Source organism: Bacillus sp. 2B09, assembly GCF_003946835.1.
In the GTDB taxonomy this organism is placed as follows: domain Bacteria; phylum Bacillota; class Bacilli; order Bacillales; family Bacillaceae; genus Bacillus; species Bacillus altitudinis.
Genome location: NZ_RPSG01000004.1, coordinates 230,687 through 346,029, shown reverse-complemented (window position 1 = coordinate 346,029; position 115,343 = coordinate 230,687). Strand labels below are relative to the sequence as shown.

Below are 115,343 nucleotides of genomic sequence, written 5' to 3'. Positions count from 1 at the left end.
CAGGTGAAGTGATGGACGGCAAAGACGAAATGGCTTGAACGAGTGGACCAAAAAACAATGCCACAATAAACAATGCAGCAACGGTTAAAGAGGTCAGTCCAGTTCTTCCGCCAGCAGCAACTCCTGATGAGGATTCAATGTAAGCTGTGGTTGGGCTTGTTCCAAACATTGAGCCAATTGTCGTTGCAGCAGAGTCAGCAAGTAAGGCTCTGCGTACTTTTGGGAGCTGACCATTTTTCATTAAACCTGCTTGTTCCGCAACCCCGATCATTGTTCCTGTTGTATCAAAAATCGTTACAAGTAAAAAGGAGAAGACAACAGCATACAAGTGATGGGAAAATACATCGCCAAACGCAGCGAATGGGTTTGTAATCAGCATTCCTTCAGGCAGTGCTGGGGTATCCACTAGCACTTTAGGAAAATGAAGCTGGCCTGTTGCAAGTGCAATTAATGTGGTTGCTAACATGCCAATAAACAGCGCTCCATTCACTTGAAGAACCATTAATATGACAGAAATCATTAAACCAACGAGTGTCAAAATGACAACAGGTGAGCTTAAATTGCCAAGCTTCACAAGATTTTGTGGATCAGCAGTGATGATTCCAGACTGTCTTAGCCCAATGAATGCAATAAATAATCCGATACCTGCTGTAATCCCGTACTTTAAATTATCTGGAATCGCCTCAATGAGTTGTTTTCTAAGGGATGTTAACGATAAAATAATAAAGAGTATTCCAGCAACAAATACCGCACTAAATGCTGTTTGATAGCTGAGACCCCCACCACCGACAACAGTGACGGTGAAATAGACATTCAGCCCCATACCTGGTGCAATGGCAATTGGATAGTTTGCAAAGAGTGCCATCCAGAGTGTACCGACAACAGCAGCGATAATGGTTGCAGTAAAGACTTGGTCAAAAGGAATGCCTGCATCTGAAAGGATTCCTGGATTGACGGCTACAATATATACCATCGTAAAAAATGTCGTCATACCAGCGAGTAATTCTTTCTTTATGTTGGTTTGGTTCTCTTTTAACTGAAACATAAAATCCTCCATTTACGAACATTATTACAAAACACTTAATATAATATTCGTTTTAAGGGTGGATTGCAACCTTTTTTCAAGGAGGAATGGAAAAATGAATTGGGAAGCAGAAGTCATACGAAAAAAAGACAGTTTGATTCAAGATACACAATCTTTTTTACAAATTGAAAGTGTCTTGGATGAAGAAGGCGGCACAGAAGGAAAACCGTTCGGTGAAAAAGTGGATGAGGCTCTTCAGTATTTGCTCAAAAAAGGGCAGGACGAGGGTTTCAAAGTGAAAAATGTTGATGGCTATGCCGGTCATATTGAATATGGAGAAGGCGAAGACATCGTCGGTGTGCTATGCCATGTGGATGTCGTGCCTGCGGGTGACGACTGGACAACCCCACCATTTTCAGCGGACATAAGAGAAAATAAAATCTTTGCAAGAGGAGCCATTGATGATAAAGGGCCGACCATGGCGGCGTTTTACGCATTGAAAATGTTAAAAGATGCCGGTCTGCCGCTGTCGAAAAAGATTCGAATCATCATTGGCACAGATGAAGAAAGCGATTGGCGCTGCGTCGATCACTATTTCAAGCATGAGGCGATGCCACAAATTGGGTTTGCACCAGATGCTGATTTTCCAATTATTCATGCTGAAAAAGGGATCATAGATGCCATCGTATCCTTTACATACGAACAATCAGAAGAAAACAAGCGTTACATCCTCAAGCAATTCACATCAGGCATGCGTCTCAATATGGTTCCAGATGAGGCTCGCGCAATTGTGGCAGCAGCAAACGATCACGATGCTGAAGCATTAAAAACGGCTTTTACAGCCTATCTTGCGGAAAATCAGTTAACCGGTGAGGCAAACCATACAGCAGATGGACTGACATTCACATTAAAAGGTGTATCAGTTCATGCAATGGAGCCGGCGAATGGCACAAATGCGGGCATTCATATGGCGAATTTCTTATGTGCGCATGAATTAGATGAAAGAGGGCTCGCATTTACATCACAAATAAAGGCTTTATTTGATCAAGACACAAGAGGACAAAAACTCGGCATCGCTTGTAAGGATGATATTAGTGGTGACTTGACCTTGAATGTTGGCACAATCCGCTATTCGCAAAACGAAGAAGCGAAGCTTGGGCTGAATGTCCGCTATCCCGTAACTGCGGACGGTGAGGAAGTCAAAAAAGGGATTGAACGAATAAAAGGGGCAGCGATTGAGAAATTTGATGACAGTCCACCTCATCACGTCTCAAAAGACCATCCACTTGTGAAAACATTACAGCGTGTCTACGAAGAACAAACAGGAGATCCTGCCCATCTTATTGCAATTGGGGGAGGAACGTATGCAAGGTCATTAGAAGCAGGTGTTGCCTTTGGTCCTCTATTCCCAGGAAGACCTGATTGCGCACATCAAAAGGATGAATATATCGAAATCGATGATTTACTAAGAGCAACTGCGCTATATGCACAAGCCATGTATGAATTGGCGAAATAAGAAAGAAAAGAGAAGAGGGGATTCACCGTGAAAAAAATGTTCTTATGCTCTTCATTCAAAGACAGCTATTCTCTCTTGTCTGACTTTGCAGGTGACACCTTAAAAGGAAAAAGTGTGACATTCATTCCGGCAGCCAGTGAAGTGGAAGAAGTCACGCACTATGTCGATGCAGCAAAAGAAGCCTTTCATCAATTAGAAATGCGTGTAGAGACTGTTCAGCTGACCGGGCAAACGGTTCAGGAGATCACACAGATCATTGGAAAGAATGATGTCATTTATGTATCTGGCGGCAATACTTTTTATTTGCTGCAAGAATTAAGAAAGCACGGGCTCGATCGTGTATTGAAAGAAGAGATCAGCAAAGGCAAGCTGTATATCGGAGAATCCGCGGGGAGTATTATCATGGCGCCAAGCATTGAATACATCTCACTGATGGATGATCAGGAGAAAGCGCTAGAATTATCTTCCTTTGAAGGATTCAATGAGATTAGCAGCTATCCGGTACCGCATATAAACAATCCTTATTTAGGTGAAGCCGCGCAGCATATCATAGAGAAAGATCAAAATACGCTCTCTTTATGCCCGCTCACTGATGAACAAGTTTTGCTTGTGACAGGCGAACAGACTGAGGTCAAGACGGTCTGAGTTGTTCATATGACGATGAAAAAGGAACAGGAGCATACGCCCTGTTCCTTTTTTAATCTTGAAACACATCACTTGATAAATAACGTTCACCCGTGTCTGCTGTCATACAAATGACAATGTGATCCTTTGGCATTTGCTTGGCTGCTTCAATCGCTGCATAGCATGCCGCGCCAGATGATGGACCGACTAAAATACCTTCAAGACGGGCGAGCTTTCGTGTGATGTCGTAAGCATCTTCATCACTCACTTGCACAATCTCATCATACACCTGTTCGTTTAAAATATGTGGGATAAATCCTGGACTTGTGCCAACAAGCTTATGTTTGCCAGGTTTCCCGCCTGATAAAACAGGAGACCCCTTTGGCTCTGCCACACGTATCGTCAATTCCGGGAATGCTTTCTTGAGTTCCTCTCCAGTGCCTGTAATGGTTCCGCCCGTTCCAGCAGTGGCGACAAAAGCGGCAAGCGGCTGTCCAATCTGTTGCACTGCATCCATAATTTCTACAGCCGTTGTCCCTCTATGAGCATCAGGGTTCGCACCATTGTCAAATTGCATGGGAATAAAGCTATTAGGAATTTGAGCAGCTAATTCTTCTGCCTTGCGAATACAGCCTGGCATTTTTTCCTCCCCCGGGGTTAAAACGACCTGTGCGCCGTATGCCTTTAAAATATTGATTCTTTCTTGGGTCATTGTATCAGGCATGATCAGAATGGCTTTGTAGCCTCTTGCTGCAGCGTTCATCGCTAAGCCAATTCCTGTATTCCCGCTTGTTGGTTCAATAATCGTTGCCCCTTTTGTGAGCTTTCCTTGTTTTTCTGCCTCAAGGATCATATTGTAAGCAGCCCGATCTTTTACACTTCCGCTAGGATTAAATGATTCCAGTTTTAAATAAACAGCAGCGCCATGTTCTGGCTGAAGGCGCTGTAATTTTACAAGTGGTGTATGACCTATCAATTCAGCTATATTTTGTGCAACCTTCATCATGTGACACCCTTTCTTCTCATTCCGCATTACTTTAGTTATACTATCATCAATGGGGATTCGTAAAGTTTGTTAAAAAGGACAGGTGAAGATATGACTGAAAGCCGTCATTATTTTATCGGGATTCCAATCCCTGAACAACTTGCGCATCAAATAAAAGCGGATATAGACAAGAGGAGCGGACTTTCCTTTCAAAAATGGACAGCACCCATTGATTATCATGTCACTCTTGTGTTTTTAGGCGCAATTCCTGAAGACCGTTTAAATAAGATATCTGAGCTACTTGCACAGCTGTCTCATGAGGTGTCTGCTTTCCCGCTCAAGCTGAATGAAGTAGGGATATTTGGCCAAAAGGAGCGGCCGAGAGTCTTTTTTGCAAAGCCTAGTGAAAGTAAGCCTTTGATGGATCTAAGAGAAAAGGTGAAAGAAGCCGTTTTGACAGCAGGTCATCCTGTCGAAAAGAGACCCTTTCATCCACATATGACGATTGCGCGCAAATGGAATAGAGAACAGTCCTATATAGAACAAGCGCCCTTACGGAAAGAACCATATTCGATGGAGGTTTCTAGTATCGCTTTATTTGAAATTCGTCTAAAAGAAACCCCACGTTATCACGCGATCAAACAATTTACACTACATAAATGATTCTAGAGGTTGGAGTGAGCAGCAGATGGCGCAAATTATTAAAATCCAAGATTATATATCACGATATGAACAAGACCCGCATCATTACATCAATCAGTTTATTCGGTTGAAAAAACAAAGATGGGACGAGTTAAAAAAGGCTTCCAAAGAGCAGGTGCAAAAGCAGGCTGACCAAGCCACCGAGCAAGCACCTGAGCAAGAGGAAGAAAAGAGAAAGAAATTCTCCTTAAAAAGAAAGCAAAAAGAAGCCGATATGAAAAAGGAACGGGACCTGAGTCTTTTTAACGAGCCAACAGATATAGAACAAGGTGTTTTTACAAACGTTCCTACCGATGAAACGAAGCTGATTCACTTTTTTAAAGATCATCTTTACGATGTTCAGTTAAAATGGGCCAGCTCGACGATCTCTCATATTTCAACTGTCTCTCACCACATTCGATATGATGAAAAGCTGCGGATGCTTGCAAGGCAGCTGCCAGATTCTTATTTTGTGATGTACAAGCCGGTGCTGCTCATTCAAAAAGCTGAGATGGAATTGTGTCCAGTGCTCATTACGCCGCTTGAAGTCATCTGTTTATCTTTCTTAGAAGCAGAGCCAGACAGCGTATATATTGGATCGAAGGAACGTTTTTGGGAAAAACGGGCGACGGGAAAAGCTGTTCAATCCGTCTTGAACCCTTGCGCAAGTCTTCTGCGCTCTGGAACTGTTGTGTCAAAAATTTTACAGCAAAGTGGTGTAGAGCTTCCTGTGAAAAAAATCCTCATCAGCCGCACCTCGTATATTGATTTGCCCGAAGTTCCATTCGGGATGGAGGTTGTCGATAAGAAGAAAGCGGAGGATTGGTTTGAAAAGCAGCGGAAAAACACCGCGCCGACAAAGCACCAGCAATTCAAAGCGACAAAGGCATTGCTCGCTTATGGTGAATCAGACAGCAAAAGAAGGCAGGAATGGCTCGATTAAAGGCATATCAAGGTCACCAAAAAAATGAGACCTGAGTGGAGCTAATATATGAATGAATGGTACTTTATCGTCAATCCAGCAGCAGGACAAGGAAAAGGACTCCGCACTTGGAGAAGCATAGAGAAAGAATTACAAAAGGTAGAGATCTCCTACAGATCGTTTCTTACCCAGCATGAAGGACATGCCGAAGTTTTGGCGAGACAGATTAGCGCTATGCAAGACGACAGATTGAAACGGCTGATCGTCATTGGCGGTGACGGCACATTTCATGAAGTGCTAAATGGTTTAAAAGAAATCGATCATGTGCAGCTAAGCTTTGTCCCAGCAGGTCATTGGAATGATGCAGCGAAGGGGCTGGGCATCCAGCGTCATGATGTGATCAAAGAAGTGAAAAAACAAAAGAGGATGTTGACGAAAACATTTTCTCTCGGCTCCTTTCAAGATCATGCAGAAAGTCCGCAATCTGTTCTTTTTCTCAATCATATTGGTGTAGGGTTTGATGCACATGTCTTGAAGAGAACGGTCCATTTTAGAGGGGAAAAGTGGCTCAATCGACTCAAACTCGGGTTTATCATCTACCCGCTGTCTTTTCTACATTCTTTATGGTCATTCAAACCGTTTGACCTTGCTCTTTTTATTGAAAATGAGAGAAAAGTTTTTCGCCAAGTGTGGTTTGTGATCGTATGTAATCACCCATATTATGGAAGCGGGCTGGAAGCAGCGCCGGAAGCAAGTGCGAGGCAATCAGGATTTCAAACAATCGTTGTCACTGATTTGAATCCATTGAAAGTCCTCTTATTTTTAAGTGCAATGGTTTTTAAAAAGCACCTTGTAATGGAGGGAGTCACCCTTTTTCAGCATGAAGAAGCCTACTTGGAGGCAGATGAAAAAATCCTATTTCATGCCGATGGAGAAGTGATTGGCGCCACTCCAGTGTTTGTTAAGGCTAGTGAGCGATCGTTAAAATTACGTGGCTAAGAAGCAGCCAGTGTGCGCACGAGCAAAAGAAACATGAAAAAAGACTTCCCTTTTCATAAGGTTCTTGTCCTGTTTTTCTAGTTTTGCTTGACGAGTATAAGAAGGTAGCGATAAAATCTATAGGACGGCTATTGTTTAGCATCTCATTCTCAATAGCTGTCCTTTTTGTTTTTATGATCATATAAATAAAAAATAAACAGCCAATTGATCTCAATCGGCTGAATTTTGTCGACTAAAAAAGCATGATTTAAAATATTTTAAGAAATGATGGGTTGAAAATTGATATGAACTGGTTGGGACAAATATTAGGTAGCGAATGGCACATCTCTCCTGCTGGAGGCGCTACGGGAGATGCGTACTTCGCAACACACAATGACCAAAAGCTATTTTTAAAACGCAATACGTCACCGTTTCTTGCGGTTTTGTCAGCTGAAGGCATTGTGCCGAAGCTTGTCTGGACAAAACGGATGGAAAATGGGGATGTCATCACTGCACAGCACTGGCTGAGCGGCAGAGAGCTGAAGCCAAAGGACATGAATGACCGTCCTGTAGCGGAGCAGCTAAGAAAAATTCATACATCAAAAGAGCTGCTCGATATGCTGAAACGATTAGAAAAGCACTCGCTTGACCCGGCATCGATCTTGATGCATCTCAAGGCATCGATCTTAAAAGAGCAGATTGACTCACATGATATCACGCGCGCCATCCAGTATTTAGAGAAACATGTGGACGCAGTTCATTTCGAGGATAAGGTCGTATGCCATTGTGACCTCAACCATAATAATTGGCTGCTGACAGATGAAAATCAGCTCTATTTAATTGATTGGGACGGGGCAATGATTGCAGATCCAGCGATTGATCTTGGACCGCTCTTATACCATTATGTTGAAGAAGAGAACTGGGAAAGCTGGCTCTCTATGTATGGTGCTCCGCTGACCGACAACTTGCGAAAACGCATGGCATGGTATGTGCTGGCTGAAACTGTCTCGTTTGTCGTTTGGCATAAAAGAAAAGGAAATGAAAAGGCGCAAAAAGAAGTGCAAGCCGAGCTACATGCACTCTTAAAACGGTTAAACATCCATTAAGACAGTGGAATGTTCTCGACCCAGTTAGATAGATGAGATTGATGCGCTTCGATATGTGCATCAATTGAACTGACAGAGGTGCCTTTTTGGCTGTAATCATAAATATCGGTTAGTAGCTGACGAACGTCAGCATCCAAATCTTCTTTTGCCAGCATTAATTGAATCACGCGTCCCACCTGTTCATATTCTGCAACAGTCCCGCAGCAATCCAGCTGGTGATCAGTTAAAATATCTTTGATTAATTGAAGCTGATGTTGGCGGTTTAATCCCATACGTATGCTCCTTTCAAGCGTGTCATTTATGTGGTTAAACTGTGCATTCAGCTTTGATTTTATACATGAAGCAGACCAGCCCAAATAGCAGCTGGTCTTTTTCATATGTGCGGATAAGTTGCTGTCTTGCGGCTCTTTATGTTTCATGGTATCTTGATAAAATGTAAAGAAAATAGAGGTGTATCAAATTGAGAATGCGACATAAACCGTGGGCGGATGATTACTTAGCTGAAAATGCTCATATTGCTTTAGCCAACCCTGAACAATACAAAGGGAAATGGCATGAGCTGTTTGGAAATGATCATCCAATCCATATCGAAGTCGGTACAGGAAAAGGGAGTTTTATTGCCGGAATGGGCAAGCTTCATCCTGAGATAAACTATATCGGCATTGAATTATTTAAAAGTGTCATTGTGACGGCAGTCGATAAAATCAAAGAAACAGATGTAGAAAACGTAAAGCTTCTAAACATCAACGCAGAGACACTGACAGATGTCTTTGCGGAAAATGAGATTGATCGGGTGTATTTGAACTTCTCTGATCCGTGGCCAAAATCAAGGCATGAAAAACGGAGATTGACATTTAAAGCCTTTTTAAAGCGATATGAACAGATCCTCCGTCCAGGCGGTGAATTACATTTCAAAACCGATAACCGCGGACTATTTGAATATTCCTTGAAAAGCTTTTCGTCTTACGGACTCCTTTTAACGTATGTGAGCCTTGATTTACATGAGGATGGTCTCGAAGGAAATGTCATGACAGAATATGAAGAGAAATTCTCTTCCATGGGACAACCGATCTATCGATCAGAAGTAAAATTCCCTGAATAACAAGCGAACAAAGCTGGCTGCAACGAACGATTGCGGTCAGCTTTTTTTGATAAAAGATTAGCACATGCGATTTTTCTTTGTATTTGCTACGATAGAAAAAGGAGGGATGACAGCAATGGAGACAATGAAAATAGGCGAAATGGAACTGTTCTGGTTAAATGGGGGAGATACACACATGGATGGCGGTGCCATGTTTGGCGTGGTGCCAAAGCCATTATGGTCAAAAAAATACCCTGTGAATGATCGAAATCAAATTGAATTACGGTGTGATCCAATGCTCATACGGTGGAACGGTCTTCATCTGTTAGTAGATTCCGGCATCGGATCAGGGAAGCTGACAGAGAAACAAAAACGCAATTATGGCGTCACAGAGGAAACGAAAATAGAAGAATCACTTGCGGCTCTCGGTTTGCGCCCATCTGATATAGATTACGTCTTAATGACTCATTTGCATTTTGATCATGCAAGCGGGCTGACAAAACGTGAAGGCGATGAGCTCGTGTCTGTTTTTCAACAGGCCAAAATCATCACGTCCAAAATTGAATGGGACGAAATGAGAGCACCGAACATCCGCTCAAGAAATACATATTGGAAAGAAAACTGGGAGCCTGTTGCCGATCAAGTCATGACATTTGAAGATAGCATCGAAGTAACAGAAGGCATCCGCCTGCATCATACAGGCGGACATAGCGATGGGCATAGCATCTTAACGCTCACAAGTCAGGGAGAAACAGCTATTCATTTAGCGGATATCATGCCGACACACGCTCATAAAAACCCACTTTGGGTCTTGGCATACGATGATTATCCAATGACCTCGATCCCGGCGAAGCAAAAATGGCAGGCATTTGCCGAAGAAAACAATGCATGGTACTTGTTTTATCATGATGCCATCTACCGTGCTGTAAAGTGGGATGAAGACGGGGCAATGACCCATGAGGTCAAAAGAGAAACCGGAAGATAAAAGATCATCTGTATGTTTTTTCGCCTTTCACACAAAATAACGACAAAATGAACTTGTGAAAGGAAGAGTGCAGGTGAATCAATTTTATCGTGTACATGGTGATGTCATCGAGACACCGTTAAGAGGGATCGAAGTCATGTCTGTCCCTTATTTAAACAAAGGAGTCGCATTTACAAAGGAAGAGCGGGAAGAGCTTGGGTTAAAAGGATTTCTGCCGCCGAAGGTGTTAACACTAGAGGATCAAGCAAAGCGTGCATATGAGCAGTTCAAAGCACAGCCAGACGCACTTGGGAAAAATGTCTATTTAACTGCGCTTCATGACAGAAATGAAGTGCTCTTTTATAAATTATTAAATGAGCATTTGGCAGAAATGCTGCCGATTGTTTACACACCGACCGTAGGAACAGCGATTCAGCGTTACAGCCACGAGTATAGAAAGCCAAGAGGAATTTATTTATCCATTGATGACCTAGAAGGAATGGAAGAAATTTTTGCATCTTACGGAGTGGATGAATCGATTGATCTCATTGTCGCAACAGATGCAGAAGGAATTTTAGGCATCGGTGACTGGGGTGTTGGCGGAATCGCCATTTCAGTCGGGAAGCTGGCTGTATATACAGCCGCAGCAGGTATTGATCCTAGCCGTGTGCTGGCAGTGGTGCTTGATGCTGGGACCAACCAGGAAAGCCTTTTAAATGATCCGCTTTATGTGGGAAATCAGCACTCCCGCGTTCGAGGAGAGCGCTATGATCAGTTTATTGATCAATATGTTGAGCTTGCCCGTGCGACTTTTCCAAATGCACTTCTTCACTGGGAAGACTTCGGTACAAAAAATGCGCGCGCCATTTTGGAAAAATATAAGGACCGTATTTGTACGTTTAATGATGATATTCAAGGAACTGGAGCCGTTTCACTTGCTGCCGTTCTGGCTTGTGCAAAAGCATCGAAGGTTCCGCTGAAAGATCACCGAATCGTGATCTTTGGAGCAGGTACAGCAGGGATTGGTATAGCCGAGCAAATTCGTGATGCCATCGTGCGAGATGGTGTCAAAGAAGAGGAATCATATGATCATTTCTGGTGTATTGATAAAACGGGATTGCTCACAGATGATTCACCCGACATTCAGCCATTCCAAAAGCCGTATGCAAGACGTTCTGATGAAGTGAAGGATTATGCACGTAATGGTCCAAAGCATTCCATTGATTTGTTAGAGGTCGTGAAGCAGGCGAAACCTACGATCTTAATTGGTACCTCAACTGTAGGTGGGGCATTTACAGAGGAAATTGTGAAAGAAATGGCGTCACATGTAGAGCGGCCAGCGATTTTACCGATGTCTAACCCGACACCTCTTTCAGAGGCAAAGCCGGAAGATCTCATTGAATGGACAGAAGGACGTGCGCTTGTCACAACGGGAAGCCCGTTTGACCCCGTTGAATATGGCGGTGTGACATATGAAATTGGGCAGGCAAATAATGCCCTTGTGTTTCCAGGGCTTGGTCTTGGAACGATTGTGTGTAAAGCCCGCCTCATGACAGACAGCATGTTTGTTGCGAGTGCTGAAGCGATTGCGAGCATGGTCAATGTCGGAAAACCGGGTGCTGCGATGCTTCCAAGTGTTGATCAGCTCAGAACAGTTTCAGCGACAGTGGCTGTCCGTGTGGCACAAGCAGCGATTGACGAAGGAATTGCGGAAGAAACCCCTGATGATCTCATTCAGGCTGTGCAAGACGCCATGTGGCACCCTGTATACAAAAAAATCAAAGCCATCTAAAAAAAGCTTCGCAAGGACTTGTCTTTGCGAAGCTTTCTTATTAAGCAACAGAATCAATGACATCAACGATCATGCCTGTTTTTGCATCAATCATGACTTCATACTGTTCCAGCTCGCCAAAGGCGGAGCGTGTAATGCCAGATTTGTACACATCAATCGTTTCACCATTTACGGTATACGGTTCTGGTACAGTATAAATCCAAGAGCCATCAATCGGGCCGCGCTGTTTAAAAGCGGATTTCACAATTTTTAACGCTTTTTCAGACGAGATATACGTCGGGAAAAAGACTTTCTTTGCAACAATTGCAGCGGCTACGCCAATACTCGCACCAATCAGAACATGTTTTAACTTCAACGTGCTGCACCTCCGTATTGCTGTTTTTTCCATTATACAAAACTTGTCCAGCGATGTTAAGAAATCCGAATACTTGAAAGCATATTCAAAATTTCTGGAGAGATACTTGGAAAACCGAAAGAATTCTTATAGTATAAAGTGAGTGTTATTTTTATAGGAATTTATATGGTCATTACATAGAAATGAGGGTAACTGTCAAATGAACGAAGAAACAATGTCGCTTTTCCGAAATTTAACAGAATTACAAGGGACTCCAGGTAATGAGCACCATGTGCGTGCTTTTATGAAAAAGGAACTTGAGAAATATTCCGATGAACTCATACAGGATCGTCTTGGCGGAGTGTTTGGTGTCCGCAAAGGCCCAGAGAACGCGCCGAAGATTATGGTGGCTGGTCATATGGATGAAGTCGGCTTTATGGTGTCATCCATTACGAAAAATGGAATGATTCGTTTTCAAACACTTGGCGGCTGGTGGAGTCAAGTGATGCTTGCGCAGCGTGTGGATGTTCATACGGATCACGGGCCAATTCCGGGCGTTGTATCGAGCACACCTCCTCATCTTCTGACACCAGAACAAAAAAGCAAACCAGTAAAACCGTCAGATATGCTGATTGATATTGGTGCAGACAGTGAAGAAGAAGCGAAAGAGCTTGGCGTTCGCCCAGGGCAGCAAATCGTTCCTGCAACGGTCTTTACCCCAATGGCCAATCCGAAAAAGATTTTAGCCAAAGCTTGGGATAACCGCTATGGGTGCGGACTTGCCATTGAATTATTGAAAGAATTAAAAGACGAAGCTCTTTCATGTCAGCTATATTCAGGCGCAACCGTCCAAGAGGAAGTAGGGCTCAGAGGGGCTGAGGTAGCTGCGAATATGATTAAACCGGATCTGTTCTTTGCTCTAGATGCGAGTCCTGCAAATGATGTGACGGGAGACAAATCACAATTTGGCCAGCTTGGAAAAGGTGCACTTCTTCGTATTTATGATCGCACGATGATTACGCACCGAGGCATGAGAGAATTTGTCCTCGATACAGCCGAAACAAACAATATTCCATATCAATATTTCGTATCGCCAGGCGGTACGGATGCTGGACGTGTTCATATCTCAAATCAAGGTGTACCGTCTGCTGTTATTGGTGTATGTGCGCGTTACATTCATACAAGTCACTCTGTCTTGCATGTGGATGATTATGCAGCGGCAAAAGAATTAATTGTTCGTCTTGTGAAAAATTGTGATCAAAGCACGGTGGATTCGATTTATCAACAAGTGTAAACGATAAGAAAAAGGCTGCCTCATTAAGAGCACAGCCTTTTTCTTATTCCTGTTCAAACACGTATGACAACGCCTTAATCGCTTGATTCACTGTTTCGACAGTGATATTTGCTTTGTTTGATAATTCCTTTAGGGGATGATGTAATTCTTTAGGACGAATCAAAATAAGGGGTTTCCCTTTGGCGATGGCAGAAGAAGCATCCATTGCCGTGTTCCACTGTTTATATTTCTCACCAAAGCGGGCAATGACAACGTCTGCCTTATTTAATAATAGTTCGGTGCGGAAATTGTTCAAATCAGAAGCCGCATCGTCTTTCAAGATGGCATTTGGCTGCCCGCCTAAAATATCTTCTCCGATGTTATCTGATCGGTCATGATTCTCCATTGGACCAACAAACGTTACTGGTAGTTTCAACGACTGGCTTTTTTCCTTAATTTCATCGCGCCACTGGCTATGAATTTCTCCAGCTAAATAAACCGTTAATTGCATAACAATCTCCTCCTTGTGCACAAACTTAGTAAAGGTTTGCCCTGTTTCTTTTCATGTTACACAAGAAGTGCTTGATAAAGCAAAAAAAATATGATTATGATATTCATGGTAGAGACTATTTTTCATCGTAAGAAGACTACATATAATGGGAAGGACAGGCCTCTTCGTCTTTCCTATGAGAAAGCAGGAAGACGACGTTGATGACTTATTTAAAAAGAAAGGGTATTTCCCTTTCGCCAAAGGTGTATTTTATTGATGCACTCTCTTATATGGCTTTAGGTCTATTTGCTACATTAGTGGTAGGGCTGATTTTAAAAACAGCAGGCGGCCTGTTATCATTTCCTCTCATCGTGGAAATGGGAACGCTCGCTATGGGGCTGATGGGACCAGCAATTGGCGTAGCGGTTGCTTATCGCTTAAACGCTTCTCCTTTAATTATTTTCGCAAGTGTTGTGTCAGGTGCCGCTGGAGCAGAGCTTGGGGGACCTGCTGGAAGCTTCGTGGCTGCTCTCATTGGTGTGGAATTAGGCAAACTGATCAGTGGTGAGACAAGAATTGATATTATTTTAACGCCGCTTGTGACCATTATCACAGGTTTTCTCACCGCTGCTTTCATCGGCCCTGGGATTCAGGCGGTGATGACAGGGCTCGGCAGGCTGATCGTATGGGGGACTGATCAAAGTCCACTCATCATGGGCATGCTGGTTGCAACCATTGTTGGACTTGCTCTTAGCTCACCGATTTCAAGCGCTGCGCTTGCGCTGATGCTTGATTTAAGCGGTCTTGCTGCTGGTGCGGCAACGATTGGCTGCTGCGCTCAGATGGTCGGCTTTGCTGCTGCAGGATTTAGAGAAAATCGTTTTGGCGGTCTTGCTGCGGTAGGCATTGGAACATCAAAACTACAGCTTTCAAACATTGTGAAAAATCCACTCATTCTCATTCCGCCGACGATTGCAGGACTGATTCTTGCGCCAATTGGTATCATTGGCTTTGGGATGGTCAATAATGCGGCAGGAGCAGGTATGGGAACGAGCGGACTTGTCGGCCAGCTCATGACTCTCACAGTCATGGGATTTCATCCTTCCGTTTTCCTCGCTATTGCTCTCTTGCATTTCGTTGGCCCGGCAGTGATTAGTTTGGTAGTATCAGAATGGATGAGAAAGAAAGGCTATATACAATTCGGAGATTTAAGTATACAAACTGGAGGAATCAAACATGAAAAAAATTGAATCAAACGAAGAATTACAAAAAGTGATTCAAGAAGACTTAACAGTATTACTATTTTCAGCTGACTGGTGCCCGGACTGCACATTTATTGAGCCGTTTTTGCCAGAGCTTGAAGCAAACTATCCAGAATTTGAATACTTCTATGTGGATAGAGATCAGTTCATCGACACTTGTGCAGAGTGGGAAATTTACGGAATTCCAAGCTTTTTAGTCTTTAAAAACGGACAAGAGATCAACCGTTTTGTCAGCAAAGATCGTAAGACAAAGGAAGAGATTGAAGCATTTTTAACAGATTCTCTTTCTAAATAACGAAAGGAGAGTCTTATTATGGCGAAAATGACATCAAGACAGCTTGCCAATCAATTGAAAAGCCGTCTGACGAACGACAGCTGGACCCACCAGTTTGACAGGGAAAAAGATACGCTTCGTGTAGAAGATAAACATACAGGAAAGGGCATCACGCTTGAGCTCCCGCCGATTATTGCAAAGTGGGAAGTAAAGCCTGATGAAACACTGGATGAGATCGTTTATTATGTGAAAGAAGCGCTCAGCGCTATGAAAGGTGAAGCGCAGCACATCTCAGGTAAAGAGAAGCACATTTATCCGGTCATTCGTTCAACGTCCTTTCCAGAAACATCGAGTGATGAGATTCCGCTCGTTTTTGATGAGCATACAGCAGAGACAAGAATCTACTATGCACTTGACCTTGGAAGCACCTACAGATTAATTGACGAGAAGATGCTGCAAAAGGAAAACTGGACAAAAGAACGAATCAGAGAAACCGCAAGTTTTAACGTCCGTTCACTAAAGACTGTCGTGAAGATGGATGAAGTGGCGGGCAACCGTTTTTATTTCTTCCGTGCAAACGACGGGTACGATGCAAGCAGAATATTAAATGAATCGATTTTACAAGAATACGCGCAAAAAGTAGAGGGGCAAATGGCTATTTCCGTTCCCCATCAAGATGTGTTCATCATTGCAGATGTACGCAATGAATCAGGCTATGATATTTTAGGGCAAATGTCGATGAGCTTCTTCGCCAGCGGCACGGTTCCGATTACGGCCTTGTCATTTTTATATGACGAAGGCAAGCTTGAACCGATCTTTATTCTTGCAAAAAGTAGACCAAAACAGCAGTAGAAGGGAATTTTGAAGAATGAACGTTTTTTATAATGCAGAAGGTGTCGGCGACACACTCCTTATTTCATTGAAAGATGTAACAAGAGAAGAAGTAGGTCATGAAACGTTTGGAGATGTCGTAAGAATCTTCAATCAAGACACAAAAGAAACAACAGGTTTTAATATTTTCAATGCATCTACTTACATGAAAATTGAAGAAAACGGATCTGTACCGCTTTCTGAAACGCTTGTTCAAGATATCAATGAAATTTTGAACCGCAACGGTGTCAGTGAAACATTAACAGTTGATCTATCACCTAAGTTTGTGGTCGGTTATGTGAAGGAAAAAGAAAAACATCCGAATGCAGATAAACTGAACATTTGCCAAGTAGATGTTGGCGATGAAACCTTACAAATCGTGTGCGGTGCACCAAACGTTGATCAAGGTCAATATGTTGTGGTTGCAAAGGTCGGTGCTGTGATGCCGAGCGGTTTGGTGATCAAAGAAGCTGAACTAAGAGGTGTTCCTTCAAGCGGAATGATTTGTTCTGCAAAAGAATTAGATCTTCCGAATGCGCCTGCTGAAAAAGGAATCCTTGTTCTAGAAGGAAGCCACCAAGCTGGCGAACCATTTGAAGCGTAACCTCCCATAAACGGGTACAAATGAGCGAAGAATGTGTTATACCAAAAGTCACTAAGTACGTACTTAGTGACTTTTTTTCATCTACAGACAGCATGAACAGCAAAGCGTAGCACTTTTCTCGCTTTTCTGCATGAAAAAGCAATGGTATACTAAAAATCGCCCAAGAAAACGTAAGGGGAGTTAAAGTGAGTGATAAATGATGAGTTGGTTAGATAAATTTTTTAGTGTATTTTTAGGAGAAGAAAAAAAAGAAGAAAAAGCTGAGAGGCCTGAAACAGGTCCGATTGCACCAAAGCAGCCAGCTGTTGAACAGCATAAAGAATATAAAAAAGTTGAAGATACGAAAGTGTATTATGAATATCCAAAAGGCAATTTCCGCTTTCCTCTCGTTCCAGATGAACCTGCACGTGAGGCAGCAAAGCAGCAAGAAAGAAGGCGCACGCGACCAAGTCAGCCAAAGGCAAAGCAGACGACCTATCAGCCAAAACAAACGGTGCAGCCTGATCTCAATAAAAAGCCTTTTAAACCAGAGCAAATCCCTTCACCGATCTATGGCTACCACCAGGATATGCGTCCAAAACATGCAGCAGCCAAAGAAGACACATCTTCTGTCAAAATGAAATCGGCAGAAGAAGCGTCACAGCGTGTCACACTGTTATCAGAAGAAGCAGAGCGTGAACGGAATGTAAGACAGCAAATGAACATCCCGTCTATACGAAAAGAACAACGTATGGAAGACATGATGTCAGCCCAAACAGCAGAACAAGGAGAGAAGCAACCTGTCACGACGCCGCTTACTTTGCAAGAGGAACTCGCTTATCAAGATCACGTTCAATCAACGATGGAACGTTTATATGACGAGCCTTTCAGTGAGACAGAGGATCAAGATCAAGCTTTGTCACAGACCAAAGACGATCGGGAAGCATTCTTACATATGGAGCAAGCTGAAGCATCTAACGAGCCTCTAGAGATGGAGCAAGAACAGGCAGTCACCATTGAACAAGAAGAGCCGATGATTCCGCTTGAAGATGATGCTCAGAAAAAAGAGAGCTTTACATTTGAAACAGCTGAAAGCCCATCACCAGCACTCGACATGGAGATAGAAAGCCCAGTAGAAGAAACTGCGATGCTGGAAGAGAAGAACATAGAGGCTATGGAGGAAAGAGCAGAGGCTGCACGGATAGAAGAAAGTCAAGTAGACGTGTCAGCGGTAGCATTTGAACAAGGAGAACCGGTGATCATACAAGATTCGCAAGATGATGATTCCCTGCCGGAAGAAAAATTAACAGATGATGAAGTCATGCCAGTTGAAGAAGCATCAGATGAATTTGCTGACTCTGGACAAGCAGAGATCGCCGGGGATATGGCAGAAGAGCTTGAAGAAACACCTAAAGAAACGCCTGAAATAAAACGTGAAGAACCAAAACCGTCTTCTCCACAGCCAAAGCGCTCAAGCGGTCAAACCTCCACCGTTCCTTTTAACGTCATGATGTTAAAAAGTGATCAGCGCGTGCAAGGACAGAAGAAAACGGCAGATGCACAAGGCTATGTATTTCCGAGTTTAGCTCTTCTAGACGTTCCGCCAGCACAAAAAGAAGAGGACGGAACATGGGTGAAAGAACGGGCAGAACTGCTCAATGCCACACTGAAAAATTTCAATGTCAGAGCAAGTGTTGTTCATGTGACACAAGGTCCTTCTGTTACAAGATTTGAAGTGCATCCTGAACCAGGCGTGAAAGTGAACAAAATTACAAACCTGTCAGATGATATCAAACTCAGTTTGTCTGCAAAAGATATTCGAATCGAAGCGCCAATTCCTGGGAAGAACACGATTGGAATCGAAGTGCCGAACCTTCACAGTAAAATGGTTTTCTTAAGAGAAATGATCAGAAGCAGTGCCTTCAGAGACAATCCATCTCCATTAACGGCGGCACTCGGATTGGATATTTCCGGTCAGCCCGTTGTGGTTGATTTGCAAAAAATGCCGCACGGCTTAATTGCCGGAGCAACAGGTTCAGGGAAAAGTGTCTGTATTAATACCATTCTCGTAAGCCTGATGTTTAAAGCCTCACCTGATGAAGTGAAAATGCTGTTAATCGACCCTAAAATGGTTGAACTGGCGCCGTATAATCACATTCCGCATCTTGTGAGCCCAGTCATTACCGATGCCAAGACAGCGACAGCCGCCTTGAAATGGGTAGTAGATGAAATGGAAAGACGCTACGAACTGTTTGCACACTCTGGTGTGAGAGAAATCAAACGATTTAACGAACTGGTGAAAGAAAAACAAATGGGTGAAAAACTGCCATATCTCGTCGTTGTCATTGATGAGCTGGCTGATTTAATGATGGTCGCACCAAATGAAGTCGAAGAAAGCATTTGCCGAATTGCCCAAAAAGCAAGAGCATGCGGGATTCACTTACTCATTGCGACGCAAAGACCTTCTGTTGATGTCATTACAGGCCTCATTAAAGCAAACATCCCAACAAGAATTGCTTTCTCTGTTTCAAGCCAAGTGGATTCAAGAACCATCATTGATATGGCAGGTGCTGAAAAGCTTCTCGGAAAAGGAGACATGCTGTTCTTAGAAAATGGCTCTGGCAAACCGACAAGACTACAAGGGAACTTTGTATCAGATCGAGAGATTGATGAAGTGGTAGCGCATGTGAGAAAACAGCGCAAACCTGTGTTCCTTTTTGAACAGGAAGAATTGATGCTCCAAGGCTCTGCTATTACAGACGAAGATGAATTGTTTATGGACGCATGCAGGTTCGCCATCGAGCAAAATAGTGCAAGTACATCCAGTTTGCAAAGAAGATTTAGAATTGGCTACAATCGAGCAGCGAGATTGATTGATATGATGGAACGTGAAGGAATGATCTCTGGGGCAAAAGGTAGTAAGCCAAGAGAGGTCCTCATGACACTGAGTGACTTAGAACAATTGATCTAAACAAACCACTTCATTTTTTTGATAAACATGGTATGATAGCACATAGGTGCAATTTTTGAATTGGACGCTTTTCGCATGCCTGTCTGAACGCTTTTTAATGAAAATGAGCGAAAGCAGGTGTTAGAAATGGGAAAGTTGTCGGATACTAATCATAGTTAATATTGATTAGAATAGGAAGATCGGAAAAAAATCTTTATTTGGAGCTGCGATTTGTGATCAGCTAGAGACAAAAATCACAAGTTGCAAATTGAAATGAGCGTCATATACTGTAAGTCAGATAGACGTTTGTTGGAGGTACAATTATGACTGTTTATCATTTTGTTGGAATAAAAGGGACAGGTATGAGTCCACTGGCCCAAATTCTTCATGATACTGGGTATACTGTCCAAGGATCGGATATCGAAAAACATATCTTTACACAAAAAGCATTAGAAGAACGAAATATTAAAATTCTTCCATTTGACCCAGATAATATTCAGCCAGGGATGACGGTGATTGCAGGAAATGCATTCCCAGATACACACCCTGAGATTGAGCGTGCTCTTTCTGAAGGGATTCCTGTTATTCGTTATCATAAATTTCTTGGAGAATACATGGATTCATTCACAAACGTTGCAATTACTGGTGCTCATGGTAAAACATCGACAACAGGTCTGCTTGCACATGTGATGCAAGCGGCAAAACCAACTTCCTACTTAATCGGTGATGGATCTGGAATGGGGAAAGAAAACAGCGAGTATTTTGTATTTGAAGCGTGCGAATACCGCAGGCATTTCCTCAGCTACCATCCAGACTATGCGATTATGACCAATATTGATTTTGATCACCCTGATTATTTCACGGATATTGATGACGTGTTCGATGCGTTTCAAAACATGGCACTTCAAGTGAAAAAAGCCATCATCGCTTGCGGTGATGACGAGCATCTTCTCAAGATCCAAGCAAAAGTACCTGTTGTGTACTACGGATTCAATGAAGAAAATGATTTCCAAGCACGAAATGTTGTGAAAAACACAGAAGGCACGACATTTGATGTATTTGTACGTAATACGTTTTATGATACCTTCTACATTCCTGCTTACGGAAACCACAATGTCCTTAACTCATTAGCGGTCATTGCATTATGCCACTATGAGGCCATTGATGTAGAGCTCATCAAAGGTGCTTTAACGACATTTGGCGGTGTGAAACGACGCTTTAATGAAAAAGTAGTCGGTGAACAAGTCTTAATTGACGACTATGCGCACCATCCGACTGAAATTGAAGTCACGATCGAAGCAGCCCGCCAGAAGTATCCAGACCGTGATATTGTAGCAGTCTTCCAGCCACACACTTTCACTCGTACACAGCAATTTTTAAGTGAATTTGCAGATAGTCTGAAAAAAGCAGACTATGTATACCTCTGTGATATTTTCGGTTCAGCTCGTGAAAACATTGGGAAACTAAGCATTGAAGATTTGCGGGAAAAAATTCCGCAAGCCCAATTGATTGAAGAAGAAGAGACATCTGTGCTGAAAACACATGAAAATGCGATCTTGGTCTTTATGGGAGCAGGAGATATTCAAAAGTATCTTCGTGCTTATGAGAAAGTCGCAGTATAATTGCCTGTCAAAAAGTGCCGATTCAATCGGCGCTTTTTTATTTTGAATAAAATGTGACAAAGGGGCTAAATGTGACAAGATGTGCCGCTTTTTTTCGTTCGCTGTGGACAGGAATTGGCGAATAAGTGTAGAATTATTATTCAATCGGTCATTCTAGGCGATGTTTGAATGATACAACGAGAGGGTATTGAATTGAATATGCCCGCAGCAAAGGAGGTATCAGATGATTATTATTCTCTATTTAAGCGTTGCACTCATCGCAATCGCTTTCCTCATTCTTGTCATCTACTTGTCCAAAACATTGAAATCCTTACAGCTGACATTAAAGAATGTCGCATCAACTTTAGAAGGTCTTGAAGGACAGATGCAAGGCATCACCACAGAGACAGCACAGTTGCTACATAAGACCAATCAGCTTGCTGAAGATATTCAAGACAAATCGGCAAAACTTAACACAGTTGTGGATGCGGTGCAGGGAATTGGTGGCTCGATCAACCAATTTAATACAAGCATAAAGCAGGCAGCTGGTGCGGTTTCTTCATCCGTTGAACGAAATCAAGAGAAAGTCACGGATGTGGTAAGCTGGAGTAACGCAGCACTTGAAATCTATAAAAAATGGAAACAGCGTAAACAACAATAATCAACCATTTTCGCATAGGAGGAATAATCATGAGCAAAGACGGAATCAATAGCAAAGACTTTTTGATCGGAACACTTATCGGTGGCATTATCGGTGCAACAACGGCATTATTTTTAGCACCAAAGTCAGGGAAAGAGCTTCGCGATGATTTGAACACCCAAGCGAATGCCCTAAAAGAAAAAACAGATCGTCTCACAACAGATGCAAAGGAAAAAGGCACTGAATATGTGACGATTGCGAAAGACAAAACATCTGAATTGTCTCAGCTCGTAGCAGAGCAATCAAACCAGATTTTAGACAAAGTAAAAGACATAAAAGATCGTACAGCTGGAAAAGCTAAACAAGTAAAAAGCGAAGCAGAAGATGCTGCAGCAAATATTGCAAATGAAGCTTCAGATGTAGCAGATGAAGCAAAAGTAAGAGCACAAGAAGCAAAAGCAGACATTGAAGACGGCATCAAAGATGTCAAAGCAAAAGTAGAACAATCTACGAAAGGCTAACTCGCTGCTTAAGTTAGGAAGGAGCACATCATGTCTAAACAACTCATAGAAACAGAAGAACAGTTTGATCAACTAACGAATCAAGACGGAACCTTTGTCTTTTTTAAGCACAGTTTGACATGTCCAATCAGCCAAGCTGCTTTTCAAGAGTTTGAAGCGTTTGCGTCAGAACATGAGGATGTTCCTGCTTATTTCTTGCAAATTCAAAACACAAGAGAGCTTTCATCCTATGTGACTGAAAAGTCAGGGATCAAGCACGAAAGCCCGCAGGCACTCATCTTTAGCGGTGGCAAAGTAAAGTGGCATGCTTCTCACTCAAGCATTACAAAAGAAGCGCTTGAACATAACATGTAGAAAAACGTCAGCGATTGCTGACGTTTTTTTTATAAAAAAGGTTTACTTGCATCAAAAGTATGCTATAATCTTACACATAATACTTTATCGCTTAAAAGCGTTTGGGTAATAAAGAATTTTTTCGTGACAATTCCGAAATCTTTGTTTATAATAAACCCTATTATAAGAGATCAAAAATAAAAAGCGAGAGCGGGCAGAGGAAAGGATGACAAAAATGAGCAACAATGAATTGGAACAATTGAGACAGCAAGCAGATGAACTAAATCTTCAAATCTTAAAACTGATCAATGAAAGAGGAAACATTGTAAAAGAAATTGGAAAGGCAAAAGAAGCGCAAGGTGTCAACCGTTATGACCCTGTCAGAGAGCGCACAATGCTTAATCAAATTCTTGAAGAAAATGATGGCCCATTTGAAAATTCAACGATTCAACATATTTTCAAAGAAATTTTCAAAGCAGGTTTAGAGCTTCAAGAAGATGACCACAGCAAAGCACTTCTTGTTTCTCGTAAGAAAAAACCTGAAAATACAATTGTAAATATCAATGGAGAAGCGATCGGTGACGGAAAACAACGTTTCATCGTTGGGCCATGTGCCGTTGAAAGCTACGAGCAAGTTGCAGAAGTAGCGGCAGCAGCGAAACAGCAGGGACTAAAACTTCTTCGTGGCGGCGCATTTAAGCCTCGCACAAGTCCATACGACTTCCAAGGACTTGGCGTAGACGGTCTAAAAATTCTAAAACGTGTAGCAGATGAATACGGTCTTGCAGTTATTAGTGAAATCGTGAATCCTGCTCATATTGAAGAAGCGATTGAGCATATCGATGTCATCCAAATTGGAGCACGTAACATGCAGAACTTCGAGCTTTTAAAAGAAGCTGGATCAGTGAACAAACCAGTTCTTTTAAAACGCGGTCTAGCAGCAACAATTTCAGAATTCATCAATGCAGCTGAATACATCATCGCACAAGGAAATGACCAAATCATCCTTTGCGAGCGAGGCATCCGCACATACGAAACAGCCACAAGAAATACACTAGATATCTCGGCTGTGCCAATCTTGAAACAAGAGACACATTTACCAGTCTTTGTTGACGTGACACACTCAACTGGACGAAGAGATTTACTCCTTCCAACGGCTAAAGCAGCTCTTGCGATTGGAGCAGACGGTGTGATGGCAGAAGTGCATCCAGATCCATCTGTTGCCCTATCTGATTCAGCGCAGCAAATGGACATTCCACAATTCGAAAAATGGTTAGATGCGTTAAGACCACTTGTCAACATTCACGCATAATCATAAATAGAAAAGCCGCCGGATGACAGCCCGGCGGTTTTTTTCATGAAAAAATACGATTAAGATTGGCAATGAAAGGAAGAGAGCACATTGCAAGCTAAAAATATGCTTGTTCACAATGTTTTCATTTTTAAAATTCGATAGAATCTGCTAAGATCATTGTCATAGCTGACGTTCACGACGATTTTTGGTGAAATATGATTCAATTTACAGGTAACAAGCTCATTAAAGTTTGTTTAATTTAGTTATAAAAAGAAAGGGAACGTTTTCATATGAAGAAAAAACGTGTATAATTTCATAAAAGAATGTCATTTTGATGTAGATTGAAAAATTATGTGTCTCTTTTCATCGTTTTAATGACAAATAGGATATTATTTTCCTCGTATCTGACATGTCTCTATCCAATTGGTGAATGCTATAGATATGAAGTGTATTTGAAGGAGTGATTTATGTGAATAATGTTACAATATATGATGTAGCAAGAGAAGCAAACGTAAGTATGGCAACGGTATCACGCGTTGTTAATGGTAATCCAAACGTAAAACCAACAACAAGAAAAAAGGTGCTTGAAGCAATTGATCGTCTCGGCTACCGTCCGAACGCAGTCGCACGAGGCCTTGCAAGTAAAAAGACCACAACAGTTGGGGTCATCATCCCTGATATTTCAAGTATCTTCTATTCAGAGCTTGCACGAGGAATTGAAGATATTGCAACGATGTACAAGTACAACATTATTTTGAGCAACTCAGACCAAAATACTGATAAAGAACTTCATTTGTTAAACACAATGCTTGGCAAACAAGTAGATGGAATCGTTTTTATGGGCGGAAACATTACAGATGTGCATGTGGAAGAATTTAAGCGCTCTCCTGTACCAATTGTACTTGCTGCATCTGTCGAAGAGCAGGCACAAACACCATCAGTCAACATTAACTATGAACAAGCCATTTATGATTCAGTTCAGCTATTAGTTGAAAAAGGACATAAACGAATTGCGTTTGTATCTGGACCAATGTCAGAACCAATTAACTCTATGAGAAAGCTTGCTGGTTATAAGCGTGCGCTTGAAGAAGCTGGTATCGCGTTTGACGAAGCGCTTGTTGCTGAAGGAGACTACTCATATGACTCTGGTATTGAAGCGCTCGCTAATCTGCTTGAGCAATCTGACAAGCCGACGGCTGTGATTGCAGCGACTGACGAAATGGCGCTAGGTGTCATTCATGGAGCGCAGGACAGAGGCGTATCAATTCCTGAAGATTTAGAAGTGATTGGCTTTGATAACACAAGACTATCCCTCATGGTGCGCCCTCAATTGACAACAGTTGTTCAGCCGACTTACGATATTGGCGCTGTTGCGATGAGACTTTTGACAAAGCTCATGAACAAAGAACAAGTAGAAGATCAAATTGTTGAATTGCCACATAGAATCGAAGAAAGACAATCGACGAAATAAAAAAGAAAGCAGGCTCACTTGATCAGTGGACGCCTGCTTTTTTTTATGCCTTTTTCTTTTCTCGTCGAACAGGCATGAGTGCTTTTTCTACCGTTTGTGCATTTTTTTCTGTAATTTCTGCTCTTCTTGGAATCGGTGGATATAAATCGTCAGGATCTAGCCATGTGGATGGAAGCGGAACAGGTGATTGTTTTTCCCATGCACGAATCCATTCCAGAGGAAGCACATCTGGTGGTGTAATGCCTTTCATCTCAAGCCAAATGTGGCTCCATGCTCTTGGGACGACACGCCAAATATCATAGCCGCCTCCGCCCACAGCGATCCATTTTCCATCACAATATTGATGCGCCAGCTCATGGGCAATTCTAGGAATTTCCTCATATATTTTCATGGTAGCAGATAAATGCGTCAAAGGGTCATAATAGTGGGCATCTGCTCCATTTTGCGTCAAAATGACATCTGGTTTAAAAAAAGCAGCAATCTCTGTCACTGCTGTTCGATAGGCTTCTAAAAATGATTCGTCTTCTGTAAATGCGTCAAGCGGGATATTATATGCATAGCCATAGCCTTTATCATGACCCCTTTCCTGTACTTGTCCAGTTCCAGGGAACAAATAGCGCCCTGTTTCATGAATGGAAACAGTACATACCTCTGGATCATCATAGAAGCTAAACTGTACACCATCGCCATGATGAGCATCGGTATCAATATATAAAATTCTAGCGCCATATGTCTTTTGAATATACTGAATGGCCACAGAGCTGTCATTATAAATACAAAAGCCAGAAGCACGCCCTTTAAATCCATGGTGAAGCCCGCCGCCAAGATTGAGCGCATGCTGCGAATGCCCAAGCATCACTTGATCAACCGCTGTTAATGTCCCGCCAACAAGGAGAGAAGCTGCCTCGTGCATCCCTGCAAACATCGGGGTGTCCTCAGTGCCAAGACCATAACGTTCCCCCTCTGCGGTGGACAGTTTTCCTTCACTTGCTCGCTGTACTGCTTGAATGTAGTCTGCTGTATGGACAAGCTTTAATTCCTCCAGCGTCGCCATACGAGGTGCGACAATCTCATCATCCGTTAACGCCTTCATTTTTTGAAGAAGATCATAAGTTAAGTAGACGCGAAGCTGATTGAAGGGATGATCTTGGTGAAACTGGTACGTTTGAAAAGATGGTGAAAAAACAAAGGTCGCTTCCTTCATTTGATCGTCTGCTCCATAGGCCATAGCACCTTATAGCCTTTTGCACGAATTAGCTTCGTCACATGATCAGCATGCATCGTTTGAAGGCGGAAGACGAGCACTTTAGAGGATTCATTGGCATGTGGGTACACGAGTACACTCAGCATTTGAATATGCTGCTCTTTTAAAATGGACGTAATGTCTGCAAGACCCTCTGTCACTTGCGCTACTTCAACCTCTAAATGTGATCCAGGCTGATCTGCACCTGTTAGTCTTACAAACGTACGAAGTAAATCTGTTTTTGTGATGATCCCTACAAGCTTGCCGCGTCTCACAACGGGAAGACAGCCAATTCCGTGTTCAAAAAAGACACTTGAAATCTCCTCAACGAAATCAAGCGGATGAGCGGTAATCGTCTCTAGCACCATGATGTCTTCAACCGGCCGCTGAATAAAAAGCTGCCTTTTCTCTGTTTCAAAAATACTTGGACTGGCATTTTTAATATCCCGATCTGTCACCATCCCAATGACAGATCCCTGCTCAGATACGATGGGAATATGCCGAATGTGATGTGCACTCATTTTTTGAATGGCTTCTTCAATCGTATCGGTTTTTCGCAGCGTGATCACATCACGCTCCATAATTTGTTCAATCATCATGTTTACCAATCCCCTTTGCCAAAAAAACGAATTGAACGTTAATACATAAAGCGCTGATGGAAGCGAAGACGATCGAAACGCTCGATCGAATCAGGACTTACATTTTTTCCGATCCGTGCCATTAAACAATTGGCTGGATGTGAGCTAATCTCTGGCTCGTCTGTTGCAAACCAGACAAGACCGCCGGCGTTCATCATTTTCTCCATCATTTTGCGGTACTCCCACACGTTTTTCTTTGTCCCCTTTAAATCCCAATGCCAGTAATATTCAGTTGTAATGATAATGTAATTCTCCATTTGCTCATCCATCATGCTCACATCCAGTAAATGCTTGCCAAGTGAACAGCCTCTGAATGGAGGAGCGACTTCAATGGCACCGAGCTCAATTAAATTGTCCATGTTGCCTTCTGACCAGCGTTCAAGCGGATCAGGGTACAAATACGTGACATAGCCTACGACAAGCTCATCCACCCTAGCAATGATAATACGTCCTTCAGGAAGATCTGCTATTTCAACAAGTGCTTGTTTCTGTTCCTCAGGCGTGCGAAATGCCGTTAGTCCTTCATGAAACGTATAGTTCGCCAGCTCTGATGCAGGTACCGGTCCTTCAATCAGGATGGTGCCTGTTTCTCTCGTAATTGTTTTTGAATAATAAGTTTTAGGATGCTCCACGTATCCACCGCCTCAAATTCTAGTGAGTCGTCTCTATTTTATCTTAAATCTGACAATAATTAAAACGGTTTCATCAGAAGTTTTTTAAAAATTGAGAAAAAAAGTCATCTATACTATAATGGTCATTGTAAACGTATGCAAAGGGGGACTGTTTGATGAAAGTGGAAACGCTACCATCAGTAAAAGGGGACTATCATTTAAATGATTATGAGCAAGCATACAAGGAATTTTCATGGGAGGAAGCGAGAAAAAATTTCTCTTGGTATGAAACAGGAAAAGTAAATGCAGCTTATGAAGCGATTGACAGACATGCGGACTCGTTTCGTAAAAACAAGGTGGCGCTTCACTACAAAGATTCACAGCGGGATGAAAAGTATACGTTCAGGGATATGAAAATCAAGACAAACAAAGCAGGAAATCTATTAAGAGAACAGGCACATGTGCAAAAAGGGGATCGCGTGTTTATCTTTATGCCAAGATCACCTGAGCTCTATTTTCTACTGCTTGGTGCTGTCAAAATTGGTGCGATCGTCGGTCCGTTATTTGAGGCATTTATGGAAGGTGCCGTCAAAGATCGTTTAGAAAATAGTGAGGCAAAAGTGATTGTGACAACGCCTGATCTGCTTGAGCGGATTCCGTTTGCAGAACTTCCAAAGCTTGAATCCGTCATCATTGTCGGTGGTGAAAAAGAGGATGCAGATGGTGTGCGGACAATTCACTTTGAAGAAGCATTTGAGCAGGCAGCGAAGGAACTTGAAATTGAGTGGATGGATGAAAAAGATGGATACCTGCTTCATTACACGTCAGGGTCCACTGGTACGCCAAAAGGTGTGCTCCATGTTCATGGCGCAATGGTGCAGCAAGGCCAGACGGGTAAATGGGTACTTGATTTGAAAGAAGAAGATGTCTACTGGTGTACAGCTGATCCAGGCTGGGTAACAGGAACGGTGTACGGTATTTTTTCTCCGTGGCTGAATGGAGCGACGAATGTCATTTTAGGCGGCCGGTTCAACCCTGATACGTGGTACGAAACCATTGAATCGCTTGGTGTGACCGTTTGGTACAGTGCACCGACAGCCTTCAGAATGTTGATGGGAGCAGGAGACGATCTCATTCAAAAATATGATCTCAGCTCACTCCGTCATGTGTTAAGTGTAGGAGAGCCACTTAATCCAGAAGTGATCCGCTGGGGAGACGCTGTATTCGGTAAACGAATTCATGACACTTGGTGGATGACAGAAACAGGTGCACAACTGATTTGTAACTATCCATGCATGGATATCAAACCAGGGTCAATGGGGAAACCAATTCCAGGCGTTGAAGCTGCGATTGTAGATAATGCCGGAAATGAACTTCCGCCATACCGGATGGGGAACCTTGCCATCAAAAAAGGTTGGCCGTCTATGATGCATACGATCTGGAACAATCCTGAAAAATATGAATCTTACTTTATGCCGGGAGATTGGTATGTTTCAGGAGATTCAGCTTATATGGATGAAGACGGATACTTCTGGTTCCAGGGACGTGTCGACGATGTCATTATGACGTCAGGAGAGCGGGTCGGTCCATTTGAGGTAGAAAGTAAACTGGTGGAACATCCGGCCATTGCAGAGGCTGGTGTCATCGGAAAACCAGATCCTGTGCGCGGTGAAATTATTAAAGCATTTATAGCGCTTAGAAGCGGATACGAACCGACAGATGAGCTGAAAGAAGAGATTCGTACGTTTGTGAAAAAAGGACTCGCTGCACATGCAGCACCGAGAGAAATTGAGTTTAAAGACAAACTGCCAAAAACACGCAGCGGTAAAATTATGAGACGTGTGCTAAAAGCGTGGGAACTGAATTTACCTGCTGGCGATCTCTCGACAATGGAAGATTAATCGCTTCCGTCAGTTGACTTGATATCAAAAGTATGTTAAAAATGACTTTAGTTGAATATGAAAAGGTTTTGACTGAGATTCAGTAGAATCATCTTTCCCTGTCCAAGAGAGCTGACGGCTGGTGCGAGTCAGTACAAAGAGATATTCGAATTACCCTCACGAACCGCTTTTACGAAAAGGAGCATATGCTATCTGATTAGTGAAAGAACGGATCTGTCCGTTATCAGTGTAAGTGAAAAGACGTGTTGTTTTGTCTTTTAAGCAGGGTGGTACCGCGATATATATCGTCCCTTCGTTCATTCGAAGGGGCGTTTTTTATGTTGAATTGTAAAAAAAGGAGATTTGGATATGAGTCAATTGATGGAAGATTTATCATTCAGAGGATTAATTCAGCAACAAACAGATGAAGAAGGTTTAACAAAATTATTAGCAGAAGAAAAAATCAAGCTATACTCCGGCTTTGATCCAACAGCTGACAGCTTGCACATTGGTCACTTACTGCCAATTTTAACATTGCGCAGATTCCAAGAAGCAGGCCATCATCCGATTGCACTTGTTGGTGGCGCAACTGGACTGATTGGTGACCCAAGTTTTAAAAAAGCAGAACGTTCACTAAACCCAGCAGAAATCGTCGAACAGTGGTCAGAGAAAATCAAGGGCCAGCTCTCTCAATTCCTTGATTTTGAAGCAGGTGACAACCCAGCTGTCATCGTCAATAACTATGACTGGATCAGTCAAATGAATGTCATCACGTTCCTTCGTGATATTGGAAAGAACTTCGGTGTCAACTTCATGCTCGCAAAAGATATCGTCAGCTCCCGTATTGAAACAGGGATTTCGTACACAGAATTCAGCTACGTGATTCTGCAATCGTTAGACTTCTTGAACCTTTACAGAAATGAAAACTGTAAGCTGCAAATCGGCGGAAGTGACCAGTGGGGAAATATCACATCTGGACTTGAGTTGATCCGTAAGTCTGAAGCAGAAGGCGCAAAAGCATTCGGTCTCACCATGCCGCTTGTGACAAAAGCAGACGGCACGAAGTTTGGGAAAACAGAAGGTGGTGCCATCTGGTTAGATAAAGAAAAAACATCACCATATGAATTCTACCAATTCTGGATTAACACAGATGACCGTGATGTCGTGAAATACTTAAAATACTTTACGTTCTTATCAAAAGAAGAGATCGCATCGTACGAAGAAAAAGTGCAAACAGCCCCTGAAAAACGTGAAGCACAGCGCCGTTTGGCAGAAGAAGTCACAACACTTGTGCATGGCCGTGAATCACTAGAACAGGCTGTCAACATCTCAAATGCGCTATTTAAAGGCGAGATCAAATCTCTTACAGCAGAAGAAGTGAAAGTAGGCTTTAAAGATGTGCCATCAATGGAGAAAGACAGTGCAGAAGAATTAACACTTGTTGATGTTCTTGTCGAATCAAAACTGTCTCCATCAAAACGTCAAGCACGTGAAGATATTACAAACGGTGCCGTCTACATCAACGGAGAGAGACAAACCGACAAAGACTATGTCCTTTCAGCAGATGACCGAATTGAAAACCAATTTACAGTCTTAAGAAGAGGGAAAAAGAAATACTTCCTTGTAACGTATAAACAAATCCTTATGCAACAGTAAGTACCATGAAAAGCACCTCAAATGTTCATATACATTGAGGTGCTTTTCTTTTTTATACAGAAGTAGGAATTAAGCTTTTACAGAGCGGTTTTCTCTCATTTGTCTGTTTCTTATTCAAGAAGTGAATCTTCGTTTGTATAAGCATGTTCTACCTTGCAAATTCGGGTTGTATAGGATTCATACCAATCTTTTTTTCCTTTTTTTTGAACACGCTGATGTGCTTTCCATTCTTTGATGGCTGCTAATGAATCCCAGTAAGAGACAGTGATTCCAACACCATGTTCATCTCGTGCACTTTCTATTCCAAGAAACCCGTCTAGTTCTTTCGCTAATTGTTCCATTTTTTGAGCAGCAGCAGCGTATTCTTTCTGCTCAACATTCGTTCGTTTTGATGTGAAAATGACTGCATAGTAAGGTGGTGCAGGTGTTTGAGTAAATAGCATCTAGTAGAACCTCCTTTTGTCTATTCACATTATATATGAAAGATAGAGAGGCTCGTAGTCTTTTTGTTTTAGTTTCAAAAAGACCATGGTGCTTTTTCATTAGGTATTGTGCTGTAAAATCATCTCATAAAACATTACCTTGTTCACTTTTCTGACATATTTTTCTTGTATAAAATAGAGTCGAATAAGATGAATAAGGGGGAATGAAAGTGATTCGATTTAAGAAAAAGAGTTTGCAAATTCTTGTTGCCCTTGCCTTAGTGCTAGGTTCAATGGCCTTCATCCAGCCGAAAGAAGTCAAAGCGGCTGCGCATAATCCGGTTGTGATGGTGCATGGTATGGGCGGTGCGTCTTATAACTTCGCTTCGATCAAACGATACTTAGTGACACAGGGCTGGGATCAAAACCAACTTTTTGCAATCGATTTCATAGACAAAACAGGTAATAACCTGAACAATGGCCCGAGGCTCTCTAGATTCGTCAAAGATGTACTAGCCAAAACGGGCGCCAAAAAAGTAGATATTGTGGCTCATAGTATGGGTGGTGCGAACACGTTATACTATATTAAAAACCTAGACGGCGGAGATAAAATTGAAAACGTCGTCACACTTGGTGGAGCGAATGGACTCGTATCACTCAGAGCATTACCAGGCACCGATCCAAATCAAAAAATTCTTTACACATCTGTCTATAGTTCAGCCGATCTCATTGTCGTCAACAGCCTCTCACGCTTAATTGGCGCGAGAAACGTCCTCATCCACGGCGTTGGACATATCGGTCTATTAACCTCAAGCCAAGTCAAAGGCTATGTGAAAGAAGGATTGAATGGCGGAGGACAGAATACGAATTAAAAAATGAAAAAGACAGCGATTTGTGCTGTCTTTTTTGATGTCATGGTTATATAGGGTCTACTAGGTGTTGCAGAAGGTTTTTAGGAGGATAAAAGATGACGCAAAAACTCAAACAATATTTCTTAGGCTACTTTCTCTATTTCCCATGTTCATTTCTGATTATCTATATGATCTGGATGGCAATCGTCAAATCAGTGCAATGGGCAGAAGTCATATCTAATTGTACATCCATCATTGGTATCTATTACTTAATAGCCAGTGTGTGGTTTGTCTTTTTACTGCAAAAACAGACAAAACATCGTACATAGCCAAATAAAAACATGTACAAATCAACCACCATTCCTTACACTACATATAATGAACGAGACTCTTTGGAGGTGGGGATTTGTGCAACATCATCAAAAGGCTTTGATTATGGTCGATGTACAGAAAGCATTCGAGCACGAAAAATGGGGAGAACGGAATAACCTAGATGCAGAGAAGAATATCAGTCGTCTATTGACGTTTTGGAGAGAAAAAGGCTGGACAGTCATTCATATTCAGCATACATCGGATCAGCCGCACTCCTTATTTCATCCAGCAAATGAAGGGCACTCCTTCAAAGAGATCGCCAAACCGCTAGATGAAGAAATGGTGTTACAAAAGAAAGTTAACAGCAGCTTTATAGGTACAAACTTAGAGGAACAACTAAGATCAAACGAGATCGACACTGTTGTGATCGCTGGACTCACAACACCGCACTGCGTATCTACCACAACAAGAATGAGTGGAAACCTAGGCTTTGATACATACCTCATTTCGGATGCGACAGCCGCCTTTGGACTCGCAGATCAAACCGGTACATACTATGATCCAGAAACGATCCATCGCCTTTCACTTGCAACACTGCATGATGAATTTGCGACTGTCCTGACAACAGAGCAGCTCATCACAAATTGGGCAAGCAAAAGCTCCTAGAATCATCTCTAGGAGCTTTTTGCTTGTTCATCCAGCGGCTGTTTTCGTTGTTCAATACTTGAGTATATGAGATCTATTCCAATAAATAAGAAGCTGACAAAGAAAGATAAAATGAGTGTGCCGTGCTCCAAAATGGAGACATTGACTATGTTCATATTAAGTACAAACTTAATTGAGAAATGCACAACGATCCATGAGAGTAGAAATTCAAAGATAAACGTGAACCATTGAGGAAATCTTAGCAAAGTGGAAATTCCTTTACCAATGAATACTAAAAAGATCGACCAAAAAAGAACAATCCCACTGACGAATAGACAGAAGGTCAATAATGAAAGAAATGATGCATAGGTAATATATTCTCCAAAAAGAAAATTCACTCCTAATGAAACAACATAAAGTACAGAACTTGGAATGATGATGACAAAACTAATCGAAAAAAAGATGAGTAAAATGAGGAGAATTTCAGCGATAGCTCCAGGCGCTTCATCGACAACTTTTGTCTTTCTCAAAATCGCATAGATAATAATTGAAATGAGCATAAGTGCTAACATAAATGAAATAATTGACAAATTACTTTCCTCCTTAACGTTCCTTACATTATTGTTTTAAGTTGTGAGTTATCCAGTAAATGTAATTGTAAGAGGAAAACGAAAAAGAGTAAAGAGTAATCGGTGTTCTAATTTTCTTGTGTGCAAATAAGTTATTTGTAGCTAGAGAGTATCGTACAAAAGACCAAACAAAAAACCCTAGACATCCTTGAACAATCAAGGTCTCTAGGGTTTGTTTGATCACTCTCTGAGAGAGTCATGAAATTAACGTGAGTAGAACTCAACGATTAATTGTTCGCTGATTTCAGGCGCTAATTCAGAACGCTCTGGAAGACGAGTGAAAGTTCCTTCAAGCTTTTCAGCATCGAAAGTAAGGTATTCAGGTACGAAGTTGTTCACTTCAACTGATTCTTTCACAACTGCAAGGTTTTGAGATTTCTCACGAAGAGCAATCGTTTGACCTGGTTTCACAGAGAAAGATGGGATGTCTACACGGCTTCCATCAACAAGGATGTGACCATGGTTTACTAGCTGACGAGCTTGGCGGCGCGTACGAGCAAGGCCAAGACGGTATACTAGGTTGTCAAGGCGAGTTTCAAGAAGGATCATGAAGTTTTCACCTTGTTTACCAGGAAGTTTAGCAGCTCTGTCAAAAAGAGTACGGAATTGACGTTCGTTGACACCGTACATGTGACGAAGCTTTTGCTTCTCTTGTAATTGTAAACCGTATTCAGATAGTTTTTTGCGTTGTCCTGGACCATGTGGGCCTGGAGCGTAAGGGCGTTTTTCAAGTTCCTTACCTGTTCCGCTTAATGAAATGCCTAAACGGCGGGAAATCTTCCAACTTGGACCTGTATAGCGAGCCATAATGTGACTCCTCCTTATTGTTTTTATTTGTGAAAAATAAAAACCGTCTGTTCTTTGTCTTTTCCGTCATTATGTTTTCATGCATCCTCGCTCCAGCAGCAGGGAGTTACAAGATGCACCTCCATATAGAAGGAACAAAATGATACAAAAAAGCCGAACAAAAAGGCTGCCATATTTCACACAAACTCTATTATATGACGCCAGATAGGAGAAGTCAACCTATTTAAAGAGGAGAATGTCAAACGTGGTCGGCATTCATCCGGGAAGAAAGCAAAATAAAAAAGCAGACACATTGTCTGCTTTTCAAGCATCATGACGCATCAGTAGAGGCTGATAACGCATTTTGGACAACCTCTGTAAATTGAACTAAGTACGTTTCATCTATTTCATTGAAACGATCTTTCACTGGACTGTCAATATCGAGTACCCCAATGATTTGTCCATTTACTTTAAGTGGGATCACAATTTCAGACTGCGATGCGGCATCACATGCAATATGACCAGGGAATGCATGGACATCAGCGATACGCTGTACATCACCTGTCGCAAATGCTGTACCGCAAACCCCTTTTCCAGAAGGAATGCGTACACATGCGGGTAGTCCATTGAATGGACCAAGCACAAGCTCTCCGCCTTTTGCTAAATAAAATCCTGCCCAATTGACTTCAGGAAGCGAGTGATAAAGTAGCGCCGCAGCATTGGCTAGGTTGGCAATGAGATCAGGTTCACCATCCGTAATCGCTTCTACTTGCTTGATGAGTAATTGATAGTCTTTCGATGGATCACCAGACTGTTTTTCGACATGAAACATGAAAATCTCCTACTTTCTATCTCAAAAATACATAACTTGCGCTTCGCATGTGGGATTTGTCGAGCAATGATTAAAGGAACTTCCGCCTTCACCTTGAAGTATGTACACATGAAGAGGGGTGAGCGGATGAAAACATCAACAACCGTGCAAACAAAAGACCGTATTATTGAAGCTGCCATCAGACTTTTTAACCAAAAAGGATTTTCTGGAACCTCTGTCCGTGAGATTGCGAAGGAAGCAAACGTCAACGTTGCTCATATATCTTATTACTTTCAAGGAAAAGGAGGGCTGCTTGAGCAGCTCGTATCCGATTTTTATGAAGGCTATATTCAGATGATTGAATCGCACATCCAGCACATGGAAACCCGTCATGCAAAAGAATGTTTACTTCATGTGGTTTTTGATATTTTATCTTATCAGCATGAAAATCGTCAATTAACCCGTTTCGTTTATCGAGAAGTGACCATTGATTCAACGCTTATTAGGGAAATCATGTCCACCTATTTAACAAAGGAAAAATACTTGTTTCAGCTCATCATTGAAAAAGGAAAAAGCACCCATGTGATTTGTAAGCAGCTGTCACTCTCATCATTTATGATCCAGCTAAAATCACTTCTGATGATGCCATATCTGCAGCCGCAATATTTAACAGAGGTGCTTTATATCAACCCAAGCGAGCCTTACTTTTATCAAACGTACTATAAGGAACTGAGCCGGTCGCTTCATCATCTGTTAGAACCAAATGAACCCGCACTTGATCCTCACCTGAAACTCATGATGTCTTCAAATTGATCATACGCATACCCGAGATCTTCCGCTTGATGGGCATCAGACCCGAATATGAGCGGAATTTTTTTCTGTTTTGCAAGATCGATCATCCATTGATCTAAATAGATACTTCTGGCATATGTTTTACGAAGACCTGATGTATTAAAATCTAAGGACATGCCTTTTTTTGCCGTTTCTTCAAGACAAAGGGTAACCCTTTGACATAGTTCTGGCGACATTTCGTATGGGAAAAGTTGTTTGAATTTCTGGACAAGGGTGATATGACCGATTCTCTTTGGCTTATATGGACCTAAAGATGATAGAATAGAAGAATGAATTTGTTCATAGTAGCTTTGATAGACGTGTTCGGTGCTGCCATAGATGCTGATCAGCTGCTTGAAGGCGTGCTCATCAAAATCAAGACAAATATAATCATTGCCAGCAGGAAGAAAGTGAACAGATAAAATGCTATCGTCTAGTTCAGGGCCGTAGCAGTCTAAAAAGGCACTTGTTTCCTCTTCATACTCTTTGATATAGTCGACCTCAAGCCCAGTTTTTACTATTAACTGTCCTTTGTATTCCTGTTTCAGCTGATCCAGCTTCGTCAAATAGGCTTCAAGGTCTTGAAGCTTCATGGCACTATCCTGCTCAGGCGTTGGATCTCGAAACGAAGGAGGCAGCGGGGCATGCTCGGTAAAGGTGATGGAATCAAATCCCTTTTTCATTGCTTTTTCAATATAAGAATGAATAGGATCAAGCGTACCGTGCGGGCAAAATGGCGTATGTAAATGTGCATCTTGTTTCAACATGTCGTCACCTCTTGTCGATATTTTGAAAAACGTCATGTTTATCAGCGAAAATAATGAAAAATCATGACCAAAAATGCTGGTTACATGGTATCATAATAACAATGAAAACGACAGCTTCCGCATACATAAAAACAGGTCACATCAATACATGTGATCAAATGATAGAAAGCCTGAATGACTTTCTTGAAAAAACATACATAAAACCGTGAATGGATCGTATTGGCAAAAATACAATCCTGCTTATAAAAAACAAATGCAAAGCGGACACGAAAGGGTTCTCAGGTCTACTCGGGACACTACCCTGACATCACTTAGATCACAACAAGGGGGCTCATTATGGAGTTTATCATCGGTTTAATTGTCATTTTGCTTGCTTTGTTTTCAGTCGGTTATTTCCTCAGAAAAAATATATATAAAGAGATTGACCGATTGGAAGCATGGAAAATTGAAATTTTAAACAGATCAATTGTAGAAGAAATTTCAAAAATCAAACATTTAAAAATGACCGGAGAAACAGAGCAGTTTTTTGAAAGATGGCGTGCAGAGTGGGACGATATCGTCACAGCCCATCTTCCAAAGGTAGAGGAGCTATTATATGATGCAGAGGAGTATTCTGATAAATATCGATTCTCCAAAGCGAAGCAAGTTCTTGCACATATAGGAGATCTGCTCACCGCTGCTGATTCAAACATCGAAGACATTTTAAAAGAGATTGCAGACCTTGTCACAAGTGAAGAGCAAAACCGAAAAGACATCGAGAAGGTCAAAGAGCAATATCAAACGGTACGAAAAAATCTACTTGCTTACAGCCATTTATATGGCACCCTTTATGACAAAATGGAGCAGGACTTAGATGAGGCCTGGGAAGGGATCAAGCAGTATGAAGAAGAGACAGAAAACGGAAACTACATGACAGCAAGGAAAATTTTGCTTGAGCAAGACCGCAGACTCGATCAGCTGCAATTATATATCAATGATGTACCGAAGCTCATCGCAGACTGTAAACAAACTGTGCCAGGTCAGCTGACGAAGCTGAAAGACGGTTATAAAGAAATGACAGACAAAGGCTACAAGCTAGAGCACATCCAGATCACAAAAGAGCTGGAGAACTTGAATAAACAGCTGACCCGTGCGGAGAAGCTGCTGATTGATGAACTCAACTTAGATGAAGCATCAAGCATTCTGCAAATGATTGATGATGCGATTCAGACGCTGTATGATCAGTTAGAAGCAGAAGTAGAAGCAGGTCAGGAAATCAAGAGCAAAATGCCTGAGCTGACCGAAGCATTTGAAAAACTTGAACAAGACCACACGCAGACAAAGGCAGAAACGGCTCTTGTGAAAGAAAGCTACAAGCTGACAGCAGGAGAGCTGGATCAGCAGAAAGCATTCGAAAAACGATTAGAAGAAATTGAAAAGCTTATGAAGCAAATACGAGAGAAGCTTGATCGTGACCATGTCGCATACACATTATTAATGGATGAAATCAATCAGCTTGAGACCTTTATTGAGGATGCCAAAACACTTCATGAAGCGTTTAAAGATCACCTTCAATCGTTACGAAAAGAAGAATTACAGGCAAGAGAAACATTGGCTGAACTTAAAACCATGTTGACAGATACAGTGCGCCAGCTGCACAAAAGCAACATTCCAGGTGTACCTGCTGACATCAAAGATCGTGCTGAAAAAGCGCAGGAGATGATTCAGCAAGTGCAGGAGCAGCTAGAGAATTTGCCGTTGAATATGCCAGCAGTGAACCAGCAATTAAAAGAAGCCTCTGAAACAGTCAGACATGTGGTTGATGAAACACATGACATGCTTCGTAAAGTGGATCAAATTGAACGGATTATACAATACGGCAACCGGTTTAGAAGTCAAAACCACATTCTTTCAGAGCAATTAAAAGAGGCAGAACGAAGATTTTATGCCTATGATTATAACGATTCATTTGAAGTGGCAGCAGCAGCTGTCGAAAAAGCATCACCTGGAGCCGTCCAGAAGCTTTTAACTCAGCAAGAAAAAGAATATCAGCATCAATAAAAAAGCTGAAGTCCATTTTAGGACTTCAGCTTTTTCCATGTTATGAAACTTGTTTTTGGCGTTCTTCTGAAGCAGAAGAAGTGAATAGAGAGATAACAAATCCAATCACGATTCCGAGTATGGCAGGTACAATCCAGCCAATGCCAAGGTCATATAGCGGCAAGATCGTTTGAAAGAGATCTTTCACAGGACCGATAGGCAGTTTAGCCGCTGCTAAACCGTCAAACAGACTGACGCAGCCAGTTAAAATCAAAGTAAGGACATACACAGGTCTTCTATGACCAAGCCATTTGTCAGCAAGTGATAAAACGATAATCACAATTGCTAACGGGTAAATCGCAGTTAACACAGGTACTGAAAAAGCGATAATATGAGCAAGTCCAAAATTTGAAATGATAAAACTGAATAATGTGACGAGTGTAACGACCATTTTATAAGAAAGTTTAGGTAATAAATTTGAGAAATACTCTCCGCACGATGTCACAAGACCGATACTTGTGGTTAAACAGGCAACCGTAATCGCCGCGCCTAACACAATATTACCTAAACTGCCAAAAAGAAATTGTGAAGACTGAGCCAAGATTTTACTACCATCTCCAACAAAACCAATGGCGTGTGTACTTGAAGCACCTAAATAAGCAAGTGATAGATAAACAAATGTTAATCCGCAAGCTGCAATTAGACCTGCTTTGATACAAGCAGAAGTGAGTGCCTTTTTACTTGTTACACCACGTCCTTTAATGGCGTTGATGACAACAACCCCAAACACAATAGATGCAAGAGCGTCCATGGTTTTATAGCCTTCTAAAAACCCTTTGAAAAATGATCCATTGCTATAGGACACATCAGGTGTGCCAATGACGCCCATCGGTGTCAAAATGGCTTTGACGATAATAATCAAAATGATCGTAAATTTAATCGGTGTTAACACTTTCCCTACACGATCCACAATTTTCGTTGGATTGAGCGCAAGATAATACGTAATACCAAAAAAGGCCAGTGTAAATAAAAAAAGTGAGAGCCAAGCTGGTACACCAGCTAAAAAGGGTAGTGCACCAATTTCATATGAAACCGTTCCTGTACGAGGAATAGCGAAAAGTGGCCCGATAGATAAATATAAAATGACGGTAAATGCTGTTCCAAAAGCTGGGTGAGCTTTATCAGCTAATCCTTTCGCATCTCGACCTGTCAAAGCGATTGCAATAATCCCTAGAAGAGGTAAACCGACACCTGTTAATAAAAATCCGCCCATTGCTTTCCACACATTTTGCCCAGCATATTGCCCAAGCTCTGGTGGATAAATCATATTACCGGCGCCGAAGAATAGAGCAAACAGCATAAAACCTATGATAACCGTATCTTTCGTCGACAAAGTTGCCTTCATTGCATTTAAAGCCTCCATTATTATGTTGAAATATTCTGTTAATTAGTTGCTAGGTAACCGTTCATCATTAACAATCACTAATTATAAAGGATGTACGCCTGATGTCAACATGTGTTTTCGTACAAAAGTCATGAATTTTTCTATTTTAGTATATGAAGAACAATAAAAAAACATCCCCTTCTTCTTTGGAAGGGGATGTTTTGATTTGCGATGATTATGAGGCAAGTTGCTTTGGTGGGCTGGTAAACATGGAAATAAGTACACCAATCAAAGCACCGATAATAGCTGGTATGATCCAGCCAATGCCTAAATCGTAAAACGGAACAATTGATTTCAAGATGCCAGGCAATCCGCCTAGATTCACTTCAGCAGCTAATAATCCATCAATGATGGCAAAGAAACCAGTAAAGATGAGAGAAGTGATATAAATGATTCTTCTGCCGTTAATCCAGCGGTCAAGGAACGATAATAAAATAATGACAATGGCCAGTGGATAGATCGCTACGAGTACAGGCACCGACAGAGAAATGATTTGTGCGAGTCCGAGGTTTGCAACGAATGTGCTAAACAAAGAAACAATTAGAATGACGGTACGATAAGAAAGTGCTGGGAAGAGCTTTGAAAAATATTCTCCACAAGATGAAATAAGTCCAACACTAGTCGTTAAACAAGCGAATAAAATGGCTGCGCCAAGAACAATGTTACCAGCAGAACCGAATAAAAAGTTGGCAGAAAGTGAAAGTAGTTTTCCTCCTTCATTTGCTCCAACCATTCCCGTGGCATTAGGGCTTGAAGCACCCACATAAGCGAGTGAAATGTACACGAGTGCCAGTCCAACAGCTGCTACGAGTCCTGCCTTAATACAAGCTGCTGCAAGAGATTTTCGCTCTGTGATGCCTCTGTCCTTAACAGCTGTCACCACGACGATTCCAAATACGATAGAAGCAAGTGCATCCATTGTTTTATAGCCTTCTAAAAATCCAGTGAAAAGCGGATTTGCCTCATATGTTTTATCTGGAGCACCGATCATTCCCATTGGCGTAGCAATGGCTTTAATGACAATAATAGCAATAACAGTTAATAAGATCGGTGTCAAAATTTTACCAATACGATCAACCAGCTTTGAAGGATTTAACGCAAGCAAGTATGAAATAGTGAAAAACACTACGGTAAAGATGAATAGTGGTACCCATGAAGTGGCTTGGGCACCTGAGAGAAATGGAGCTAATCCTATCTCATACGAAACCGTACCAGTTCGCGGAATGGCGAAAAATGGTCCAATGGATAAATACAGAATCACGGTGAAGATAGTCCCGAATTTAGGGTGTGCTTTATCGGCAAGACCTTTGGCACCGGTACCTGTAAGGGCGACAGCAATAACCCCTAATAGTGGAAGACCTACGCCTGTAAGTAGGAATCCGCCGATGGCAAGCCATACGTTTTCACCAGCATATTGTCCAAGAACAGGCGGGAAAATCATATTTCCTGCGCCGAAGAATAATGCAAAAAGCATTAGTCCAATAGCCAATGTTTCTTTTATACTTAAACTATTTTTCAAAATAGTCCCTCCTCAATCAGTGTATTGTGTCAAATTTAAATATTCTGACAATTTAGGTGTTTATATGACAATTGCACTATGGATGATATAGTGAAAATGAAAAGTTGTCAACTGCCATTTTCAGAAAATTCTCTGTCTGACTTCATTATGGTAACATATAAATGCATTTATTTTTAAAGTTTTTTTGTAAGGAGTTTAAGATATGATTTATCTTGATAATAGTGCCACAACAAAGCCTTATCCAGAGGTTTTACAAGTACATCAGCAAGTGAGTGAGCGTTTTTTTGGGAATCCGTCTTCGCTGCATCAACTTGGAATTGATGCGAGCCGTCTATTAAGTGAAACGCGAAAACAAATCCTTCACTATACAGGCTTTACACAATATGAGATTATTTTTACTTCAGGTGCAACAGAAGCAAATAACATAGCCATCAAAGGGGCTGCTCTTGCCAAGATGAACCGAGGCAGACATATTGTCACAACAGCGATTGAGCATCCATCTGTCATCGAATCGTTTGAACAGCTGAAAACATTATTTGGCTTTGATATTTCCTATATTCAAGTAAATGAGCATGGCCGTGCAGATATGACGCATTTAAAAGAAGTGCTTCGCCCTGATACAGTGCTTGTCAGTCTCATGCATGTAAACAATGAAACAGGCGCGATTCAGCCGATAGAGGAAGCGGCAAGCATCATTCGGACGTATGCCAAAGAGGCGATTTTTCATGTCGACGGCGTACAAGGAATTGGCAAGGTTCCGCTGCCTAAAGAGATGGATATTGATCTTTTAACGATGTCAGGCCACAAGATTCATGGCCTGAAGGGAACAGGTGCCCTCTTTTTAAAGAAAGAGATCGTGCTTGCCCCTTTTATCACAGGAGGAGAGCAAGAACTTGGCCTTCGCTCAGGGACTGAGAACCCTGCTGGAGCTGTCAGCTTAGCAAAAGCCATAAAGCAATCATTTGAACATTTAAACAAGCATCATGATGAGATGATCGCTTTAAAAACAGAGCTAGAGCAGCAGCTTGGAAAGATAGAAGGCGTCGTCATAAACACACCGCTGACGCATAGCGCACCGCACATTGTGAATTTTTCAGTGCCAGGTATTCAAATCGAAGTCCTTCTGCATATGCTCGAAAAAGAAGGCATTTACGTTTCGACAACGTCTGCTTGTTCTGCTAAGAAAAAGGAACCAAGCCGTGTCCTGCTGGCGATGGGGAAATCAGAAGAAGTAGCCAAAAGTAGCATGAGAATCAGTTTGACATATGGACAAGGACCAGAGCAAACGCCGCAAATCATCACATCGATCGCACAAAGTGTGAAAAAATTAAAAGGAATGAGATAACAACATGAAGTATGACCATATTTTAGTCCGTTTTGGTGAGATTTCAACAAAAGGGAAAAATAGAAAGAAATTTATCGAAAAACTAAGACAGCATATCCGGTTTGTATTAAAAGACTTTGAAGCATTAAAGTATGCATCTGACAGAGACCGCATTACGATCATGCTAAACGGAGAAGACCCTGAACCGATTTCAGAACAGCTTAAAGGTGTATTTGGCATTCAAAGCTTTAGCCTGGCTGTGAAATGTGAGACAAATCTTGATGCCATCAAAGAAGCGGCACTCTCAGCGGTTCAGGAAGTGTATGAACAAGGAAATACATTTAAGGTCTCAACGAAACGCTCTTATAAACAATTTGAGCTTGATTCAAATGAAATGAACCGAGAAATTGGTGGACATGTTCTAAGGAATACAGACAACTTAACCGTTAATGTGAAACAGCCAGATGTTCACTTGCGAATTGAAATAAGAGAACACGCGACGTACATTACATTTAAAGATGTAAAAGGTGCAGGCGGACTGCCAGTTGGTTCAAGCGGAAGAGCGATGTTGATGCTCTCTGGCGGCTTTGACAGCCCAGTGGCCGGCTATCAGGCAATGAAACGAGGCATTCAAATTGAAGCTGTTCATTTCTTTAGCCCACCTTATACAAGTGAACGTGCCAAGCAAAAGGTCATTGATCTAGCGGAATGCTTAGCTGCTTATGGAGGCGAAGTCAAGCTTCACATCGTTCCTTTTACAAAAATCCAAGAGCTCATTCACAAACAAGTACCAGAAAACTATACGATGACTTCAACGAGAAGAATGATGCTCAAAATTGCAGATAAAATAAGAGCCAAGCGTGATGCGCTTGCCATTATTACAGGTGAAAGCCTTGGTCAAGTGGCAAGTCAGACACTTGAAAGCATGTATGCCATTAATCATGTCACAAACACACCGATCATTCGCCCACTGATTGCCGTGGATAAGAATGACATTATCGAAGAAGCGAGACGAATTGGCACATATGAGACAAGCATTCAGCCATTTGAGGATTGCTGCACGATCTTTACGCCGCCATCTCCAAAAACAAAACCAAAGCTTGAAAAAGTAGAACGCTACGAAAGCTTTGCTGAATTCGAGCCAATGCTTGATGAGGCAGTGGAGCAGATCGAAACAATCGTTGTCACAAATGAAAAGAAAGCAGCTGACAAATTCGCTGATTTATTCTAAATAAAAAATTTCATAATAATTACCATAAAATCAATCGCATGAAGTCATGTGTTTCTACACATTCTATATTCACAAGGAGGTGAGAACACATGGCTCAACAAAACAGACAAAGCAGTTCTAATCAATTAGTCGTTCCAGGCGCTGCACAAGCGATCGACCAAATGAAGTACGAAATCGCTTCAGAATTTGGCGTAAACCTTGGACCAGAAACAACAGCTCGCGCTAACGGATCAGTTGGTGGAGAAATCACTAAGCGTCTTGTATCTTACGCTCAACAACATATGGGTGGCGGATCTTTCTAAGACACACAATTAAAAAGCTATGGCTTATGAGCGGGTTTATTCCCGCTCTTTTTTTGTACATAAATTGTTAGAATATTTTTAAAAAAGAAGACGAAATGAAAAAATTATGGCATAATACTAGGAGTAGGTCCTAATTCAAGCATTTTTCAGTTATGAGTGTTAGAATAGGTAAATTGAAACATGATTCGTTTCATAGAAAGAGGCTAAAAGGAGCTGTACCATGAAAAGAGAAGACTTAATTGCACCAGAACAATATAACTTAGTCAGTGAGATTGAAGCATTCAGTCATGACCAGGAGAAAATCGCCCTGCACTGGCAGGACGGAAATGGTCAGGAAGCGCACGTGACATATGCAGCATTAGTAGAAGAGGCGAATAAAATTGGTCATGTTCTATTAAATGCAGGCTTTAAAAAAGGCGATAAAATCATTGTGATGGTGCCGCGTATGCTAGAGGCATACAGCATTTATTTAGCGATTTTAAAAACAGGGATGGTTGTAATTCCTTGTTCAGAAATGCTTCGCGCTAAAGATATAGATTACCGAATTGAACATGCAGAAGCAAAAGGAGCGATTGTTTACGCATCATTCATTCAATCGTTTGAAGGAACCAACCAGCCAAAAGATTTTAAAACATTCTCGATTGGTGAGAATGATCATGGCTGGACAAACATTGTTGCGCAAAAGGAAGAGCAGTCAAGCGAGTTGAAATTGGCAGACACAACACGTACGGACATGGCGTTTCTATCTTATACATCAGGCACAACAGGTAACCCAAAAGGGGTTGTTCATACACACGGCTGGGCGTATGCACATTTACGTACTGCGGCCAAAGCATGGCTCTCCATTAATGAAGGGGATAAAGTATGGGCAACAGCAGGACCAGGCTGGCAAAAATGGGTGTGGAGTCCTCTCTTATCTGTTTTAGGAAGTGGAGCAGAAGGTTTTGTTTATGGAGGGAAATTTAATCCGGATACGTACTTAGAGCTGCTTCAAAAAAATGAAATCAATGTTTTATGTTGTACACCAACGGAATATCGGTTTATGGCAAAAGTGGATGACCTCAGTCAGTACGAGCTGCCAACATTGCATAGTGCTGTTTCTGCGGGAGAGCCACTCAACCGTGAAGTCATCGATACGTTCAAAAAACATTTCGATATCGAAGTGCGAGATGGTTACGGGCAAACAGAAAGCACGCTGCTAGTCGGGGTGCTGAAAGGAATGGACATCAAGCCAGGCAGCATGGGCAAACCAACACCTGGCAATGAAGTAGAGATCATTGATGAGAATGGCCAGATCTGTGCTCCAGGAGAAATAGGTGACATTGCCGTTCATCTTGAAACGCCGGCTTTATTCAAGGAATACTACAAAGATGCAGAGCGTACAAAGGCGCAGCGCCGCGGGGATTACTTTATCACCGGTGACCGTGCGAAAAAAGATGAAGACGGGTATTTTTGGTTTGAAAGCCGCAGGGATGACATCATCGTCAGCTCAGGTTATACAATTGGCCCGTTTGAAGTCGAAGATGCACTCATTAAACACCCAGCAGTGAAAGAATGTGCTGTCGTGGCAAGTCCAGATGAAATCAGAGGATCAATCGTGAAAGCATACGTTGTCCTGCGAGATGCATCTGCACAAAGCGATGAGCTGATTAAAGAACTGCAAACACACGTGAAAAATACAACAGCACCGTACAAATATCCAAGAGAAATCGAATTCATTGACGAGCTACCAAAAACTCCGTCAGCGAAAATTCGACGTGTCGAGCTGAGAGAAAGAGAGCTTGCACGAAAATCATCATGACAGTAGAAACAATAAGCGTCTGGATGGAAAACCATCCAGCGCTTTTTTTATTAGACAAATCAAATATGTAAAATTCGTTCATGATGTTTTATGTTAAAATGTGTAAGGATGATTTGAAAAGGAGAATGTTCTGAAGATGTCGATTGCGATTATTCATGGAATTGTGCTTGCCTTTGGTCTTATCTTACCTTTGGGCGCGCAAAATGTATTTGTATTTCAGCAAGGAGCCCTTCAGCCTCGATTATATCGCGTGCTGCCTGTGGTCATCACAGCCGCCCTCTGCGACACACTTTTAATCACTTTAGCTGTCATTGGGGTTTCGGTTGTTGTTCTCACCATTCCGATCTTGCAAATAGCTCTTTTTATCATTGGATTTTTCTTTTTACTTTATATGGGTTGGTCGGTTTGGAACACGAGCTCCGCAACAGGTAATCAAGAAACGATAGACCTGATGCCTGTGAGAAAACAAATCATATTTGCCTGTTCCGTTTCACTTTTAAATCCTCACGCGATTCTCGATACAATAGGAGTGATAGGAACGAACTCTCTTCAATATCATGGGGCGGAAAAGGTGGCATTTACCGCAGCCTGTATCATTGTCTCGTGGTTATGGTTTATGGGTCTTGCCCTTCTCGGGAAAATGTTAGGGAAGCTAGATACAAACGGCAAGTGGATGAACCGTATCAATAAAGCCTCAGCCGTCATGATCTGGCTGGTTGCATTATATATCGCCTATCAGCTTATTGCATAAAGGATACATAGAGCAAAAGAGACGTGATGCATGAAAATGAGTGCTGAACATGTCATGGGAAAAAGCGTTGGATGGAAAACATCTGGCGCTTTTTTATTGTCTACCATCTCGGGAGAAGCTTCAGTTACATCCTGTTCATTTTTATCAGACATGCTGACGATTCAATTACCTGGAGGAAATGATCAAAATAGGATCTATGCTACACTATAATAAATGTATTTTATTGGATGTGGAGGTTTTCAAAATGGCTCATAAAGAACAGCGTAAAGGGGCAGTGCTTGCTGTCTTTGATACATTGATGTTTGGTGTACCAGTTTTGCTGTGGAATTTATATAAGAATACGAATAAAACATTGAAGCTGATGATCCCGATTATTCCAATAGTAGGTTTCATCACGTATCTTTTAGCATCTCTTTACTAATGTGTTCAAAAATCATTTGCATGAGCGATACGCTCATGCTTTTTTCATTCGATCATTTTTTGAAGATGGTTTGATTTAATAGACGGAGAGCTTGTACGATATCATCCATTTGATTTTGGTCAGAGGAAGAAAGGCTGTCCATGAGCATGGATTCAATTTGTTGAAATGCTTTGTCCATACACTCGCGGCCTTTTTTAGACAGCATAATGACATGTCTTCGCTTGTCATCTTTATCTTCTTGTCTATCAATGAATTGTTTTTCATGAAGCTTTTTCAATTCTCTGCTGACATTCGGAAGAGACATGTGCTGACAATCGGCGATTTCGCTAGGTGTTAGCGGCTCACTGACGGCTAACTGCTCCAGAATCAAATATTGTAGAGTGGTTAGATCAGATGGTTTGATCTTGCTCATCATAGCATGTTTCAGCTCAGAAAAAGTAGAAGCAAATGTGACAAACTCTTTGAAAAAATGTGGGTTTTTCATCATGTTTCACCTCCTACGTACCATACCAAATTTATTATCAAAAAACAATTATCATTTGACAACTAAAAAAGAGGGGTGTATGCTTTTGGTTATCAAATGATAACTAAAGGAGACAAACCATGAATGTACTCATTATTTATACTCACCCTCATCACAATAGTTTAAATGGTGCTTTTTTTAAAGAAATCCTAAAGGGCAGTGAAGAAAATCCAAACGTTCAAGAAGTGAGAATCATCGATTTATACCAAGACAAATTTGATCCTGTACTTATTTTTAATAAAGAGAAAAAAAGACGTGATATGCATAAGGACCCTGAGATTCAAGAATATCAAGAGAAAATCAAATGGGCAGACAACATCGTGTTTGTTTATCCGATTTGGTGGGGGCGGCCGCCAGCCATGCTACTTGGTTTTATTGATCGCATGTTTGCAGCGAATTTTGCTTATCGTCAAACAGGCGGGCTGCTTCCAGAAGGCTTGTTAAAAGGAAAGAGGGCTGTATGTGTTTCGACAATGCAAGGACCGACCCACTATCCTTTCTTCTTTTTGCAAAATGCCCACAAAATCTTAATGAAACGTGCTCTTTTGCAATATGTCGGGATTAAACCGGTGAAGTTCTTTGAATTTGGCATGATGGAAAGTCCAAAAGGGAAGCATGACGTGAAATTAAAACGGATATACAACTATTTTCGGAATATCAGCTCATAAAACCACATTCCTTGAGTCACTTTTCTTCTAATTTGAACCTGTTATGTCTTAAAATGACAGAGAGAGTGAGTGACTCATTCTCTTTATTTGAAAAGGGGGATATGGATGAAGAAAACATTGTTTAAAGATGCGGCTCTTATCACACTTGATCCATCTGTAGGTTTTCTGGAGAAGGGAGATCTATTAATTGAAGGGGCACATATTGTAGAAGTCGGACCTTCGATTGAAGCAAGCGGTGCTGATGTTGTGGATGCGTCTGACATGGTCATCATGCCAGGGCTTGTGGATACCCATCGTCATGTGTGGCAGTCTGTCATACGGGGGATCGGAACAGATTGGTCTTTGCAAACGTATTTGAGCAAAATTTATTATGGCAACTATGGGGCGATGAGACGTCCATCAGATGATCGAATTGCTAATTATTTAGGCGCATTAGAGGCATTAGATGCAGGAGTGACCACGTTTTTCGACTGGACGATGATCAATTCTATGGATCATACAGAAGAACTCATTGGAGGTTTAAAAGATGCGGGTATTCGAGCGGTCTTTGGTTTTGGTACCTCTGGAGATGCAGCGTATTGGGACAGAGAGAGTACGCTCACGAATATGGAAGACGCAGCCCGCGTGAAACAAAAACATTTTCAATCATCGGATCAGCTGTTGACGATGGGACTTGCCATTCGTGGACCTGAATTTTCTTCATGGGAGACGACTGTCTTTGAAATTGAAACAGCGAGATCACTAGATGCATTATGCAGTATGCACATTGGCTTTGGAAATTGGGGAGCAGCGGATCGATCGATTGAGCGGCTTCATCAAGCAGGGCTGCTCGGGCCTGATTTGAATATGGTGCATATCAATGCAATTGATGCAGATCAAATGAAGATGTTAGCTGACAGCGGAAGCTCCATCTCGATTACACCTGAGATTGAAATGATGATGGGACACGGATATCCTGTCACAGGGCTCGCCATTGAAAATGGCGTTCTGCCAACGCTTGGTGTAGATGTGGTGACAGCGACAGGCGGAGATTTGTTTGCTCAAATGAAATTCGGACTACAGGCGGAACGAGCGATTCAAAATCAATCTTTATTGATGGAAGGGACGATGCCAGGGCCTGAACTTGGATTGTCTGCACAGCAAATGCTTGAAGCAGCCACTATAAACGGGGCTCATGCCTTGAAGCTTGATGACAAAATCGGCTCGCTCACACCTGGAAAAGAAGCTGATTTTATCTTGATCGATCGGACAAGCATGAATCTTCTTCCGATGACAGATCCAGCTGGGGCAGTTGTGCAAACGGCACACCCTTCAAATGTTGATTCTGTCTATGTGGCTGGAAAAGCAGTGAAACAAAATGGGAAGCTAGTTGGAGTGAACTTAGAAGAGGTCAAACAAAAAGCTTATGCGGCAAGAGATCATATTTTATCGCATCAGTTTGAATCAACAAAATGACGTGCAATATCCCCATAGGCCACTGCCTATGGGGAATACTTTACAACGATTCTTTAATGACTTTTTTATAATATTGGACAGATAGGAATCCGAAGACGGAGTATAAAACGGTATAAATCGCCATGACAATCAGCATAGGTGTCCACAGTTCGCTACCAAATAAAAACCAGCCAGATTGTACAGCAAAGTAGCTGTGCAAGAGCCCAACGAGAAGCGGAATGCCAAAGTTGAAAAGCTGTTTGAGCCGAATGCCTTTTAAGAGATCTGTCTCCGTAAAACCAAGCTTACGCAGAATCGTGTATGAGCTTTGTTCCTCTTCGCTTTCATTCATCTGCTTAAAGTATAAAATACAGCCTGATGTGACAAGGAAGCTGAGACCTAAAAATCCGACTACAAACATCATCAATCCGATGGTTTGTTTTTGCTGCTGAGCTGAAGCCAATTGAGACATGCTGTTGTCACCTAGTTTTAAAGAAGTAAACACATCATTCGCTTGTTCAAGGTTTTGATCATCTTTTATATTGACTGCGTGATATTGATTATTCTCAATCTGAAGTTTAGGATCTTTCTGCTGGTCAAGCTGCTCAAAGACACTTTGACTGACGACAGCAACAGGTAGACCACCAAACGTAAAGTTGTAAGAAATGAGGTAATCTTTCTTCATATCAATGACCTTTAAATCAAGGGGTTTCTTAATAAGTAGTTTCACATCACCTGAACTTTGAATCGGCATGAATTTCTTCAATAAATCACTGTAGCCGCTTAAGATGACTTCGTTGCTTTTCACATGAATATTTGGTGCGTTTTTTTCACTGATCACAGGTAGAGTTAAGACACCTGGATCATTATTCATATTTTTAATCTCTGAATCCATGATCTTTTTTGCGTCAAACTTCGCTTGAATGACCTTGAACTGCTTTGTTTCATACGCAATATGTTTGTCAGAAAGTGCACGAGTAAAGGTGTTGGCTTCTTTCTCAGATCCCATGACGAAATGTGAAGGGATCTGTTGTTCAGCGGTTTTTTCTGCTGAGTAATAGGAAATGTAGCTTAAAGATAACAACCCGATGGCAAGCGCAGATACCGTTGTAATAATCGTTAAAAGCAGTGCGTTTGATTTTAACCGGAACATAATAGATGACAGAGACAGGACTTCATGAATGGCGAGATAGCCATTTTTTCGTTTGCGTACGATATTGGCAATGAACGAAACAGAGCCTTTATAGAAAAGAAAGGTACCGATAATGACAGAGGCTAGAATATAAATCATCGCTAAAAGTAACGCAAGCATGGACGTATATGTGCCGGTAAAAAGCTGAGAAGAAATATAATAGCCTGAGCTGATGAATGCAATGCCTAGAACCCCAATGATGATTTCAAACACAGAGATTTTTTTCACACGCTGTTCTGTAGAAGACGTGGTTCTAAATAAAGATAAAATCGTCTGTCTATTAATAAACCATCGATTTCTTAACATAATTAATCCATAGATGACGAAAAAGACGATCAGTGTCTGCAAAAGGGCCATGCCTGAAAAATGCAGGTTGGCGATGGCGTTCACGCCGGTTACTTTAAATAGCACCATCAGCATGAGTTTTGAACCGATAAATCCAGCTATGATACCAATAGCCATGGAGACCACGTATAGGATAAAGTTTTCTGCATTGAGTAGTTTGGCAATTTTTTGTTTCGTCATGCCAATGAGCTGCAGGAGACCTATTTCTCTCCCTCTTCGTTTAATAAAAATGCTGTTCGCATATAACAGGAAGATTCCTACAATGGCAATGAGTAGTACTGAAGCGGCTTTAATCGACGCACCGCCCTTAATGGACCCCTTTACATCATCAAGTGCTGGTGAATACTGCAAGGTGACAAAGGAAAAATAGAGCGCCACACTAAATACAAGTGCAAACACGTATAAATAGTAATTTTTTAAGTTTTTCTTCAGATTGCGGAAGACGAGCTGATTAATGTTCATGCTTCACACCGCCTAAAACACCTTGCGTTTTCATAATATCCTCGAAAAACATCTTTCTCTCTAGTGCGCCTTTATTCAATTGTGTATAGATCTGTCCATCTTTGATAAAAATCACTCGTCTTGAATAACTGGCTGCAACAGGGTCATGGGTCACCATGACAATGGTTGCTTGGCGCTTGTGATTGAATTCTTGCAGCTTGTTCAGTAAGTCAGACGCAGATTTGGAATCAAGTGCTCCGGTTGGTTCATCAGCAAAAATGAGGCTTGGTTCGTGAATAAAGGCACGTACCGCAGATGTCCGTTGCTTTTGTCCCCCAGACAGTTCATTTGGATATTTGTCTCTTAGTTCATAAATCCCCATATCCTCTGCAAGCTGTTGAAAGCGTTCAAAAGCTTCTTTTTTAGGCGTTTTGGAGATGGATAATGGCAAGAGGATGTTCTCTTTAACCGTGAGTGTATCAAGTAAGTTGTAATCCTGAAAAACAAAGCCAAGCTGTTTCTTTCTAAATTCAGCGAGCTGCTGATCTTTCATTTGCGTCATTTCTGCATCTGCGATCCGAATCGATCCGCTGGACACATGATCAATCGATGACAATACGTTCAAAAGGGTCGTTTTCCCCGAGCCTGATGGCCCCATGATGCTGACAAATTCTCCAGCTTCTATCGTCAAATCAATGCCTTTCAGCACCTCTTGTTTATTGAATTTATTTCCATAGCTTTTATATAACTTGCGAGCTTCTAAAATGTTCATCTGTCGAACCCCTTTTTTATTTAATTGATATCTCTAGTATAAAAAGAAGCCGATCAGACTTCCTGCGATTTGGCGAACAAAATAGACGAGCATGTGACATTGTTGTCACATGCTCGCAATATGCACAAAATCATTCTTTTTCGGAAAGATCAAGGTGAAAGTTGTCCCTTGATCTAATGTGGAGTTGACCTCGATCGTGATATGAAGAGCGTCAGCTCCCTTTTTCGTTAAATAGAGCCCCATGCCTGTGGAGGCCGTGTCATTGTGATGTCTTGTGGAGGTAAAGCCTTTTTCAAAAATACGGGACACGTCTCTTGGGTCAATTCCTCTGCCTTGATCTGTGATGGTGAGCACCACTTGTTCGTTCATTTGTTTGCTTTCGATGATAATGTCAGATGATTGGCTGTACTTGACGGCGTTTGTCAGCACTTGTCTGATCATAAAGGATAACCATTTTGTATCACTTAATACATCTCGCTCTTCTAATAAAAGGTCAAAGCCAATTCCTTTTTGCATACACCACGATTGGAGCGCTTTGATTTCTTTCGTTAGCATGTTTTGGAGATCCAGTTTTTCAATAAATAAATCATTTTCAATATGTTGGATCCTGCTCTGATGCAGCTGTGCATCAAGGAGTAAATGTATTCTAAGCCATTCATAGGTCATATTTGCTCTGAGCGGCTGTTCTGTTATGCGGTCAATCATTAAGTGCATCGCCGTGAGCGGCGTTTTCACCTCATGTATCCATGAGAGCAGTTCATCTTTTTCTTCTTCCAGCGCAGTCTTTTGCTTAGCCGTCATCTGGCGGTATCGGTCGATTTGCTCTGACGCTGCCTCCTGTACAATTTGTTCAAAAGGGGAAGAGGGTTTGAGACGCATTTGATGGTCTATATTTTCGTCCCATTCTTTCAGTTGTTCATAATAAGCAGTTTCTTTCCGGTAACGAAAAAAAAGAAAGACAATGAAGAGTAATATAGACAAAAGCACGATATAAAAAAGAGAAGCGAGTGGAATCGTTGTATCCAAATAAGCAACAAAGAGAATGAGAAGCTGCAAACTAAGAAAGAACAAGATCCAGCTTCTTCGTTCTTTTAGAAATGCTTGCAGCATTATTGATCATCCTTTTCTTTTGCAAGATAACCTTGACCCACCTTTGTTTCAATGAAGGCGCCAAGGGAGATTTCGTCTAGTTTTTTTCTAAGGCGGTTGACGTTTACAGTGAGTGTATTGTCACTCACGAATCGTTCATCCTCCCATAATGCTTGGATGAGAGATTCCCTTTTGACGATATGATTTTTATGCTGAATCAATTCTTTGAGAATAAAAAACTCATTTTTTGTTAATTCAACCTCACCGTCTTCATTCGCCACTGTATTATTTTCGAGGTCAAGGGTAGCGCCGCACCAAACTTTTAAGTTGGCAGGTTCGGCACTATAATCATGGACTCGGCGAAGAACAGCACTTACTTTGGCGATGAGAACGTCAAAGTGAAAGGGCTTTTGTACAAAATCATCGGCTCCAAGTTGCATCGACATGACCATATCAGCAGGATGGTCACGAGAGGAAAGAAAAATGATGGGCACATTGGAATGATGCCGAATCATCCGGCACCAATGAAAGCCATCGTACTTTGGCAGCTGAATATCAATAATGACTAGATCAGGCTGGATGGAAGTGAACTCCTGCATGACCTGTTGAAAATTGTTGATCCCATACACATCATAAGACCAGTTGACTAAACGTTCTTTGATTTCTTGGAAGAGGGTTGTATCATCCTCAATCAGCAAAATTTTAAACAAAACGAGCACCACACTTTTTGAATTACTTGTACATCATTGTAGCGGAAAACAGGCACTCCCGCTAGAAGCAGACAGCAAAAAAGCAAGGGGAGAGATCCCTTGCTTCGGTTTATTTACCTAAAAAGTGCTTTTTAAAGAATGATAATTGATATTCAAGTGTGAGCGGGTCATTAAAGTAAAACTCTTCCGCATTTGCTTCATACACACGATGTTTTTTCACAGCAGGAATGGACTTATAGATTTCACTGTTTTGATAGGAATTGTCCATTTCGCTGTTTTTGCTAATGATCATATAGTCTCCGGCAAATTCAGGGATGACCTCTTGTGATACCGCGTAATAACCAGCTTTTAATGCTTTTTCTTTTACTTTTTCCGGCATTTTTAGTTTCATTGCTTGGTAGAGGATTTCTGTTCCGCGACCCCATGCATCTCCAAAGACGTAAAGATCTTTTGTGCCGCTTTCAAAGACAGATACGGTTGCATCTTCACCGATTTTTGCTTTGATTTCTTTGCCAGCTTCAGCTGCACGCTGTTTGAAATCCTTGACCCATGCTTTTGCTTCTTTTTCTTTGTTTAAGACTTTTCCAATTTCAATATGCTGCTGAAGGTAATCGACTTTGTTATACGTGAATAAAACAGTTGGGGCGATTTTTTTTAGTTTTTCTACATTTTTTGCACCGCTTAAACCAATGATGACATCAGGCTTTAGCTTCATGATTTTTTCTACATTTTCATCTGATACTTCTTCCACATTTTTTAATTTCTTTTTGAAACGTGGATTCTTTTTTGACCAAGAGTCAACACCCACAAGGTTCACACCAAGTGACAAGACATTTCCTGTATAAGAGGCGAGAACAACAACACGTTTTGGATTTGCTGGCAGCTTCACAGGTCCATTTTCAGATTGATATGTAATCGTGTCTGACGTTGATTGATTTTTTCCTTTATTTGAGGAAGAGTTGTTGCTATTGCCACATGCGCTCAACGCAAGTACGAAGATGAGCATCAGAGGGAACAATATTTTCTTCATGAATGTAGACTCCTTTGAAATCGGCACATAAGCCGTGTATTTGGTTGTATGAGTGATAATGATAATTATTATCACTCAGATATCATACCATAGATGTGAGGTTTGTTGTCAATGATATTTTAGCAGTGGATAGAGGAATTCTGATAGAAAGAAAAAAAGATCAAGGCAGTGTATGACCTGATCTTTTTTCTTATTTAAACCAGCCTTTTTCTTTGGAACGAGTGATGGCTTCAATTCGGTTTTTGACTTCTAGTTTATCTAAAATAACGGATATGTAGTTTCGGACAGTGCCGCTTTTTATGCTGAGTTCCTTGGCGATTTCTTTTGTGTTTTTTCCGCCTGCGACGAGTTCTAGAACCGATTTTTCTCGTTCAGTTAAAGGATTTTCGTCGCTATACAAGTCTTCCATTAATTCAGGGGCGTACACCTTTTTCCCTTTCATCACGCTGCGGATGGCACTTGCCAAATCCTCGCTTGGGCTGTCTTTCAGCATGTAGCCGCTAACGCCAGCTTTCAGCGCTCTTTGAAAATAGCCAGAACGGGCAAAGGTAGTTAAAATGATGATCTTCACATCAGACTTTTTGAGTTCTTCAGCGGCATCGAGCCCAGATTTTCCTGGCATCTCAATATCCATTAAACAAATGTCGACCGGGTGTTTTTTAGCAAAATCTATGGCGTCCTGGCCGTTTGTGCCTTTTCCAACAACCGTCATATCGTCTTCTAAATCGAGAAGCGATCCAAGAGCACCGAGCAGCATTTGCTGATCCTCTGCGATAAAGATGTTAATCATTTTATTTCCTCCTTATCTTTCGCTGCTGAATCATTTGGAATGCTCATGATCAGCTTCGTCCCGTTTTTTGTCTCAATGTGCAGGCGTCCATTTGCAAATTCCAATCTTTCTCTAATCCCTGCAAGGCCATGTCCCTTCGTTTGAGAGGATGGATGACTGCCTTTAAATGTGCCGTTATCCTCAACTGTAATGACAGCTTCCTTTGACTTTTGATGAATCGTGATTTGACAGACAGTGGCGTCGCTATGCTTGACGACATTCGTCACGGCCTCTTTGATGCACATGCTCACAATGTTTTCGTTTAGAAGAGAGATGTGTTTCGGCGCTTCTTTTTCATCATAAATCATGTCAATATCGGCGGCTTCAAGTATTTGCTTGATGTTCAATATTTCATCTTTGATCCGAATGCCTTTCATGGAAGAAACAATTTTTCGCACTTCATTTAGAGACGTTCTAGCTGTCTGCTGGACGCTTTTTAGTTCGGCACGAGCCTGTTCAGGGTCTTTATACACGAGCTTACGGGCAAGGTCACTTTTTAATCCAATGAGAGAGAGTTTTTGTCCAAGTGTGTCATGCAGATCGCGAGCAATTCGCTGTCTTTCTTCAAGTTTGACAAGATCGGCGATCCGTTCATTGGCATATTCTAATTTCTCTTCTAGCCGTTCACGTTCCTTCCTGCTTCTAATGCTAAGAGGGAGGAGGATGGCGCTGATCAGTGTAATCACGACAAACGGAATTTGCGTGAGAAACCAGCCCTTTTTTAAGATCAGGCTAAAGTTCACCGCTACGGCAGCGCTCGCTAGATGGATATAGTATAAGATATAGAAAGGGACTTTTCTTTTGATATGCCCGTTGAAATAGGCGATACAAAAAGCAAAATAAATGTAGCTGTAGAGCATCACATAACCAGTCGAAATGGCGATTAATAGAAGGCCGAATACATATAACGACCAGCCCTTTGAGACAAAGGCAAAACGGTAGACCGCAAAAAAGACGACGTTTAAAATAATGCCGATCACAATGCCTAAAGTCGAAGGGGTCTTAAAGATAAAATAAAAGGGCAGGATGAAAAAAATCGCCCAAATATATGGGGAAATCCCATGCAGTTTTTGAATTTTAAGTTGTTTTTTCATCCGTGATTCACCTTTTTCATTTTTTCAGTCTTTTTCACTACTTTATCAAATTGAACAGATGAGCGCATCCTGCAAATACAACAAGCTCCTTCTATTGTAAGAAAGAGCTTGCGCCAATTATGCATTCTTCTTCAGAATGTCTCCTTTTATGACAGGGGTGATTCTAGTCTGACGTGCTTCTTTAAAGGTCACAAATGCTTTCGTCTCTTCATCCCATAGTCTGAATTTCATCGACTCAATACTAGTCTTTAACGTGATGGTTGGCACATTTTGAAGTGGTTCACTGTGTTCATGGGCATGTTCTAAATGATAATTCGGTACCCTCGGGCTTAAATGATGGACATGGTGGTAACCAATATTGCCTGTTAACCATTGAAGAAGCTTTGGCAATTTGTAAAAAGAACTGCCTTCTACAGCTGCCTGCACATAATTCCAATGTTCATCTGCTTCAAAGTAAGAATCTTCAAATGTATGCTGCACATAAAATAACCATACACCGATTGACCCTGAGATCAGGAAGATTGGACCTTGGACAAGCAGGAACTCCTGCCAGCCAAAAAGAAGACACGTTGCAGTTGCTAGCGCAATGATACTCACGTTTGTGAAATACGTGTTCCAGCGCTCTTTTTTACGAGCATTTTTGACGTTGAAACGGTTTTTTAAGAGAAAAACAAAGATCGGTCCTAAAATAAACATCACAAAAGGATTACGGTAAAATCTGTAGCGAAATTTCGTCCAAGCTGATGCTTCTTGATATTCTTTGACTGTCAGGAGCCAAATGTCGCCAGTACCTCGTTTGTCTAGATTACTGCTTGTGGCATGGTGAATTGAATGATCTCTTTGCCATTGAAGATAAGGGAAAAGGGTGAGTACGCCCGTTACAAAACCGAACAGGTGATTCAGCGGCTTCTGTTTAAAAAAGGATTGATGGCAGCAGTCGTGAAAAATAATAAAGACGCGCACTAAAAATCCAGCTGCAATCACCGCAAAGAAGAGGGTTAAAAGGTAGGAGATGTTCAGGCTATAATAGGCAAGAAACCAAAGCCCCAAAAATGGAATGAATGTATTAAAGAGTTGAATGATACTTTTTTTCGAATTAGCACCAGAGAATTGGCCAACTTGTTTTCTTAAAGTGGCTTGCTGCTGTGTGTTGGTTGAAGTCGTCATGAACGTTCAAGTCCTTTCCGTTTCTTTCTACTTCAAAGTATAGAAGGAAAGGTGTCATGCTCATAGTAGCACCCATCATGTATTCAATATGACATTTGTCATGTTGGACGCGGGAAAGGCTGATGGTTCAAGGGTTGTAAGCTTATTTTATTTTAAATAAAAAAAGTAAAGGCGCTTAGCCTTCACTTTTTATGCACGTGCTTCATGTACTTTTAACTGCTTGCCTTTAATCGTTGTGTGGCGCATGGCTTTTAGCACAAGAGGGCCTTTGCCATTTAAAATATCTACATATGTTTTCGTTTCCTGAATGGTAATAATCCCAATGTCATCAAACGCAACGCCGTCTATTTTGGCGATCGTTCCAACGAAATCAACTGCCCGGAGTTTCTTTTTCTTCCCGCCATTAAAATACAGCTTCATAATATCTTTTTCTATGCCGGCCTGCTTATTTTCCTTTTGAATCGGTGTTTCAATTTTTTCTTCAAAGCTTGCCACATGCTGTTTTGCTTCTTCTTTTGTAGGATAAGGCTGAATTTGAAAATGAATGCCAGCTTCCTCTTTTAATTCTTCAATGAGCGGCTGCCCGTGCCTTGTCATAAACGCAATCGTTTTTCCGCTTTTACCCGCTCTGCCAGTTCTTCCAGTCCGGTGAATGTAGCGTTCTTTTTCATATGGCAAGTCGTAATGAATGACATGTGTCATATCACTGACATCAATTCCTCGGGCTGCAATATCTGTTGCGATTAAATAACGGAATTCCCCGTTTTTAAATTCATCCATGACGGCAAAGCGGTCTTCCTGCCTCATCCCGCCATGAATCTTATCGCAAGGAACATCCCACTCATCCAGCTTCATCGTCAGCTCATTCACTCGCTCCTGCGTATTGCAAAAAATGATACAGCTATCTGGATTTTCAATGACAATCGTTCGTTGAAGTAATGAAAATTTGCCTTCTTCCTCGGTTTCAATCAACGTGTGGGTGATTTGCTGCTTCGTCGTTTCCTCCCGAGCAATCTCTATCACTTTTGGCGATTGTAAAAACTGCTCACTCAAATCCTTCATTTCATCAGACATCGTCGCTGAAAATAACATCGACATCCGCTTTGGCGGCAGATGCTGAATAATAGAAGAGACTTGATCAATAAATCCCATGTTCAGCATTTCGTCTGCTTCATCTAACACGAAAAATGACAGATTGTCTAAAGAAAGTGTCCCTTTTTCGAGGTGATCCAATATTCGTCCTGGCGTTCCGCACACAATGTGGTTCTTTTGTGCAAGCTCTATTTTTTGTGCTTGAAATGGAGCTTTTCCATAAATGGCGGCCGCTTTGATTCGTTTAAATCGTCCGAGGCTGGTCAGATCCTGTTTGACCTGCATGGCAAGTTCTCTTGTTGGGACGAGGATGAGGGCTTGAGGTTTATTCTCAGCCCAATCCACCATTTCACAAATTGGCAGACCGTAGGCTGCTGTTTTGCCACTGCCTGTCTGAGATTTGACAATGAGGTCCTGCTTTGAAAAAGCAACGGATAATGTCTCGTGCTGAACAGGTGTAGGTGTATGGAAATGAAGCGCTTCTAGCGCTTGTTTCAATTCATCGCTTAATGGATATTGATCAAAATGTTGTAATGGCATCGTGTTCTCCTTTTCGTACATGTATACTTGTGACATCATACCATATCTTTTCAAAGACACCATGACCTTGAATGAAAAGGCATGAAAAAAAGCCCCATAAAGGAGCTTTTCAATGATTAAAGGAATCTGCGTTTTACTTTTTCCCAATAGGAGTTATCTTTTAATTTGACCGTTTTGATCACTTTACCAGAAAGGCCAATATCAATTTGTTTGACATGTTTTGTACCTAGCGCTTCGTTATCAAGACCGATAATCGGATGGTCGTTACCGTCCTGAACAACCTTTAGTGTCAGCTTGCGGTCACTGCTTAAAATGAAAGGAGCTCCAAGTGTACGGTATGAGTTGTTATTCAGCGATGCCAGCTCGGTTACTTGCATACACGGAAGCATCGGATCCACCACGGCGCCGTTGACAGATTTATTGTAGGCTGTTGAACCGGTTGGAGTGGAAATAATCATCCCGTCGCCTCTAAAGGTTTCAAAATGGAAATCATCTATATACACATCGATGACAAATGTTTTAATGATGCTAGAGCGGATCGACAGTTCGTTTAAGCAATGGAACTGGTTTGTACTATCAACGCTTACATCGATGATCGGATATTTTCTCACTTCAATCTGTTCAGTGTTCATGGCATCAATCATTTTATCAAAATGTTCTAACGAAAAATCGCAGTATAGGTGCGAATTCTCTGTTTTTGATACCCCTACATACAAGCAGTCATCCCGGAAGTTCGTTTTGCGAACCGCTTGAAGAAATGTACCATCTCCACCAATTGAAGCAATGATATGGGCATCTTCTGCACGCTTTACGACGTGAAAGCCTTGATCGGTAGCGAGCTTCTCCAGAGAAGAAATGTGTCCATCCAATTCATGATCTTTTTTGTAAAAGAAAAATACATTGCGACGATTGTCTGTCATTGACGTTCTCCCCTTTGTTGTCAAAAATAGATTTCGAGTAGTAAAGGGCTTACATAGAAAACCCTTGCTCACATTTTACACTTTTTTCATATGAAAGTAAAAATATTAGAAAGACGCTTCATCATGATAGGGCTTCCATTTAAGAAATGAGTCATTGTAAGTGATTAGACAAAGCTGACTTTGAGCATAATTTAATAGCTCATTTTGGAAGAAAGAGAGGTCTGGGCGTTTCGTTGTGAAGATGGTCTGAGCTATTAGATATAGGAAGAGGATAAAATCGCCAATTTTTCGTCATGATGAGCAAATGATAGAAGATGTAAAGTTGATCGTCATTTCACATCGATGCTATCATATGTTGAAATGAAATGTAAAAAAACCACAGTTCCTGTGAAACATTTCATGTGTGTATTCGTATGAACGAAGTGAGACAAAAAGGAGGAGAAAGAAATGAATGCGAAAAGATGGGTAGCCTTAATCATTGCACTTGGTGTTTTCGGCTTTTCGATTGTGATTAGTATCACGACGGCCTTGTATGAAAGCTTCAATGATAATAAGATGAGCTATCAATTCGGGGACGAAATCGAAGAAAAGGTACTAGAGGATGGCAGCGGAGCGAGTAAAATTGCTGTACTTGAGATTAATGGCACGATTCAAGATAACGGCGGTGCATCCAGCCTTCTAGGCGGGGAAGCATATGATCATCGTGCGTTCTTAAAAGAATTAGATAAAGCAAAAGACGATGCGTCTGTGAAAGGTGTCTTGCTGCGCGTCAACTCTCCTGGCGGCGGTGTCTATGAAAGTGCTGAAATACATAAAAAATTAGAAGAAGTAAAGAAAGCGAAGAAACCAATTTATGTTTCTATGGGTTCAATGGCGGCTTCTGGCGGCTATTATGTATCCACTCCAGCGAAAAAAATCTTTGCTTCACCTGAAACGTTAACAGGGTCTCTAGGGGTCATCATGCAAAGCTTGAATTATGCAAAGCTGGCAGATAATTTAGGCATCAAATATGAAACCATTAAAAGTGGAAAATTCAAAGACATCATGTCCCCAAATCGTGATATGACAAAAGATGAGCGCGACATCATGCAAAGCATGGTTGACAACTCTTATGAAGGCTTTGTGAAAGTCATCTCAGAAGGACGCGGCATGTCTAAGCAGGACGTCAAGAAAATTGCTGACGGCCGAGTATATGACGGAACACAGGCGAAATCGAACGGATTAGTGGATGAGCTTGGGTACTATGAAGATGCACTAAAAGCAATGAAGAAAAATGAAAAAGGCCTAAAAGGAGCAAAGGTTATCAGCTATTCACAAAGCTTTGGCTGGAACTCTCTTTTCAATATGAGTGCAAGCAAGCTCTTTAAAAGCGAAATTGATTTTCTGAACTTAAAAGAAACACTGGCTGGCTCAAATGGGTCTAAACCGATGTATCTCTATTCAAAATAAAGGAGGGATCATAGATGGATTCTACATTCGATGAAGTAACGGAAAGTCGCAGCCAAGAGGAAGAATCAAGGCCGACTCTTGCGAAGCGCACTTCAATTGAAGCGCAGGCCTTTGCAGGTTTCTGGATTAGATTTTGGGCATTTATCCTAGATTGGCTCGTCGTATGGGGTGTTAACCATTTGACAGTTTCTCCAATCTTTAGTCTCTTTGGCTGGTCAAAAGGGGGAGGCTGGTTTTCCTCATTTTCCGTCACAACCACAATTGTCTTTCTGCTTTATTTTGCGATCATGACGAAGATTTTCCAACAAACACTTGGAAAGATGGTGTTTGGAATCAAAGTCGTCTCACTTCAGCCGGAGAAGAAGCTGTCATGGGATGTCATTTTCTTTAGAGAAATTGTGGGGCGATATATTAATACGCTTTTTGTTCTCTATGCTGTGGTTGGGTTCACGCCGAAAAAGCAAGGGGTTCATGACTACTTTGCAGATACAGTGGTTGTTCATGAACATTTATATGAAAAAACAGAATCAAACGCATAATCAAAGAGAGTTTGGCCGGGTACCGGTCAAACTCTTTTTTTGGGTGATTGGGTATAAAATCCAGAAGGAGAGCCATAATCGTAGAGGAAGCATCATTTGTTATGGAGGAAGTGAGCACAGTGCTGTACGTTTGGATTGCCGCTTTTTTGTTCCTTGTGATCTTATTGATCTTTATGAAAGTGACCATTTCACTGGACTATTCACATGCAAATGACAATGACCATATTGCGGTGAAGATCATCACCTTATATGGAATCGTCAGACTGAAGAAAGACATTCCGATGGTGAAAGTGAATACGGAAGATCAAACGATTGATATTCGTGAAAAGAAAATGGCCAGCACCAAAACGCCGAGTCAAGAAAAAGAAACCATGCATAAAAAAGTGGGAAAACGTGATGTAAAGGAAATCCTTCATCAAATGGAGCGTATTACAAAAGAGATTGTCGATCTAAACCGGATCATGCGAAAGTTCTTCATTCATATAAAAATCGTCTCATTTCACTGGTCCACATGGATTGGTTTTCATGACGCAGCTTTAACAGGTGTAGCAGCTGGTGGTGTGTGGTCAGTCAAAGGAGCACTTCTTGCCTTTATGCAGGAGCATCTCACCTTTAAGCACAAACCCGTCTATGAAGTGATTCCCGCTTTTCAGCACAATGTGTCACAGACACACTTTGCATGTATAGCTTATTTTCGGATTGGACATGCTATGCTTGCAGCCATTCGATTACTTGTCCATTGGTTAAAAGGGAGAAAGGCGAGAAAAAATGCCTCTCTTCAAGCAACGAAGAATGAATCATCTGTTTAAGGAGGAACCCGAAAATGGCAGATCATCCAATCCAAGGTCTGATGAAGACAGCGATGGAAAACTTAAAAGAAATGATTGATGTGAACACGATCATCGGCGATCCAGTCGAAACCCCTGACGGCAGTGTCATTCTCACTGTGTCAAAGGTTGGTTTTGGATTTGCAGCCGGCGGCAGTGAATTCAACGGAAACCAAAAGAAAGAAAAACGGTCTGATGAACAAGAACGAAAAGAACCGAGACTCCCATTTGGAGGCGGAAGCGGTGGGGGAGTATCGATTACACCAATCGCCTTTTTAATTGTGGGAACAAATGGCGTTAGAATGCTTCATTTGGATGAACACACACATCTGCTCGATAAAATATTGGATTCTGCTCCTCAAGCAATTGAACGTCTTCAGCACATGTTTAAGAAGGATGAACGGGAGCATCGTCACAAAGAACGAAAACTAGATGACATAGACCTTTAAAAAGTTAGCTGCCCTGCAGTTAACTTTTTTTTCAAAATGGACGATTAGGCTTTGCAGTTTTTTGCTTTCTCTACTATGATAGAACCATACATTTGATAAGGGAGGAATTGTTTTGGCATCGATCACATTTAAAGGGAGCCCAGTAACGCTTGTAGGAAATGAAGTGAAAGTAGGCGAGCAGGCTCCAGATTTCACGGTATTAACGAACTCACTAGGGGAAGTTTCACTTTCTGATTTAACAGGAAAAGTGACGATTATCTCAGTGATTCCTTCTATTGATACAGGTGTGTGTGACGCACAAACAAGACGTTTCAATGAAGAGGCAGCCGGTTTAGGTCCGGTCAATATTTATACCATTAGTGCAGACCTACCATTTGCACAAGCACGCTGGTGCGGAGCAAACGGAATTGAAAATGTCGAAACATTATCTGATCATAGAGATATGTCATTTGGTGAAGCGTTTGGTTTATATATGAAAGAATTGCGTTTATTGGCGCGTGCGGTCTTCGTATTAGACCCAAGCGGAAAAGTGGTTTACACTGAGTATGTAAGCGAAGCAACCAATCATCCAAATTATGAAAAAGCCATTGAGGCTGCGAAATCACTGTTATAAAAGCAGCATCGACAAGAGCTCCGGCTTCATACTGGGGCTCTTTTCAATGAGAACATATAGCTTTTAACAAAGCGAGGAGAGAAAAGCATTGCAGAAAGATCAAGTGAGTACGATTTTTGAGCTGCTCGATACAGCTTCAATTCGTTTAAAAAAGGAACAGAACATTTCCTATATTGAAGCATTGGCAGAAGCAGGAGAAGCCTTTTTCCAGTCAAATGATCGAAACGGTTTACTAAAAGATTTAATAGAGAAAGCAGATTTCGCCTCTTATGATCATGAGCAGATTCGTAAAGCGTTTCAGCTCGCCGTACTGAAAGGACAAAAAGATATTTCACATCCAAACCGGCAGATGACACCTGATACAATTGGTCTGTTTGTCAGCTATTTGGTCAATAAATTTTTAGAAGGACAAAAAGAGCTGGTTGTCTTTGATCCAGCAGCAGGAACAGGGAATTTACTGCTTGCGGTCCTCAACAATGTAACAGCAGAAACAACACGCGGTTTTGCCTCTGAAATTGATGACGTGCTCATTAAAATTGCGTGGGCACAAGCGAACTTAGAAGAAAAAGAAGTAGAGCTTTTCCACCAGGACAGCCTTGAGCCGCTTCTTATCTCACCAGCAGATGTTGCTGTATGCAGTCTTCCTGTCGGGTATTATCCAAATGATGAGCGCGCTAAAGACTATGAATTAAAGGCAAAAGAAGGTCATTCCTTTGCGCATTATTTATTCATTGAGCAAAGTCTTCGTTACACGAAAGAAGGCGGCTTCTTATTCTTCATTATTCCAAACGATTTGTTTGAAGGAAAAGAAAGCGTACAATTAAAGGATTTCATCAAAGAACATGCATATATGAATGCGTTAATTCAGCTGCCAGTCTCTATGTTCAAAGACAAAAAGCATGCAAAAAGCTTATTTGTGATGCAAAAGAAAAAAGAGGGGCTCGAAGCACCGAAACGTATGCTATTTGCCAATCTGCCATCTTTCTCACAGAAAGAAGCAATGGTTGGCGTCATGAGAAAATTAGACCAATGGTTTATAGAAGAAAAAGAAACGAAAGAATAGCCAGAGTGATGTCTGGCTATTTTATTATTCAGAAAATAACGACTTATTGATGTAAGCGGTAACAGTTCGAAGGTGTACTTGAAATGCAAAGTTTTCAATGTTTAAATGAAAAAGTCAGATATTTTTCGGACTTATCGTTAAACTATAAAAGACCCGTTCAAACAGGTTGAATATAGCACCGAAAAAACGTGAAACCTTATATAACAACTGAGTAAAAGGAGCGACAGTAATGTCCAAAATTATTGCAATCAACGCAGGAAGCTCATCTCTTAAATTCCAATTGTTCGACATGCCAGAAGAAACCGTTTTAACAAAAGGTCTTGTTGAAAGAATCGGAATGGACAACAGTATCTTCACGATTTCTGTAGATGGAGAAAAGAAAACAGAAGTCACAGATATTCCAGATCATGCAGTAGCGGTTAAAATGCTGCTTGAAAAACTAATTGAATTTAACATCATCAAAGACTTTAATGAAATTGATGGCGTAGGACACCGTGTCGTTCACGGCGGAGAAAAATTCAGCGATTCTGTTGTATTAACAGATGAAGTCATCAATGACATTGATCAGCTTTCAGAGCTTGCACCACTTCACAACCCTGCAAACGTTGTAGGAATCAAAGCATTTAAACAAATTCTGCCTGACGTACCAGCGATTGCTGTGTTCGATACAGCGTTCCACCAAACAATGCCAGAGCAGTCTTACCTATACAGCCTTCCGTACGACTACTACAAAAACTTTGGTATTCGTAAATACGGATTCCACGGGACAAGCCATAAGTTCGTAACAGAGCGTGCAGCAGAGCTATTAGGCCGTCCTCTTGAAGAGCTTCGTTTGATTTCTTGCCACCTTGGAAATGGTGCAAGTATCGCAGCAGTTGAAGGCGGAAAATCAATCGATACGTCAATGGGCTTCACACCACTTGCGGGTGTTGCAATGGGAACACGTTCAGGTAACATTGACCCTGCCCTTATTCCATTTATTATGGAGAAAACAGGACATACAGCGGAAGAAGTACTTTCTACTTTGAATAAGAAGAGTGGTCTTTTAGGTGTGTCTGGTCTTTCAAGTGATCTTCGTGATATCGAAGAAGCGACAGAAGAAGGAAACGACCGTGCAGAAGTAGCACTAGATATTTTTGCAAGCCGTATTCATAAATACATCGGTTCTTATGCAGCGAGAATGAATGGTGTAGATGCCATCATCTTCACAGCTGGAATCGGTGAAAACAGCTCAGAAGTGAGAGCACGTGTACTTCGTGGTCTAGAATTCATGGGCGTATACTGGGATCCATCTCTTAACAACATGAGAGGCGAAGAAGCATTCATCAGCTACCCTCACTCTCCTGTAAAAGTCATCGTGATTCCAACGAACGAAGAAGTCATGATTGCAAGAGACGTTATGCGTTTAGCGTAACATCCTTTTAAAGCTCTTTTCCTCAGCGGAAAAGGGCTTTTTTCTATTGAAATCAGCATGCTATAATGTGAGGCAATATGAAAGGAGCGGTGTGAAGAGATGAGCGCCCAAGAACATAAACGCGAAGCGAGAACGAGGCTTCATGTAAAAGTCATTACCGTCAGTGATACAAGGACAAAAGAAACAGATAAAAGCGGCCGTCTGATGATTGATTTGCTCAAAGAACAAGGGCATCTTATTCTTGCATACGATATTGTGAAAGATCACATTGGAGCGATTCAAGACGCCGTTTTAGAAGGAACAAGTGAAGCGAAGATTGATGCTGTCTTGTTAAACGGGGGAACTGGTATTGCAGCAAGGGACGTCACGATTGAATCCATTACCCCTCTTTTCTCAAAAGAGCTGCCGGGCTTTGGAGAAATTTTTCGCATGCTGAGCTATACAGAAGATATTGGATCAGCCGCTATCTTATCTAGAGCGTCGGCAGGGGTGATTAACCAAAAAGCCGTTTTTGCCACACCAGGCTCTACCGGAGCAGTTCGGTTAGCCATGACCAAACTCATTATTCCAGAGCTTCCTCATGTCTTGCGAGAGCTTGAAAAAGATCAAAAATAGCCCAAAATGACTCTGCCAAGAAAATTTGGCAGAGTTTTTTTCATAAAGGGGTTGAAAAAACAATTTTTCCTTGTTACAGTGTATACATACTAAATGCATGTTTATAAATTAAAACTTATTTTTATGCAAAAAACATTCACAGAATCAAAACAAGCGAGAGGAGCTTTTCAAACATGTCACAAAATAAAAAAGTCGTATTAGCATATTCCGGAGGTCTTGATACCTCTGTTGCAGTTAAATGGTTACAGGAGCAAGGTTACGAAGTTGTTGCTTGCTGCCTGGACGTAGGTGAAGGAAAAGATTTAGCATTCGTTCAACAAAAAGCACTTCAAGTCGGAGCTGTTCAATCTTACATGATCGACGCAAAAGAAGAGTTTGCTGAAGAATTTGCACTTGCTGCACTGCAAGCACACACGATGTATGAAGGAAAATACCCACTCGTGTCTGCACTATCTCGTCCGCTCATTGCCAAAAAATTAGTGGAAGTCGCAGAGAAAGAAAATGCCGTAGCCGTTGCACACGGATGTACAGGGAAAGGAAACGACCAAGTTCGTTTTGAAGTATCAATCAAAGCATTGAATCCAGACCTAGAAGTTCTTGCACCAGTGCGTGAATGGAAATGGTCTCGTGATGAAGAAATCGATTATGCACAAAAGCACGGTATTCCAATTCCGATTAACTTAGATAGCCCATATTCAATCGACCAAAACCTTTGGGGCAGAAGTAACGAATGTGGTATTTTAGAAGATCCTTGGGCAGCGCCGCCAGAAGGTGCTTATGATCTGACAAATCCACTTGAAAAAACACCTGACACACCTGAAATCATTGAAATCACGTTTGAAAAAGGAAAACCAACAGCGATTGACGGAATCCAGTATTCATTATCTGATCTGATCCTTCATTTAAATGAAGTTGCTGGCCAGCATGGTGTAGGCAGAATCGATCATGTTGAAAACCGTCTTGTTGGAATCAAATCTCGTGAAGTGTATGAGTGCCCAGGTGCAGTTACCCTATTAAAAGCACACAAAGAACTTGAAGACTTAACGCTTGTTAAAGAAGTAGCACACTTTAAGCCAATCGTTGAACAAAAAATGGCTGAATTAATATACAACGGCTTATGGTTCTCACCACTTAAATCAGCGCTAGATGCATTCTTACAAGAAACGCAAAAGAACGTAACAGGTGTTGTACGTGTGAAACTATTTAAAGGTCATGCCATTGTAGAAGGACGTAAATCACCATATTCACTTTATGATGAAAATCTAGCAACTTACACAAAAGCAGATGAATTCGATCATGATGCAGCTGTAGGATTTATTAACCTTTGGGGTTTACCAACAAAAGTAAACAGCATCGTGAATAAAAAGGAGCAGGTTAAAGCATGAAAAAGCTTTGGGGAGGCCGATTTCAAAAAACACCAGAAAAATGGGTCGATGAGTTTGGTGCATCCATTCATTTCGACAAACAATTAGTCAAAGAAGATCTGACCGGCTCCCTTGCCCATGCAAGTATGCTGAATAAATGCGGTATCATCGGCGATGAGGAGGCCGCTGCAATCAAAGACGGACTGAATACGCTCATGAAAAAGGCAGAGGCGGATGAACTCGATTTCTCAGTAGATTATGAGGACATTCATTTAAACCTTGAAAAAATGCTCATTGATGAGATTGGTCCGCTTGGCGGCAAATTGCACACAGCGAGAAGCCGGAATGATCAGGTCGCAACCGATATGCATTTATATTTGAATAACCAAGTAGAGCATATCATTGAGCTGATCTCTTCTTTTCAAACAGTGCTTGTAGAAAAAGCTGAACAGCACGTTGAAACAATTTTTCCAGGATATACGCACTTACAGCGTGCACAGCCTATTTCCTTTGCCCATCATATGCTTGCCTACTTTTGGATGCTTGAGCGGGACAAAGCGCGTTTTCAAGATTCATTGAAGCGGATTAATGTGTCACCACTTGGATGCGGGGCGTTAGCAGGAACGACATTCCCAATTGATCGTGAATATACAGCAGAGCTTCTTGGCTTTGACCATATTTACGAGAACAGCCTTGATGGCGTGAGTGATCGTGATTTCATTTTAGAGTTCTTGTCCAATAGCAGCCTTGTGATGATGCATCTCTCACGTCTTTGTGAGGAAATCATTTTATGGTGTTCTCAAGAATTCAAATTCATTGAGCTCGATGACACGTACGCAACAGGCAGCAGCATGATGCCGCAAAAGAAAAACCCGGATATGGCTGAATTGATCCGCGGAAAAACAGGGCGGGTATATGGCAACCTGATGGGGCTGCTCACGATTATGAAAGGCTTGCCGCTTACGTATAACAAAGATTTGCAAGAAGATAAAGAAGGCATGTTTGATACGGTGAAAACGATCGCTGGCAGCCTGCAAATCTTCACAGGCATGATTCAAACAATGACAGTGAACGAAGATGTCATGAAAAAAGCAACAAAAGAAGATTTCTCAAATGCGACCGAAGTGGCAGACTACCTTGCGAAAAAAGGCATGCCATTCCGTGAAGCACACGAAATCGTTGGAAAGCTTGTGTATACATGCATTCAAAAAGGCATCTACTTAAGTGACCTTCCATTTGAAACATTTACAGAAGCAAGCGGCCTCTTTGAACAAGACATTTACACTGTTCTTGATCCGTATGTTGCTGTTGAAAAAAGAACAAGTGCAGGTGGAACTGGATTTAAACAAATTCAGCTCGCTTTAGAAAAAGCAAAAGCCTGCCTAGCATAATTCGCCAAAACCATTCGTTTATACGGATGGTTTTTTTCATGGGAAAAAGGAGATTGATCTTCACTGGAGAAAATGAAAGCATACCAGTGTCAAGCTGAATAAGGAGTGACAACAGTTCATGAAGAAAACGCTGCAGGCTTTGTTTGATCAGCCTATCGTATCAGTGAAAACGTTAGGAGAACCATACGACGGCAGGGCTAATGATGTGTGGCTGATTTCCTTACAAGACCAAACGGAATATGTAGTGAAATCTCCAAAAACTGCAAGAGAAGAAAGTGAATTTGTGTATGGGACCAACATGATTTATGGAGTAGATGCCCGTACTGTACAAGAGCATCTTGATGAAATCAATGAAAAGCTGGCTCATACGAATTCCTTTCATATTCCGAAAGTTGTTCGTAAAGTGAAGAAGGCGGGGAAACACTTTTATGTCATGGAAAAAGTAGAAGGAATCCCTTTAACATCTTTTGAGGGCCGTTCAGCACAATTCTATAGGGATTACGGGAGGAAACTAGCGCATCTTCATTCATATCAAACAACCTTTTTCGGACCAGTATACGTGGGAGAAAAGAGACATTTGAGAGAATTCCATGCGCTGTTAAAAAAGGCAGTTTCCAAACTTATCAGCCGCTATTACGCTGATCAGCCTGAATATCAGGATTATGCAGAAAAGGTGCAGCAAAAGCTTGAAACGCTAAGTCCTCCTGATTCAGCCAGTCTCATTTTAATTGATTTAGACCCATCGCAATATATTGAAGACGATGATCAAGTGGCGAGTCTAGTTGATACGGAATATGTCGTATTTGGACCAGCTGCGTTTGATTTTATTGCACTCGAATACCTTTTGACGAAAGAAGCTGCACAAGCGGTTCAATTAGGATATGAAGAGATTTGCCCGCTTCCTCGCCAGCTTCATGAGGTGAGAGACTGCTATCGGTTTGTTTCGCTGCTTCTCGATATCCATGGTTCATGGGATATGAAAAAGTGGATGAATCACCCTATACGGTTTTCCCCTCATTGTTAAAGGGTTCAAAAGTGCGAAGGGAGCCGGTTTATAGTAAAGTAAAGATAATAAAAGAAACACATGAACTTGCAACCTTTGTTTTAGGAGGAGATTGTGTGCGACACGCATTAATAACAGCGGGTTCTAAAGGACTTGGCAGGAAAGTCACCGAGTCTTTACTGAATATGGGGTATTCTGTGACAGTGAATTATCGAAGTGATGATGAAGCTGTCCGGCAGATGAAAGAAGAACTGCAAGAATACGAAGAAAAGCTTCAATTTGTCCAAGGCGATGTGACAAACAAAGAAGATTTAAAAAACATGGTCGAGCTGGCAGCAGAGCGATTTGGGCGGATTGATGCCTTGATCAATAATGCTGGACCTTATATTTTTGAACGAAAAAAACTCGCGGATTACTCTGAAGACGAATGGTATCAAATGATGGAAGGCAACCTATCCGCAGTGTTCCATTTGTTCCGAATGGTGATCCCTATGATGAGAAAACAAGGCTTTGGCCGGATTATCACATATGGCTTCCAAGGTGCAGACCATGCGCCAGGATGGATGCACAGATCAGCCTTTGGAGCGGCAAAAGTGGGCCTTGCGTCATTGACGAAAACCATTGCGATTGAAGAAGCCGAAAACGGCATCACCGCTAATATGGTGTGTCCAGGCAAAATCGTTGGAGACATGAAAGAATCAACGATAGAAGAAGCACGTCAGATAAAAGACGATGAAACACCGATTGGTCGGTCTGGGACAGGTGAGGATATCGGTCGTATCATTTCATTTCTATGTGATGACCGTTCAGACCTCATTACAGGAACCGTCATTGAAGCAACAGGTGGTCTTAATGTCATTCACAGGCACTAAGTTTTTCAGCTTTTTATAGAGGGAATAGACAAAATGAGATCAAATTCGAAAGGTGGATATATTTACATGAAAGCTACATATCATGGACATTCAGTCGTACACATTGAAACAAACGGATACCATATTTGGATTGATCCATTTTTAAATGGAAATAAGCACACGGATATCAAACCGCAAGATGTCAAAGCAGATGTGATTTTGCTCACGCACGGGCATGGAGATCACGTCGGAGACACGATTGAAATCGCTAAAAACAATGACGCACTCGTGATTGCGCCATTCGAACTTGCCACTTATTTAGGCTGGCAAGGGGTGAAAACGCACCCGCTTTCTATTGGCGGCGGCCGTGAATTTGAATTTGGTAAAGTCAAGCTGACGCAAGCGTTCCATGGTTCAGCGGTCATTGATGAAGAATCCAAAACGATTACGTATACAGGGATGCCATCCGGTATTTTATTTACTGCTGAAGGCAAAACAATTTATCATGCTGGAGACACGGCTCTCTTCTCGGATATGAAACTCATTGGGGAACTGAATCATATTGAGCTTGCCTTCCTGCCAATAGGTGATAACTTCACAATGGGACCAGACGATGCGAGAATCGCAGCAGAGTGGCTTCGTGCGAAACAAGTCGTACCGATTCATTACAGTACATTCCCGCCGATTGAGCAAGATCCTCATGCCTTTGCAGACAGCTTGCATGGCGGCGTGGGTCACGTATTAAACAGCGGAGAATCCATCGATATTTAATCAATAGGAAGAAAAGCCGGCACCCTACCGGCTTTTTTATTTGCCTGTATCGTGCTCGTGTAAAAGACAAATTGCTATTAAAAGCCTCCTGCCTTTATAATGAAATATAGATGAAAACGCTGAAAACAAAAAGGGTGAACGGGATTGGCGACAAAGCATGAGCAAATTTTATCGTATATTGATTCATTGGATGTCGGAGAGAAAATTTCTGTCCGGCGTATAGCGAAAGAAATGAAAGTCAGTGAGGGCACGGCTTACCGGGCTATTAAGGATGCTGAAAATAAAGGGTTCGTGAGCACCATTGAACGAGTCGGTACCATTCGAATTGAACAGAAGAAAAAAGAAAATATTGAAAAGCTGACATATGCGGAAGTGGTCAATGTCATTGATGGCCAGGTGCTTGGCGGACGAGCCGGCTTACATAAAACGTTAAATAAATTTGTCATCGGTGCAATGGAACTGGATGCGATGATGCGATACACAGCAGCAGGCAACCTGTTGATCGTCGGAAACCGAATCAATGCTCACCGGCAAGCATTAGAGGCGGGAGCGGCTGTGCTGGTCACGGGCGGATTCTCAACAGATGATGAAATTATTCAGCTCGCAGATGAGCTTGAGCTGCCCATTTTATCAACAAGCTACGATACATTTACCGTAGCGGCTCTCATTAACCGGGCCATTTATGACCAGTTGATTAAAAAAGAAATTGTGCTTGTGGAGGATATTTTAACGCCGATAGAACGGACCGTCTATTTATCGCCAGAAGACAAACTTGAGAAATGGTATGAAAAGAATTATGAAACTGGGCACGGCCGATTCCCGGTAGCAGACGATCAAATGAAAATTCACGGCATTTTGACCTCAAAAGATATTGCAGGCCATGACCGTTCTACACCGATTGAAAAGGTGATGACAAAAAATCCGCTGACCGTTATTGGCAAAACATCTGTCGCTTCAGCTGCACAAATGATGGTGTGGGAAGGTATTGAGGTACTGCCAGTTGTAAATGATCATGCGAAGCTGATTGGGATGATTAGCCGTCAGGACGTGCTGAAGGCGCTGCAAATGATTCAAAAGCAGCCGCAGGTCGGTGAAAAGTTGGATGATGTCGTGTCACGAGGGTTTAAGGAGACTGAGACAGAAAAACCAAAAACAGATGCGGTGTACCAATATGAAGTTTCACCACAAATGACAAATCAACTCGGTAATATTTCGTACGGTGTGTTTACACAAATTTTAATCGAATCAGCCAACCGCTTCTTAAAGTCTCATAAAAAAGGCGAGCTAATTGTAGAAAGTCTTTCTGTCTATTTCTTAAAACCGGTTCAAATGGAATCCACGATACAGATCAAACCGAATATTTTAGAAGTTGGGCGCAAGTTTGGAAAGCTGGAAGTGGAAGTTTACCATCAGTCAAATATTGTAGGCAAAGCGATGTTGATGGTGCAGCTGATGGAGAGAGGATAAATGGCAAAAAAGGGCGGCATGAATGCGCCCTTTCAGCGTGTAGACAAACCCTCGCATTCGCCCGCTGTCCTGCGTGCTGGTGCTCACGAATGTGACATTCGTTCTGCGCCAGTACTCGTCCTTCCTAGGGCTGCAAAGATTTTCTAACACGCTGAAAAGAAGAGAAAGGGCTAGAATCAAGTTCATTTTAGCCCTTTCTCTATTATGCGTGGTCTTTTTCGCCTTCCTTTAAAAAGAGCGGAAGATAGTGCTTATAGGCTTTATATCCGGCCCATGTACTGCCGATACCAACTGCAACAAAAACAAACCCAATGACAAATGCGAGTGACGAGCGGTTTAAAAATAATTGATTCACACCGAAGAGCAGGACAAAGCAGCCAAGTGCCATACTTGATTTAGCAGACCAGAATTTCTTTTCGACCGGCCGGTTCGTACGGACATTCTTTGCTTTGTAGTATAAATAAAACATGGCAGAACAAATAATAAACACAATCAAAACAAGCATGTGCCAAGCCTCCATTGTAAGTGGTTACAACCCTATTTTAAACGTAAATAGGCTTGCTTACTAGAATAAATTGTCTATTCCTCACTTTTCTGTCTGGGTAGATTATGATTTAATAATAAAAAGAGTATCGCATAAGAAGGAGTATTTATGAAAAAAGAACTGATTAGAACCATATCATTATATGACACCATCATCATTCATAGACATGTAAGACCTGATCCAGACGCATATGGATCACAGTGCGGCCTTACGGAAATCTTGCGTGCCACCTATCCAGAAAAAAATATTTATGCGACAGGAACCCCTGAGCCATCCCTTTCATTTTTATATGAATTAGATGATGTGCCGGATGAAGTGTACAAAGGTGCCCTTGTCATTGTCTGTGACACTGCGAATCAAGCTAGAATTGATGATCAGCGCTATTCAATGGGCGATAAGCTGATGAAAATTGATCATCATCCGAATGAAGATCCGTATGGTGATTTGCTTTGGGTTGATACAGAAGCAAGCTCTGTTAGTGAAATGATTTATGAGCTGTATTTAGAGGGGAAAGAAGAAGGATATCAGCTGAATACAAAGGCGGCAGAACTCATTTATGCCGGCATTGTAGGAGACACAGGCCGTTTCCTTTTCCCAAACACAACGAAAAAGACACTCAAATATGCGGGTGAACTCATCGAATATCCGTTTTCATCATCAGACCTTTTCAATCAATTGTATGAGACAGATTTGAATGTCGTGAAATTAAATGGCTATATTTTTCAACATATCTCCTTATCAGAGAATGGCGTAGCTTCTGTTTTTATTAAACGTGACATTTTGGAGTCGTTCCAAACAACAGCGCAGCAAGCCTCACAGCTTGTTGGGACACTTGGAAATATTGCAGGGATTAAGGCATGGGTCTTTTTTGTGGAAGAGAACGATCAGATTCGTGTGAGATTCCGCTCAAAAGCCGTCGTCATTAACACCATTGCTAAAAAATATCATGGCGGAGGTCACCCGCTTGCAGCCGGTGCGTCCATATATGATTGGGCAGTTGCAGATGAGATTTTGCGTGATTTAGAAGAAGTATGTAAATCATCATCGTGAGAGAGGGGCTTCAAGTCCCCCTCTCTTTTTTGAGCTTTGAGAAAAGGGTTACTTGGATACAGGGATAAACCAGCAGCCGATGTCAGTTGAATCTTCATAGGCTTGGAGATTTTGATGCTTTAATTCTTTTTTAATTAAATGGGCCATCATTTCTGTCTCAGCATAAGCACACATGCCGTCTTTAATCCGGCTTGCTTTGTCTCGTGCCATTTGACGATAGCTGTAAACCTCCATTGTTCTCACCTCTTTCTTATGATCATCTGGTTCTTCTTTTAGTGTATAAAAATAACAAGTGAAAAGCGATCATTGAGTGCAGAAATTCATAAAAATTCCACATCATCTATTATTCAGCGAAGGAAATACGCACTTCAAGCGAAAGCTTTGTATAAATGGTCAGCTCTGTGACTTTGGCGCGGTATGCCTTTTCTCTAATCGTATATTCTTTATTTTCCACGGTCCGTTTTAAGAGCTCTTTTGTTTTATAGACACTTTCAATATCCTTTGTGATCACCTCTGAGATATCCTCTTTCACCTGATCTTCAAATTTCAAGGTATCTGGCTCCGGGATTTTGTACTGCTCACGGTTGACGAGGTGAACGTCTACGCTCTGAATAAGCAGACGCTGCTTATTGTCTTCATTTAATTTATGCAAATCTTCCCGATAGAGTGTGATTTGTTCTTTCAGACTGTCCATATGGTGCTGCTGGCTTCTGAGCAGTGTCACTTGCTTCTCTTGAAAGGTGCCATACGTAAAGAGAAAAATCAGCCAGCTGATAATTGCGCCGAACATCATCCCAGCAAAAAAACGCTGCCAGCCTGGACGTTTATACAGCTCAGGCACCCTCATGATGACACATGCTCCTGAGTGAGCCACGTAATCAGGAGATACCCCGTTTGCGCACCGCCCATAGCAGAGATAATGAGCAAGATCTGCTTGAAAATATCACGTGTGTTCCCTTCAAAAATCCCTCTTTCAAAACTATAGACCGCATCAAAAGTTCCACCGATAGCCGCAACAAGTGCCCAAATTTTTAAGCGGTTGGCAAGACTTGAAATAATTGATAGCGGTGGCTGACCAGATAAATATGCACCTACCCCGCCGATAATGGCACCGCCCAAAATAACCCCTAGTGCGATAAAATAACAGCTAATAAAGTTTGGAATAAAGGCTTCCTTCACATCCATTTTTCCCACCTCACTCTATTCAATATATGGTGTGTGCTGGACAAGTATGAACGAGCGGAAAAGAAAGAACATTTGTTTCTCACCGCATCGCGTTTTATAATGAAAGAATGAATTTAGACGAAAGGAGTGGATTAAGCATGTCCTATGTTCATCTTCAGGTCCACAGTGGATACAGCTTGTTGAGCAGTGCAGCGAAGGTCAAGGAGCTCGTATTAAAGGCGAAAGAACTTGGCTATCAAGCGCTCGCTCTTACCGATGACCATGTGATGTATGGAACGGTTGAGTTTTATAAGGAATGTAAAACACATGGCATCAAGCCGATTATCGGTTTAACAGCTTCTGTCTTCATAGATGAACAAGAGACAGAGGCTTATCCTTTGATCCTCCTTGCCAAAAACAATGAAGGCTATCAAAACTTGATCAAAATTAGCAGTGTCTTGAAATCAAAGTCAAAAACCGGCCTGAAAGAGAAATGGCTGAAAGCCTATCATCATGGCCTTATTGCCATCACACCAGGCGTATCCGGCTATATTGAAACGCTGCTACAACATGATCAGCTAGATGAAGCAAGGGATGCGGCCAGCCATTTAAAAGATCTTTTTGGTGAGGAACATGTGTATTTAGCCGTTCAGCCGTTTCAGCAGGACGAAGAGCTGTCTCATAAGCTCAGGGAACTCTCAAAAAGGGCGAACATCCCGCTTGTGGCAACAGGTGACGTCCACTATATCCATCAAGAGGACAAAACCGCATATACATGTTTAAAGGCCATTAAAGCAGGCCAGCAGTTATCAGAAATAGAGGAAGACCAAGGAGACAAGCATTTCAGATCGACCGAAGAAATGATGAAGTGGTTTGGTGATGATCCAGAATTGCTGGCAAGAACGGTTGAGATTGCAAACCGCTGTGAGGTCGATTTAAATCTTGGTCAGACGAAACTGCCAACTTATCCGACGCCTGATCAATCAACAGCTGATCAGTTTTTACGAAGAGTGTGCCAAGAAGGCATGAAACGAAGACAGATTGCTTCAAATGACACATATATCAAAAGGCTTGAGTATGAGCTGAGCATCATTCAAAAAATGAATTTCAGTGATTATTTCCTCATTGTGTGGGATTTTATGAAGTATGCTCATGATCATGGCATTGTCACAGGTCCTGGCCGGGGATCAGCAGCAGGCTCTTTAGTTGCGTATGTTCTGTTTATTACAGATGTCGATCCGATTCGTCACGGGCTTTTATTTGAGCGTTTTTTAAATCCTGAACGAATCAGCATGCCGGATATAGATATCGATTTCCCTGACACGAGAAGAGATGAAATCATTTCATATGTAAAAGACAAATATGGGGATATGCATGTGGCGCAAATTGTCACGTTTGGAACACTTGCCGCAAAGGCAGCTTTAAGAGATGTCGGACGTGTGATGGGAATTGATTCAAAAGCAGCAGACCGCCTTGCAAAGCTCATCCCATCAAAGCCAGGGACGACACTGAAAGAAGCGGTGACAGTCTCCTCAGAATTAAAAACACTGCTCCAGCAATCTGAAGAGCTGCAAAGAGTGTTTCAAACCGCTTTAAAGGTAGAAGGATTACCAAGACATACGTCAACACATGCAGCCGGCGTTGTTCTAAGTGAGGAGCCGCTCACACAAGTCGTGCCTATTCAAGAAGGCCATGATGGAGTGTATTTGACGCAATATGCGATGAATTATTTAGAAGATCTCGGTCTTTTAAAAATGGATTTTTTAGGTTTGAGAAACTTAACATTAATTGAATCCATTAAAAACCAGATTGAAAGACAGGAAAACGTCCACATTAACTTTAGTGACATTTCATATGAAGATCAGAAAACGTTTGATTTGTTATCAGCGGGAGATACAACGGGGATTTTCCAGCTCGAATCACAAGGTATGCGTCAGGTGCTGAGACGACTGAAACCTTCTAGTCTAGAAGATATCGTGGCAGTCAATGCCTTATACCGCCCGGGTCCGATGGAGAATATCCCGCTCTTTATCGACCGAAAGCATGGCAGAGTGAAAGTCTCCTATCCGCATCCAGATTTGTATGACATCTTAAAGGATACATATGGGGTCATCGTCTATCAGGAGCAAATCATGCTGATTGCAGCAAAGATGGCAGGCTTTAAGCTGGGCGAGGCTGATTTACTAAGAAGAGCCGTTTCGAAGAAAGATAAAAAGGTGCTTGATGAAGAGCGAAGCCATTTTGTTGAAGGATGCCTAAAAAAGGAGTATCCTGTTAACATTGCAAATGACGTTTATGACCTAATCGTCAAATTTGCAAACTATGGTTTTAATAGAAGCCATGCTGTTGCATATAGCATGATCGGCTTTCAGCTTGCTTATTTAAAAGCGCATTATCCGTTATATTTTATGTGCGGTCTTTTAACGAGTGTGATTGGAAATGAAGACAAAGTGGCTCAATATTTCTATGAGGCAAAGGAAAAAGGGATATCGGTGTTGAAGCCTTCTATTAATAAGAGCGAATTTCCATTCACGGTTGAAAAAGGGGAGATCCGCTACAGCTTAAGAGCGATCAAAAATGTCGGAGTGTCAGCTGTAAAGGATATATACAGAGCAAGACAGGAAAAGCCATTTGAAGATTTATTTGATTTTTGCGCAAGGGTATCAACAAAGAGTGTCAACCGAAAAACGATTGAAGCCCTCATTTTCTCAGGGGCAATGGATGAGCTTCATCCAAATCGTGCTTCGTTATTAGCATCGATAGATATTGCGTTAGACCATGTGTCATTTTTAACACCTGAGGATCAGCTGGACTTTCTTGGGGATACAACGTTCTCCATTAAGCCAAAATATGCGGAGATAGACGAACTGCCGCTTGTTGATCTCCTGCAATTTGAAAAAGAAGCACTCGGGTTATATTTATCAAATCACCCTGTACAAGCGTATCGAGATCGTTTGAGAGAGAATGGTGCAGTGGAAATCATCAGACTTTCTTCCTATATAAAGCGAAAGATCTCAATGGGTGGTCTTTTGACAAAGGTGAAATCGATTCGGACAAAAAATGGACAATCGATGGCATTTGTCACATTCGGGGATGAAACGGGAGAAATGGAAGGTGTCGTCTTTCCAGAGCAATTTAGAAAGCTGTCCCCCTTACTTGAGGAGGGCGCAATGCTTTATGTTGAAGGCAGAATAGATGTCAGAAATGAGAGCAGTCAAATCATCGTGCAAGAAGCTGTTCTACTGGAAGAGATGGGCTCTAAAAGAAAAGAATCTGTCTACATTCGAGTCAAAGAAGAGAACCATACGCAGGAGCTGCTAGAACAAGTGAAGCGAGTAATCTCCATGCACAGGGGAGAAGCAGATGTCTATTTGTATTATGAAAAGCAAAAAAAGACGATGAGACTTCCAGATGCATACAAAGTTCATGCAGATCATGCGGTCATTTTCCAGTTAAAAGAGCTGCTAGGTGAACAAAACGTTGTGATTAAATGATGACAAATCGTCTGAATATGTTTTACAATTTCACCTATTGTGTTATCATTTTAAAGATTCTGTGTATTTAAACTGCCAAGTATGTGCTTATCAACTTAGCAATTCATTAAATCATTTTCCACTTGAAGGAGTGTTCATCACATGTCATTAAGAGAAGAAGCATTACATATGCACAAAGAGAATCAAGGCAAACTCGAATCAAAATCAAAGGTACAAGTGAAAAATGCGAAAGACTTGAGCTTGGCTTACTCACCAGGTGTGGCAGAGCCATGTAAAGATATTTATGACGACACAAGCAAAGTGTATGATTATACAATGAAAGGCAATATGGTCGCTGTTGTCACAGACGGAAGTGCTGTATTAGGGCTTGGAAACATTGGGGCAGAAGCATCTCTTCCAGTAATGGAAGGAAAAGCTGTCTTATTCAAAAGCTTTGCAGGTGTTGATGCATTCCCAATCGCGCTTGCAACAAACGATGTAGACAAAATCGTTGAAACAGTGAAGCTTCTTGAGCCGACGTTTGGCGGCGTGAACCTTGAAGATATTGCAGCACCAAACTGCTTTATCATTGAAGAGCGTTTGAAAAAAGAGACAAACATTCCTGTTTTCCACGATGATCAGCACGGGACTGCGATTGTAACAGTGGCAGGACTTGTGAATGCACTGAAGCTGTCTGGAAAATCAATGTCTTCGATTAAAGTGGTTGCAAACGGCGCTGGAGCAGCAGGAATTGCGATTATCAAACTTCTTTATCATTTCGGTGTACGTGATATCATCATGTGTGATACAAAAGGCGCTATTTATGAAGGCCGTCCGAATGGTATGAATGCAGTGAAAAATGAAGTAGCTAAATTCACGAACCAAGATCGTAAAGAAGGTTCTTTAGAAGAAGTGATTGAAGGCGCAGATGTCTTTATCGGCGTTTCAGTAGCAGGTGCTTTAACTAAAGAAATGGTTGGGAAAATGGCAAAAGATCCTGTCATCTTCGCAATGGCGAATCCAAACCCAGAGATCATGCCAGAAGATGCACATGCAGCAGGTGCAAGTGTTGTAGGAACTGGTCGTTCTGACTTCCCGAACCAAGTGAACAACGTCCTTGCATTCCCTGGTATTTTCCGTGGAGCGCTTGATGTACGTGCGACACACATTAACGAAGAAATGAAAATTGCAGCTGTTGAAGCGATTGCTTCCCTTGTATCAGATGAAGAATTGTCAGCGGAATACGTTATCCCTGCGCCATTTGATGCACGAGTAGCGCCAGCGGTAGCCAAAGCAGTGGCAAAAGCAGCAATGGAAACGGGCGTTTCAAGAATCAAAGTAGACCCAGAAGCTGTTGCAGAAAAAACAAGAAAATTAACGATTATCGGCGAGTAATCGAATTGGAAAAGTGTGCACGTTCTTTCTGAATTTGGAGGAAAAACGTGCACCATTTCCTCTCTTACACGAAATTTTTTTCATCCTAAATGAGATTTTTTTGTAGACGTTCACAATTCACATATACCAACTACTCAGCGCCCCAAACCTATACTCATTTCTCATCAATTCCCCACTGAAAAAATTGAATGAAGGATGACAGCGTTTGACAAAAAAAGTACAATAGTTTCGGTACAGTTATGACATGTCCTATAATAGTGGATGTGCGTGTAAAGAAAAAACCCTTCAAAAAGGGAGGTAGTCATTTGTCAATCAAGAATATTTTCAGTAAAAAGAAAAAATATGCATCTGTACCCTCTGAACAGGCAAGTCAAGATGTGCCTGAAGGCATCATGACCAAATGTCCGCAATGTAAAAAAATAATGCTCACCAAAGAACTAGATAAAAATTTACGTGTTTGCATGAATTGCGGCAGACATTTGCAAATGAATGCAAAACAACGTATTGAAAGCCTTGTAGACGAAGGCACATTTGAAGAATTTAACGGTCACCTCATTTCTGAGAACCCGCTCGGTTTCCCGGGCTACGAAGAAAAGCTTCAGAAAGACAGAGAAAAAACATCTTTGAATGAAGCCATCGTAACAGGAAAAGGTGAAATTAAAGGTCAAAGTGCTGTCATTGCTGTCATGGATGCCACGTTCCGTATGGGCAGCATGGGCTCAGTCGTTGGTGAAAAGATTACATTAGCTATTGAGAAAGCAAAAGCGGACAAGGTGCCATTCATCATCTTCACTGCATCTGGAGGAGCAAGAATGCAAGAGGGGATTCTTAGTCTGATGCAGATGGCAAAAACAAGTTCAGCATTAAAGCTGTTCAGCGAGGATCAAGGTCTGATTATCTCTGTGATGACCAATCCGACAACTGGCGGTGTATCAGCTAGTTTTGCGTCTCTCGGTGATTACAACTTTGCTGAGCCTGGTGCATTAATTGGTTTTGCTGGTCGCAGAATCATTGAACAAACCATTCGTGAAGACCTACCAGAGGACTTCCAAACGGCTGAATTTTTAATGAAGCATGGTCAGCTAGATGCTGTGATTCACCGTGCAGAAATGAAAGAAACATTAGGCCAAATCTTAGCATTACACAGCACAGGAGGTGAACGAGAGTGGCTGGAGAACTAGAATTTGAAAAACCTGTCATTGAACTTCGAGCGAAAATTGATGAATTGAAAAAGTTCACACAAAACTCAGAGATGGATTTAAGTGCGGAAATTGAGCGCCTTGAAACGCGTCTGAGTAAGCTTGAAACAGACATTTATACAAATTTAAAGCCGTGGGACAGAGTGCAAATTGCTCGTCATGCGATGCGCCCAACAACTCTCGATTACATTCAAGAGCTGTTTGATCACTTTTTCGAATGTCACGGTGATCGTTTTTATGGCGACGATGAAGCCATCGTTGGAGGAATTGCCACGTTTAAAGGACTTCCTGTCACAGTCATTGGTCATCAGCGCGGAAAAGACACAAAAGAAAACTTGCGCCGTAATTTCGGGATGCCGCATCCAGAAGGTTACCGTAAAGCATTGCGCTTGATGAAACAAGCAGATAAATTTAATCGTCCAATCATTTGCTTTATTGATACAAAAGGAGCTTATCCTGGTAAAGCAGCTGAAGAACGCGGGCAAAGTGAAGCAATTGCGAAAAACCTTTTCGAAATGGCAGGACTTCGTGTACCGGTTGTCTGTATTGTCATTGGAGAAGGCGGAAGTGGCGGAGCACTAGGCTTAGGCGTAGGAAACCACCTATTTATGCTAGAGAACTCAACATATTCAGTGATTTCACCTGAAGGTGCAGCAGCACTGCTCTGGAAGGACTCATCACTTGCGAAAAAAGCTGCAGAATCAATGAAAATTACCGCTCCAGACCTAAAAGAATTAGATATTATAGATGATGTTATTAAAGAAGTGCAAGGTGGAGCACACCGAGACGTGAAACAACAAGCAGCCTACATTGAAAAAACATTAAAACAGTCACTTACATCTTTGCTCAAACAATCGCCTGAAGAATTAGTCGAACAAAGATATCAAAAATACAAAGCAATCGGTAAAGTATCGATTGAAAATCAATATATTGGGGTAAACTAAATAAACGTACAGCCTTTTGGCTGGCGTTTATTTTTTTCGTCTTTTTTCATCAAAACGATCTGATGTAAGCGCTATTTGAAAATAATTTTCTTTTGTTTTCATAAAATTTGAAACGTCTGAAAACGTTGATTTGACAAGGTTTAGAGCACTTGAATCAACTGTTTTTTGAACAAAGTGCTTTCATGACTTTCTTAACTTTTGTTTAAAAACATTTTATTTAATTGTATAATAAGTACGGTTTTAGAAATTCGTATTGAAAACATCCGGTTTTGCTCATGATTGTTTTCAAGCAGTGGAAATGGTATGTTTAATTCATATATGGTCTCTGAGGTGAAAAAGATGAAGCGTATAGGAGTTTTAACGAGCGGTGGGGATTCCCCAGGAATGAATGCAGCTGTGCGCGCAGTTGTAAGGAAAGCAATTTACCATAATGTAGAAGTTTACGGTATTTATAATGGATATTCAGGTCTAATTAACGGTAAAATTGAGAAACTCGAAATAGGTTCAGTAGGCGATATCATTCATCGCGGGGGAACAAAACTTTACACGGCAAGATGTCCTGAATTCAAGACAGTTGAAGGTCGTGAAAAAGGGATTGAGAACTTAAAAAAATTCGGTATTGAAGGACTTGTTGTCATCGGTGGAGATGGCTCATTCATGGGAGCGAAGAAATTAACAGAGCTCGGTTTTCCATGTGTAGGTGTCCCTGGCACGATTGACAATGACATTCCTGGTACTGATTTCACTATTGGCTTTGATACAGCACTAAATACAGTCATTGATGCCATTGATAAAATTCGTGATACAGCCACATCTCATGAACGTACATACGTAGTGGAAGTAATGGGAAGACATGCAGGGGATATTGCCCTTTGGTCAGGTCTTGCAGGCGGAGCTGAATCGATTTTGATTCCTGAAGCAGACTATGACATGGACGAAATTATTGCCAGATTGAGAAGAGGACATGAGCGCGGCAAGAAGCACAGTATCATCATCGTCGCAGAAGGCGTAGGCAGCGGTGTTGAATTTGGTAAGAGAATTGAAGAGGAGACAAGCCTTGAAACACGTGTATCTGTCTTAGGACATATTCAGCGTGGAGGTTCTCCAAGTGCGTTTGACCGAGTGCTCGCAAGTCGCTTAGGAGCGTATGCAGTAGAACTTCTTCTTGAAGGAAGAGGCGGACGCTGTGTAGGCATTCAAAGCAACGAACTCGTTCATCACGATATTTTAGACATCTTAGATAAAAAGCATACAGTCGATCAAAATATGTACCGACTTTCACAAGAGCTCTCTATATAAAACGAGAAGACCTTAGGAGGAACAGTAATGAGAAAGACAAAAATCGTTTGTACAATCGGTCCAGCAAGTGAAAGCATTGAAAAGCTGACTGAATTGATTGAAGCAGGAATGAATGTAGCCAGACTAAACTTCTCTCATGGAGATTTTGAAGAGCATGGTGCACGTATTGAAAACATTCGCAAAGCAGGTAAAACTTTAGGCAAGGACATTGCGATCCTTCTTGATACAAAAGGTCCAGAGATCCGTACACGTACAGTTGAAAACGGCTCAATTGAGTTAGTTGCTGGTGCTGATCTTATCGTGAGTATGGAAGACATTGTGGGAAACACTGAAAAAATCAGTGTGACGTACGAAGATTTAATTCATGATGTAGAAGTGGGCTCAACCATTTTATTAGATGATGGTCTGATTGGTCTAGAAGTAAAAGAATTAAATAAGGACCGAAAAGAAATCGTCACAAAAGTGATGAATACAGGTACACTGAAAAACAAAAAAGGTGTCAACGTACCAGGTGTGAGTGTGAACTTGCCGGGTATTACAGAAAAGGATGCCAATGATATTCTGTTTGGAATTGAACAAGGTGTCGATTTCATCGCAGCTTCTTTTGTAAGACGAGCTTCTGATGTTCTTGAAATTCGTGAGCTACTTGAAAAGAACAACGCAGCTGACATTCAAATCATTCCGAAGATTGAAAACCAAGAGGGCGTTGATAACATCGATGAAATCCTTGAGGTATCAGATGGACTGATGGTCGCGCGTGGAGATCTTGGTGTAGAGATTCCGGCAGAAGAAGTACCACTTGTTCAAAAAATGCTAATCAAAAAATGCAACCGTTTAGGCAAGCCTGTCATCACAGCAACTCAAATGCTGGATAGCATGCAGCGTAACCCGCGTCCAACTCGTGCGGAAGCAAGTGACGTGGCAAATGCTATTTTTGACGGTACAGATGCGATCATGCTATCTGGTGAAACAGCAGCAGGAACATATCCAGTTGAAGCTGTGCAAACGATGCACAACATTGCCTCACGTTCAGAGGAAGCACTTAACTATAAAGCGATCCTTTCTCGCAGAAGCGAAGAAGTAGAAGTCAGCATTACAGATGCGATCGGTCAATCTGTTGCGCACACAGCTATGAAGCTTGATGTGGCGGCAATTGTGACACCTACTGAGAGCGGTCATACAGCGAGAATGATTTCAAAATATAGACCAAAAGCACCAATCGTAGCAGTCACAGCAAACGAATCAGTGGCAAGAAAACTTTCACTCGTATTCGGTGTATTTGCAAAGAGCGGTTCAAAAACGACATCTACTGATGAAATGCTTGAGAATGCAGTAGAAAAGTCAATTGAAACAGGCTATGTAAGACATGGTGATTTAATCGTGATTACAGCTGGTGTGCCAGTTGGTGAAACAGGTACAACCAACTTAATGAAAGTGTATGTTGTCGGTGACATCATTGCGAAGGGTCAAGGAATTGGCCGCAAATCTGCATTTGGACCGGTTGTTATTGCACAAAGCGGAAAAGAAGCAGAGGAAAAAATGTACGATGGTGCGATTCTTGTCGCAAACTGCACAGATCGTGATATGATGGGTGCTTTAGAAAAAGCGTCTGCCCTTATCACGGAAGAAGGCGGTTTAACAAGCCATGCAGCAGTCGTTGGGCTCAGTCTTGGCATTCCAGTCATTGTTGGTCTCGACAGTGCCACAACACTTCTAAAAGAAGGCGAAGAGATTACAGTAGATCCAGCACGCGGAGCGATCTACAAAGGCCGTGCAAGCGTCCTTTAAATCACACACGAGGGGAGTTATCTGACTCCTCTCTTTTTTTATGTTACACTAAAAAAAGTAAACAGCTTTCGATGAAAGAGACCCCATGAGGTGATATGGCTTGAAAAAATATTTTCTACTATTATTGATTCTGTTCCCAGCAGTGGAAATTAGTTTATTTTTAATCTCAAGTAACATCATTGGTATTTTACCAACGATGCTAGTCATTGTGCTGACAAGTGCACTAGGTGCTTACTTTGCAAGAAAACAAGGAATAGAAGCATTTCAGAAAGTGCAGCGAGATTTACAATATGGCAAAATGCCAGGGGCCACCATTGTCGATGGCTTCTGCATTCTGATCGGTGGTTTGCTGCTGCTCATACCTGGATTCCTTTCTGATCTGATTGGTGCTGTGTTGCTCATTCCCATGACAAGAAAACGGATCAAACCGCTCTTTGAGCGCTGGCTTAGAAACATGTCCAATCGCAAACGCTATACGATTATACGCTAAAGAGACCTTCGCATCAGGTCTCTTTTACTTTTGCGCACCATACCGAATGTACTGATAAAGGTCTCTGAAAACCCCTGCATTACGAAACGCCTGCCAAACGACAAGAGAAGCGGGACCGAGTGCAAGTCCAAGAAAACCAAAGCATTTTAACCCGACAAACAGTGCCACAAGTGTTGCTAAAGGATTAAGACCGATTGATTTACTTAAGACTTTTGGCTCTGATATTTGTCTTTGAATGAGCACCACAATATACAAAATGCCCAGTCCAATGGCGAGTGAAAGATTTCCTGTCATGGCGGAGTAAATGATCCACGGAAGAAAAACCGTGCCACTCCCTATGTAAGGAAGTAAATCAACTAGACCAATACATAGAGCGATCACAATCGCATGTTCGACCTTTAAGATGAAAAGTCCAATCAGTACGATCCCAATGGTCATGGCAACAAGGAGAAGCTGGGCTTTCATAAAGCCAGAAATGGCTTTTTTGATTTCAGATAAAATGGCACGTGTATGAAGCATCCATTTGGCGGGAAAGATACGAGAACCATATTTTTTTAACGTAAACCAATCTTTTGTGATAAAAAAAGTCGCTAGTGCGGAAAATAAAAGCGTCGCTGCTGCATCAGGCAAAAGACCTAAAAAAGCTGGAATGAATTCAAGAGTTTTTGAAAGGAAAGTCCCGATTTTTGCCGCTGCTTCGTCACCAAGTGCTTGGATTTGTCCTAAAATCGATTCCTTTTGACCTGCTTGAAGAGTATTAAATTGAGCAGTCAAATCATGATATAAAGGCAAAATCTGATCTGTGAAAAAACGTTCCACGATCCCAATCATTTGGTCAAGATGACCTGGAAGTACCTTTGCTAAATAAGCACTTCCTGAAATGATTTCCGCTACTAAAAGTGTCATGAATCCGGCTGCTACCACTAAAAAGAGTAATAGCACAATGATGACAACAAAACCTCTTGGCATCCCGGTCATGTTTTCGATTTTGCATACGGCTGGATGAATCAAACACGACACGGCAAATGCAATCCAAAATGGATATAAAAACGGAAAAGACTGATATAAAAAAACAACCGCACAAACGGCGATGCTGAAAATCATCAAACTTCGCAAAAAAATGCCCACATAAGTGTGATTCACACAATCCCCTCCAAAAAACAAGCATGTCCGATACTTCATTTTATTCAAAAAGATTAGTAATATGAAAAGGTCGCAATAAAAAGAAAGAAAGGAGCGGCGTATGTTTACTCAAGCAAATTTGTTTTTGGTTCTTTTACTCGTTATTGCACTTATTGCAAAAAACAATTCGTTAATTTTAGCGGTCTCTGTGCTGATTGCCATTAAGCTGATTGGCCTGGATCAAAAAATATTCCCGGTTCTGCAATCAAAAGGTATCAATTGGGGTGTGACGGTCATCACGATCGCTGTGCTGGTCCCGATTGCAACAGGTGACATTGGATTTAAGCAGCTTGGAGAAGCGATGAAATCTTCCTATGCTTGGATAGCTCTTGGAGCGGGTATATTGGTAGCATTAATTGCAAAAAACGGTATTGTGCTACTCGAAAACGATCCGCATATCACAGCAGCCCTTGTATTTGGTACGATTTTGGCAGTCAGTTTATTCAAAGGTGTGGCTGTTGGCCCGCTGATTGGTGCTGGAATTGCCTATTTAGCGATGCAAGCAGTGAAATTTTTCAGCGGTTAAAAAGAGAGTGGCACATGCCACTTTCTTTTGATATTTTTTCTGACGTGAGCTTTTGCAAAAAAACATAATTAAATATATTAAAAGAAGCAAAATCCCTTTATTCCATGCCCGAACCGGAAGGCTGGAAAAAAAAATATCAAAAAAAATTATAGTTAAACATTTAACAAATGTCTGATTATTGTTTATAATGGGAATAGGCTTAATTTTGAACTCATTGATCAAACACGAGATATGAGGCTAAAAGCGCTCTAACCGTATAGGTAAATGTAAGCATTTTCTTTTCTAAACCTGCCAGCCTATTTTGGTTGGATAGCGCTTTCAAAAAGCGAGAATTTTGCAACGAAGGGGAATCTTTTTAAAAAGGGGAGATTGAACATGACAGCAACAAGAGGTCTTGAAGGTATCGTGGCAACAACTTCATCCGTAAGCTCAATTATTGATGATACTCTTACTTATGTAGGGTACAATATCGATGATTTAACTGAAAAAGCGACTTTCGAAGAAATTGTCTACCTGTTATGGCACTTAAAGCTGCCGAATGAGCAGGAGCTAAGCGAGTTAAAGCAGCAGCTCAATGAAAATGCTCATATTCCGCAAGAGATCATTGAGCACTTTAAATCTTATTCGCTGGATGGGGTTCATCCAATGTCTGCGATTCGTACAGCGGTATCCTTATTAGGTTTGCTTGATGACGAATCAGAGATTATGGACAAAGAAGCGAATTACAGAAAAGCCATTCGCTTACAAGCGAAAATTTCTGGACTTGTCGCTGCATTTTCACGCATTCGAAAGGGACTTGAGCCTGTACAGCCAAAAGAAGAATACAGCTATGCTGCAAACTTCTTATATATGCTAAACGGCGAAGAGCCTTCACCAGTAGAAATTGAAGCGATTGATAAAGCGCTCATTCTACATGCGGATCACGAATTAAACGCATCGACATTTACAGCACGTGTATGTGTTGCTACACTATCAGATATCTACTCTGGTGTAACAGCAGCTATCGGCGCATTGAAAGGACCACTTCATGGCGGCGCAAATGAAGGCGTAATGAAGATGTTGTCAGAAATTGGCGAAGTTGAAAACGTAGATTCCTATATTCATGGTAAGCTAGAGAAGAAAGAGAAAATTATGGGCTTTGGCCACCGCGTTTACCGCCAAGGTGACCCGCGTGCAAAACATTTAAAAGAAATGAGCCAGCGCTTAACAAATCTCACAGGCGAGCCAAAATGGTATGAAATGTCTGTACGCGCAGAGGAAATCGTGACATCAGAGAAAAATCTTCCACCAAATGTTGATTTTTATTCTGCTTCTGTCTATCACAGTCTTGGGATTGATCATGACTTGTTTACACCAATTTTCGTGATCAGCCGATTCTCTGGATGGATTGCTCACATTTTAGAGCAATATGATAACAACCGTCTGATCCGTCCAAGAGCTGACTATATTGGACCAGACCTTCAAACGTTTGTTCCGATCAGTGAAAGAGACTAATGTTTATAGAATAGTGGAGGCTGATCCATCTAAACCAATCAGCCTCCATATCAACAAAAAACGAATCACGTGAAAAACTTCTTGGCTTGCAGACATCAAGCTTGGAAGTTTCAAATATTCACTACATAACCTGGGAGGTAATATCATTGTCACAAGGCGAAAAAATTACAGTTACTGGCGGCGTATTGAATGTACCAAATAATCCAATTATCCCGTTTATCGAAGGGGACGGAATCGGTCCTGACATTTGGAAAGCAGCATCAAGAGTTCTTGAAGCAGCTGTAGAAAAAGCATATAAAGGTGAAAAGCAAATCACTTGGAAAGAAGTATATGCAGGTGAAAAAGCTTATAATAAAACGGGCGAGTGGCTTCCAGAGCAAACACTTGAAGACATTCGTGAATATTTAATCGCGATCAAAGGACCACTGACAACACCAATTGGCGGAGGAATTCGTTCATTGAACGTGGCACTAAGACAAGAGCTTGATTTATTCACATGCTTACGTCCAGTTCGCTGGTTCCAAGGCGTACCATCTCCTGTGAAACGTCCAGAAGACACAGACATGGTCATCTTCCGTGAAAACACTGAAGATATCTATGCAGGAATCGAGTATGCAAAAGGATCAGACGAAGTGAAGAAGTTAATCGACTTCTTGAAAAACGAATTAGGTGTGAATAAAATCCGTTTCCCAGAAACATCAGGTATCGGAATCAAACCAGTTTCTGAAGAAGGAACATCTCGTCTTGTCAGAGCAGCGATCCAATATGCGATTGACCAAGGCCGTAAATCTGTGACACTTGTTCACAAAGGAAACATCATGAAATTTACAGAAGGAGCCTTCAAAAACTGGGGCTACGAAGTGGCTGAAAAAGAGTTTGGCGACAAAGTCTTTACATGGGCACAATATGATCGTATTGTAGAACAAGATGGAAAAGATGCGGCAAACAAAGCGCAAAGTGAAGCAGAAGCTGCTGGCAAAATCATTGTCAAAGACAGCATTGCAGATATTTTCCTTCAACAAATTTTAACTCGTCCAGCTGAGTTCGATGTTGTCGCAACAATGAACTTAAACGGAGACTACATCTCTGATGCACTTGCAGCACAAGTTGGTGGAATTGGTATCGCACCTGGTGCAAACATCAACTACGAAACAGGACACGCTATTTTTGAAGCGACTCACGGAACAGCACCGAAATATGCTGGTCTTGATAAAGTGAATCCATCTTCTGTTCTTCTATCAGGCGTGCTTTTACTTGAGCACCTTGGATGGCAAGAAGCTGCTGATCTAGTGATTCAATCTGTTGAAAAAACAATTGCATCTAAAGTCGTCACGTACGATTTTGCTAGATTAATGGACGGTGCAACAGAAGTGAAATGTTCTGAGTTTGCTGACGAGCTCATCAAAAACTTGTCTTGATTCTTAAACTTTAAAGTTAAAGGGGAAAAAGGAAATGGCAAACAAGCGTAAAAAAGTATCTGTCATCGGAGCAGGCTTTACTGGAGCAACTACAGCATTTCTAACAGCTCAAAAAGAATTAGCGGATGTCGTATTAGTGGATATCCCTCAGCTTGAGAACCCGACAAAAGGGAAAGCACTTGACATGCTGGAAGCAAGCCCTGTTCAAGGCTTCGATGCGAATATTACAGGAACTTCTAACTACGAAGATACAGCCGGTTCTGATGTCGTGGTCATTACGGCAGGAATTGCAAGAAAGCCGGGAATGAGCCGTGACGACCTCGTGTCAACAAATGAAAAAATCATGCGCAGTGTGACACGTGAAATCGTTAAATATTCTCCAGAAGCGATCATTGTTGTGTTAACAAACCCTGTTGATGCAATGACATATGCAGTTTATAAAGAATCAGGATTACCAAAAGAAAAAGTCATCGGACAATCAGGAATTCTTGATACAGCACGTTTCCGTACGTTCGTTGCTCAAGAATTAAACCTATCTGTGAAAGATGTGACGGGCTTTGTTCTTGGCGGACATGGGGACGACATGGTTCCTCTTGTACGTTACTCTTATGCAGGCGGTATCCCGCTGGAAACATTAATTCCTAAAGAGCGAATTGATGCAATTGTTGAAAGAACAAGAAAAGGCGGCGGTGAGATCGTCAACCTATTAGGTAACGGTAGTGCGTATTATGCACCTGCTGCTTCACTCGTAGAAATGGTTGAGGCGATCTTAAAAGATCAACGCCGCGTCATGCCGACGATTGCATACCTTGAAGGTGAATATGGCTACGAAGGCATTTACCTTGGAGTTCCAACAATCGTAGGTGGAAACGGCCTTGAGCAGATCATCGAGCTTGAGCTGACAGAAGAAGAAAGAAGTCAGCTTGACCGTTCTGTTGAATCTGTAAAGAACGTCATGAAAGTATTGTCTTAATATGAATAAAAAAGAAGGCTTCTCGTATGAGGAGTCTTCTTTTTGTTTACAAAGTCAATCTTGTCGAAATTTTAAATTGTTCTCTTGTTAAGCTTTCGTTAAAATGAAAGAGAAAGCATGACTTCTCGCTTTTCACATAAGATACAAAAAACCGGATGCAGGGGAAATCACTAATTGGAGGCACAACATGAATAAAAAAATATTAGTTGTGGATGATGAAGAATCAATTGTAACACTTCTAAGCTATAACCTTGAAAGGGCGGGCTACGATGTCGTCACAGCAAAAGACGGAGAAGAAGCGCTTGAAAAAGCAGCAAGTGAACAGCCTGATCTGATTGTGCTTGATTTAATGCTTCCGAAAATGGACGGCATTGAGGTGTGCAAACAACTGAGAATTCAAAAAATGATGTTCCCTATTTTAATGCTGACAGCAAAGGACGATGAATTTGATAAGGTGCTCGGTCTTGAACTTGGAGCCGATGATTACATGACAAAACCTTTCAGTCCTAGAGAAGTGGGTGCTCGGGTAAAAGCCATTTTGAGAAGAGCACAGCAATCTCAGCCGGCTCCCGTGCAAGAAGAGAAGGAAGAGATCATTGCAGACCAAATCAAAATTGGAGACCTGCGCATTTTACCTGAACATTACGAAGTCTATTTCCAAGAAGAACGTCTAGAGCTCACGCCAAAGGAGTTTGAACTGCTTCTTTATTTGGCTAAGCATAAAGGCCGTGTCCTTACGCGTGATCTATTGTTAAGTGCGGTTTGGAATTATGACTTTGCAGGTGATACTCGTATTGTGGATGTGCATATCAGCCACTTGCGGGACAAAATTGAAAAGAACACGAAAAAACCAACATATATTAAAACCATTCGAGGCTTAGGCTACAAATTGGAGGAGCCAAAGCCAAATGAGTAAAGTGAGAACCCGCCTTTTTTCTGGGCTCATTTTTCTCCTGTTTATTGTGTTTGTTGCGCTTGGTCTTTTCTTGGATCATATGTTTCATATTTTCTATGAAACAAAATTAACCGAACGAATGGAAAAGGAATCGAGTTTTCTCCTTTCTTCAATGAATGTTGAAGATTTGAACGCGGAGCAAAACAAGAAGATTCTCAATCAAGCAAAGCAGCATCTCGATATGAATGCGTCGATTGTGGACGTGAAGGGGAATATCATACATACAACGGGTCAAGCAGAACAAAGGGCTGTCATTTTAAACACACTGAAAAGTGAGCAGCTCCAAACAAAAGGAACGTTCATTGAGGATGAGAAGGATGCGCTGTTTCATTATGCAGTTCCAATGATGAAACAAAACGAACCGGCGGGATATTTATTTCTTCATGCTTCATTCCAGCCTTTGAATGAGATTGATGGTCAGCTCTGGCTTGCATTAGCCTTTTGTCTTGGTTCAGCCATCATTATCATCGTCTTTTTTGGCTATCGCATGTCGATGAAGTATGTAAAGCCGATTGATTATGCCACAAAGGTGGCCAAACAGCTTGAACGAGGGAACTATGATACAAATAACTATGAAGAGCTGATCATTGAAACAAGTGAACTCAATACATCAATGAAGCGTCTGGCAGAAAGTCTTCAAGACATGACAAGCGCTGGCGAAATGCAGCGAGATCGTCTGCAAACAGTCATTGAAAACATTGGAGCGGGGATTATTTTGATTGATAAAATGGGCTATATCCACTTAGTCAATCGAACATTCCGCAAGCAATTCAAAGTGCAAAAACACATTTACATGCACAAGCTGTATCATGAAGCCTTTACCCATGAAGAGATTATTGAATTAATAGACGAAATTTTCATGACAGAAACCAAGGTCCGAAAGTTCTTACGTCTCGCTGTTGACATCGAGCGGCGTTATTTCCAAGTCGATGGTGTTCCGATCTTAAGTACGGACGATGAATGGAAAGGAATTGTTCTTGTCTTTCATGATGTGACAGAAACAAAGCAGCTAGAACAGATGCGAAAAGACTTTGTCGCTAACGTGTCACATGAATTAAAGACACCGATCACGTCCATCAAAGGCTTTTCTGAAACACTTCTGGATGGTGCTATTGACGATAAAGAAGCGCTCACACAATTTTTGTCCATCATCCTAAAAGAGAGTATTCGTTTAGAAACACTCATCCAAGACTTACTTGATCTCTCGAAAATTGAACAACAGCATTTTAAGCTGAATATTCAAGAAGCCAATGCGACAGAAATCATTCAAGAGATTGAAGTGCTGCTAAAACAAAAGGCTGCTGAAAAAGGCATTGACCTACAAGTGCGTGTCCCGAAAGAGCCGGTCTATGTCATGGCAGATCCGCTGAGATTAAAACAAATTTTCCTCAATCTGATCAATAATGCTCTCACCTATACACCAGAGGGAGGAAGTGTCACGATCACAGCAAGACAGAGGAAAGATAGCTATGAATTTGATGTAGCAGATACAGGGATCGGTATGAAAAAGAGTGAGATTCCAAGAATATTCGAGAGATTTTATCGAATTGATAAAGATCGAAGTAGAAACTCAGGCGGTACAGGGCTTGGTCTTGCCATTGTCAAACACCTTGTCGAAGCACATGAAGGAACGATTTCTGTTCATAGCAAACAAGGCAAAGGGACGACGTTTACCGTGAGTTTAAAGTCAAAATAGAGAAGAATGGAAAGTGGCGTTAAAATTTACATGATCTTTACAATGAATTCATGTTTTGTTAATCAATCATTGGTAGGATGAATAGGAACCCCTTCATCCAAGGAGCCAATTTTGGAAGGACGAAAACACTTGTTGTTTTCGTCCCTTTTTTATGCAGGCTCGTCTATTTTCTTTTCAAAATAAACTTTGATAAAATGAACATACAATGTGCGAAAGAGACGGCTGAGCCGGCTCAGTCGATGGAGGATTAAAAGATGACAGATCAAAAGAAATTAGTACTTGTGGATGGAAACAGTCTCGCTTATCGAGCTTTTTTTGCTTTACCGCTATTATCAAATGATAAAGGCGTACATACAAATGCCATTTATGGCTTTGCGATGATCTTAATGAAGATGCTGGAAGACGAGAAGCCGACTCATATGCTCGTAGCATTTGATGCGGGTAAAACCACCTTCCGTCACGAGACCTTTAAGGAATATAAAGGCGGAAGACAAAAAACTCCGCCAGAACTATCAGAACAAATGCCGTTCATCCGTGAGCTATTAGATGCTTATCAAGTGAAAAGGTACGAGCTTCCGCAATACGAGGCGGATGACATTATCGGCACACTGGCTGTAGAGGCAGAAAAGGACGGCTTTGAGGTCAAAATCTTCTCAGGAGATAAAGACTTAACGCAGCTTTCAACAGACCATACAACAGTAGCCATTACGAAAAAAGGGATCACAGAAGTAGAATATTACACACCGGCACATATTGAAGAGAAATACGGACTCAGGCCAGATCAAATCATCGACATGAAAGGGCTGATGGGAGACTCATCAGACAATATCCCGGGCGTGCCTGGTGTCGGTGAAAAAACAGCGATCAAATTACTAAAGCAGTTTGAAACGGTTGAAAATCTGCTTGATCATATTGACGAAGTCAGCGGGAAAAAGCTAAAAGAAAAGCTTGAAGAATATAAAGAACAAGCGGTGATGAGTAAAAAGCTGGCGACGATTCTCGTAGAAGCACCAATAGATGTATCAAGCAAAGAGCTCGCCTATGAAGGTCCTCACATGGAGCAGGTCATCTCGCTTTATAAAGAACTGGGCTTTCAAACACTGCTAGAGCGTTTAGGAGAAGCGCCAGAATCAGATGAACCAGTAGAAATAGACGAACTAGACGTGAAGAAAATGACAGATGTCACGGAGGACATGCTGACAGATCACGCTGCACTTGTGGTAGAACAGCTAGGAGACAATTATCACGAAGCCGATTTGATAGGGTTTGCGATCCATAATGAGAACGGTGCATTTTTTATGACAAAAGAAGATGCTCTGCAATCTGAAGCGTTTAAACAATGGGTACAGGATGAAACGAAGAAGAAATGGGTCTTTGATTCCAAAAGAGCGGTTGTTGCGCTCAGATGGCATGATGTTGATCTAAAAGGTGTCGATAACGATGTCCTGCTCGCTTCCTATGTGGTCAATCCGCAGAAATCCTATGAGGACGTTGCAAGTGTGGCGAAGGAATATGGCCTGAACATAGCCCTTTCCGATGAAAAAGTTTACGGAAAAGGAGCGAAACAGGCGATTCCACCTGAAGAAGAGCTAAAAGACCATCTTGGAAGAAAAGCAGCAGCGATCTCTGCGTTGCATGATTTGACCCTTGAAGCGTTAGAAAAGAATGATCAGCATGAGCTGTATGAAGATTTAGAGTTGCCACTTGCCCTCATCTTAGGTGAAATGGAATCTCTTGGGGTAAAAGTGGATGTTGAACGTCTTCAGAAAATGGGTGAAGAACTCACGAAGAAGCTGAAGGAATATGAAGAAACCATTCATCGGTTAGCAGGAGAAACATTTAACATCAATTCACCGAAGCAACTTGGTGTGATTTTATTTGAAAAATTAGGACTGCCGGTTATCAAAAAGACCAAAACAGGCTACTCTACGTCTGCGGATGTCCTTGAAAAGCTTGAAGACAAGCACGAAATTATTCGGTCCATTCTGCATTACCGTCAAATAGGAAAGCTGCAATCCACTTATGTGGAAGGCTTAATGAAAGTGACGCGCAAAGATACGCATAAAGTGCACACAAGATTTAATCAGGCACTTACACAAACAGGAAGACTAAGCTCAACAGACCCAAACCTTCAAAACATCCCGATTCGTTTAGAAGAAGGCCGAAAAATTCGTCAAGCGTTCGTTCCGTCAAAAGAAGGCTGGCTCATGTTTGCAGCTGACTATTCTCAAATTGAGCTGCGTGTACTCGCGCACATTTCTCAAGATGAGAACTTGATTGAAGCTTTTACGCAAGATATGGATATTCACACGAAAACAGCCATGGATGTGTTCCATGTCTCAGAAGAAGAAGTGACTTCCTCTATGAGAAGACAGGCCAAAGCTGTCAACTTCGGAATCGTATATGGAATTAGTGATTATGGACTGTCTCAAAATCTTGGGATTACAAGAAAAGAAGCAGCGGCCTTCATTGACCGTTATTTAACAAGCTTTAAAGGCGTGAAAACCTATATGGAGGACATCGTGCAGGAAGCAAAACAAAAAGGATATGTGACCACGCTTCTTAAACGTAGACGATATATCCCAGATATCACAAGCCGTAATTTTAATGTGAAAAGCTTTGCGGAAAGAACGGCAATGAACACACCGATCCAAGGCAGTGCCGCCGATATCATCAAAAAAGCGATGATTGATATGGCACGAAAGTTAAAAGAAGAGAATCTGCAGGCAAATCTGTTATTGCAAGTGCACGATGAACTGATCTTTGAAGCGCCAAAAGAAGAAATCGCCATATTAGAAAAAATCGTCCCAGAAGTCATGGAAAGCGCACTTCAGCTCGATGTGCCGCTAAAAGTCGATTTCGCTTCAGGCCCATCTTGGTACGACGCAAAATAAAGAGAGAGAAAAAGGAGCGAGGAGCATGCCGGAATTACCAGAGGTTGAGACCGTCCGGCGCACTCTTCAGCGGTTAGTAAAAGGAAAAACGATTGAAACGGTCGATATCAAATGGCCAAATATCATCAAACGTCCTGGGGAACCGGAAGAGTTCGCTAGAAGGATGGTAGGAGAAACCATTCAAACCATTGAAAGAAGAGGGAAGTTTCTACTCTTTCATTTAGACCACTATGTGATGGTCTCCCATTTAAGAATGGAAGGGAAATACCGTGTACATGAAACGGGTGAGCCTTATGATAAACATGTACACGTCGTCTTTACGTTCACAGATGGTACCGAACTTCGGTATCATGATGTCCGTAAATTTGGGACGATGCATCTATTTCAGCCAGGCGAAGAAGAAAAAGAACTTCCGCTATCACAGCTGGGGTATGAACCTTTTTCAGACTCATTTACACCAGACTATTTATGGGAGCAATTAAAGAAAACCTCCCGCGTGGTCAAAACGGCTTTACTTGATCAAAAAATCGTGGTAGGCCTCGGTAATATTTATGTAGATGAAGTGCTGTTTAAATCAGGCATTCATCCAGAAACAAAAGCGAATCAGCTAAGTCTTGCATCTTGCAAGGTGCTCCACAAACATATTATTGACACACTTCAAGTGGCTGTTGATGCAGGAGGTAGCACCATTCGTTCCTACATCAATTCACAAGGTGATATTGGGACTTTTCAGTTACAGCTTCTTGTATATGACCGGCGGGGAGAACCTTGCCAGACGTGCGGAAGTATCATAGAAAAAACAGTGGTTGGAGGGCGCGGCACTCATTTTTGTGTGACCTGCCAAAAACGCCCTTCATAAAAGTAAGCCGTCAGCATGCTTCCTTTTTGCCATGCATACGATAAAAAACATTCTTTTTTCAGCAAGGTGTAGACTGACACACAGCCCACCTGCTCTTCATATAGTGAAGAAGAGTCTAAGGACGCCTAGAGACTCTTGATCATCGTTGCATGAACAGAAAGGAAGAGTACAGGTATGATTTCGTTTTCGCTTCTGTTTTTAGCTATTGCCGTCAGCATTGACAGCTTTTCTGTAGGTTTTACGTATGGTCTTCGCAAGATGAGGATTCCATTTAAAGCCATCGTTATTATTGCTTGCTGTTCAGGAATTGTGTTGCTCATTTCCATGCTGATTGGCAGCCTGCTCACGACATTCCTCCCTGTCTCAGTGACAGATAAACTGGGTGGAGGCATTTTAATTGCCATCGGACTTTGGGTTCTGTATCAATTTTATAAACCAGCGAAAGAGCGTGATTTGCTCCTTCATGAAAAAACACTTCTCAATGTAGAAGTGCAGTCTCTTGGGCTTGTCATTCATATTTTGCGAAAGCCTACAAGTGCAGATATTGACCGCTCTGGCACCATTAATGGAATGGAAGCGGTGCTTCTTGGAATTGCTTTATCCATCGATGCATTTGGTGCAGGGATTGGTGCAGCGATTCTTGGTTTTTCTCCAATTGTCATGAGCATCACGGTCGCTGTGATGAGTTCTCTTTTTGTATGCATCGGACTGCGTGCAGGTCATTATTTGGCCAATTGGCGCTGGATCGATAAACTCGCATGCTTACCAGGGCTGTTGCTCATTTTAATTGGGGTGTGGAAGCTGTAAAGGAGGAAACGAATTGACGCTCGTCATTGGATTAACAGGCGGGATTGCTAGCGGAAAAAGCACAGTCTCGCAGATGATAAAAGAGAAAGGCATTCGGGTGGTGGATGCAGATATCATTGCAAAAGAAGCGGTTTCTAAAGGATCGCCTGCCCTTCATCAAATCGTTCAAACTTTTGGTGAAGAGGTTCTTCTGCCAAATGGTGAACTGAACCGGCAGCAGCTTGGAGCGATCATTTTTTCTGATGAAGAGAAAAGAAAAAAGCTCAATGCCATCGTTCATCCTGAAGTCAGAAAGGAAATGCTCAAGCAGCGTGATGAAGGGGTCAGCAACAATGAAACATTTGTTGTGCTTGATATTCCGCTCCTATTTGAGAGCAAGCTGGAAGGGCTGGTCGACCGTATCATCGTTGTGTACACGACGCCTGATTTGCAGCTGTCGCGGCTCATGAATCGAAACGACTTGAGTGAGGAAGAAGCGCTGAATCGCATTCACTCCCAGCAGTCTCTTGAGGAAAAATGCCAAAAAGCAGACCGCGTGATAGAAAACACAAAAGATCTCGCTTTTATGAGAAAGCAATTAGAGAACATATTAAACGAATGGGAACATACAGATAAGTAAGAGTACATACAGTACTCTTCTTTTTTTATGCTTTTTTCGTCAATTTCATTGCAAAGAACAGCCCTTTTTTGAAAATATACGTTTATATACTGGCAATTACATTCTAATGTGATATACTAATTTCATAAATAAATTTATTGAGTATAACACATAATAGAGGAGTGACCTGTTCATGAAGGTAAAAGCAGCGATCAATGGGTTTGGCAGAATTGGACGCATGGTCTTCAGAAAAGCAATGCTTGATGATCAAATTCAAATTGTAGCGGTGAACGCAAGCTATCCTGCCGAAACGCTAGCACATTTAATTAAATATGACACAAATCATGGACGTTACGAATGCGATGTGACAGCAGAAGATGACGCGTTGATTGTCAATGGCAAAAGAGTGCTTTTGCTCAATAATAGAGACCCAAAGCAGCTTCCATGGGGAGAGCTTGGGATTGATATCGTGATCGAAGCAACAGGGAAATTTAATTCAAAAGATCAAGCGATGGGCCATATAGATGCCGGAGCGAAAAAGGTCGTACTTACAGCTCCAGGTAAAAATGAAGACGTTACAATTGTAATGGGTGTCAATGAGGATGATCTTGATCCTGAAAAGCACGTCGTTATTTCAAACGCATCATGTACAACAAACTGTTTAGCACCAGTTGTCAAATTGTTAGATGATGAATTTGGCATCGACAACGGTTTAATGACAACGGTTCATGCTTATACAAATGATCAAAAAAATATCGACAACCCCCACAAGGATTTGCGCCGGGCAAGAGCATGTGCCCAGTCCATCATTCCAACGACGACGGGTGCCGCTAAAGCGCTTTCTTTAGTGCTGCCGCACATGAAAGGGAAATTACATGGACTTGCACTTCGAGTGCCAGTTTCTAATGTATCGATGGTTGATCTTGTGGTCGACTTGAAAAAAGATGTCACAGCAGAAGAGGTCAATGCTGCCTTTGCAACGGCTTCAAAAACATCTCTTGCTGGCATATTAGATTACACCGATGAACCACTTGTCTCCACAGACTTTAACACAAACCCTTATTCTGCTGTCGTTGATGGACTTACAACGATGGTGATGGAAGGCAGAAAAGTAAAAGTTCTTGCATGGTATGACAATGAATGGGGCTATTCTTGCAGAGTGGTTGATCTTGTAAAGTTTGTTGGTTCCCAGATGAAAGAGCTTTCAGCTGTTTGAAATGAAGAAGACTGAACGTCCCTTTTCAAGAAATGAGAGAAAATCCCACTAAAAACACAGCTTGCAAAATGGGTCTAAACAAAGTATACTATTTTTCGTGAACTTCTTGTTCGCAGACTCATTCGGGTATACTTAAAGGGTTAGGACCTCTTTGGACTAACTTTCCCCCGTGGTATATGTCCGGTCCGGCTGCTTAGAACTTCACTCTTTCATTCTTGTTTAAAGGGGGGTCCATGATGGAAACAATCGGACGTCACGTTATCTCCGAGTTATGGGGATGCGACTGTGATAAACTGAACGACATGGATTTTATTGAAAAAACGTTTGTAAATGCAGCTTTGAAATCAGGAGCTGAAGTAAGAGAGGTTGCTTTTCACAAATTTGCACCTCAAGGAGTAAGTGGAGTTGTCATTATTTCTGAATCTCATCTGACAATTCACAGCTTTCCTGAACATGGTTATGCGAGCATAGATGTTTATACTTGCGGCGATCTAGATCCGAATATTGCAGCAGATCATATCGGAGATGAACTAGGTGCTGAAACAAGAGAAAACATCGAAATTCCTCGAGGCATGGGACCTGTACAAGTGAAACAGGCGCAAGCCAAAGCACTGTAAACATAAAAAAGATTGCAATGGGAGCTGGCCAAAAGCATTAAATGCCTTTGTGTTATGCTCCTTTTTATATTTGTTTCATACACGGGCATCCAGCATGATCCAACCTGTCTATACTTTTGTTCTAGGAAAACAAAGGTTTTTTTTATAAAATAAAGAAGAGGGTTTATGACAAAGGGGATACGTGTATGACTTTAGGACAAAAGCTCAAACGATTCATTTCAAATCATACAGAAACATCTGACCATCATCCAGTGTCAGAGCTGAAAAGCCATTACTACAAATCGACACAAACTCAAGCTTTTCAAGCGGTAGAAGCTGTTCTTTCAAGAAACGATTCCTATCAAGTGACATCTGTTTCAGCAGAACGAGGTGAAATCAGCGCAAACATACGAACGCCGAAAAAAGCTTTTCTCGTGGCGACTGTCATTTCAATTCGTCCTTTTGAAACAGCTGTCGATTTTAATGTGACAACAGAAACAGCACTGCCAACAGACTTTGGCTACAGTCAAAAGGCTGTTTTGTCCCTCTATAAAGAACTAGACAAACAACTTCCAAGAAGAGATCGGAGCTGATGAAATGAAATGTCCCACATGTCAGCACCTTGGCACAAGGGTGCTTGATTCAAGACCAGTAGATGAAGGGAAGTCCATCCGTCGGAGAAGAGAGTGTGAAAGCTGTCAATATCGCTTCACGACGTTTGAAAAATTAGAAGAATTGCCATTGATTGTGGTGAAAAAAGAAGGAATTCGAGAAGAATTCAGCCGGGAAAAGATGCTGAGAGGCCTCATTAAAGCGTGTGAAAAGCGTCCTGTCGCTTTAAAACAGCTCGAGGATGTCTGCTTTAACATCGAGAAGGAATTGCGTAACCAAGGCATGTCAGAGGTGAAAAGCGAGCTTGTAGGGGAAATGGTGATGGACGAGCTGGCGAAAATTGATGAAGTGTCTTACGTCAGGTTTGCGTCGGTATATCGTCAATTTAAAGATATCAATGTATTTATTGATGAATTAAAAGATTTATTAAAGAAAGAACGCTAAAAAAGAGCTGAAGATTCTTCATGCTCTTTTTCCTGCGTAAAGCGTAAAACGCAAAAAGAGTGTACAATGAAGACAACCGTATTAAGGGAGGATCAGCATATGACAGAGCATTGGAAGGAAGTGCTAGCCGTCGATCCGTATGTCGTCAAAAGCGCTTCATTGCTCGGTGACATCGATAGACAGCTTATTACTCTTTTATATCAGCCGCTTATTGGCATGTCCGCTTTCAGTTTATACATGACGCTCTGGGGAGAGCTGGAACAAAATCGAATGTGGGGGAAACCCGCACCTCACCGTCAGCTGATGGTGATGCTGCAAACGAATTTAAATGATATTTTTGAGGAGCGCTTAAAGCTTGAAGCGATCGGATTACTCCGCACATATGAACAGGAAACGGAAGAAGGCAGACTGTTTACATATGAGCTCGTGCCGCCGCTGAGACCGGATGAATTTTTCCAAGACGGTATGCTGAATGTCCTTTTGTATCATCGGGTAGAGAAAGCAAAATATATGCAGCTTCGTGATTATTTTTCTTATCCAGGAGTTCCTGCTGATGCAAAGAACATCTCCCGATCGTTTGAAGAAGTGTTTCACGTCTTGCAGCCAGGAGAGCGCAAGATGACAGAGGAAATCAATCAGGCGTCATCGCTTGACGAGGGCTACGAATATGTGACAGTTGGCTCAAGTCAGCCTGCACCGCTTTCAGATGAATCTTTTGATTTTGATCTCCTGTTAGTAGGCATGTCGGACATGATGATTCCGAGAAAAGCTTTGACAAAGCAAGTGAAAGAGACAATTAAGAAGTTAGCGGTCGTCTATGGTATCACCCCGCTGCAGATGCAAAATATTGTCGCAGGTGCCTGTGGCTCAGATCAGATGATATCAACTGAGGATCTGCGAAAAGCAGCGAGAGACTGGTATCAAATTGAATACAGAGGCGAACAGCCGAAGCTGATTGATCAAAAACAGCCAAGACATTTACGTCACAATGTCACGCAGAATTCAGGTGCAGATGCACCAGATGCGAAATTGATTGAAAAGCTTGATCATATTTCGCCTAGAGAGCTTCTAAAAGATATGGCAGATGGCATTGAGCCGACGTATGCAGACTTAAGAATTGTTGAAGATATTATGCTTGAGCAGCAGCTAGAGCCTGGGGTCATGAATGTCCTGATCTACTATACACTGCTAAAAACCGATATGAAGCTGTCCAAAACATATATGCAGAAAATCGCCGCCCACTGGGTGCGAAAGAAAATTAAAACCGTGGCAGCTGCTATGAAAATTGCCAAAGAAGAGAATAGGCAAATGACAGAATGGGCGCAGCAAAAAAATAAACGTCAATCATATGGATCAGGAAAAGTGATCCGCGAGGAGAAGCTGCCTGACTGGATGAAGGAAGCTGAAACGAAAGAACAGCCGAAAGAACAGACAGATAACTTGTCTACAGAGGACCTCGAACGAGAAAAAGAAAAATTGTTAGATCAGTTTAATAATATGAAAAAGTACAATGCACATTAATGTGAGGTGAGATGGAGATGAAACCGATCGGTCGTTCATTTGATCAGCTAAAAGGGCGGGTTGATTTTCGCGTGAGATACAATCAGATTAAAGAAAGTGTCCTAGCTGATGAAGATGTAAAAGCTTTTTTAAAGGAGCATCAAGAGGACATCCAAGAAGACATGATCAATCGCAGCTTGAACAGACTCTTTGAATATGTACAGCAATCAAAGGGCTGTTCTTACTGCTTAGAGGAAGAGAATGTAAATGTCATTTTAGACGGGTATCACCCGAAGCTTGTGATCAAAGGTCAGAGCATTGATATTGAATATTCCCCTTGTCCTGTCAAACTGCGGCTTGATAGACAGAAAAAACAGCAAGAACTTATGAAAAGTATGTATATTCCACAGAATGTTCTTCAAGCGACGTTTGCTGATTTAAATGTGGTTGGAAGACAAGAAGTCATTCAAAAAGTAGGTCAATTCTTGCAAAGTTATGATGAAACAGGTAAGGGAAAAGGCCTTTATTTACACGGGAAGTTTGGGGTCGGAAAAACATTTATTCTGGCAGCAATTGCGCAGCAGCTAGCGGTAAAAGAGTATCCATCTCTCCTTGTATACGTGCCTGAATTTGTGAGAGAGTTAAAAAATTCGTTAGCCGATCATACACTCGAAGAGAAGCTAAATATGGTCAAATCAACACCAATTTTAATGCTTGATGATATTGGAGCAGAGTCGATGACAAGCTGGGTACGAGATGAACTTTTAGGAACAATCTTGCAATATCGCATGGCAGAGCAGCTGCCGACTTTTTTCTCTTCTAATTTCTCACCGAATGAGTTAAAGCATCACTTTACGTACTCACAGCGCGGGGAAAAAGAAGAGGTGAAGGCAGCTCGATTAATGGAACGTATTCTCTACCTAGCTGAACCAGTTCTGCTTGAAGGGGAAAATCGCCGTCATTTATAAAAAGATAGGTCACGTGAAGGGGAGCGGATGCAATGAATAAAAGAAAATGGCTGCTTTTCCTCGTGATTGGGGTTGTAGCTGCTGTGCTATGGTGGCTCAACAAACAGCATCTTCAACTGTCGCCGAAAGATGTGAAGAATTGGATTCTTCAATTTGGGATGCTGGCTCCCTTTGTCTTTCTTTTCTTATCACTTTTTCGTCCATTTGTGCTTGTCCCTCTCACCGTCTTTTCGCTAGCAGCAGGTTTGGCATTCGGCAGTGTCCTTGGGACCATTTATGCCTTAGCTGGTGCGACAGCAGGTGCAACAGGATCTTTCCTGCTTGCCTCAACCTTCCGTTCAAACAAGCAGGAAACCGAATCAAGCAATCGGAAGCTAAAAGCGGTGACGTCCCGTATTCAAGAGCATGGATTTCTTTATATCCTCTTATTACGCATTGCACCCATTCACTTTGATTTTGTCAGTTATGCCGCAGCAGCTTCACGTGCGAATTATCGTGCATTTGCGGCAGCGACTTTTTTAGGGTTAATACCTGGTACTGTGGCATTAAATGTCCTTGGATCAAGCTTTGTAAGCGGAAATTATGCCGCCTTAGCGATTGTTTGTTTGATTTATTTGATCTTTATCTTAGTGCCACTGATTTTAAAAAGAAAGATGCCTGATTTATTTTAGGCGTCTATTTTTTATGTTCCCCCCATATATATGTAACAGATGTCGTTAGGGGGGACAAACATGCTTGAAATAATCTTTGAAGATGAATATGATACCGCCGCTTTTTTACATCTTGCTGAACACTTGGACAGTCGGCATCACATTTCGATTCAACAAGGGAAAGACCGGCTTCTCATAGAAGCGAAAAAATCAGGAGAAGCCATAGAGCACATTGTGCGGACATTACTGATTCACTTTTTTTTGGAATGCAAAGAAAATGAACGCATGCGTAGCATCCTTGAAAACACATACTTATTTAAAGATCCAGAAGAGCAGCACCAAATTCTTTCAATCGCACATAGCATCATGAAAGGGGATCTAGATGATATCCCTGGAATTCATCAAGACCCACCGAGGGAGGATCTGTTAAAAAAAGAGCTTGAGACGATTTCTTTACAGAAAGGTGTTTTTTCCATTGGTTCATTTATGACATTTAGGCTCTCAGCGTATGACAGAAGGCTGAAGAACTATGTTGAAGTATCCATCGAAGAATATAAAATGGAACAAGAATATCAAAACTTTATTCAATCCCTTCGAGACTATGTGATGTCAAGAGAACCTAAGCTTGAAAAAGTACATGTTGTGCATCAGGACCGCCTGATGATTTGGGAATTTCGGTACGCTTCTGAGCGTGATCAAAAACAATACATAGACAGACAGTTTGTAAGAGAGCATCCAATGTATATTGATTCGCAGTTGATTGCACCGCTAGTATCCATTGCGCCACAAAAAATTGACCTATTTACAGATGATACAGGTCACTCGATGGTGCAAACCATTCAAAATATTTTTCAAGAAAGAGTCGAGGTATTCCCGCCTCATTCGTTTCAAGAACAGCATGTACAATTTGTTCCTAGCCATTTGGAAAAGAAAAGTGAAAAGCTTTCTTGATTTTCACGAAAAAACGTTTTATAATACGGTGTAACTTCATACAGAGACCGTATTGATAAGGACATGAACAAATGAACACCCGCTTAAAGAGAGGGAAGCCGCGGCTGAAAGCTTCCTAGCAGAGGACCATTTGCTTTACCACCTTTGAACATCAGCTGTGAACTGTTTAGTAATAGCTGACGGGAATTCCCGTTATTGAACCACAAGCCGTATTTGCTTTTGACAAAGCAAGCTGCAAATACGGGAAAAAGGGTGGAACCACGATTCCGTTTATTCAACCTCGTCCCTTTCCAGGGGGCGGGGTTTTTATATTGCCAAAAAAAGGAGTGACTAGAGATGTCAGAACAAATTCAACTTACATTTCCCGATGGAGCAGTCAAGGAGTTTGACAAAACAGCTACAACAGAAGACATCGCGGCATCAATCAGCCCAGGCCTAAAGAAAAAAGCGCTTGCCGGTAAATTGAACGGCAAAGAAATAGATCTGCGTACGCCGCTGTTAGAAAGTGGAACAATCGAGATCATCACAGATAAGAGTGAAGAAGCGCTCGATATTATGCGCCACAGCACAGCGCATTTACTAGCACAGGCAATCAAACGCATTTATGGAAAAGAGCATCACGTCCAGTTTGGCGTAGGCCCTGTCATCGAAAATGGCTTTTACTATGATGTCGACATCGATGTAGCGATTACACCTGAAGATTTACCAAAGATTGAAAAAGAAATGAAAAAAATCATTAACAGCAATTTGCCGATTGAGCGCATTGAAGTTTCAAGAGCAGAAGCGAAAGCACGCTTTGAAGCAATTGGCGATGAATTGAAGCTCGAGTTGTTAGAGGCAATCCCGGAAGGCGAAGCTGTCACAATTTATGAGCAGGGTGAATTCTTCGATCTATGCCGCGGCATTCACTTGCCGTCTACAGGGAAAATCAAAGAATTCAAGCTGTTAAGCCTTGCAGGTGCTTACTGGAGAGGCGACAGTAACAACCAAATGCTACAGCGTATTTACGGAACAGCTTTCTTCAGCAAAGAAGAATTAAACGAGCATTTACGTCTGCTTGAAGAAGCAAAAGAGCGCGATCACCGTAAACTAGGAAAAGAATTGAAACTGTTTGCGAACTCTCAAAAGGTGGGCCAAGGTCTTCCGCTCTGGCTGCCAAAAGGGGCAACAATCCGCCGCGTCATTGAGCGTTATATTGTTGATAAAGAAGTACGCCTTGGTTATGAGCATGTGTATACACCCGTTCTTGCGAGTGTGGAATTGTATAAAACATCAGGCCACTGGGCGCATTATCAAGAAGATATGTTCCCGGTCATGGAAATGGACAACGAAGATCTTGTCCTTCGTCCAATGAACTGCCCGCACCATATGATGATTTATAAAAATGAACCTCATAGCTATCGTGAACTGCCAATTCGGATTGCAGAGCTTGGAACAATGCACCGCTATGAAATGTCAGGCGCTTTATCCGGCCTTCAACGTGTTCGCGGGATGACATTAAACGATGCCCATATCTTTGTTCGTCCAGATCAAATCAAAGATGAGTTCATCCGCACAGTTCGTTTAATTGAAGAAGTGTATCAAGACTTCGGCTTAAATGATTATACGTTCCGCTTATCTTACCGTGATCCAGAGGATACTGAGAAGTATTTCGACGATGATGCGATGTGGAATAAAGCACAGTCTATGCTGAAAGATGCAATGGACGAGCTTGGACATGACTACTATGAAGCAGAAGGCGAAGCGGCATTTTATGGTCCGAAGCTTGACGTCCAAGTAAAGACAGCTCTTGGAAAAGAAGAGACTTTGTCTACTGTACAGCTAGACTTCTTACTTCCAGAGCGTTTCGATCTCACATATATCGGAGAAGATGGAAAACACCATCGTCCAGTTGTCATTCATAGAGGAGTTGTGTCCACAATGGAACGCTTCGTTGCCTTCTTAATTGAAGAATACAAAGGAGCTCTTCCAACATGGCTGGCACCTGTACAATTCCAAGTCATCCCGGTTTCACCATCTGTCCATCTAGATTACGCGAAAAAAGTGCAAGAACGTTTGCAGCTTGAAGGACTGCGTGTAGAACTAGACAGTCGTGATGAAAAAATAGGATACAAAATTAGAGAAGCGCAAATGCAAAAGATTCCGTACATGCTGGTTGTCGGTGATCAAGAAGCAGAAAATGGCGCGGTCAATGTAAGAAAATATGGGGAACAAGATTCAGAAACAATGGATCTCGAAGCTTTTGTGAAACATGCAGTCGCAGAAGCAAAAAAATAATGAAGGCGCACGAAACAGTCAGTGATCTCATCTATTGAGGTTGCTGGCTTTTTTCTTATGGAAAAAAATTCTCCACTAGTGATCCATTTGCGCAAATGATACGTTTAGATAGTACGAAAGTATGGGTAAGTATGTACTATTAGAGAGAGGCAAATTGGGGGAATGAAAGCGATGATTCAAACAACAAATACTGTATCAACACAAGTATTGGAGCAATCAGCTGTGCTTCGTGCGCTAGAGCACTCACTGGCGATGATTGAATTTGATGTCACAGGTAAGGTCCTATGGGTCAATGATATTTTTGCAAAAGCCATGAAATATTCAAAGGAAGAAATGATTGGTTTAAAGCATAGACAGTTTTGTCCTCCGCATATTGCAGAAGACGCAAGTTATCAAATGTTTTGGAAGCGTTTGAAGAATGGTCAAGTGTTTCAGGAAAAGGTGCAGCGGATCACGAAGTACGGTGACACCTTATGGCTTGAAGCGACGTATACACCAGTGCTCAATGAAGAGGGGAACGTAGTGGCTGTCGTGAAAGTGGCAACAGATATTACGGAGAGAGAAAACACAATGAAGCAGGTAGTAGAAGACCTAAAAGATATGTCTGCAAAATTAATGGAGCGAGCGGAAATCGGCATCCAGCATAGTCAAAGTGTAAATGCTTCTTTTGAACATATCGCGAATGAAACGGACCAAAACATGAGTTTGCTAGAAGGGTTAACAGAGCAGGTGGAGTCGATCAGCTCAATTGCTACAACGATTAACAGTATCGCTTCCCAAACGCAGCTGCTCGCATTGAACGCGGCCATAGAAGCTGCGCATGCGGGTTCCTATGGAAATGGCTTTAGTGTCGTTGCGGCAGAAATCCGTAAGCTTGCGACAGATTCAAAGGAAGCGATCGTAAAGGTGGATCGTTATGTGAAGGCGATCCATTTAGAAGTTGAAAAGGTCAGCACCGGAACAAGCCGTGCAAAGACAAGCGTGTTTACAAACCGGGATCTTGTCAAGCAAGCAAGCGAGGAATTCATGAATGTAGGAGAAGCAGCACGAGGCTTAGATCGTCAAGCACAAAGCTTAGCAGCAATTGTATAGCCGAAAACGAAAAAGCACCCAATCTCGATCAGGAGAAGGGTGTTTTTCCTATGGTTTATTTTAAAATATCAAACAATTCGTGTAAGTCTTTAATTTCATAATCTGGTGTCACATCTGTTTCATTTTTCTTGCCATGACGATTGATCCAAACGGTTTGGATGCCAACGCGAGATGCCCCGAGAATATCTGTTTTTGGATTATCTCCTACCATGATGACATCATCTTTTGTGAGATTTAACAGCAGAAGGCAGTGCTCAAAGATGCCAGGATCAGGCTTTCCTTTTCCATAATCTCCAGAAATCACAATTTCATTAAAGTAAGGGGCAAGTTCCGGAACACCTGCAAGTTTTTCTTTTTGCAGACTAGGATCTCCATTTGTTAAAAGGAGTAATTCATAGGTGCCCTTCAGGCGCTCTAAAACAGGATACGTTTCTTCATAGACATACGGGCGTTTTCTGCGCTCTGCTGCAAAGAAATCTGCTAAGTATTGACCAAATACTTCATCGTCAATTCCTGCCTCTTTTAAGCCGTTCGTCCAAGCGTTTTTGCGATACTCTGGTGCAAGGGCGTTCAGCTTTTGAAAGCCTTCGCTAATCGGCTCACTAAAATTGGACCACAGTCCTTCAAAAGGATTAATGCCAATCATGACAGTATAATCATATGTTTCATAAGAAGAGTACAGCTTTCTTGCTTCTTCACGCACAATCTGTTCAAACGATTCTGGATCAAGTCCATATTTCTTTTCCGCTTCCCTGCATGTTTCCTGAAAAGTGGTATGAATGCTTTTTTCATCCCAAAGCAAAGTATCATCTAAATCGAAAAATACGGCTTTCATGATCTTCTCCCTTGTTATGTATGTAGTTACCCTCAATTGCATGTGACAGGCTCATGTTCATTTTACAATAGAAGTTTTAGAGTTTAAATAGATTATTTAGTAATAAAAAAAGTGCACAAAAATGTGCACTCTTACATTATTTTGATAAATCAATGGTCTTATACTTACCGCCAGTCCATCCTAGTCCTGATGAGACTTGAAGCGAGAATTTCTTTTCGTTTGGAACTTCAAAAGCAATTTTACCTTTTTTAGATAATTTAGGATTTATTTGTTTTAAGAAGAAACTTGAATCGATATCATTGACATACATGTTATTTGTTGCGAGTGATTTGTATTCTGTACCGTCTTTGCCAATTAACCTAAACATCTCAGTATCTACCGTTCTATCTTTTTTACCTGTATTTATGACCGTTACTTCAACAATCACGAATTTGCCGTCTGTCGTTACATCGCTCATATACTGTTTTTGTAAAGATTTCGCTTCTGTTACGCTGTTTACTTGATAAGTAAAGTCTTCGACTGCTACTTTATCTCCAATTTTATGCGTTTTTTCTTTATCATTTTTCTTTTCGCTACTCGTTACTGCATTTTTAGAACCAGTATTTGATGTATTATCTTTTTTGCTGCCGCCCCCAGCCATACAAGATACAAAGATAATAATCAAAATGAGAATAATGATACTAAGACACCCAATCTTAAAAAACTTTTTCAAATAAATCCCCTACTTTTCCTTATTTTATTAAATGAATTTGAATACCTCACCAATGATAAGTCTAAAGAATTATAAAATCAATCATTTTTTTGAAAAAATAGATATAATACCCTTTTTTATATGGAATATGATTTATATTTTGGTTTATTTATGTATACAACTTGATTTATATCGGTGTGTTAATGAAAAATTGAAGGATTTGAAGAGACTTTATTTCTTTTTAAATAAGGCTTGCTCAAATCATTTCGTCATGCTAAAATGAAAAAGTTGTTTCAAGAGTTCCGTTACTTGACGGACAAATGAAAATTGTGTAGAATAGTTAACGAATTGAATAGATATCACAAGCAGAAGCACCCGCTTCTCACCTGATTGACACATGTTTGTAGTTGACAGGTTGACCGTACATTTATTTTTTCATGCAAATGTTCGCAGTGTGGGTGTTTTATATGCCCACACTTTTTGTTTGCCTGTAAAACATACAACGAAATGGTCAAAATGAATTGTGAACTCAATTCAAAATCTCATGGAGGTGGCTCACTATTAGCAAAGATCAATTAGTTAATGAAGGTATTCGTGCGCGTGAAGTTCGTTTGATCGGACAAAATGGCGATCAGCTT

At 41.6% G+C, this 115,343-nt stretch carries 114 protein-coding genes and 3 other annotated features (2 of these 117 running past the window's edge); of the genes, 81 read left to right on the top strand and 33 right to left on the bottom strand.

Annotated elements, in window-relative coordinates; translation table 11 throughout:
* Positions 1-1,045 carry the 5' portion of an NCS2 family permease gene (locus EBQ12_RS11215; RefSeq protein WP_017358329.1) on the bottom strand. The gene continues 254 nt to the left of window position 1, outside the view, so 1,045 of the gene's 1,299 nt are visible here — the first part of the coding sequence; its start codon is at positions 1,043-1,045; its stop codon lies beyond the left edge, outside the window.
* Positions 1,046-1,139: 94 nt separating this feature from the next.
* Between EBQ12_RS11215 and pepV the strand changes: the two genes are divergently transcribed.
* Both pepV and EBQ12_RS11205 read left to right on the top strand, forming a co-directional pair.
* Positions 1,140-2,540, top strand: a complete 1,401-nt coding sequence (gene pepV, locus EBQ12_RS11210; RefSeq protein ID WP_125589995.1) for a dipeptidase PepV — start codon at positions 1,140-1,142, stop codon at positions 2,538-2,540.
* Between the two features lie 27 nt (positions 2,541-2,567).
* Positions 2,568-3,185 (top strand): Type 1 glutamine amidotransferase-like domain-containing protein, encoded by a 618-nt coding sequence (locus EBQ12_RS11205; protein ID WP_125589993.1) that lies wholly within the window; start codon positions 2,568-2,570, stop codon positions 3,183-3,185.
* 52 nt (positions 3,186-3,237) lie between these two features.
* Here the strand turns inward: EBQ12_RS11205 and cysK are convergent, their stop codons facing one another.
* Entirely contained in the window at positions 3,238-4,167 is a 930-nt protein-coding gene (gene cysK / locus EBQ12_RS11200; protein ID WP_125589991.1) for a cysteine synthase A, read from the bottom strand.
* Between the two features lie 93 nt (positions 4,168-4,260).
* Between cysK and thpR the strand changes: the two genes are divergently transcribed.
* The 4 genes from thpR to EBQ12_RS11180 all read left to right on the top strand — a co-directional run bounded on the left by thpR (position 4,261) and on the right by EBQ12_RS11180 (position 7,836).
* Positions 4,261-4,812 carry an RNA 2',3'-cyclic phosphodiesterase gene (thpR, locus tag EBQ12_RS11195; protein WP_125590003.1) on the top strand — a complete coding sequence of 184 codons (552 nt, stop codon included), beginning with the start codon at positions 4,261-4,263 and terminating at the stop codon, positions 4,810-4,812.
* A gap of 25 nt (positions 4,813-4,837) precedes the next feature.
* Complete coding sequence (locus EBQ12_RS11190) at positions 4,838-5,773, top strand: hypothetical protein (protein ID WP_008343036.1); 936 nt, start codon at positions 4,838-4,840, stop codon at positions 5,771-5,773.
* Between the two features lie 48 nt (positions 5,774-5,821).
* On the top strand, positions 5,822-6,751 hold the full coding sequence (locus EBQ12_RS11185; RefSeq protein ID WP_125589989.1) for a YegS/Rv2252/BmrU family lipid kinase: 930 nt from the start codon (positions 5,822-5,824) through the stop codon (positions 6,749-6,751).
* 284 nt (positions 6,752-7,035) lie between these two features.
* Entirely contained in the window at positions 7,036-7,836 is an 801-nt protein-coding gene (locus tag EBQ12_RS11180; RefSeq protein WP_026050132.1) for a phosphotransferase family protein, read from the top strand.
* On the opposite strand, the gene EBQ12_RS11175 is transcribed toward EBQ12_RS11180, so the two are convergent.
* Positions 7,833-8,108: a YtzH-like family protein gene (locus EBQ12_RS11175; protein ID WP_017358323.1), complete on the bottom strand. Its 276-nt coding sequence runs from the start codon at positions 8,106-8,108 to the stop codon at positions 7,833-7,835. The genes EBQ12_RS11180 and EBQ12_RS11175 overlap by 4 nt on opposite strands.
* 188 nt (positions 8,109-8,296) lie before the next feature.
* Between EBQ12_RS11175 and trmB the strand changes: the two genes are divergently transcribed.
* The 3 genes from trmB to EBQ12_RS11160 all read left to right on the top strand — a co-directional run bounded on the left by trmB (position 8,297) and on the right by EBQ12_RS11160 (position 11,673).
* Positions 8,297-8,938, top strand: coding sequence for a tRNA (guanosine(46)-N7)-methyltransferase TrmB (trmB, locus tag EBQ12_RS11170; protein ID WP_025207815.1), 642 nt, complete (start codon positions 8,297-8,299; stop codon positions 8,936-8,938).
* A gap of 115 nt (positions 8,939-9,053) precedes the next feature.
* Positions 9,054-9,902 (top strand): YtnP family quorum-quenching lactonase, encoded by an 849-nt coding sequence (locus EBQ12_RS11165; RefSeq protein ID WP_008343041.1) that lies wholly within the window; start codon positions 9,054-9,056, stop codon positions 9,900-9,902.
* A gap of 73 nt (positions 9,903-9,975) precedes the next feature.
* On the top strand, positions 9,976-11,673 hold the full coding sequence (locus EBQ12_RS11160) for an NAD-dependent malic enzyme (RefSeq protein ID WP_035391093.1): 1,698 nt from the start codon (positions 9,976-9,978) through the stop codon (positions 11,671-11,673).
* A gap of 40 nt (positions 11,674-11,713) precedes the next feature.
* Here EBQ12_RS11160 and EBQ12_RS11155 read toward each other — a convergent pair whose 3' ends face one another.
* On the bottom strand, positions 11,714-12,028 hold the full coding sequence (locus tag EBQ12_RS11155) for a PepSY domain-containing protein (RefSeq protein ID WP_003217759.1): 315 nt from the start codon (positions 12,026-12,028) through the stop codon (positions 11,714-11,716).
* A gap of 199 nt (positions 12,029-12,227) precedes the next feature.
* On the opposite strand from EBQ12_RS11155, the gene EBQ12_RS11150 reads away from it, so the two are divergent.
* Positions 12,228-13,301, top strand: a complete 1,074-nt coding sequence (locus EBQ12_RS11150) for a M42 family metallopeptidase (protein WP_035391095.1) — start codon at positions 12,228-12,230, stop codon at positions 13,299-13,301.
* A gap of 43 nt (positions 13,302-13,344) precedes the next feature.
* On the opposite strand, the gene EBQ12_RS11145 is transcribed toward EBQ12_RS11150, so the two are convergent.
* Complete coding sequence (locus EBQ12_RS11145) at positions 13,345-13,791, bottom strand: YtoQ family protein (RefSeq protein WP_007501817.1); 447 nt, start codon at positions 13,789-13,791, stop codon at positions 13,345-13,347.
* Between the two features lie 200 nt (positions 13,792-13,991).
* On the opposite strand from EBQ12_RS11145, the gene EBQ12_RS11140 reads away from it, so the two are divergent.
* From EBQ12_RS11140 to ccpA, 11 genes are all read left to right on the top strand, one after another.
* Entirely contained in the window at positions 13,992-15,020 is a 1,029-nt protein-coding gene (locus EBQ12_RS11140) for a PTS sugar transporter subunit IIC (RefSeq protein WP_125589986.1), read from the top strand.
* The gene (locus EBQ12_RS11135) at positions 15,007-15,327 is read left to right on the top strand and encodes a thioredoxin family protein (protein WP_003217665.1); all 321 of its coding nucleotides are present in this window, start codon (positions 15,007-15,009) and stop codon (positions 15,325-15,327) included. Before EBQ12_RS11140 ends, EBQ12_RS11135 begins: the two co-directional genes overlap by 14 nt.
* Positions 15,328-15,345: 18 nt before the next feature.
* A complete protein-coding gene (locus EBQ12_RS11130) occupies positions 15,346-16,158 on the top strand; it encodes a DUF1444 domain-containing protein (protein ID WP_008343044.1) in 813 nt (270 codons plus the stop codon).
* A 16-nt stretch (positions 16,159-16,174) separates the two neighbouring features.
* Positions 16,175-16,780: a YtpR family tRNA-binding protein gene (ytpR, locus tag EBQ12_RS11125; protein WP_125589984.1), complete on the top strand. Its 606-nt coding sequence runs from the start codon at positions 16,175-16,177 to the stop codon at positions 16,778-16,780.
* Positions 16,781-16,976: 196 nt separating this feature from the next.
* Entirely contained in the window at positions 16,977-19,730 is a 2,754-nt protein-coding gene (locus EBQ12_RS11120) for a DNA translocase FtsK (protein WP_125589982.1), read from the top strand.
* 302 nt (positions 19,731-20,032) lie between these two features.
* The gene (gene murC, locus EBQ12_RS11115; protein WP_046526506.1) at positions 20,033-21,331 is read left to right on the top strand and encodes a UDP-N-acetylmuramate--L-alanine ligase; all 1,299 of its coding nucleotides are present in this window, start codon (positions 20,033-20,035) and stop codon (positions 21,329-21,331) included.
* Positions 21,332-21,554: 223 nt separating this feature from the next.
* A complete protein-coding gene (locus EBQ12_RS11110) occupies positions 21,555-21,971 on the top strand; it encodes a DUF948 domain-containing protein (protein ID WP_017367864.1) in 417 nt (138 codons plus the stop codon).
* A gap of 29 nt (positions 21,972-22,000) precedes the next feature.
* Positions 22,001-22,471, top strand: a complete 471-nt coding sequence (locus EBQ12_RS11105; protein WP_017358316.1) for a YtxH domain-containing protein — start codon at positions 22,001-22,003, stop codon at positions 22,469-22,471.
* Positions 22,472-22,501: 30 nt separating this feature from the next.
* The gene (gene ytxJ, locus EBQ12_RS11100; protein ID WP_007501805.1) at positions 22,502-22,825 is read left to right on the top strand and encodes a bacillithiol system redox-active protein YtxJ; all 324 of its coding nucleotides are present in this window, start codon (positions 22,502-22,504) and stop codon (positions 22,823-22,825) included.
* A gap of 214 nt (positions 22,826-23,039) precedes the next feature.
* Positions 23,040-24,116: a bifunctional 3-deoxy-7-phosphoheptulonate synthase/chorismate mutase gene (locus EBQ12_RS11095; protein WP_017358315.1), complete on the top strand. Its 1,077-nt coding sequence runs from the start codon at positions 23,040-23,042 to the stop codon at positions 24,114-24,116.
* Between the two features lie 451 nt (positions 24,117-24,567).
* Positions 24,568-25,569, top strand: a complete 1,002-nt coding sequence (ccpA, locus tag EBQ12_RS11090; protein ID WP_008343056.1) for a catabolite control protein A — start codon at positions 24,568-24,570, stop codon at positions 25,567-25,569.
* Positions 25,570-25,612: 43 nt separating this feature from the next.
* Here ccpA and EBQ12_RS11085 read toward each other — a convergent pair whose 3' ends face one another.
* Genes EBQ12_RS11085 through EBQ12_RS11075 form a run of 3 tightly spaced genes read right to left on the bottom strand, consistent with a single transcriptional unit; the run spans position 25,613 to position 28,082 of the window.
* Positions 25,613-26,773, bottom strand: coding sequence for an acetoin utilization protein AcuC (locus EBQ12_RS11085; RefSeq protein ID WP_046526505.1), 1,161 nt, complete (start codon positions 26,771-26,773; stop codon positions 25,613-25,615).
* A complete protein-coding gene (locus EBQ12_RS11080) occupies positions 26,770-27,411 on the bottom strand; it encodes a CBS and ACT domain-containing protein (protein ID WP_008343059.1) in 642 nt (213 codons plus the stop codon). The genes EBQ12_RS11085 and EBQ12_RS11080 overlap by 4 nt, the downstream gene beginning before the upstream one ends.
* 38 nt (positions 27,412-27,449) lie before the next feature.
* Entirely contained in the window at positions 27,450-28,082 is a 633-nt protein-coding gene (locus tag EBQ12_RS11075) for a GNAT family N-acetyltransferase (protein ID WP_008343062.1), read from the bottom strand.
* A 155-nt stretch (positions 28,083-28,237) separates the two neighbouring features.
* On the opposite strand from EBQ12_RS11075, the gene acsA reads away from it, so the two are divergent.
* Both acsA and tyrS read left to right on the top strand, forming a co-directional pair.
* The gene (acsA, locus tag EBQ12_RS11070; protein WP_017367863.1) at positions 28,238-29,962 is read left to right on the top strand and encodes an acetate--CoA ligase; all 1,725 of its coding nucleotides are present in this window, start codon (positions 28,238-28,240) and stop codon (positions 29,960-29,962) included.
* 59 nt (positions 29,963-30,021) lie between these two features.
* Positions 30,022-30,257 (top strand) — a binding site (T-box leader).
* Positions 30,258-30,310: 53 nt separating this feature from the next.
* Positions 30,311-31,597, top strand: a complete 1,287-nt coding sequence (tyrS, locus tag EBQ12_RS11065) for a tyrosine--tRNA ligase (protein WP_125589980.1) — start codon at positions 30,311-30,313, stop codon at positions 31,595-31,597.
* A 110-nt stretch (positions 31,598-31,707) separates the two neighbouring features.
* Here tyrS and EBQ12_RS11060 read toward each other — a convergent pair whose 3' ends face one another.
* Positions 31,708-32,040, bottom strand: a complete 333-nt coding sequence (locus EBQ12_RS11060) for an antibiotic biosynthesis monooxygenase family protein (RefSeq protein ID WP_125589978.1) — start codon at positions 32,038-32,040, stop codon at positions 31,708-31,710.
* A gap of 272 nt (positions 32,041-32,312) precedes the next feature.
* On the opposite strand from EBQ12_RS11060, the gene EBQ12_RS11055 reads away from it, so the two are divergent.
* The 3 genes from EBQ12_RS11055 to EBQ12_RS11045 all read left to right on the top strand — a co-directional run bounded on the left by EBQ12_RS11055 (position 32,313) and on the right by EBQ12_RS11045 (position 33,848).
* The gene (locus tag EBQ12_RS11055) at positions 32,313-32,891 is read left to right on the top strand and encodes an esterase/lipase family protein (RefSeq protein WP_375830204.1); all 579 of its coding nucleotides are present in this window, start codon (positions 32,313-32,315) and stop codon (positions 32,889-32,891) included.
* 95 nt (positions 32,892-32,986) lie between these two features.
* Complete coding sequence (locus EBQ12_RS11050) at positions 32,987-33,199, top strand: hypothetical protein (protein WP_035702043.1); 213 nt, start codon at positions 32,987-32,989, stop codon at positions 33,197-33,199.
* Positions 33,200-33,248: 49 nt separating this feature from the next.
* Positions 33,249-33,848: a cysteine hydrolase family protein gene (locus tag EBQ12_RS11045; RefSeq protein ID WP_125589976.1), complete on the top strand. Its 600-nt coding sequence runs from the start codon at positions 33,249-33,251 to the stop codon at positions 33,846-33,848.
* Between the two features lie 8 nt (positions 33,849-33,856).
* Here EBQ12_RS11045 and EBQ12_RS11040 read toward each other — a convergent pair whose 3' ends face one another.
* The 3 genes from EBQ12_RS11040 to EBQ12_RS11030 all read right to left on the bottom strand — a co-directional run bounded on the left by EBQ12_RS11040 (position 33,857) and on the right by EBQ12_RS11030 (position 36,074).
* Positions 33,857-34,417, bottom strand: coding sequence for a hypothetical protein (locus EBQ12_RS11040; protein WP_125589974.1), 561 nt, complete (start codon positions 34,415-34,417; stop codon positions 33,857-33,859).
* 243 nt (positions 34,418-34,660) lie between these two features.
* Positions 34,661-35,263, bottom strand: coding sequence for a 30S ribosomal protein S4 (gene rpsD, locus EBQ12_RS11035; protein WP_007501777.1), 603 nt, complete (start codon positions 35,261-35,263; stop codon positions 34,661-34,663).
* A gap of 310 nt (positions 35,264-35,573) precedes the next feature.
* Positions 35,574-36,074, bottom strand: a complete 501-nt coding sequence (locus EBQ12_RS11030; protein ID WP_046344223.1) for a GAF domain-containing protein — start codon at positions 36,072-36,074, stop codon at positions 35,574-35,576.
* Between the two features lie 126 nt (positions 36,075-36,200).
* Here EBQ12_RS11030 and refZ point away from each other — a divergent pair, with 126 nt between their 5' ends.
* Positions 36,201-36,866, top strand: a complete 666-nt coding sequence (gene refZ / locus EBQ12_RS11025; RefSeq protein ID WP_017358301.1) for a forespore capture DNA-binding protein RefZ — start codon at positions 36,201-36,203, stop codon at positions 36,864-36,866.
* Here the strand turns inward: refZ and hisJ are convergent.
* Positions 36,836-37,651 carry a histidinol-phosphatase HisJ gene (gene hisJ / locus EBQ12_RS11020; protein WP_125589972.1) on the bottom strand — a complete coding sequence of 272 codons (816 nt, stop codon included), beginning with the start codon at positions 37,649-37,651 and terminating at the stop codon, positions 36,836-36,838. The genes refZ and hisJ overlap by 31 nt on opposite strands.
* Positions 37,652-37,987: 336 nt before the next feature.
* Here hisJ and ezrA point away from each other — a divergent pair, with 336 nt between their 5' ends.
* The gene (gene ezrA / locus EBQ12_RS11015) at positions 37,988-39,691 is read left to right on the top strand and encodes a septation ring formation regulator EzrA (protein ID WP_007501773.1); all 1,704 of its coding nucleotides are present in this window, start codon (positions 37,988-37,990) and stop codon (positions 39,689-39,691) included.
* 40 nt (positions 39,692-39,731) lie between these two features.
* Here ezrA and brnQ (EBQ12_RS11010) read toward each other — a convergent pair whose 3' ends face one another.
* Both brnQ (EBQ12_RS11010) and brnQ (EBQ12_RS11005) read right to left on the bottom strand, forming a co-directional pair.
* The gene (brnQ, locus tag EBQ12_RS11010; RefSeq protein WP_035391117.1) at positions 39,732-41,075 is read right to left on the bottom strand and encodes a branched-chain amino acid transport system II carrier protein; all 1,344 of its coding nucleotides are present in this window, start codon (positions 41,073-41,075) and stop codon (positions 39,732-39,734) included.
* 214 nt (positions 41,076-41,289) lie between these two features.
* Positions 41,290-42,633, bottom strand: coding sequence for a branched-chain amino acid transport system II carrier protein (gene brnQ, locus EBQ12_RS11005; RefSeq protein ID WP_125589970.1), 1,344 nt, complete (start codon positions 42,631-42,633; stop codon positions 41,290-41,292).
* Positions 42,634-42,835: 202 nt separating this feature from the next.
* Between brnQ (EBQ12_RS11005) and EBQ12_RS11000 the strand changes: the two genes are divergently transcribed.
* From EBQ12_RS11000 to EBQ12_RS19380, 7 genes are all read left to right on the top strand, one after another.
* Positions 42,836-43,978, top strand: coding sequence for a cysteine desulfurase family protein (locus EBQ12_RS11000; RefSeq protein WP_125589968.1), 1,143 nt, complete (start codon positions 42,836-42,838; stop codon positions 43,976-43,978).
* A 4-nt stretch (positions 43,979-43,982) separates the two neighbouring features.
* Positions 43,983-45,188 (top strand): tRNA uracil 4-sulfurtransferase ThiI, encoded by a 1,206-nt coding sequence (gene thiI / locus EBQ12_RS10995; protein WP_007501769.1) that lies wholly within the window; start codon positions 43,983-43,985, stop codon positions 45,186-45,188.
* Positions 45,189-45,277: 89 nt separating this feature from the next.
* Positions 45,278-45,490: an alpha/beta-type small acid-soluble spore protein gene (locus EBQ12_RS10990; RefSeq protein ID WP_003216385.1), complete on the top strand. Its 213-nt coding sequence runs from the start codon at positions 45,278-45,280 to the stop codon at positions 45,488-45,490.
* A 220-nt stretch (positions 45,491-45,710) separates the two neighbouring features.
* A complete protein-coding gene (mbcS, locus tag EBQ12_RS10985) occupies positions 45,711-47,291 on the top strand; it encodes an acyl-CoA synthetase MbcS (RefSeq protein WP_125589966.1) in 1,581 nt (526 codons plus the stop codon).
* A 136-nt stretch (positions 47,292-47,427) separates the two neighbouring features.
* Complete coding sequence (locus EBQ12_RS10980) at positions 47,428-48,042, top strand: LysE/ArgO family amino acid transporter (RefSeq protein WP_125589964.1); 615 nt, start codon at positions 47,428-47,430, stop codon at positions 48,040-48,042.
* 30 nt (positions 48,043-48,072) lie between these two features.
* Positions 48,073-48,252 carry a hypothetical protein gene (locus EBQ12_RS10975; RefSeq protein WP_125589963.1) on the top strand — a complete coding sequence of 60 codons (180 nt, stop codon included), beginning with the start codon at positions 48,073-48,075 and terminating at the stop codon, positions 48,250-48,252.
* A 34-nt stretch (positions 48,253-48,286) separates the two neighbouring features.
* Positions 48,287-48,463 (top strand): hypothetical protein, encoded by a 177-nt coding sequence (locus tag EBQ12_RS19380; RefSeq protein WP_164511646.1) that lies wholly within the window; start codon positions 48,287-48,289, stop codon positions 48,461-48,463.
* 52 nt (positions 48,464-48,515) lie between these two features.
* Here the strand turns inward: EBQ12_RS19380 and EBQ12_RS10970 are convergent, their stop codons facing one another.
* The gene (locus EBQ12_RS10970; protein WP_241215635.1) at positions 48,516-48,950 is read right to left on the bottom strand and encodes a MarR family winged helix-turn-helix transcriptional regulator; all 435 of its coding nucleotides are present in this window, start codon (positions 48,948-48,950) and stop codon (positions 48,516-48,518) included.
* A gap of 116 nt (positions 48,951-49,066) precedes the next feature.
* Here EBQ12_RS10970 and EBQ12_RS10965 point away from each other — a divergent pair, with 116 nt between their 5' ends.
* Both EBQ12_RS10965 and EBQ12_RS10960 read left to right on the top strand, forming a co-directional pair.
* Positions 49,067-49,654 carry an NAD(P)H-dependent oxidoreductase gene (locus tag EBQ12_RS10965; RefSeq protein WP_007501764.1) on the top strand — a complete coding sequence of 196 codons (588 nt, stop codon included), beginning with the start codon at positions 49,067-49,069 and terminating at the stop codon, positions 49,652-49,654.
* A gap of 105 nt (positions 49,655-49,759) precedes the next feature.
* The gene (locus tag EBQ12_RS10960) at positions 49,760-51,109 is read left to right on the top strand and encodes an amidohydrolase family protein (protein ID WP_125589961.1); all 1,350 of its coding nucleotides are present in this window, start codon (positions 49,760-49,762) and stop codon (positions 51,107-51,109) included.
* Between the two features lie 40 nt (positions 51,110-51,149).
* Here EBQ12_RS10960 and EBQ12_RS10955 read toward each other — a convergent pair whose 3' ends face one another.
* From EBQ12_RS10955 to EBQ12_RS10910, 10 genes are all read right to left on the bottom strand, one after another.
* On the bottom strand, positions 51,150-53,087 hold the full coding sequence (locus EBQ12_RS10955) for an ABC transporter permease (RefSeq protein WP_056705522.1): 1,938 nt from the start codon (positions 53,085-53,087) through the stop codon (positions 51,150-51,152).
* On the bottom strand, positions 53,077-53,838 hold the full coding sequence (locus EBQ12_RS10950) for an ABC transporter ATP-binding protein (protein ID WP_056705525.1): 762 nt from the start codon (positions 53,836-53,838) through the stop codon (positions 53,077-53,079). The genes EBQ12_RS10955 and EBQ12_RS10950 overlap by 11 nt, the downstream gene beginning before the upstream one ends.
* 105 nt (positions 53,839-53,943) lie before the next feature.
* Positions 53,944-54,948 carry a sensor histidine kinase gene (locus tag EBQ12_RS10945; RefSeq protein ID WP_125589959.1) on the bottom strand — a complete coding sequence of 335 codons (1,005 nt, stop codon included), beginning with the start codon at positions 54,946-54,948 and terminating at the stop codon, positions 53,944-53,946.
* Positions 54,948-55,637, bottom strand: coding sequence for a response regulator transcription factor (locus EBQ12_RS10940; RefSeq protein ID WP_125589957.1), 690 nt, complete (start codon positions 55,635-55,637; stop codon positions 54,948-54,950). Before EBQ12_RS10940 ends, EBQ12_RS10945 begins: the two co-directional genes overlap by 1 nt.
* Positions 55,638-55,746: 109 nt before the next feature.
* On the bottom strand, positions 55,747-56,667 hold the full coding sequence (locus EBQ12_RS10935) for an iron-hydroxamate ABC transporter substrate-binding protein (RefSeq protein ID WP_017358286.1): 921 nt from the start codon (positions 56,665-56,667) through the stop codon (positions 55,747-55,749).
* Between the two features lie 190 nt (positions 56,668-56,857).
* A complete protein-coding gene (locus EBQ12_RS10930; RefSeq protein WP_125589955.1) occupies positions 56,858-57,457 on the bottom strand; it encodes a response regulator transcription factor in 600 nt (199 codons plus the stop codon).
* Positions 57,454-58,590 carry a sensor histidine kinase gene (locus EBQ12_RS10925; protein ID WP_048002751.1) on the bottom strand — a complete coding sequence of 379 codons (1,137 nt, stop codon included), beginning with the start codon at positions 58,588-58,590 and terminating at the stop codon, positions 57,454-57,456. Before EBQ12_RS10925 ends, EBQ12_RS10930 begins: the two co-directional genes overlap by 4 nt.
* A 117-nt stretch (positions 58,591-58,707) precedes the next feature.
* Entirely contained in the window at positions 58,708-59,757 is a 1,050-nt protein-coding gene (gene desA / locus EBQ12_RS10920) for a Delta(5) desaturase DesA (protein WP_125589953.1), read from the bottom strand.
* 189 nt (positions 59,758-59,946) lie between these two features.
* Entirely contained in the window at positions 59,947-61,389 is a 1,443-nt protein-coding gene (locus EBQ12_RS10915) for a DEAD/DEAH box helicase (protein ID WP_125589951.1), read from the bottom strand.
* Between the two features lie 116 nt (positions 61,390-61,505).
* Positions 61,506-62,309 carry an NAD kinase gene (locus tag EBQ12_RS10910; protein ID WP_008343132.1) on the bottom strand — a complete coding sequence of 268 codons (804 nt, stop codon included), beginning with the start codon at positions 62,307-62,309 and terminating at the stop codon, positions 61,506-61,508.
* A 447-nt stretch (positions 62,310-62,756) separates the two neighbouring features.
* Between EBQ12_RS10910 and sppA the strand changes: the two genes are divergently transcribed.
* The 15 genes from sppA (at position 62,757) to EBQ12_RS19440 (ending at position 76,272) form a co-directional block, all read left to right on the top strand.
* Entirely contained in the window at positions 62,757-63,758 is a 1,002-nt protein-coding gene (sppA, locus tag EBQ12_RS10905; protein ID WP_041092550.1) for a signal peptide peptidase SppA, read from the top strand.
* A 14-nt stretch (positions 63,759-63,772) separates the two neighbouring features.
* Complete coding sequence (locus EBQ12_RS10900) at positions 63,773-64,297, top strand: RDD family protein (RefSeq protein WP_125589949.1); 525 nt, start codon at positions 63,773-63,775, stop codon at positions 64,295-64,297.
* A 101-nt stretch (positions 64,298-64,398) separates the two neighbouring features.
* Positions 64,399-65,106: a DUF2953 domain-containing protein gene (locus tag EBQ12_RS10895; RefSeq protein ID WP_017367840.1), complete on the top strand. Its 708-nt coding sequence runs from the start codon at positions 64,399-64,401 to the stop codon at positions 65,104-65,106.
* 14 nt (positions 65,107-65,120) lie between these two features.
* Positions 65,121-65,573, top strand: coding sequence for a GerW family sporulation protein (ytfJ, locus tag EBQ12_RS10890; RefSeq protein WP_007501733.1), 453 nt, complete (start codon positions 65,121-65,123; stop codon positions 65,571-65,573).
* 112 nt (positions 65,574-65,685) lie between these two features.
* The gene (tpx, locus tag EBQ12_RS10885) at positions 65,686-66,186 is read left to right on the top strand and encodes a thiol peroxidase (protein WP_007501731.1); all 501 of its coding nucleotides are present in this window, start codon (positions 65,686-65,688) and stop codon (positions 66,184-66,186) included.
* A gap of 88 nt (positions 66,187-66,274) precedes the next feature.
* Positions 66,275-67,249: a class I SAM-dependent methyltransferase gene (locus EBQ12_RS10880; protein ID WP_035391146.1), complete on the top strand. Its 975-nt coding sequence runs from the start codon at positions 66,275-66,277 to the stop codon at positions 67,247-67,249.
* A gap of 229 nt (positions 67,250-67,478) precedes the next feature.
* Positions 67,479-68,663, top strand: a complete 1,185-nt coding sequence (locus EBQ12_RS10875) for an acetate kinase (RefSeq protein ID WP_007501728.1) — start codon at positions 67,479-67,481, stop codon at positions 68,661-68,663.
* 99 nt (positions 68,664-68,762) lie between these two features.
* Complete coding sequence (locus EBQ12_RS10870; RefSeq protein ID WP_035701991.1) at positions 68,763-69,278, top strand: MogA/MoaB family molybdenum cofactor biosynthesis protein; 516 nt, start codon at positions 68,763-68,765, stop codon at positions 69,276-69,278.
* A 173-nt stretch (positions 69,279-69,451) separates the two neighbouring features.
* Positions 69,452-70,663 carry an argininosuccinate synthase gene (locus tag EBQ12_RS10865; protein ID WP_008343148.1) on the top strand — a complete coding sequence of 404 codons (1,212 nt, stop codon included), beginning with the start codon at positions 69,452-69,454 and terminating at the stop codon, positions 70,661-70,663.
* Positions 70,660-72,033 (top strand): argininosuccinate lyase, encoded by a 1,374-nt coding sequence (argH, locus tag EBQ12_RS10860; protein WP_008343150.1) that lies wholly within the window; start codon positions 70,660-70,662, stop codon positions 72,031-72,033. The genes EBQ12_RS10865 and argH overlap by 4 nt, the downstream gene beginning before the upstream one ends.
* A 118-nt stretch (positions 72,034-72,151) precedes the next feature.
* Positions 72,152-73,057: a phosphotransferase gene (locus EBQ12_RS10855; protein ID WP_076822422.1), complete on the top strand. Its 906-nt coding sequence runs from the start codon at positions 72,152-72,154 to the stop codon at positions 73,055-73,057.
* A 95-nt stretch (positions 73,058-73,152) separates the two neighbouring features.
* The gene (locus EBQ12_RS10850; RefSeq protein WP_008343153.1) at positions 73,153-73,908 is read left to right on the top strand and encodes an SDR family oxidoreductase; all 756 of its coding nucleotides are present in this window, start codon (positions 73,153-73,155) and stop codon (positions 73,906-73,908) included.
* A gap of 66 nt (positions 73,909-73,974) precedes the next feature.
* A complete protein-coding gene (locus tag EBQ12_RS10845) occupies positions 73,975-74,658 on the top strand; it encodes a metal-dependent hydrolase (RefSeq protein ID WP_035391153.1) in 684 nt (227 codons plus the stop codon).
* A gap of 144 nt (positions 74,659-74,802) precedes the next feature.
* The gene (locus tag EBQ12_RS10840; protein WP_017358275.1) at positions 74,803-76,125 is read left to right on the top strand and encodes a CBS domain-containing protein; all 1,323 of its coding nucleotides are present in this window, start codon (positions 74,803-74,805) and stop codon (positions 76,123-76,125) included.
* On the top strand, positions 76,126-76,272 hold the full coding sequence (locus EBQ12_RS19440; protein ID WP_206428027.1) for a hypothetical protein: 147 nt from the start codon (positions 76,126-76,128) through the stop codon (positions 76,270-76,272).
* Positions 76,273-76,327: 55 nt separating this feature from the next.
* On the opposite strand, the gene EBQ12_RS10830 is transcribed toward EBQ12_RS19440, so the two are convergent.
* Positions 76,328-76,630: a YtpI family protein gene (locus tag EBQ12_RS10830; RefSeq protein ID WP_008343164.1), complete on the bottom strand. Its 303-nt coding sequence runs from the start codon at positions 76,628-76,630 to the stop codon at positions 76,328-76,330.
* A gap of 147 nt (positions 76,631-76,777) precedes the next feature.
* On the opposite strand from EBQ12_RS10830, the gene EBQ12_RS10825 reads away from it, so the two are divergent.
* Complete coding sequence (locus tag EBQ12_RS10825; protein ID WP_041092544.1) at positions 76,778-77,719, top strand: DHH family phosphoesterase; 942 nt, start codon at positions 76,778-76,780, stop codon at positions 77,717-77,719.
* Positions 77,720-77,767: 48 nt separating this feature from the next.
* On the opposite strand, the gene EBQ12_RS10820 is transcribed toward EBQ12_RS10825, so the two are convergent.
* The 3 genes from EBQ12_RS10820 to ytrH all read right to left on the bottom strand — a co-directional run bounded on the left by EBQ12_RS10820 (position 77,768) and on the right by ytrH (position 78,904).
* Positions 77,768-77,953, bottom strand: coding sequence for a YtzJ family protein (locus tag EBQ12_RS10820; RefSeq protein ID WP_008346082.1), 186 nt, complete (start codon positions 77,951-77,953; stop codon positions 77,768-77,770).
* Between the two features lie 109 nt (positions 77,954-78,062).
* Positions 78,063-78,566, bottom strand: a complete 504-nt coding sequence (gene ytrI, locus EBQ12_RS10815; protein ID WP_007501718.1) for a sporulation membrane protein YtrI — start codon at positions 78,564-78,566, stop codon at positions 78,063-78,065.
* Entirely contained in the window at positions 78,563-78,904 is a 342-nt protein-coding gene (gene ytrH / locus EBQ12_RS10810; RefSeq protein ID WP_007501717.1) for a sporulation membrane protein YtrH, read from the bottom strand. Before ytrH ends, ytrI begins: the two co-directional genes overlap by 4 nt.
* A 137-nt stretch (positions 78,905-79,041) precedes the next feature.
* Here ytrH and dnaE point away from each other — a divergent pair, with 137 nt between their 5' ends.
* The 7 genes from dnaE (at position 79,042) to EBQ12_RS10775 (ending at position 89,471) form a co-directional block, all read left to right on the top strand.
* Positions 79,042-82,377: a DNA polymerase III subunit alpha gene (gene dnaE, locus EBQ12_RS10805; RefSeq protein WP_041092542.1), complete on the top strand. Its 3,336-nt coding sequence runs from the start codon at positions 79,042-79,044 to the stop codon at positions 82,375-82,377.
* Between the two features lie 141 nt (positions 82,378-82,518).
* Complete coding sequence (ystJ, locus tag EBQ12_RS10800; RefSeq protein WP_007501712.1) at positions 82,519-83,751, top strand: NADP-dependent malic enzyme; 1,233 nt, start codon at positions 82,519-82,521, stop codon at positions 83,749-83,751.
* A 305-nt stretch (positions 83,752-84,056) separates the two neighbouring features.
* The gene (gene accD / locus EBQ12_RS10795) at positions 84,057-84,932 is read left to right on the top strand and encodes an acetyl-CoA carboxylase, carboxyltransferase subunit beta (RefSeq protein WP_008346077.1); all 876 of its coding nucleotides are present in this window, start codon (positions 84,057-84,059) and stop codon (positions 84,930-84,932) included.
* Positions 84,917-85,894, top strand: a complete 978-nt coding sequence (gene accA, locus EBQ12_RS10790) for an acetyl-CoA carboxylase carboxyl transferase subunit alpha (protein WP_017358272.1) — start codon at positions 84,917-84,919, stop codon at positions 85,892-85,894. The genes accD and accA overlap by 16 nt, the downstream gene beginning before the upstream one ends.
* A gap of 339 nt (positions 85,895-86,233) precedes the next feature.
* Positions 86,234-87,193 (top strand): 6-phosphofructokinase, encoded by a 960-nt coding sequence (gene pfkA, locus EBQ12_RS10785; protein WP_017358271.1) that lies wholly within the window; start codon positions 86,234-86,236, stop codon positions 87,191-87,193.
* A gap of 27 nt (positions 87,194-87,220) precedes the next feature.
* On the top strand, positions 87,221-88,981 hold the full coding sequence (pyk, locus tag EBQ12_RS10780; protein WP_008346071.1) for a pyruvate kinase: 1,761 nt from the start codon (positions 87,221-87,223) through the stop codon (positions 88,979-88,981).
* Positions 88,982-89,081: 100 nt separating this feature from the next.
* Positions 89,082-89,471, top strand: a complete 390-nt coding sequence (locus tag EBQ12_RS10775; RefSeq protein WP_007501703.1) for an FxsA family protein — start codon at positions 89,082-89,084, stop codon at positions 89,469-89,471.
* A gap of 24 nt (positions 89,472-89,495) precedes the next feature.
* Here EBQ12_RS10775 and ytvI read toward each other — a convergent pair whose 3' ends face one another.
* Positions 89,496-90,614, bottom strand: a complete 1,119-nt coding sequence (gene ytvI, locus EBQ12_RS10770; protein WP_017358270.1) for a sporulation integral membrane protein YtvI — start codon at positions 90,612-90,614, stop codon at positions 89,496-89,498.
* A gap of 100 nt (positions 90,615-90,714) precedes the next feature.
* Here ytvI and EBQ12_RS10765 point away from each other — a divergent pair, with 100 nt between their 5' ends.
* From EBQ12_RS10765 to EBQ12_RS10665, 20 genes are all read left to right on the top strand, one after another.
* Entirely contained in the window at positions 90,715-91,179 is a 465-nt protein-coding gene (locus EBQ12_RS10765) for a DUF441 domain-containing protein (protein ID WP_007501699.1), read from the top strand.
* Between the two features lie 375 nt (positions 91,180-91,554).
* A complete protein-coding gene (citZ, locus tag EBQ12_RS10760; protein WP_008346063.1) occupies positions 91,555-92,673 on the top strand; it encodes a citrate synthase in 1,119 nt (372 codons plus the stop codon).
* A gap of 146 nt (positions 92,674-92,819) precedes the next feature.
* Positions 92,820-94,091: an NADP-dependent isocitrate dehydrogenase gene (icd, locus tag EBQ12_RS10755; protein ID WP_008346060.1), complete on the top strand. Its 1,272-nt coding sequence runs from the start codon at positions 92,820-92,822 to the stop codon at positions 94,089-94,091.
* A gap of 34 nt (positions 94,092-94,125) precedes the next feature.
* Entirely contained in the window at positions 94,126-95,064 is a 939-nt protein-coding gene (gene mdh, locus EBQ12_RS10750; RefSeq protein WP_007501693.1) for a malate dehydrogenase, read from the top strand.
* Between the two features lie 187 nt (positions 95,065-95,251).
* On the top strand, positions 95,252-95,980 hold the full coding sequence (locus EBQ12_RS10745; protein WP_017358269.1) for a response regulator transcription factor: 729 nt from the start codon (positions 95,252-95,254) through the stop codon (positions 95,978-95,980).
* Positions 95,973-97,715: a two-component system histidine kinase PnpS gene (gene pnpS / locus EBQ12_RS10740; protein ID WP_017358268.1), complete on the top strand. Its 1,743-nt coding sequence runs from the start codon at positions 95,973-95,975 to the stop codon at positions 97,713-97,715. The genes EBQ12_RS10745 and pnpS overlap by 8 nt, the downstream gene beginning before the upstream one ends.
* A gap of 254 nt (positions 97,716-97,969) precedes the next feature.
* Positions 97,970-100,609 carry a DNA polymerase I gene (gene polA, locus EBQ12_RS10735; RefSeq protein WP_050827545.1) on the top strand — a complete coding sequence of 880 codons (2,640 nt, stop codon included), beginning with the start codon at positions 97,970-97,972 and terminating at the stop codon, positions 100,607-100,609.
* A gap of 25 nt (positions 100,610-100,634) precedes the next feature.
* Positions 100,635-101,468, top strand: a complete 834-nt coding sequence (mutM, locus tag EBQ12_RS10730) for a DNA-formamidopyrimidine glycosylase (RefSeq protein ID WP_007501686.1) — start codon at positions 100,635-100,637, stop codon at positions 101,466-101,468.
* Between the two features lie 174 nt (positions 101,469-101,642).
* Complete coding sequence (ytaF, locus tag EBQ12_RS10725; protein ID WP_007501684.1) at positions 101,643-102,275, top strand: sporulation membrane protein YtaF; 633 nt, start codon at positions 101,643-101,645, stop codon at positions 102,273-102,275.
* Positions 102,276-102,288: 13 nt separating this feature from the next.
* Positions 102,289-102,894, top strand: coding sequence for a dephospho-CoA kinase (gene coaE, locus EBQ12_RS10720; protein WP_125589947.1), 606 nt, complete (start codon positions 102,289-102,291; stop codon positions 102,892-102,894).
* A gap of 172 nt (positions 102,895-103,066) precedes the next feature.
* The gene (locus EBQ12_RS10715) at positions 103,067-104,089 is read left to right on the top strand and encodes a glyceraldehyde-3-phosphate dehydrogenase (protein WP_008346043.1); all 1,023 of its coding nucleotides are present in this window, start codon (positions 103,067-103,069) and stop codon (positions 104,087-104,089) included.
* Between the two features lie 236 nt (positions 104,090-104,325).
* The gene (gene speD / locus EBQ12_RS10710; protein ID WP_003216492.1) at positions 104,326-104,706 is read left to right on the top strand and encodes an adenosylmethionine decarboxylase; all 381 of its coding nucleotides are present in this window, start codon (positions 104,326-104,328) and stop codon (positions 104,704-104,706) included.
* 185 nt (positions 104,707-104,891) lie between these two features.
* Positions 104,892-105,278 carry a hypothetical protein gene (locus EBQ12_RS10705; RefSeq protein WP_008346039.1) on the top strand — a complete coding sequence of 129 codons (387 nt, stop codon included), beginning with the start codon at positions 104,892-104,894 and terminating at the stop codon, positions 105,276-105,278.
* A 4-nt stretch (positions 105,279-105,282) separates the two neighbouring features.
* A complete protein-coding gene (gene nrdR / locus EBQ12_RS10700) occupies positions 105,283-105,741 on the top strand; it encodes a transcriptional regulator NrdR (RefSeq protein WP_003216720.1) in 459 nt (152 codons plus the stop codon).
* A gap of 99 nt (positions 105,742-105,840) precedes the next feature.
* On the top strand, positions 105,841-107,262 hold the full coding sequence (dnaB, locus tag EBQ12_RS10695) for a replicative helicase loading/DNA remodeling protein DnaB (protein WP_125589945.1): 1,422 nt from the start codon (positions 105,841-105,843) through the stop codon (positions 107,260-107,262).
* A gap of 17 nt (positions 107,263-107,279) precedes the next feature.
* Positions 107,280-108,209 (top strand): primosomal protein DnaI, encoded by a 930-nt coding sequence (gene dnaI / locus EBQ12_RS10690; RefSeq protein WP_008346034.1) that lies wholly within the window; start codon positions 107,280-107,282, stop codon positions 108,207-108,209.
* 32 nt (positions 108,210-108,241) lie between these two features.
* Entirely contained in the window at positions 108,242-108,880 is a 639-nt protein-coding gene (locus EBQ12_RS10685) for a TVP38/TMEM64 family protein (protein ID WP_108611307.1), read from the top strand.
* Positions 108,881-108,940: 60 nt separating this feature from the next.
* Entirely contained in the window at positions 108,941-109,810 is an 870-nt protein-coding gene (gene ytxC / locus EBQ12_RS10680) for a putative sporulation protein YtxC (RefSeq protein ID WP_008346029.1), read from the top strand.
* 43 nt (positions 109,811-109,853) lie between these two features.
* Positions 109,854-110,101 (top strand) — a binding site (T-box leader).
* A 45-nt stretch (positions 110,102-110,146) separates the two neighbouring features.
* Positions 110,147-112,087 (top strand): threonine--tRNA ligase, encoded by a 1,941-nt coding sequence (thrS, locus tag EBQ12_RS10670; RefSeq protein ID WP_125589943.1) that lies wholly within the window; start codon positions 110,147-110,149, stop codon positions 112,085-112,087.
* Between the two features lie 171 nt (positions 112,088-112,258).
* Entirely contained in the window at positions 112,259-113,179 is a 921-nt protein-coding gene (locus tag EBQ12_RS10665; RefSeq protein WP_125589941.1) for a methyl-accepting chemotaxis protein, read from the top strand.
* A gap of 55 nt (positions 113,180-113,234) precedes the next feature.
* Here the strand turns inward: EBQ12_RS10665 and EBQ12_RS10660 are convergent, their stop codons facing one another.
* Positions 113,235-114,014 carry an HAD family hydrolase gene (locus tag EBQ12_RS10660; protein WP_125589939.1) on the bottom strand — a complete coding sequence of 260 codons (780 nt, stop codon included), beginning with the start codon at positions 114,012-114,014 and terminating at the stop codon, positions 113,235-113,237.
* Positions 114,015-114,150: 136 nt separating this feature from the next.
* Positions 114,151-114,726: a DUF4352 domain-containing protein gene (locus EBQ12_RS10655; protein ID WP_035701957.1), complete on the bottom strand. Its 576-nt coding sequence runs from the start codon at positions 114,724-114,726 to the stop codon at positions 114,151-114,153.
* A gap of 336 nt (positions 114,727-115,062) precedes the next feature.
* Positions 115,063-115,194: a sequence feature (ribosomal protein L20 leader region), on the top strand.
* A 71-nt stretch (positions 115,195-115,265) separates the two neighbouring features.
* Here EBQ12_RS10655 and infC point away from each other — a divergent pair.
* On the top strand, positions 115,266-115,343 hold the start of the coding sequence (gene infC / locus EBQ12_RS10650) for a translation initiation factor IF-3 (RefSeq protein ID WP_024718649.1). It continues 438 nt past the right edge of the window; the window shows 78 of its 516 coding nt (coding positions 1-78); its start codon is at positions 115,266-115,268; its stop codon lies off the right edge, out of view.

Excerpts from the sequence above, each read along its gene's own strand:
- mbcS (WP_125589966.1), top strand. The coding sequence starts at position 45,711 with ATGAAAAGAGAAGACTTAATTGCACCAGAACAATATAACTTAGTCAGT.
- EBQ12_RS10845 (WP_035391153.1), top strand. The coding sequence starts at position 73,975 with ATGAAAGCTACATATCATGGACATTCAGTCGTACACATTGAAACAAAC.
- EBQ12_RS19440 (WP_206428027.1), top strand. The coding sequence starts at position 76,126 with ATGGCAAAAAAGGGCGGCATGAATGCGCCCTTTCAGCGTGTAGACAAA.
- thiI (WP_007501769.1), top strand. The coding sequence starts at position 43,983 with ATGAAGTATGACCATATTTTAGTCCGTTTTGGTGAGATTTCAACAAAA.
- EBQ12_RS11060 (WP_125589978.1), bottom strand. The coding sequence starts at position 32,040 with ATGCTATTTACTCAAACACCTGCACCACCTTACTATGCAGTCATTTTC.
- EBQ12_RS11095 (WP_017358315.1), top strand. The coding sequence starts at position 23,040 with ATGAGCAACAATGAATTGGAACAATTGAGACAGCAAGCAGATGAACTA.
- EBQ12_RS11180 (WP_026050132.1), top strand. The coding sequence starts at position 7,036 with ATGAACTGGTTGGGACAAATATTAGGTAGCGAATGGCACATCTCTCCT.
- pepV (WP_125589995.1), top strand. The coding sequence starts at position 1,140 with ATGAATTGGGAAGCAGAAGTCATACGAAAAAAAGACAGTTTGATTCAA.
- EBQ12_RS10765 (WP_007501699.1), top strand. The coding sequence starts at position 90,715 with ATGTTTACTCAAGCAAATTTGTTTTTGGTTCTTTTACTCGTTATTGCA.
- EBQ12_RS10970 (WP_241215635.1), bottom strand. The coding sequence starts at position 48,950 with ATGATGAAAAACCCACATTTTTTCAAAGAGTTTGTCACATTTGCTTCT.
- polA (WP_050827545.1), top strand. The coding sequence starts at position 97,970 with ATGACAGATCAAAAGAAATTAGTACTTGTGGATGGAAACAGTCTCGCT.
- dnaE (WP_041092542.1), top strand. The coding sequence starts at position 79,042 with ATGTCCTATGTTCATCTTCAGGTCCACAGTGGATACAGCTTGTTGAGC.
- dnaB (WP_125589945.1), top strand. The coding sequence starts at position 105,841 with ATGACAGAGCATTGGAAGGAAGTGCTAGCCGTCGATCCGTATGTCGTC.
- dnaI (WP_008346034.1), top strand. The coding sequence starts at position 107,280 with ATGAAACCGATCGGTCGTTCATTTGATCAGCTAAAAGGGCGGGTTGAT.
- argH (WP_008343150.1), top strand. The coding sequence starts at position 70,660 with ATGAAAAAGCTTTGGGGAGGCCGATTTCAAAAAACACCAGAAAAATGG.
- pfkA (WP_017358271.1), top strand. The coding sequence starts at position 86,234 with ATGAAGCGTATAGGAGTTTTAACGAGCGGTGGGGATTCCCCAGGAATG.
- tyrS (WP_125589980.1), top strand. The coding sequence starts at position 30,311 with ATGAGTCAATTGATGGAAGATTTATCATTCAGAGGATTAATTCAGCAA.
- EBQ12_RS11080 (WP_008343059.1), bottom strand. The coding sequence starts at position 27,411 with ATGATGATTGAACAAATTATGGAGCGTGATGTGATCACGCTGCGAAAA.
- EBQ12_RS10715 (WP_008346043.1), top strand. The coding sequence starts at position 103,067 with ATGAAGGTAAAAGCAGCGATCAATGGGTTTGGCAGAATTGGACGCATG.
- EBQ12_RS11120 (WP_125589982.1), top strand. The coding sequence starts at position 16,977 with ATGATGAGTTGGTTAGATAAATTTTTTAGTGTATTTTTAGGAGAAGAA.
- murC (WP_046526506.1), top strand. The coding sequence starts at position 20,033 with ATGACTGTTTATCATTTTGTTGGAATAAAAGGGACAGGTATGAGTCCA.
- ystJ (WP_007501712.1), top strand. The coding sequence starts at position 82,519 with ATGTCATTAAGAGAAGAAGCATTACATATGCACAAAGAGAATCAAGGC.
- EBQ12_RS10990 (WP_003216385.1), top strand. The coding sequence starts at position 45,278 with ATGGCTCAACAAAACAGACAAAGCAGTTCTAATCAATTAGTCGTTCCA.
- speD (WP_003216492.1), top strand. The coding sequence starts at position 104,326 with ATGGAAACAATCGGACGTCACGTTATCTCCGAGTTATGGGGATGCGAC.
- EBQ12_RS10825 (WP_041092544.1), top strand. The coding sequence starts at position 76,778 with ATGAAAAAAGAACTGATTAGAACCATATCATTATATGACACCATCATC.
- sppA (WP_041092550.1), top strand. The coding sequence starts at position 62,757 with ATGAATGCGAAAAGATGGGTAGCCTTAATCATTGCACTTGGTGTTTTC.
- EBQ12_RS10915 (WP_125589951.1), bottom strand. The coding sequence starts at position 61,389 with ATGCCATTACAACATTTTGATCAATATCCATTAAGCGATGAATTGAAA.
- EBQ12_RS10705 (WP_008346039.1), top strand. The coding sequence starts at position 104,892 with ATGACTTTAGGACAAAAGCTCAAACGATTCATTTCAAATCATACAGAA.
- EBQ12_RS11000 (WP_125589968.1), top strand. The coding sequence starts at position 42,836 with ATGATTTATCTTGATAATAGTGCCACAACAAAGCCTTATCCAGAGGTT.
- EBQ12_RS11085 (WP_046526505.1), bottom strand. The coding sequence starts at position 26,773 with ATGAAGGAAGCGACCTTTGTTTTTTCACCATCTTTTCAAACGTACCAG.
- EBQ12_RS10910 (WP_008343132.1), bottom strand. The coding sequence starts at position 62,309 with ATGACAGACAATCGTCGCAATGTATTTTTCTTTTACAAAAAAGATCAT.
- EBQ12_RS10950 (WP_056705525.1), bottom strand. The coding sequence starts at position 53,838 with ATGAACATTTTAGAAGCTCGCAAGTTATATAAAAGCTATGGAAATAAA.
- cysK (WP_125589991.1), bottom strand. The coding sequence starts at position 4,167 with ATGAAGGTTGCACAAAATATAGCTGAATTGATAGGTCATACACCACTT.
- ytaF (WP_007501684.1), top strand. The coding sequence starts at position 101,643 with ATGATTTCGTTTTCGCTTCTGTTTTTAGCTATTGCCGTCAGCATTGAC.
- EBQ12_RS10935 (WP_017358286.1), bottom strand. The coding sequence starts at position 56,667 with ATGAAGAAAATATTGTTCCCTCTGATGCTCATCTTCGTACTTGCGTTG.
- EBQ12_RS10660 (WP_125589939.1), bottom strand. The coding sequence starts at position 114,014 with ATGAAAGCCGTATTTTTCGATTTAGATGATACTTTGCTTTGGGATGAA.
- EBQ12_RS11185 (WP_125589989.1), top strand. The coding sequence starts at position 5,822 with ATGAATGAATGGTACTTTATCGTCAATCCAGCAGCAGGACAAGGAAAA.
- EBQ12_RS10745 (WP_017358269.1), top strand. The coding sequence starts at position 95,252 with ATGAATAAAAAAATATTAGTTGTGGATGATGAAGAATCAATTGTAACA.
- EBQ12_RS10820 (WP_008346082.1), bottom strand. The coding sequence starts at position 77,953 with ATGGAGGTTTACAGCTATCGTCAAATGGCACGAGACAAAGCAAGCCGG.
- EBQ12_RS11175 (WP_017358323.1), bottom strand. The coding sequence starts at position 8,108 with ATGGGATTAAACCGCCAACATCAGCTTCAATTAATCAAAGATATTTTA.
- EBQ12_RS19380 (WP_164511646.1), top strand. The coding sequence starts at position 48,287 with ATGGCTCATAAAGAACAGCGTAAAGGGGCAGTGCTTGCTGTCTTTGAT.
- EBQ12_RS10830 (WP_008343164.1), bottom strand. The coding sequence starts at position 76,630 with ATGCTTGTTTTGATTGTGTTTATTATTTGTTCTGCCATGTTTTATTTA.
- ytxJ (WP_007501805.1), top strand. The coding sequence starts at position 22,502 with ATGTCTAAACAACTCATAGAAACAGAAGAACAGTTTGATCAACTAACG.
- EBQ12_RS10965 (WP_007501764.1), top strand. The coding sequence starts at position 49,067 with ATGAATGTACTCATTATTTATACTCACCCTCATCACAATAGTTTAAAT.
- EBQ12_RS10960 (WP_125589961.1), top strand. The coding sequence starts at position 49,760 with ATGAAGAAAACATTGTTTAAAGATGCGGCTCTTATCACACTTGATCCA.
- hisJ (WP_125589972.1), bottom strand. The coding sequence starts at position 37,651 with ATGTTGAAACAAGATGCACATTTACATACGCCATTTTGCCCGCACGGT.
- pnpS (WP_017358268.1), top strand. The coding sequence starts at position 95,973 with ATGAGTAAAGTGAGAACCCGCCTTTTTTCTGGGCTCATTTTTCTCCTG.
- EBQ12_RS11030 (WP_046344223.1), bottom strand. The coding sequence starts at position 36,074 with ATGTTTCATGTCGAAAAACAGTCTGGTGATCCATCGAAAGACTATCAA.
- EBQ12_RS10865 (WP_008343148.1), top strand. The coding sequence starts at position 69,452 with ATGTCACAAAATAAAAAAGTCGTATTAGCATATTCCGGAGGTCTTGAT.
- pyk (WP_008346071.1), top strand. The coding sequence starts at position 87,221 with ATGAGAAAGACAAAAATCGTTTGTACAATCGGTCCAGCAAGTGAAAGC.
- EBQ12_RS11105 (WP_017358316.1), top strand. The coding sequence starts at position 22,001 with ATGAGCAAAGACGGAATCAATAGCAAAGACTTTTTGATCGGAACACTT.
- EBQ12_RS11135 (WP_003217665.1), top strand. The coding sequence starts at position 15,007 with ATGAAAAAAATTGAATCAAACGAAGAATTACAAAAAGTGATTCAAGAA.
- citZ (WP_008346063.1), top strand. The coding sequence starts at position 91,555 with ATGACAGCAACAAGAGGTCTTGAAGGTATCGTGGCAACAACTTCATCC.
- ytfJ (WP_007501733.1), top strand. The coding sequence starts at position 65,121 with ATGGCAGATCATCCAATCCAAGGTCTGATGAAGACAGCGATGGAAAAC.
- EBQ12_RS11190 (WP_008343036.1), top strand. The coding sequence starts at position 4,838 with ATGGCGCAAATTATTAAAATCCAAGATTATATATCACGATATGAACAA.
- EBQ12_RS10955 (WP_056705522.1), bottom strand. The coding sequence starts at position 53,087 with ATGAACATTAATCAGCTCGTCTTCCGCAATCTGAAGAAAAACTTAAAA.
- EBQ12_RS10930 (WP_125589955.1), bottom strand. The coding sequence starts at position 57,457 with ATGATTAACATCTTTATCGCAGAGGATCAGCAAATGCTGCTCGGTGCT.
- EBQ12_RS11140 (WP_125589986.1), top strand. The coding sequence starts at position 13,992 with ATGACTTATTTAAAAAGAAAGGGTATTTCCCTTTCGCCAAAGGTGTAT.
- EBQ12_RS10975 (WP_125589963.1), top strand. The coding sequence starts at position 48,073 with ATGAAAATGAGTGCTGAACATGTCATGGGAAAAAGCGTTGGATGGAAA.
- nrdR (WP_003216720.1), top strand. The coding sequence starts at position 105,283 with ATGAAATGTCCCACATGTCAGCACCTTGGCACAAGGGTGCTTGATTCA.
- ytrI (WP_007501718.1), bottom strand. The coding sequence starts at position 78,566 with ATGAGGGTGCCTGAGCTGTATAAACGTCCAGGCTGGCAGCGTTTTTTT.
- EBQ12_RS10665 (WP_125589941.1), top strand. The coding sequence starts at position 112,259 with ATGATTCAAACAACAAATACTGTATCAACACAAGTATTGGAGCAATCA.
- EBQ12_RS10855 (WP_076822422.1), top strand. The coding sequence starts at position 72,152 with ATGAAGAAAACGCTGCAGGCTTTGTTTGATCAGCCTATCGTATCAGTG.
- EBQ12_RS10895 (WP_017367840.1), top strand. The coding sequence starts at position 64,399 with ATGGAGGAAGTGAGCACAGTGCTGTACGTTTGGATTGCCGCTTTTTTG.
- EBQ12_RS11150 (WP_035391095.1), top strand. The coding sequence starts at position 12,228 with ATGAACGAAGAAACAATGTCGCTTTTCCGAAATTTAACAGAATTACAA.
- EBQ12_RS10870 (WP_035701991.1), top strand. The coding sequence starts at position 68,763 with ATGAGCGCCCAAGAACATAAACGCGAAGCGAGAACGAGGCTTCATGTA.
- EBQ12_RS10900 (WP_125589949.1), top strand. The coding sequence starts at position 63,773 with ATGGATTCTACATTCGATGAAGTAACGGAAAGTCGCAGCCAAGAGGAA.
- EBQ12_RS11165 (WP_008343041.1), top strand. The coding sequence starts at position 9,054 with ATGGAGACAATGAAAATAGGCGAAATGGAACTGTTCTGGTTAAATGGG.
- ytxC (WP_008346029.1), top strand. The coding sequence starts at position 108,941 with ATGCTTGAAATAATCTTTGAAGATGAATATGATACCGCCGCTTTTTTA.
- rpsD (WP_007501777.1), bottom strand. The coding sequence starts at position 35,263 with ATGGCTCGCTATACAGGTCCAAGTTGGAAGATTTCCCGCCGTTTAGGC.
- mutM (WP_007501686.1), top strand. The coding sequence starts at position 100,635 with ATGCCGGAATTACCAGAGGTTGAGACCGTCCGGCGCACTCTTCAGCGG.
- EBQ12_RS11130 (WP_008343044.1), top strand. The coding sequence starts at position 15,346 with ATGGCGAAAATGACATCAAGACAGCTTGCCAATCAATTGAAAAGCCGT.
- EBQ12_RS10945 (WP_125589959.1), bottom strand. The coding sequence starts at position 54,948 with ATGCTGCAAGCATTTCTAAAAGAACGAAGAAGCTGGATCTTGTTCTTT.
- EBQ12_RS10685 (WP_108611307.1), top strand. The coding sequence starts at position 108,242 with ATGAATAAAAGAAAATGGCTGCTTTTCCTCGTGATTGGGGTTGTAGCT.
- EBQ12_RS11050 (WP_035702043.1), top strand. The coding sequence starts at position 32,987 with ATGACGCAAAAACTCAAACAATATTTCTTAGGCTACTTTCTCTATTTC.
- thpR (WP_125590003.1), top strand. The coding sequence starts at position 4,261 with ATGACTGAAAGCCGTCATTATTTTATCGGGATTCCAATCCCTGAACAA.
- EBQ12_RS10875 (WP_007501728.1), top strand. The coding sequence starts at position 67,479 with ATGTCCAAAATTATTGCAATCAACGCAGGAAGCTCATCTCTTAAATTC.
- EBQ12_RS10980 (WP_125589964.1), top strand. The coding sequence starts at position 47,428 with ATGTCGATTGCGATTATTCATGGAATTGTGCTTGCCTTTGGTCTTATC.
- EBQ12_RS10925 (WP_048002751.1), bottom strand. The coding sequence starts at position 58,590 with ATGAAAAAACAACTTAAAATTCAAAAACTGCATGGGATTTCCCCATAT.
- brnQ (WP_035391117.1), bottom strand. The coding sequence starts at position 41,075 with ATGAAGGCAACTTTGTCGACGAAAGATACGGTTATCATAGGTTTTATG.
- desA (WP_125589953.1), bottom strand. The coding sequence starts at position 59,757 with ATGACGACTTCAACCAACACACAGCAGCAAGCCACTTTAAGAAAACAA.
- EBQ12_RS11055 (WP_375830204.1), top strand. The coding sequence starts at position 32,313 with ATGGCCTTCATCCAGCCGAAAGAAGTCAAAGCGGCTGCGCATAATCCG.
- ezrA (WP_007501773.1), top strand. The coding sequence starts at position 37,988 with ATGGAGTTTATCATCGGTTTAATTGTCATTTTGCTTGCTTTGTTTTCA.
- refZ (WP_017358301.1), top strand. The coding sequence starts at position 36,201 with ATGAAAACATCAACAACCGTGCAAACAAAAGACCGTATTATTGAAGCT.
- EBQ12_RS11145 (WP_007501817.1), bottom strand. The coding sequence starts at position 13,791 with ATGCAATTAACGGTTTATTTAGCTGGAGAAATTCATAGCCAGTGGCGC.
- EBQ12_RS11110 (WP_017367864.1), top strand. The coding sequence starts at position 21,555 with ATGATTATTATTCTCTATTTAAGCGTTGCACTCATCGCAATCGCTTTC.
- ytrH (WP_007501717.1), bottom strand. The coding sequence starts at position 78,904 with ATGGATGTGAAGGAAGCCTTTATTCCAAACTTTATTAGCTGTTATTTT.
- EBQ12_RS11045 (WP_125589976.1), top strand. The coding sequence starts at position 33,249 with ATGAACGAGACTCTTTGGAGGTGGGGATTTGTGCAACATCATCAAAAG.
- acsA (WP_017367863.1), top strand. The coding sequence starts at position 28,238 with ATGAAAGTGGAAACGCTACCATCAGTAAAAGGGGACTATCATTTAAAT.
- mdh (WP_007501693.1), top strand. The coding sequence starts at position 94,126 with ATGGCAAACAAGCGTAAAAAAGTATCTGTCATCGGAGCAGGCTTTACT.
- thrS (WP_125589943.1), top strand. The coding sequence starts at position 110,147 with ATGTCAGAACAAATTCAACTTACATTTCCCGATGGAGCAGTCAAGGAG.
- ytpR (WP_125589984.1), top strand. The coding sequence starts at position 16,175 with ATGAACGTTTTTTATAATGCAGAAGGTGTCGGCGACACACTCCTTATT.